Here is a 115343-nt window from a genome sequence, read left to right on the forward strand (position 1 = left end):
GGGGGGCCCCCGCGCCGCGGGGGGCCCGCCGCGCACCCCGAGGGCCATGGACACGCCGCCGCCTCCGTAGACTGGGCGGTGTGAGCGACCACCCCCCGAACGGCGACCCGACGTCAGGCCTGTTCGACGACTTCCCCGACGACGACGCGGCCGACGCCGCCGCTGCCGCCGCGTACGACGACGCCGACACGTACGACTCAGGCGACGCCGACGAGGCGTCCGACGACGAGCGCCGCGAGGCGGACATGGCCGTCATCGAGGCGGGCAGCCGTACGCTGCGGGCGGGCATCAGCCCCGCGGCCGAGGACGACGTACCGGCCAGGCCCGCGGACCCGGAGACCGACCGGGCGCTGCGCGCGGTCGAGGAGGAGCTGCTCGGCCGCTGGCCCGAGACCAAGCTGGAGCCGTCACTCGATCGTATGACGGCGCTGATGGACGTCCTCGGCGAGCCGCAGCGCGCCTATCCGGCGATCCACATCACCGGCACCAACGGCAAGACCAGCACCGCCCGGATGATCGAGCGGCTGCTGCTCGGCTTCGACCTGCGCACCGGCCGCTACACCAGCCCGCACGTGCAGTCGGTGACCGAGCGGATCAGCCTGGACGGGGCGCCGATCTCGGCCGAGCGGTTCATCGAGACCTACCGCGACATCCAGCCCTTCGTCGGTCTGGTCGACGACGCGCAGCCGCACCGGCTGTCCTTCTTCGAGGTGCTCACCGGGATGGCCTACGCCGCCTTCGCCGACGCACCGGTCGACGTCGCGGTCGTCGAGGTCGGCATGGGCGGCGGCTGGGACGCCACCAACGTGGTGGACGGCCAGGTCGCGGTGGTCACCCCGATCTCCCTCGACCACACCGACCGGCTGGGCTCCACGCCCGGTGAGATCGCCGTCGAGAAGGGCGGCGTCATCAAGAAGGACGCCACCGCGGTCTTCGCCCAGCAGCCCGCGGACGCCGCCCAGGTGCTGCTCAAGCGGGCCGTGGACGTGGACGCGACGGTGGCCCGCGAGGGCATGGAGTTCGGCGTCGTGCACCGCGAGGTCGCCGTCGGCGGCCAGTTGCTGACGCTGCGCGGCCTCGGCGGCGAGTACGACCAGATCTTCCTGCCGCTGCACGGCGAGTACCAGGCGCACAACGCGTCGGTGGCGCTGGCGGCCGTGGAGGCGTTCTTCGGTATCGGCAGCGTCCACTCGCGCCCGCTGGACATGGACACCGTCCGTACCGCGTTCGCGTCGGTCACCTCGCCCGGGCGGCTCGAAGTGGTGCGCCGCAGCCCGACCGTGGTGCTGGACGCCGCGCACAACCCGGCGGGGGCGCAGGCCACCGCCGCCGCGATCGGCGAGGTCTTCGGCTTCACCCACCTGGTGGGCGTGGTCGGCCCGAGCGGCGACAAGGACGTACGCGGCCTGCTGGAGGCGTTCGAGCCGGTCTTCGCCGAGATCGTGGTGACCCGTAACTCCACCCACCGGGCGATGGACGTCGACGCCCTGGCGGCGCTGGCCGTCGAGGTGTTCGGCGACGAGCGGGTGCAGGTCGAGCCGCGGCTGGACGACGCCCTGGAGGCGGCGATCACGCTGGCCGAGGACGAGGGCGAGTATTCGGGGGCCGGTGTGCTCGTCACCGGTTCCGTCATCACCGTGGGAGAGGCCCGGCTGCTGCTGGGCCGCAAGTGAAGGGGGCCGGAGCATGCGGACGCTCTGCGCCAGCACACTGATCAGCGAGTTCCTCGTCATCGGCTTCGCCGGTCTGGTCGCCATGAAGAACCCCGACCTGACCCAGGCCACCGTGTGGACGGTGTGCGGCATCGCCATGGCGCTGTGCGTGCTGCTGTGCGGTGTGCTCACCCGGCCGGGTGCGCTGGCCGTCGGCTGGGCGCTGCAGATCGGGCTGATCGTCAGCGGCTTCGTCGTCGGTACGATGTTCATCCTGGGCGTGATCTTCGCCGCGCTGTGGTGGGCGTCGATCCACTACGGGCGCAAGGTCGACGTGGCGAGAGCGCGGAACGAGGCGCGGTCGGCCTGAGCCGCAGTCGGTCGGAGCCGCCGCGAACCGCCCTTGTAGGCTCGTCATACCCGTTCGTCCCGTACACCGCAGGAGCCGCCCCGTGTCGCAGCGCACCCTTGTCCTTCTCAAGCCGGACGCCGTCCGCCGTGGTCTCGTCGGCGAGATCGTCGGCCGTATCGAGCGCAAGGCGGGCTGGACGATCGGCGCCCTGGAACTGCGCTCCCTGGACCGGGACACGCTGGAGCAGCACTACGCCGAGCACGTCGGACGGCCGTTCTACGAGCCGCTGATGGAGTTCATGGCGTCCGGGCCCGTGGTGGCCATGGTCGTCGAGGGCGAGCGGGTCATCGAGGGCGTGCGCGCGCTGGCCGGGCCGACTGACCCGATCGCCGCCGCACCCGGCTCCATTCGGGGGGATTTCGGGACAATTGTCCGGGAGAACCTCATCCATGCCTCAGACTCGGAAGAGTCCGCCGCGCGCGAGATCAAGATCTTCTTCCCGGGTCTCGCGTAACGCTCTGACCTGACCGTTCACGCGAAGGCGCCGATTCCTGACGCCACGCCAGATAACAGGCGGGGTAATTCCCGGCGCCCTGGGCATATGCCGAGGGCGATCGGGAACCAATCACCCCGACACGGCGTCACCATTACAGAGGTCCGCTGTGTGTTCTGATGACAATGACGTCGGAACCCCGACCCCGCGCCCCACCGGGCGCGACTACGATGGAATCTCCGCTCAAGCTCGGGAAGGCCAGACGTATCCACATGGCGAACAACATGTCGTTCATCGGCCGTGACATGGCTGTCGACCTCGGGACCGCCAACACGCTGGTGTACGTCAGGGGTCGCGGGATCGTCCTCAACGAGCCGTCGGTCGTGGCCGTGAACACCAACACCGGCGGCATTCTCGCGGTGGGCTCCGAAGCCAAGAAGATGATCGGCCGGACCCCTGGCAACATCGTCGCGGTCCGCCCCCTGAAGGACGGCGTCATCGCCGACTTCGAGATCACCGAGCGCATGCTGCGCTACTTCATCCTCAAGATCCACAAGCGCCGCTACCTGGCCCGCCCCCGGGTGGTCGTCTGCGTGCCCTCCGGCATCACCGGAGTGGAGCGCCGCGCCGTCATCGAGGCGTCGACCCAGGCCGGCGCGCGTACCGTCCACATCATCGAGGAGCCGATGGCGGCCGCGATCGGCGCCGGGCTCCCGGTCCACGAGGCCACCGGCAACATGGTGGTGGACATCGGCGGCGGCACCACCGAGGTCGCGGTGATCAGCCTCGGCGGCATCGTCACGGCGCAGTCCATCCGCGTCGCGGGCGACGAGCTGGACAACGCGATCATCCAGCACATCAAGAAGGAGTACAGCCTCCTTCTCGGTGAGCGCACCTCCGAGCAGATCAAGCTCACCATCGGCTCGGCCTTCGCCCCCGAGGGGGAGAAGGAGGAGCACACCGAGATCCGCGGCCGCGACCTGGTCAGCGGACTCCCCAAGACCGTGGTGATCTCCGCCGCCGAGGTGCGCAAGGCCATCGAGGAGCCGGTCAACGCGATCGTCGACGCGGTGAAGACCACGCTCGACAAGTGCCCGCCCGAGCTGTCCGGCGACATCATGGACCGCGGCATCGTGCTGGCCGGCGGCGGCGCGCTGCTGCGCGGCCTCGACGACCGGCTGCGGCACGAGACGGGGATGCCGATCCACATCGCCGAATCGCCGCTCGACTGCGTGGCGCTGGGCGCCGGCAAGTGCGTCGAGGAGTTCGAGGCGCTCCAGCAGGTCCTCGACGCCTCACCGCGCAGATGAGGCAGGTTCAGACGCGGGGTCCGGCCGACGGCGGAATCCCGGCACACAAGCTCTGACCGGCCGCGGCCCCCAGCGGCGGCAGGTCCGATGAGGAAGGCACGGACTGGCGCCCGTGAGGGACACACGAGAGAGCCGGCTTCTGCTGGTGCTGCTGGTAGTGATCGCGTTCGCGCTGATCACCGTCGACATCCGGGGCGGAGAGGACTCACCGATGGACCGGCCGCGGCAGGCGGCCCAGTCCCTCTTCGGCCCGGTGGAGAACGCCGTCTCCGGCGTGGTCGATCCGGTGGGCAACGCCATAGACGCGGTACGCGACTCACGCGGTCGCAGCAGCACCATCAGCCGTCTGGAGCGGGAGAACGAGACGCTCAAGGAGCGGCTCGGCAGCAGCGACATCACCCGCAACCGCGCCGCGGAACTCGACAAGATGCTCAAGACCGCGGGCGCCGGCCAGTACACCATCAAGGGCGCTCAGGTCATCGCCATAGGAGCGGCCCAGGGCTTCTCCTGGACGGTCACCATCGACGCCGGCAGCAAGGACGGCATCGCCCGCGACATGACCGTCATCAACGGTGACGGACTGGTCGGCCGGGTCACCACCGTCGGCCCGTCCACCTCCACGGTGCTGCTCGCCAACGACCCCGACTTCACCGTCGGCACCCGGCTCGAGGGCTCCATGGAGCTCGGCTTCGCCACCGGCCAGGGCGACCAGCCGATGCGCGTCCAGCTCCTCAACGGCAAGGCCCAGGTGCGCAACGGCGACCGGCTGGTCACCTTCGGCTCCGAGGCGGGCAAGCCGTTCGTGGCGGGCGTGCCGGTCGGCAAGGTCATGGGCGTCGACCCGTCCGCGGGCAATCTGACCAAGACCATCGAGGTCCAGCCCTTCGTCGGCTTCACCCGGCTCGACATCGTCGGTGTCGTCGTCGTGGGCCCGCGCACCGACCCGCGCGACAGCGTGCTGCCGCCCCGGCCGACACCGTCGCCCAAGCCCACGCCGAAGCCCAAGCCGAAGCCGTCCACCACGGTCACGGACACCGCCACCCCCGGCCTCGACCCCACCCCGACGGGCTGACACCCATGCGACTGAACCGGATCGTCCTCTCCACCGTGCTCGTGGTCGTCGCCATGGTCGCCCAGGTCAGCGTGCTGGCCCGGCTGCACCTCCCCGGCGCCGTGCCCGATCTGCTGCTGCTGACCGTGCTCGGCCTGGCCATCGCCTACGGCCACGTCGGCGGCTGCCTCGTCGGCTTCTTCGCCGGTCTGCTCGCCGACCTCGCGCCACCGGCCGACCACGCGGTGGGCCGCTACGCCCTGGTGCTGTGCGTCATCGGCTACCTGGCCGGCCTGGTCAAGCCCGACAACGGCCAACTGCGCACCGCCTCAGGGCCGATGCTGGTCGTCATCGGCGCCGCCGTCGGCACCACGCTGCTGTACGCGGGCGTCGGCACCCTCGTCGGCGACACCGCGGGCGCCCATGTGGGCCTGGGCAAGCTGGTGGCCACCGCCACGATCTACGACCTGCTGCTCGCCCCGTTCGTGGTCCCCCTGGTGATGGCCATCGCGCGCCGCTTCGACCGCGACCCGCTCATCGAGGACTCGGCCGGCGGATTCGGGGGCACGCGTATCACCACCCAGCGCGGTGGGCTGTTCGGCAGGGCGGGCAAGATGGTGAAGGTGGGTTCGATGGCCAGGGGGGCACGGCGGCTGTGAGCAACATCCCGGAGACAGGACGCACGTCACGCATCACGATTCGCCTGGTCATCCTGCAGATCCTGGTGGTGTCACTGCTGCTCACCCTGGGCGGGCGGCTGTGGTACCTGCAGATCCGCAACGGCCAGGAGTACGACCAGAAGGCCGCGAGCAACCACATCCAGCAGGTCGTCACCCCCGCCGTGCGCGGCGCGATCCTCGACGACCGCGGTGTGCCGCTCGCCGACAACGAGACCCGGCTGGTGGTCTCCGCCAGCCGCACCGACCTGCTCAAGCAGCCCGACGACGGCGTGGCCGTCCTCACCCGGCTCGCCGCCGTCCTCGGCATGAAGCCCAAGGACGTCACCGACAAGGTCCGGCTGTGCGACGCCCAGACGCCGCGCCCGTGCTGGAACGGCTCGCCGTACCAGCCGATCCCGATCACCGACAAGGCCACCACCCAGCAGGCGCTGCAGATCATGGAGCGTCGCGAGGACTTCCCCGGCATCACCGCGGAACCCACCGCCGTACGCCGGTACGCGGCCCCCTACAAGGCCAACACCGCGCAGGTGCTCGGCTACCTCTCCCCGGTCACCGACGACGAGGTCGCCGCCTCGGAGAAGACCAGCAGCCCGCTGCTGCGCTCGGACCAGATCGGCCGGTCCGGCCTGGAGAGCGTCTACGACTCGCAGCTGCGCGGCAAGGCGGGCGTGACGCGCTACGAGGTGGACAACCTCGGCCGGGTGATCGGCAAGGCGGGCGACACCCCCGCGCAGCCCGGCAACAACCTGGTCACCAGCATCGACTCCCGCGTGCAGGCGGTCACCGAGAAGGAGCTGGCCACCGCGATGTCGGAGGCCCGCAAGACCTACGACACGATCACGCACGAGAACTACAAGGCCGACTCCGGCGCCGCCGTGGTCATGGACAACCACACCGGCCAGATCATCGCCATGGCCAGCGCCCCCACGTACGACCCCAACGCCTGGGTCGGCGGCATCTCCGCCAAGGACTACAAGGCGCTCACCGACGTCAAGTCCAACTACCCGCTGCTGAACCGGGCCATCCAGGGCCAGTCCGCCCCCGGCTCCACCTTCAAGGTGGTCTCCACCTCCGCCGCGGTCAACGCCGGCTACTCCATCAACGGGAACTACCCCTGCACCCCGTCGATGACCATCGGCAACCGCGTCTTCAAGAACTTCGAGGGCGAGTCCTTCGGCGACATCTCGCTGGAACGCGCCCTGGAGGTCTCCTGCGACACCGTCTTCTACGGCCTGTCCTACGGCCAGTGGCAGGCGGACGGCGGCACCGACCCCAAGCACCCCAAGGACTGGTTCTACAAGACCGCCCACCAGTTCGGGCTCGGCGCCAAGACCCATGTCGACCTTCCCGGCGAGGTCACCGGCCGGGTGCCGGACCGCCAGTGGAAGAAGGACTTCTGGGACGCCAACAAGGACTACTGGTGCAAGATCGGCAAGACCAAGCGCACCGACTACGCCGCCGAGATCGCCCGCGAGAACTGCCCCGACGGCTATGTGCTGCGCGCCGGTGACTCCGTCAACTACGCCATCGGCCAGGGCGACACCCTGGTCACCCCGGTCCAGATGGCCCGGATCTACGCGGCCCTCGCCAACGGCGGCACCATGTACCAGCCGACCATCGGCAAGGCGGTGATAAGCCCCGACGGCAAGACCGTGACCCCGATCAAGCCGAAGGTCGTCGGCCACCTGCCGGACACCCAGGACACCCTGAAGTACATCAACAAGGCACTGGCCGGCGTCATCACCGACGGTACGGCCGCCTGGAAGTTCGGCGGCTGGCCGCAGGACAAGATCACCCTGCACGCCAAGACCGGTACCGCGGAGGTCGCCGGCAAGCAGACCACGTCCTGGCTGGACACGTACACCAAGGACTACACGGTCGTGATGACCATCTCGCAGGCCGGTACCGGTTCCGGCGCCTCCGGCACCGCCATCCGCCGGATCTACGAGGCGATGTACGGCATCAAGCAGGACAGCAACCAGATCGACCCCAAGAAGGGCCTGATGCCGCAGCCCGTCACCTCGCTGCCCAAGATCTCCGCGGACGGCAGTGTCGTCAAGGCCGCCTACACCACCATCACGCCGGACACCATGACGCCGGTCTCGCCGCGGACCGCGAACGGCTCCGCGCCGGTGCTCGCCGCCCTCGCCCCGACCAGGACCGACCGGCTGCTGTACGGCAGGAAGAGCTGGTCATGACGGGCTACGACTACTCGATCCGGCGCTTCACCCCGGAGCGCTCCACCCTGGGCAAGATGTTCGCCCGGGACTCGATAGTGCGCCGGATGGATTGGCTGCTGCTCCTGGCGGCGGTCGTGCTCTGCGGCATCGGCACCCTGCTGGTGTACTCCGCCACCCGCAACCGCACCAGCCTCACCCACGGCGACCAGTACTACTTCCTGCTGCGCCACCTGATGAACGCCGGGATCGGCGCGGCGCTCGCCGTCGGCGCGGTCGCCATAGGGCACCGCCGGATGCGCGGCGTCGTGCCCTTCTACTACGTGCTGGCGATCCTCGGCATCCTCGCCGTACTCAGCCCGCTCGGCTCGACCGTCAACGGCGCCCACTCCTGGATCGTCATCGGCGGCGGCTTCTCCCTCCAGCCGTCGGAGTTCGTCAAGATCGCGATCATCCTCGGCATGGCGGTGGTGCTCTCCGCCCGGGTCGACGCGGGCGACCGCGAGCATCCCGACCACCGCACCGTCGTCCAGGCCCTCGGCCTGGCCGCGCTGCCCATAGCGATCATCATGCTGATGCCGGACCTCGGCTCGGTGATGGTGCTGGCCGCGATCGTGCTCGGCGTACTGCTCGCCTCCGGCGCCTCCAACCGCTGGGTCTTCGGCCTGATCGCCGCCGGCGTCGGCGGCTCGCTGGCGATCTGGCAGCTCGGCATCCTGGACAAGTACCAGATCGACCGCTTCGCCGCCTTCGCCAACCCCGCCCTCGACCCCTCCGGCGTCGGCTACAACACCAGCCAGGCCCGGATCGCCATCGGCTCCGGCGGACTGCTCGGCAAGGGACTCTTCCACGGCAGCCAGACCACCGGCCAGTTCGTCCCCGAGCAGCAGACCGACTTCGTCTTCTCGGTCGCGGGCGAGGAACTCGGCTTCGTCGGCGCCGCCCTGATCATCGTCCTGATCGGGATCATCCTCTGGCGCGCCTGCGCGATCGCGCGCAACGCCACCGACCTCTACGGCACGATCGTCGCCGCCGGGATCGTCGCCTGGTTCGCCTTCCAGTCCTTCGAGAACATCGGCATGACGCTCGGCATCATGCCGGTGGCGGGTATCCCCTTGCCCTTTGTGTCATACGGCGGATCATCCATGTTCGCCAACTGCGTGGCCATCGGACTGCTCCAGTCGGTGCGGATGCAGCGCCCCATGTCCGCGTGACCCGGTGACCCCCGCCCGCCCACCGGACGGCCCCACGGGCTGACCAGTGGGTGGGCGCCCCATTGCCCCGGGCCGGACCCGCGACTACCGTCCCACCATGGGCCAGCGCGTACGTGAGACCGAGCGCAAGTACGAGGCCGGTGACCGCCACGGGCAGCACGCGGTCGCTCCCGACCTCGAAGGGCTCCCCGCCGTCGCCGGGACCAGAACCCTGGAGACCGCCCGGCTCGACGCCGTCTACTACGACACCGCCGACCTGGCCCTGGCCGCCCACCGCACCACCCTGCGCCGCCGCACCGGCGGCGACGACGCGGGCTGGCACCTGAAACTCCCCACCACCGAGGCCGACACCCGTACCGAGGTACGCGTCCCCCTCGGCCGTACCACCAAGCCCCCCAAGACACTGCGCACCGAGGTCGCGGCCCTGCTCAGAGGCCGCCCGCTGGCCCCCGTCGTCCGGCTGCGCACCACGCGGCAGCGGGTGCTGCTGCTGGACGAGGCGGGCCGCGCCCTCGCCGAGATCGCCCTCGACGAAGTGACCGCCGAACCCGGTCCCACCTGGTCGGAGACCGAGGTGGAACTCGTACGCGGCGGCCCCGAACTGCTCGACGCCGTCGAGGCCCGGCTCGAAGCGGCCGGGCTGCGCCGCTCCCGGTCCCGCTCCAAACTCGCCCGCGCCCTCGGCGACCGGCTGGCCGCCACCCCGCCCGCCCCCGTACCGCCCACCGGCACCCCCGGCACCGCGGGCTCCACCGCCACCGCGTACCTCTACGCGCAACTGGCCGCGATCATCGCCCTCGACCCGCTGGTCCGCCGCGACGAGCCCGACGCCGTCCACCGCATGCGGGTCGCCACCCGCAGGGCCCGCAGCGCCTTCAAGAGCTTCCGCAGGGAACTCGACCGCGAGGCCACCGACCCGCTCGGCGCCGAGCTGAAATGGCTGGCCGCCGTCCTCGGCATGGAACGCGACCGCGAGGTGCTCGCCGAACGCCTCGACCAGCGGCTCGCCGCACTCGACCCGAAGCTCGCCACCGCCGCCGTCCGCGAGCGGCTGGGCGCACTCGCCGCCGACACCCACGACGACTCGCACGGCTCCGTCGTCCGCATCCTCAGCGGCGGCCGCTACTACGCCCTCCTCGACCGGCTGGAGGCGCTGCTCACCGCGCCCCCGTACCGGCCCGCCGCCGCGGCCCCCGCGCCCGAGGCCGCCGCCGAGACCGTACGCCGCGACCACGCCCGGCTGCGGCGGCAGATCGAGGACGCCCTCGCACTGCCGCCCGGCCACGACCGGGACACCGCGCTGCACGAGGCCCGCAAGTCCGCCAAGCGGGCCCGTTACGCCAGCGAGGCCGCGGAAGCGGTGCTCGGCGCGCCCGCCGCCGCGCACACCGCCCGGATGAAGGGCGTGCAGCAGCTGCTCGGCGAGCACCAGGACAGCGTGCTGTGCCGCGACGCGCTGCTGCTGGTGAGCGAGCAGGCCCACGCGGCGGGGGAGCGCGGCACCGCCTACGCCGTCCTGGTCCAGGCCGAGCGGGATCTCGCGGCGGCGGTCGAGGCCGCGCTGCCCGAGGCGTGGCGCAGGGCGGACCGGACGGTCTGAGCTCCGGGTACCCTTGAGGGTCACCCACCCCCGTGGCCGTCGGTCCGGGGCGCCCCCAGCCGTCTGATGAAAGTCGCCGAGATGCCTGTCGAGTCGGTCTTCCCGCGCCTGGAAGCACTTCTCCCGCACGTCCAGAAGCCGATCCAGTACGTCGGCGGCGAGCTGAACTCCACCGTCAAGGACTGGGACAGCGCCGACGTGCGCTGGGCACTGATGTATCCGGACGCCTACGAGGTGGGACTGCCGAACCAGGGCGTCATGATCCTCTACGAGGTGCTCAACGAGCGTGACGGCGTCCTCGCCGAGCGCACGTACAGCGTGTGGCCCGACCTGGAAGCGCTGATGCGCGAGCACGGTGTGCCGCAGTTCACCGTCGACAGCCACCGCCCGGTCGGTGCCTTCGACGTCTTCGGCCTCAGCTTCTCCACCGAGCTGGGCTACACCAACATGCTCACCGCGCTCGACCTCGCGGGCATCCCGATGCTCGCCGCCGACCGCACCCTCGACGACCCGATCGTGCTGGCCGGCGGGCACGCCGCCTTCAACCCCGAGCCGATCGCCGACTTCATCGACGCCGCCGTGATCGGCGACGGCGAGCAGGCCGTCCTGGAGATGACCGAGGTCATCCGCGCCTGGAAGAGCGAGGGCCGCCCCGGCGGCCGCGACGAGGTGCTGCTGCGGCTGGCGAAGACCGGCGGCGTCTACGTACCGCGCTTCTACGACGTCGAGTACCTGGCCGACGGCCGCATCTCCCGCGTCGTCCCCAACCGCAGCGGCGTGCCGTGGCGGGTCTCCAAGCACACCGTCATGGACCTCGACGAGTGGCCGTACCCCAAGCAGCCGCTGGTGCCGCTGGCCGAGACCGTGCACGAGCGGATGTCCGTGGAGATCTTCCGCGGCTGCACCCGCGGCTGCCGCTTCTGCCAGGCGGGCATGATCACCCGCCCGGTCCGTGAGCGCAGCATCACCGGCATCGGCGAGATGGTGGAGAAGGGCCTCAAGGCCACCGGCTTCGAGGAGGTCGGCCTGCTGTCGCTGTCCTCCGCCGACCACACCGAGATCGCCGACATCGCCAAGGGCCTCGCTGACCGGTACGAAGAGGACAAGATCGGCCTGTCGCTGCCCTCCACCCGGGTCGACGCCTTCAACATCGACCTCGCCAACGAACTCACCCGCAACGGCCGCCGTTCCGGCCTCACCTTCGCCCCCGAGGGCGGCTCCGAGCGGATCCGCAAGGTCATCAACAAGATGGTCTCCGAAGAGGACCTGATCCGTACCGTCGCCACCGCCTACGGCAACGGCTGGCGGCAGGTGAAGCTCTACTTCATGTGCGGTCTGCCCACCGAGACCGACGAGGACGTGCTGCAGATCGCCGACATGGCGAAGAAGGTCATCGCCAAGGGCCGCGAGGTCACCGGCCAGAACGACATCCGCTGCACCGTCTCCATCGGCGGCTTCGTCCCCAAGCCGCACACCCCCTTCCAGTGGGCCCCCCAGCTCGGCGTCGAGGAGACCGACGCCCGCCTGGAGAAGCTGCGCGACGCCATCCGCGGCGACCGCAAGTACGGCCGCAACATCGGCTTCCGCTACCACGACGGCAAGCCCGGCATCATCGAGGGACTGCTCTCCCGCGGTGACCGCCGCGTCGGCGCCGTCATCCGCGCCGTCTACGAGGACGGCGGCCGCTTCGACGGCTGGCGCGAGCACTTCTCCTACGACCGCTGGCTCCGCGCCGCCGAGTCCCAGCTCCCCGCCCTCGGCGTCGACCTCCCCTGGTACACCACCCGCGAGCGCACCGTCGAGGAAGTCCTCCCCTGGGACCACCTCGACTCCGGCCTCGACAAGGACTGGCTCTGGGAGGACTGGCAGGACGCCCTCGACGAAACCGAGGTCGACGACTGCCGCTGGACCCCGTGCTTCGACTGCGGTGTGTGTCCCCAGATGGACACCCACATCCAGGTCGGCCCCACGGGCCAGAAGCTGCTGCCCCTGACCGTCGTCTGAGCCGTCACTCCACAACACCGATGCCCTCCTGCTGATGTGCGGCCGGAGGGCATCGGCGTGTGGTGGGGCGGGTGCGGCGGGGGTCAGGTGGTGATGGTGGCGACCGGGGCGAGGCCGTAGGTGTGGGCGTAGCCGTTCTCGGTGCCGACGAGGACGGCGGGCTCGAGGGTCTCGGCGCACCACTGCTCGAAGGTGGTGGGGGAGGCGGTGGCCGGGGTGCGGGTGACGCCTGCGTCGAGGCCGTCGTCCTTGGCGCGCTTCATGTCGACGATGCCCTGGACGAATTCCTTGTTGAGGCCGTAGCCGACGAGGGTGGAGTACAGGTCGTCGAGCGACTGGCGTACGTAGCGGACGGGGCGGCCGAGTTGCCCGGTCATGACGCGGGCCAGGTCGTTGGGGGAGAGGTCCCGCGGGCCGAGGACGGGGACGCTGCCGGTGCCGGTCCATGAGCGGTCCAGCAGCAGGCCGGCGGCGGCCGCGGCGATGTCGGCGACGGCGACCAAGGGGGCCTTGCGGTCGGGGTCGACGGTGTCGGTCCAGCAGCCGTCGTCGCGGATCGAGGCGGCCTCCTCCAGGAGGTTCTCGAAGAAGGACGGGTTGGCCAGCGCCCGGTAGGCGGCGCCGGATTCGGCGATCAGGTCGTCCATGGCGAGCGAGGCCGTGACGAGACCGGCCCGGTCGGCGAGAGGAGTGCCGCGGCCGAGCGCGGAGACGCCGACGACATGGCCGACACCGTGGGCGGCGAGCGCCGTGACGGCGGGGCGGGTGAACGCGCTGTAGGCGTCGTACGGGGTCAGCGTGGCGTCCGGGGGGACGAGCCAGAAGACGGCGTCCGCCCCCTCGAAGGCGCGGTGGAGGACCTCGGGCTCCGCGTGCGAGCCGGTGACGACCTCGACGCGTTCGCGTGCCGCCTCCGGGAGCCGGGCGGGGTCGCGCACGATCACGCGGAGTTCCTCGCCCGCGGCGGGGGTGGAGTCCAGGAGCCGTGAGAGCAGGTGGCGGCCGATGTTCCCGGTGGGAGCAGTGATGACGATCAAGAAAACCTCGCAGGTCGCACTGGTTCGGTACGCCCTTCATCCTGCGGAGGGCATCAGTGCTGCCACAATGGGAACTTCGGCACGCAATCATTGACGGAAATGGAATAACGCTGGTGAGCAGCCCGAATCCGGTCATCGACGCCAACCTCGCCATCGCGCTGGACGCCCTGCTGGCCGAGCACAGCGTGACCCGCGCCGCCGCGCGCCTGCACACCTCGCCCGCCGCGATGAGCCGTACGCTCGCCCGGCTGCGGCGCGTGCTCCAGGACCCGATCCTGGTGCGGGCCGGGCAGACGATGGTTCCCACCCCGCGCGCCCAGGCGCTGCGCGAGGAGGCGGCCGCGGTGGTACGCGGCCTGAGCGCGCTGCTCAGTCCCGGCGCGAGCGTCGACCCGGCCGGTCTGCGCAGCACCTTCACGCTCCAGGCCGCCGACCTGATCGGCGCGGCGCTGGGCCCGGGGCTGCTGCGACGGGCGCAGGAGGAGGCGCCGGGGGTCTCGTTCCGGATCCGGGGCGAGGAGCTGGAGGCAGGACCCGCGCTGCGCGACGGCCGGATCGACCTGGAGGTCGGGGCCATCGGCCATGTGGACCCGGAGACCCGGGTCGAGGAGCTGGTCGGGCTCCGTATGGTGGCGGGCGTCCGGCCCGGTCATCCGCTCACCGAGGGGCCGTTGACCCCGGCACGGCTCGCCGCCGCGGAACACGTCGCGGTCAGCCGCCGCGGCCGTTTCACCGGCCCCCTCGACACCGCCCTGGCGGAGCTGGACCTCCGGCGGCGGGTCAGCGTCGTCCTGCCCAGCCATCTGGCGGCGATGGCCCTTGCGGGCGGCAGCGACCTCGTCTGCCTCGTCCCCGCCGCCTTCCCCGGCGCTGCCCCCTCACCTCTCACCGACCACGCCCACGCCCTCGGACTCCACCTCCTCGACATCCCCCTGCCCCTCCCCCCGGTCACCATCGGCATGGCCTGGCACCCCCGCCACACCGCCGACGGCGCCCACCACTGGCTCCGCACCGCGGTCCGCCACACGCTCGGGACACCGGTGCCGGCTGATGCTCCCGGGCGGCCCGGGGGGTTGGGGTAGGTTGCCCGGATGAGTGATCTTGGACCTGTCGCCGGCTGGCCGCCCGCCCCGATCGCGACCGAGCGGCTCGTGCTGCGCGAGCCGCTGGCGCGGGACCGTACGACGTTCGTCGAGCTGTTCGCCTCGCCGGAGGTCGGGACGTACGTCGGGGGTGCGCGGCCGCGGGACGCACTCGAGCGGGCGATGCCGGAGATACCCGGGCTGCGGCCCGGGGTCTTCGTGGTGGAGTGCGACGGCGCGATGGTCGGCATGGTCAGCTTCGACCGGCGGGACGCCGAACGCCTGGGCCACATCCGGCGGGACGGCGGCGAGGCTGAACTCGGCTACATGTTCCTGCCGCGGGCATGGGGACACGGGTACGCGACCGAGGCGTGCGCCGCGGCACTCGGCTGGTTCGCCACCGCCCTCCCCGGCGAGCCGGTGGTCCTCTCCACCCAGACCGCCAACATCCCCTCGATGCGCGTCGCCGAGAAGCTCGGCTTCACCGAGGTGGCGCGGTTCGAGGACTACGGCGCCGAGCAGTGGCTCGGCGTGTGGGAGGCGGGGAACTAGGGCGTGCCCTCGCCTTCGGCGACCGCGATCGCGTAGCCGAGGGCCTCGGTGATGTGGGTGGCGGCGGACATGACGCGGGCGGTGCCGACGACCGGCGCGATCGCGACCAGGACGTCCTGTACCTCGGCCGCGCTCAGGTTGCTCTGGATCGCCGGGTCGATGTGGGCGAGGTACGAGGCCGCCGGGGCGTCCATGGCGGCGAGGGCGGCGATCCGGATGAGGATCAGGGTGTCAGGGGGCAGCCCGCAGCGTTCGACCGAGTCGAGCGTCATCGCGGCAAGGGTGTCCAGGACGGGGGTTTCTGACGATGTGGTCATGCCGACCATCTCCAGGTCGTGTACGGGCCCCGGCGCGACGGCGACGGGCGGGGCGCCCTCGGGGGCGCGGCCCCGGTTTCCACGGTAAGGACAGTGCGCCGCGGCTGCATCTCGGTGTTCGGGCGGTCCTGAGCACGCGTCATGCGGCGGCGGTCCGCACTTGTCGACTGATTCGACAAACGTCAAGATAGAAGGGTGTCGAAACAAGAGCTCGAGGTGATGGGCCCGCCGGGCGATTCCGCCGTCTGCTGCACGGGTCTCGCGGCCGCGCCGCTGGACGAGGAGCAGGCCGCCGACCTCGCGAGGGTCTTCAAGGCGCTGGGCGACCCGGTACGCCTCCGGTTGCTGTCGATGATCGCGTCGCATGAGGGCGGCGAGGTCTGTGTGTGCGACATGACGCCCGAGTTCGAGCTGTCCCAGCCGACCATCTCGCACCACCTGAAGCTGCTGCGGCAGGCCGGGCTGGTCGCTGCCGAGCGGCGCGGGACCTGGGTGTACTACCGCTCGCTGCCCGCGGCCCTCGACCGGCTGGCCACGGCGCTGGGGGGAGGGCCCGGGGCGGGGCCGGTGGCGTCGCCGCGCCCGCGCGTCGCGGAGGAGCGCGCGTGACCGCCTCGCTCGCGCGCCGCGTCGCCGCCGAGGCGGTGGGGACGGCCGCACTGGCCGCGGTGGTCGTCGGATCCGCCCGTCAGGCCGCCGGGCTGACCCATGACGCGGGAGTGCAGCTGCTCGCCAACTCGCTGGCGACCGCCCTCGGTCTCGGGGTGCTCATCGCGCTGCTCGGGCCGATCAGCGGCGCCCATCTCAACCCGGTGGTCTCGGCGGCGTCCTGGTACGCCGCCCGGCGTGGCGGTGCGGGGCTGACCGTACGGGAGGTGGCCGCGTACGTGCCCGCGCAGATCGCGGGGGCGGTCGGCGGCACCGTGCTGGCCGACGCCATGTTCGCCGAGCCCCTGGTGAAGTGGGCCACCTACGAACGGTCAGGGGTGCATCTGTGGCTGGCCGAGGGGGTGGCGACGGCCGGACTCGTCCTGCTGGTCCTCGGGTTGAGCAGGACCGGACGGGCCGCCCAGGCGCCGGTCGCGGTGGCCTCGTACATCGGCGCGGCCTTCTGGTTCACCTCCTCCAGCGGCTTCGCCAACCCGGCGGTGACGGTGGGCCGGGCCTTCACCGGCACCGTCGCCGGGATCGCCCCGGCGTCGGTGGCGCCGTTCGTCGCCGCCCAACTCGCCGGAGCCGCCGCCGGTGTCGCCCTGGCCGCCGCGCTCTTCGGCGACGCCCGCCCGCATCCGGACCCCGACGGCCCCGAGCCGACGGTCGTCCCCCAGGGCGGCCCGGGCCTCGCGGCCCCCGCCGCACCCTGAGAGCCGAACTCCCCGAGGGCGCCTCGGGCGTGCTGTCGCCCAGGAGGGCGTGATCCGCCGGACAGGCGTCAGTGCGCTGCCCGGCTTCCGTTCGGTGACGGGCCCGCCGAGCGCTGGTCGAAGACGACGTCGCGCGCGGTGGTGAGGGCGGTGGCGACCGCGCCCAGCAGGACGGCGTCCTCGCCGAGGGCGCTCGCGGCGACCTTGGGGCGTAGCGGGGTGAGGCGGCGCATGGTGGTGTCGACCGTCTCCAGGAGGAGGTCGGCGCTGTGGCCGACGCCGCCGCCGAGGACGACGAGGTCGGGGTCGAGGACGGCGGCGACGGCGGCGACGGTGTGGGCGAGCCGCTCGCCCTCCTGCCGGACGGCGGCGACGGCCGCCGGGTCGCCGGTGCGGGCCGCGCCGAAGACGGCCTTCGCGGTCAGCGGGCCGGTCATACCGAGGGCGCGGGCGGCGCGGACGACCGCTTCCGCCGAGACCGCGTCCTCCAGGGTGTCGGGCTCGGTGCGGCCCGACCAGGGAAGGAAGCCGATCTCACCCGCGGCGCCGTGGGCGCCGGTGAACAGGCGGCCGTCGGCGACCACGCCCATGCCGAGGCCGGTGCCGATCATGACGTAGACGAACAGCCGGCTGCCCGTGCCGACGCCGAAGGCGTGCTCGCCCAGCGCGGCGAGGTTGGCGTCGTTGTGCACCGCGAGGGGCACGCCGAGTTCGTCGCGCATCCGGTCGAAGAGACCGGCGCGGCCCCAGCCGGGCAGATGCATGGCGTAGCGGACGCGGCGGGCCTCTGAGTCGTAGACACCGGGGGTGCCGACGACGGCGTGGGCGACCTTGTCGGGGGAGACGCCGGAGTCCGCGACGACCTGGTGGGCGGTGGCCACGACCAGGTCGGCCATCGCGCCCGAGGTGCGCGCGCGGTTGCGTACGTCGGCGCGGGCCACGACCGTACCGTCCAGGTCCGCGAGCGCGATGCGCAGCCAGGCGCGGCCGATGTCGATGCCGAGCGCGTAGCCCGCGGCCGGATCGGGGACGTAGAGCACGGCGACACGCCCGCGTTCGGGGGTGTGCAGGCCCGCTTCCCGTACCAGGCCCGAGGCTTCGAGCGCGGCCAGCGCGCTGGAGACGGTGGGCTTGGACAGGCCGGTCTCGCGGGCGAGTTGGGCACGGGAGGCCGCGCCCGTGCGCAGGCGCTCCAGCAGCATGCGTTCGTTGGTGCTGCGCAGTCGCTGCTGGTTCCAGGGCTGCTCGGAGCCACCGTCGCTGCTGGTCATGCCGCCATTCTCACGTATGAGTCCAGGAAGTGGGCAGAAGTCGTGAAGTCGTGGATACCTCTTGACCAGTCTTAGTAAGGGAACTTAACTTAATCGCACCTCGGCGTCCCCACGTCACCACCAAGCCTCGGAGCACCACATGTCCGGTAGCCCGCCGCCCGCTGGCGGCTTCGTCCGACGTATCGGCCTCTTCCAGGCCACCGCGATCAACATGAGCCAGATGTGCGGCATCGGGCCGTTCGTCACCATCCCGCTGATGGTGGGCGCGTTCGGCGGACCGCAGGCGATCATGGGCTTCGTCGCGGGTGCGATCCTCGCCCTCGCCGACGGACTGATCTGGGCCGAACTGGGCGCGGCGATGCCCGGTTCCGGCGGCAGCTACGTGTATCTGCGGCAGGCGTTCCAGTACCGCAGCGGCAAGTTGATGCCGTTCCTGTTCGTGTGGACGGCGATGCTCTTCATCCCGCTGATCATGTCCACCGGGGTCGTCGGCTTCGTGCAGTACCTGGGCTATCTCGCCCCGCACATGGGCAAGACCACCGGAGACCTGGTCGGCCTCGGCGTGATCCTTGTCGTGGTGCTGCTGCTGTGGCGCGGCATCGAGCACATCGCGCGGATCACCACCGTGATGTGGCTGGTGATGATCGCGTCCGTGCTGATGGTGATCATCGCCGCGGCCACCGGCTTCTCCGGCCACCTGGCCTTCACCTACCCGCACAACGCCTTCGCGGTGACCCACGGCCACTTCTGGACCGGTTTCGCGGCGGGTCTGACCATCGGCATCTACGACTACCTCGGCTACAACACCACCGCGTACATGGGTGCCGAGATCAAGCAGCCGGGCCGGGTGCTGCCGCGCTCGATCATCTACTCGATCCTCGGCATCATGGCCATCTACCTGATGCTGCAGATCGGGACGCTGGGCGTGATCGACTGGCATCGCATGCTCAACCCCGACGACATCGCCTCCACCTCCATCGCCTCCGCCGTGCTGGAGAAGACATGGGGCAAGGGCGCCGCGGACACCGTCACCGTACTGATCCTGATCACGGCCTTCGCCTCCGTCTTCACCGGCCTGCTCGGCGGCTCCCGGGTGCCATTCGACGCCGCGCGCGAACGCGTCTTCTTCCGGCCGTTCGGCAAGCTGCACCCACGGCACCGCTTCCCCGTCTGGGGGCTGGCGGCGATGGGCGTGATCACCGCGATCGGCTTCCTCATCGGCCGCCACACCGACCTGCAGACGCTGATCCAGCTGCTCACCACCGTGATGATCATCGTCCAGGCGCTCGCACAGGTCCTCGCCGTCGTGCTGCTGCGGCAGCGCCAGCCGGGACTGCGCCGCCCGTACAAGATGTGGCTCTACCCGGTGCCGGCCGTCGTCGCGCTGATCGGCTGGCTGGTCATCTACGGCTACGCCGACAAGAACTCGCCCGGCCGTCACCCCATCGAATGGTCGCTGGCCTGGGTCGCGATCGGCTGCGTCGCCTTCGTGTTGTGGTCGCGCTACGAGAAGGTGTGGCCGTTCGGCCCGAAGGAGGTCTCCGAGGAGTACCTGGAGGGCGTCGACCCGGATGCCGAACCGGTCGCGGTCTGAGGGCTCAGGCGCCCTGAGTCCCGGTGAGATCCCGGTGACATCCCGATGACGGCTCCGGCCGGGCCGAGAATGCGGTGGCCCGGCCGGAGCCGTTTCGGCAGACTGAGACGATGCCGCAGCTCATCGCACCGGACGTCCGCTTCCACCACTCCTTCCTCGCCGCCATGGACGAGTTCAGAGCCGAGGGCCGGGGAGCGGCGGACGACAACTCCATGGTCGGGCACGACATACAACAGCGCGGCGCGCGGTGGCAGGAACCCGCGGTCTTCGCCGAGTACGTCGCGGAACTCCTCTCCCAGGGCGACGAGAACGCGCCGCGCCCGGCGGGCCGGGTGCCCTGCACCAATCTGTGGTGGGTCGACGGCGACGAGTACCTCGGGCGGATCGCCATCCGGCACCGCCTCACCGACTTCCTGCGCGAGTACGGCGGCCACATCGGCTACGACATCCGCGCCTCGGTCCGCCGCCGCGGCCACGCCACCGCCATGCTCCGCGCCACCCTGCCGGTCAGCGCCGCACTCGGCGTCGACCCCGCACTGGTCACCTGCGACACCACCAACACCGCCTCCCGCAAGGTGATCGAGGCATGCGGCGGTGTCTTCGAGGACCGCCGCGGCGAGAAACTCCGCTACTGGGTGCCGACTTCGGCCGCCGCCGCGCACACGGGCTAACGTTCTGGCCATGGCTTTCGAGGGTGGGGACGAGCGGGCGGACGCACGGGGGAGCGGCGTTCCGGCCCCGAGGGACGGCTCCGCCTCCGGTGCACTGTCCGGTGCCTCCGCCGACCAGGCCGCGCCCCGTGCCGAATCCGTGCCCGGCGCCGAGTGGCGCGCCGCGACCGGCGACCGGGTGCCGGTTCGGAAGTCCGGCGCCGTGAGTGGCGCCGTGCCGGGCAGCCAACCAGCCGACGGCGGCGGGTGTCTCGTCGTCGCCGTGCGGATGCCGGTGCGGCTGATCGCCTTCGCCGTCGTCCTTCCGCTGCGGCTCGTCTGGGACGCGCTGGCCGCCGCGGGCCGCGGCGTCAGCGCCGGGGTGAGGTGGCTGTGGCGGCGCCTGCTGCTTCCGCCGCTGCGGGCGTTCGGGGCCGCGCTCCTGTGGGTGTGGCGCACGCTCGTGGTGGTTCCGGCCGCCTTCCTGGCCAGGTATCTGGTCGCGCTGCCGCTGGTCGTGCTCTGGCGGTACGTGCTCGTGCCGGTCGGCCGCGGCATCGCCTGGGCGGTGCGGATGACGGCCGCGGGCATCGGATGGGCCGTCGAGCGGCTGCTCGTGCTGCCCCTCACCGCCCTCTACCGCCACGTCCTGACCCCCGTCGGCCACGCCCTGGCACGGCTGGCGCGCAACGTCGGCACCGGTCTCGGCCTCGGCGCCACCTGGCTCGGCCGCTATCTGCTCGTCGTCCCCGCCCGCGCGCTGTGGCGGCACCTCCTGGTGCCGGTCGCCCGCGCGGTGGCCGCCGCGGTCACCTTCCTGGTGCGGTACGCGGTCGTGGCGCCGGCCGTCGCCCTCTGGCGGTACGTGCTCGTGCCGGTCGGCCACGGGGTGCGGTGGACGCTGCGGGCCGTCACGTACGGCGCCGCCTGGCTGCTGCGTGTGCTGCTGGTCATACCCGTCGTCTTCGTATGGCGGAGGATTCTGCTGCCCGTCGGCCGGGAGGTCGCCGCCGCCCTGGGCCACGCCTGGCGCGTCACCGGGTATGTCTCGCGCGCCGTGGGCCGCGGCCTGCGGTGGCTCGGGCGCGTCCTGATCGCGGTGCCGCTGACCTGGCTGTGGCGGCACACCGGCGCCCCCGTCGTCCGCGGCCTGCGCGCGGCGGGCCGCTGGTCACGCCGCGCCCTGTGGACCCCGGTGCGGGAGGCGGTGGCCGAGGCCCGCAGCACCTTGCGCCAGCTCCGCGCCGACACCAGGAGGGCGCTCTTCGGTACGGCGCCGGCGGAGACCGTACGGCAGGTGAGCGCGGTGAAGCCGCTCGGCGACGCCGTACGGGAGCCGGTGGGCGAAACGGCCGCCGGGCAGTCGCCGCCGCCCGTCGGGTGACCGCGCGCCACCGTACGCGCGACCCGCTGCGCGGCCGTTGTCCACAGGCGCGTCATGAGCAATGTGCGATGCGGCGTAACCTTGGGTAGGACGAACGGAGGGCTCACCGAGCTCTCTCCCACGCCGTGACACGCACGAGGGACTGAACGACACTGGGCAAGCGACAGCCCGAAGGCCCGCCGCCCGCACCCGCGGTGCAGCGCATCCGCCTGCGCTACACCAAGCGCGGCCGCCTCCGGTTCACCAGCCACCGCGACTTCCAGCGCGCCTTCGAGCGGGCCCTGCGCCGCGCCGAGGTGCCGATGGCGTACTCGGCCGGTTTCACCCCGCATCCCAAGGTGTCGTACGCCAACGCCGCACCCACCGGCGTCGGCAGCGAGGCGGAGTATCTGGAGATCGCCCTCGCGCAGCACCGTGACCCGGAGAAGCTGAGGCTGCTGCTCGACGAGTCGCTGCCCACCGGCCTCGACATCACGGAAGCCGTCGAAGCCCGTACCCCTGGGCTCGCCGACCGGCTGGAGGCGTCCGTCTGGCAGCTCCGGCTCGACGGGGTCGCACCCGCCGAGGCGTCCGCGGCCGTCGCGGCTTTCCTGGCCGCGGAGACCGTGGAAGTACAGCGCAAGACCAAGAACGGCATCCGTTCGTTCGACACCCGCGCCGCCGTCATCCAGCTCGGCGTCGTGAGTGACGACAGCGACACCACGGACGGCCCGCACGTCGCGGACACGTCCGAACAGGGTGTCGATAGGCCGCAGGACCGCGCCTGTGCGATACTGCGGCTGGTTGTGCGGCACCTGACACCTGCCGTACGACCCGACGACGTACTGTCCGGCCTCCATGCGACGGCCGACCTCGCGCCGCCGGTCCCCGCAGCGGTGACCAGGCTGGCGCAGGGGCCGCTCGACGAGGAGTCCGGCACGGTCACCGACCCGCTCGCGCCAGATCGCGACGCTGTGGCGGTACCTGCCGGTTCCGCGTAGCCACGTCGTCACTGCGTCGCCGACGCACCAGGGAGCCACCCGGGACCGGCGCCGCTGACCACATGAGACTTTCGTCGAGCCGCCGATGCGGCGCCGACGAGCGACACAGCAGCTCCCGTGCGGCGCCCGCGCCCCCGGACAGCGGCTCCGCGACCAAGCGGCCCGCCGCCACCGGACATGGACGCGGCGCCCGGGAGCATGACGGGAGCACTGCCCGAATGCTCGACCAGACCGACGCCAACGAACCCTCCGACGCCTCCGCCGCGGGCGCGAACCCCGCGGACGAGTCCGCGGCCCCGCGCCGCCGCCGTCGCGCCGCCTCCCGCCCCGCGGGTCCGCCCGCCGCGGGCTCCGCGGAAGAGGCGGCCGCCGCCGGCACCCCGGACGCCGCAGCCGCCTCCGGCGAGGACGCGCCCGCCGCGCCCGCCCGCCGCCGCGCCACCCGTAAGAAGGCGGCTGCCGCCGCCGAGACCACCGAGAGCGGCTCCGTCACGGCCGCCGACGAGAGCGCCCCGGCCGCCGACAGCGGCGACGCCGCCCCCGCGCGTACCCGCCGCCGGGCGACCCGCAAGGTCGCGGCGCCCGAGCCGGCCGCCGAAGCCGCGGCCGAGCCCGCCGTCACCGAGACGGCCGAGGCCGCCGCTGACAGCGGTGACGCCGCCCCCGCGCGTACCCGCCGCCGCGCCACCCGTAAGGCCACCGCCCCGGCGGGCGAGGCCGCTACGACCACCGAGGCCGCCGACGCGAGCGCCCCGGCCGACGCCGCCCGCGAGCCCGAGTCCGACTCCGCGGCGCCCGCGCGCACCCGCCGCCGTGCCACCCGCAAGGTCGCGGCCCCCGCGCCCGCCGAGGAGGCCGCTGCGGAGGAGACCCCCGCCGCGGTGACGCCCACCGAGGCCCCGGTCGCCGACGAGGCCGCCGCCGCGCCCGCCGAGGAGACCTCCGCGGCCCCCGCGCGCACCCGCCGCCGTGCCACCCGCAAGGCCACCGCCCCCGCGGGCGCTCCCGCGACCGAGGACGCGCCCGCCGCGCCCGTCGCCGAGACGGCCCCCGAGGCCGTCACCGCGCCCGCGGCCGAGGACGCCGCCGAAGCCACCGCGCCCCGCGCGCGGCGCACCCGCAAGAGGGCCGCGGCGCCGCCCGCCGCCACCTTCTCCGGAGGCGACGGCTCGCGACGGCTGAAGCCCGGGGCGCTGGCCCCGCGCGAGGAGGCCCTCGCGGCCGCGGCGGACGACGACGTGACCGAGGCCACCGAGCCCGCCGCCGTGGCGACCGCCTACACCGGCCAGGCGCTGCGGGACGGCGACGGCTGGGCCGTCGAGGTCGACGACGCCTACGAGATCCGCGGCTACGGCGACACCGTCGAGGCCGCGAGGGAGCAGGCCGTCGAGGCGCTCGCCGCCGCGTTCGGCATCACCGCCGCGTCCATCACCCTCGAGGTGAGCGAGCCCGCCCCGACGCGTGGCCGCCGCCGCGCCGTACGCCCGCCGACCGCCATGTTCCAGCCGCCGGTCTTCCAGGCGCCGACCGCCGAGCCGGTCGCCGCGCCCGCCGAGCCGGCCGCGGAGGAGGACGCGGAGGAGCACGAGGGCGGTCCGCGCCGCCGTCGCCGCCGCCGTGGGGGAGCGCAGGCCGAGCAGCTCGCCGCCGCCGCGCCCGCCGTCGAGGAGACGGACAGCGACACCGAGGACACCGACACCGAGCACGACGCGGACCACGACACCGACGCCGACGGCGAGGACCGTCCGTCGCGCCGCCGCCGTCGCGGTGGCCGCCGCCGTCGCCGTGGCGACGCGGGCGACCATGACGACGCCACGGCCACCGACGACGAGGGCGCGTCCGCCGAGGACGAGGACGCCGAGGACCACGAGGACGACGAGTCCGCCGACGACGCGCACGACGACGACCGCGGCTCCGGCTCCAGCACCAGCCGCCGCCGTCGGCGCCGTCGCCGCCGCGGCTCCGACTCCGCCGGCGACGACGGCAACGGCTCCGACGACCCGGAGCGCACGGTCGTCAAGGTCCGTGAGCCGCGCCAGAAGCAGGAGTCGCTGGGCACCGGCGCCGACGAGGTGCAGTCCATCAAGGGCTCCACCCGGCTGGAGGCCAAGAAGCAGCGCCGCCGCGAGGGCCGCGAGCAGGGCCGCCGCAGGGTGCCGATCATCACCGAGGCCGAGTTCCTGGCCCGCCGCGAGGCGGTCGAGCGCGTCATGGTGGTGCGGCAGAACGGCGACCGCACCCAGATCGGCGTGCTGGAGGACGACGTCCTCGTCGAGCACTACGTGAACAAGGAGCAGGCCACCAGCTACGTCGGCAACGTGTACCTGGGCAAGGTGCAGAACGTGCTGCCGTCCATGGAGGCCGCGTTCGTCGACATCGGCAAGGGCCGCAACGCGGTGCTGTACGCCGGTGAGGTCAACTTCGAGGCGCTCGGCCTGTCCGGCGGACCGCGCCGGATCGAGTCGGCGCTCAAGTCCGGCCAGTCGGTGCTCGTCCAGGTGACGAAGGACCCGATCGGCCACAAGGGCGCCCGGCTGACCAGCCAGGTCTCGCTGCCCGGCCGCTACCTGGTCTACGTGCCCGAGGGCTCCATGACCGGCATCAGCCGCAAGCTGCCCGATACTGAGCGGGCCCGGCTGAAGACCATCCTCAAGAAGATCGTCCCCGAGGACGCGGGCGTCATCGTGCGCACCGCCGCCGAGGGCGCCAGTGAGGACGAGCTGCGCCGCGACGTCGAGCGGCTGCAGTCGCAGTGGGAGGACATCCAGAAGAAGGCGAAGAGCGGCAACGCCCCGACCCTTCTCTACGGTGAGCCGGACATGACCGTCCGCGTCGTCCGCGACATCTTCAACGAGGACTTCACCAAGGTCATCGTCAGCGGCGACGAGGCGTGGGGCACCATCCACGAGTACGTCACCCATGTCGCGCCCGACCTCGCCGACCGGCTGTCGCGGTGGACCTCCGAGGTCGACGTCTTTGCCACGTACCGGATCGACGAGCAGCTCCTCAAGGCGCTGGACCGCAAGGTGTGGCTGCCGTCCGGCGGCTCGCTGGTGATCGACAAGACCGAGGCGATGGTCGTGGTCGACGTCAACACCGGCAAGTTCACCGGCCAGGGCGGCAACCTGGAGGAGACGGTCACCCGCAACAACCTGGAGGCGGCCGAGGAGATCGTGCGCCAGCTGCGGCTGCGCGACCTCGGCGGCATCGTGGTCATCGACTTCATCGACATGGTCCTGGAGTCCAACCGCGACCTGGTGATGCGGCGGCTGCTGGAGTGCCTGGGCCGGGACCGGACCAAGCACCAGGTGGCCGAGGTCACGTCGCTGGGCCTGGTGCAGATGACCCGCAAGCGGGTCGGCCAGGGCCTGCTGGAGTCGTTCTCCGAGACCTGCGTGCACTGCAACGGGCGCGGCGTCATCGTGCACATGGACCAGGCGACCACCACCGGCGGCGGCGGGAAGCGCAAGCGCCGCGGCAAGGCCGGTGCGGGCGGCGACCACGGTCACGAGCACGACCACGAGCCGCTGCACGGCCGTACCGACGCCGACACGGACGCCGAGTCCGAGGCGGAGCCGGAGACGGACGTCGAGGAGCTGCCCGAGCTGGAGCCGATCGAGGTCGGCGAGTCCGAGCTGGTGCCGTCGGTGGGCGACCCCGACGAGGAGTGGTTCGGCAGCGCCGCGGAGGCCGAGGCCGCCGCGGGCGGCACGCGCGGTCGTGGCAGGCGGCGCGGCAGCCGCAAGGCGACCGCTCCGGCGGGTGCGCCCCCCGCGGCGGACCGCGAGCCCGAGCCCGCCGTCGTGGTTGTGCCGGTCAGCGAGCCGGTCGCCGAGGCGGAGGCGGCGGCGGAGGCCGCGGCCCTCGTCACGGTCGACACCGCGCCTCCGGCCCGTACCCGGCGCCGCGCCACCCGCAAGGTCAGTGCCCCTGCGGGGTCGCCCGCCGCGACGGAGGAGGCCGCGGTCGTGGTCCTCCCCGCGGAGCCGGCGTCCGCTCCCGCGGCCGTGGCGCTGAGCGAGCCCGAGGTCTCCACCGAGCCTCCGGCCCGTACCCGGCGCCGCGCCACCCGCAAGGTGAGTGCCCCTGCGGGGTCGCCCGCCGCGGCGGAGGACGCCGCGGTCGTGGTCGTCCCCGCCCCCGTGGAGTCCGCCGAGGAGTCCGCTGACGCGGAGCCGAAGAAGCGGGCGCCCCGCAAGGCCGCCGCCAAGAAGACGACGGCCAAGAAGGCCGCCACCAAGAAGACGGCCACCAAGAAGACGGCCACCAAGAAGGCGGCCACCAAGAAGGCCGCCGCCTCCACCGAGTAACCGTCTCCACGGAGTGCCCCGTTAGGGGCGCGGGGACGCGCGCTGCGCTGGCGGAAGAGGTCGTGCCCCAAAGGGGCGCGGGGAACTGCGCGACCAGCCCATGACCGGGCTGCAGGTCACCACCGGCCCCAGAGGGGCAGATCGGTTGTCTTCGGACCACCGGCCGGTGGGGGCTGAGCGCGCAGTTCCTCGCGCCCCTACGGGGCACGTCCGGTGCCTGGTCCTCCGCGCGAGCAGCGCGGTTCCCCGGGCCGCTTTGGGCGCTCTTCCACTGCCCGGGCATGAATTTGACCGGGCAGGGGGCACCCCGTAGCCTTGACCTTCGGCGTTTCTGCGCCCCCTTCTGAGCACATCCCTTCCGGTCCGCCGGGAGAGGCCCCCCGCGAATTTTTGGGACGGCTGGCATCAGGGGTCCGAATCGAGCAAGAGAGTGAGTCCCGCGTGTACGCAATCGTGCGTAGCGGTGGCCGTCAGCACAAGGTTGCTGTCGGCGACATCGTCGAGGTTGACAAGATTCCCACCGGCAAGGTCGGCGACGCGATCGAGCTCTCGACGCTCCTCGTCGTGGACGGCGACGCCGTCACCAGCGACCCGTGGGTGCTGGCCGGCATCAAGGTCGACGCAGAGATCGTGGACCACCACAAGGGCCAGAAGATCGACATCCTGCGGTACAAGAACAAGACCGGCTACCGCCGTCGCCAGGGTCACCGCCAGCAGTACACGGCGCTGAAGATCACCGGCATCCCCACGGCTGCGAAGTAAGGGACTGAGGAGAGATGGCACACAAGAAGGGCGCATCGTCCACTCGGAACGGTCGCGACTCCAACGCTCAGCGGCTCGGCGTGAAGCGCTTCGGCGGCCAGGTCGTCAACGCCGGTGAGATCATCGTCCGCCAGCGCGGCACGCACTTCCACCCGGGCTCCGGCGTCGGCATCGGCAAGGACGACACGCTGTTCGCCCTCGCCGCCGGTTCGGTCGAGTTCGGCACCAAGCGCGGTCGCCGTGTTGTGAACATCGTTCCGGCTGCCTGATCTTTCCGATCCGGGCGCTGTAGAGCGACAGAGCACCACCTCCGAGGGCGGACCTCGCTTCCCGTGGACCACGGGAAGCGAGGCCGCCCTCGGCGTGTTAGAACGCGTGAGAGCGCGACGACAAACCCGTATGTATCTGGAGGAATGCCATGACCACCTTCGTGGACCGCGTCGAGCTGCATGTCGCCGCGGGTAACGGAGGCCACGGCTGCGCCTCCGTGCACCGGGAGAAGTTCAAGCCGCTCGGCGGCCCGGACGGCGGGAACGGCGGCCGGGGCGGCGATGTGATCCTGGTCGTCGACCAGGACGTCACCACGCTGCTCGACTACCACCACAGCCCGCACCGCAAGGCCACCAACGGCAAGCCGGGCGAGGGCGGCAACCGCTCGGGCAAGGACGGCACCGACCTGGTGCTGCCGGTGCCCGACGGCACGGTCGTGATCGGCAAGGACGGCACCGTGCTGGCCGACCTCGTCGGCCAGGGCACCACCTTCGTCGCGGGCCAGGGCGGCCGCGGCGGCCTCGGCAACGCGGCGCTGGCGTCGGCCCGCCGCAAGGCGCCCGGCTTCGCGCTGCTGGGCGAGCCGGGCATCGCCCGGGACATCGTGCTGGAGTTGAAGACGGTCGCCGACGTGGCGCTGGTCGGCTACCCGAGCGCGGGCAAGTCGTCGCTGATCTCGGTGCTGTCGGCGGCGAAGCCGAAGATCGCCGACTACCCGTTCACCACGCTGGTGCCCAACCTCGGTGTAGTGACGGCCGGTTCGACCGTCTACACCATCGCGGACGTGCCCGGTCTGATTCCCGGCGCCAGCCAGGGCAAGGGCCTGGGCCTGGAGTTCCTGCGGCACGTGGAGCGCTGCTCGGTGCTGGTGCATGTGCTGGACACCGCGACCCTGGAGTCCGACCGCGACCCGGCAAGCGACCTCGACACCATCGAGGAGGAGCTGCGGGCGTACGGCGGCGGGCTGGAGGACCGGCCGCGGCTGGTCGTCCTGAACAAGATCGACGTGCCCGACGGCCGGGACCTGGCCGAGATGATCAAGCCTGAGCTGGAGGGCCGCGGCTACCAGGTCTTCGAGGTGTCCGCGGTCGCGCACGAGGGGCTGCGGGAGCTGTCCTTCGCGCTGGCGAAGATCGTCGCGGAGACCCGCGCCGCCCGGCCGGTGGAGGAGTCCACCCGGGTCGTCATCCGGCCGGCCGCCGTCGACGACGCGGGCTTCACCGTCACCGCCGACGGCGAGCTCTTCCGCGTCCGCGGCGAGAAGCCGGAGCGCTGGGTCCGCCAGACCGACTTCTCCAACGACGAGGCCGTCGGCTACCTCGCCGACCGCCTCAACCGCCTCGGCGTCGAGGACGAGCTGCTCAAGGCCGGGGCCAAGGCCGGCGACGCCGTCGTCATCGGCTCAGACGACGACGCGGTCGTCTTCGACTGGGAGCCCAGCATGGCCGCGGGCGCCGAGATGCTCGGCCGCCGCGGCGAGGATCACCGATTCGACGCCCCCCGCGCCGCGGTCACCCGCCGCCGCGACAAGGAGGCCGAGCGCGACGAGGCCGAAAAGGAGTACCGCGGCTTCGACCCCTTCGCGTAACCCGCCGGGCCCCGGCCCCCTGCCCGAGCTGGTGCTCGCGGGGTGTGCCGGGAGCCCGGACGGAGTCCGGGGGGTCGTCTCGAAGCAGGGAGGCCCCCTGGGGCCGAGCGTCGCGAGAGCGGCCGTGGGGAGGTTCTGCCCACCGATTCGACGCCCCCCGCGCCGCGGTCACCCGCCGCCGCGACAAGGAGGCCGAGCGCGATGAGGCCGAAAAGGAATACCGCGGCTTCGACCCCTTCGCGTAAACCCGCAGGGCCCCGGCCCCTTGCCCGAGCTGGTGCTCGCGGGGTGTGCCGGGAGCCCGGACGGAGTCCGGGGGGTCGTCTCGAAGCAGGGAGGCCCCCTGGGGCCGAGCGTCGCGAGAGCGGCCGTGGGGAGGTTCTGCCCACCGCTTCGACGCCCCCCGCGCCGCGGTCACCCGCCGCCGTGACAAGGAGGCCGAGCGCGACGAGGCCGAAAAGGAATACCGCGGCTTCGACCCCTTCGCGTAACCGTCGCGCGGTCCCCGGATACGGATGCGGCCCCCGCCTGGATCAGGCGGGGGCCGCGGGTGTGTCCGGGGGGCTCGTCAGGCGTCCGCGGGGGTCGGGGCCGGGCGGAGGAGGATGCGGCGGGAGAGGACGTACGTGAAGGGGATGGCCGCGGCGGCGGCGACGAGGGGGGCGATCTTGTCGTTCATGCGGGCCCACTCGACCAGGGCGTAGACGCCGACGCTGGTCACCACGTAGTTGGTGAGGTTGGTCAGCGGGAAGAGCAGGAACTTCCGCCAGGTCGGCCGGGTGCGGTACGTGAAGTACGTGTTGAGGAAGAACGAGCCGATCATGCTGAGCACGAAGGCGAGCGTGTACGCCGCGAAGTACGGCATCCACGGGTGCAGCCCGAGGTAGAACCCGTAGAAGGTCGCGGTGTTGACCCCGCCGACCAGAGCGAACCGTATGATCTGGGCGAGCTGCGGGGAACGGACCGGGGTCAACGGATCTCCATCCGGGGAATCACGGCGGCGGCCGGGGACTCGGCGGACGCCGCACCCTCGGTCGGGCTGACCCCGAAGGCCCGCGGCGCGTTCGTCTCCTTGACCAGGAAGTGCGGGCGCTGCTTCGTCTCATAGTAGATGCGGCCGATGTACTCACCGATCAGCCCCAGCATCAGCATCTGCAGTCCGCCGAGCCCGACGATCGCGACCAGCAGCGTCACATAACCGGGTACCTGCGGGCCCTCGATCATCGCCATGACCGTGATCGCCCCGGCGTACGTCACCGCGATCGCGCTCAGCAGCATGCCCATGTAGATCGCCAGCCGCAGCGGCCGGTTGTTGAACGAGATCAGCCCGTCCATGCCGTAGTTCACCAGCGCGCCGAAGCGCCACTTCGTCTCACCGGCCTCGCGCGCGGCGTTGCGGTAGTCGAAGGTGACGGTGTCGAAGCCGATCCAGGAGAAGAGTCCCTTGGAGAAGCGGTTGTACTCCGGCATCGACAGCAGCGCGTCCACCGCCCGCCGCGACAGCAGCCGGAAGTCGCCGACGCCGTCGGTCAGCTCCACGTCGACCCACTTGTTGATCACGCGGTAGTAGAGCCGGCTCACCGCACTGCGCAGCTTCTTGTCGCCCTCGCGGGTGCGCCGGGCGATCACCTGGTCGTACCCGGTGCGGTGCAGGTCGAGCATCTGCGCGATCAGCTCCGGCGGGTGCTGCAGGTCGGCGTCCATGATGACGACCGCGTCCCCGGTGGTCTCCTTCAGACCCGCGAGGATGCCCGCCTCCTTGCCGAAGTTCCGGCTGAAGGACACATAGCGGGTGCTCGCCTCGCGCCCCTCGGCCAGCGAGCGGAGCCGGTCCAGCGTCCGGTCGGAGCTGCCGTCATCGACGTAGCACAGCTCGAAATCGACGGAGAGCGCGTGGAGAGTCTCCCTGATACGCGTGTCGAAGAGCTCGATCACGGCTTCTTCGTTGTAGCAGGGAACTACGATCGACAGTCGCATGAAGGTCACTTTCCGTACCGAACGTCGGACCGATTCCGGTTCGAGGGCCCAGGGGTGCGGCCGCACCCAGTAAAACCGACATCGTTGCTTTCATCACGTTTTGTTACTACGTGACGATGTGGCTGGTGGGGCTGCCTATGCATCGTAGAAGCTGCCGCGGTCATGCCGGGGTCTCCCAATCGTCTAGCCGGACGACGTTCAACTGACCGTCAACACCGAGACCCGAGAAGTACACGTGACCGTCGCCGCCGGTCGCGATCGACGGGGTGCCGACGAGCAGATGGGAGTCGCCCGAGACCTTTGAGCCCGCGGCGCCGTTGCCTGGCCAGAGCCGCGCGCTGACCGTGCCGGAGTCATTGCGGCCGACGGTGAGATGGGTGGCGGCCGCGACGCTGCCGGCATGCTTGACGGGCGCCACGGCGATCGGGCCGTAACCGCCCTCGGAGTGAAGTATGCCAGCGGGGGTCCAGGCGGCACTGCCGGTCCGCTGCTCGTGCACATGGACGTCCTGGGACGCGGCGGGGCGCAGGAACAGCCGCACCCGGCCGCCCGGCAGCTCCACCGCGGTGGGCGCGCAGGAGGGGACCGGCAGCGGCAGCGCCACGGCGGGGGCCGGGCGCCCGGCGTCGCTGATCGTCCACCGGTAGAACTTCTTGCGGGTGCCCGCGTAGATCTCGACCCGGCCGTCCGAGCGCGGCAGCACGCTCATGCCGTCCTGGACGTCGACCGGCCCGGGCAGCACCTTCCAGGGGCCCCAGATACCGGCGGCGCTCATGGTCCGCGCCGCCAGTTCGCGCTTGTAGGTGCGGGCGACCACATGGACCCGGCCCTTGGTGTCGACCGCCGCGTACGGCAGGCCGATCTCGCGGGCCTTGGGGCCGACCGTGCCGTCGGGACCGCCCAGGGTGCGCCAGGTGCCGAACCGGCCGCCCGGGGTGGACTGCACACAGGTGACGATCGCCCGGCGCTGCGCGGTGGGCGCGGTGATCATCCCGCCGTGCTGGATGGTGAAGAGCTGGATCCGCTTGTCGGGCAGCGTCACCGCGGCGACCTGGCCCAGCAGGCCGGTGCCGGGCAGCGCCACCGGCGTGTTCCACGCCGTGGCGCCGACCGCCTTCTGCGTCCACTGCATGACCTGGCCCGAGACCACCGCGAAGGCGGTGAGCCGCCCGTCGGGCAGCGTCCGCAGCCAGCTCGTGTCGCCGTGGTAGCGGTGCTGGGTGGTGCTGAACCGCTTCATGGACGCGTGCAGATTGTCCACGTTGTGGTCGCCGCAGCCGATCTTCACGGCGCAGGGCAGCCCGCGCCCGGAGTACGTCGCCAGAAAGGCGGTCTTCCGGCGCAGCGTCGCGGTGTCCAGATTCAGCGGGTACAGCTCGTTGGCGTAGCCCCGGTAGCTCTGCAGCAGGGGAGTGGGCGCCCCGGCGGCCGGGCGGTAGCGCTCGACGGCGGTCACCGCGAACTGCGCGGCGGCGGTGTGGTCGAAGTGGTCGGTGGGCGCCACGCCCTTGCCGTGCCTGCCGGGCTTGTGCTCGGAGTCGTGGTCCAGCGTGCAGACCAGTGACGGGCGCGACTCGGCCAGCATCTGGTCGAGCGCGGCCAGCACCTTGTCGCGGGTGTACGCGTACTGGTTGGTGACCGGGCTGTCGGTCAGGACGAGGGTGGGGACGCTCTTCGCGCTGCCCTCGACCAGGGTGCGCAGGCTGCGGCCGCGGTACTGCCGCCGGTTGTCGCCCGACTCGATCATGTTCAGCATGACCAGCTTGATGTGCGGGGCGGACACCAGGGTGTTGACCTCGGCGAGCGTGCCGGAGCGCAGCTGCTGGGTCGCGCGGGTCCACGGGCTGTTGTAGTCGCCGGTGATCATCTGCGCGTACGCCCTGCGCACCCCGGAGAAGCGGCTGGCCGCGTACTGCGACCGATCGAGGATCGGCACCTCGTGGCGGCGCACCGCGGGGGTGCGCGGGCCGAGCCCCAGGCTCTCGCCCGCGGTCAGGTAGACCGTGGTGAGCGGGATGCCCGCGCGCACGAAGTGCAGCGTCTCGGGGTTCATGAAGTAGAGGTCGTCGTCCGCGTGGGCGACGATCTGCAGCACCGACGACTGGCTGCCGACGGAGACCGGGTCCCCCGACTCCGGTCCGGTGCCCGCTTCGGCGCCGTGGCCCAGTCCCTGCGTCGCCGACGACCCGTGACCGGAGTGCAGGCCGCAGCCGCCCACGGTGAGCGTCGCCGCCCCCAGGGACGCGTAGTGCAGAAAACGTCTGCGGGTCGACGACACCTTTGGTTCCCCCTCATATGCGGACGCGTCAGAAGCCGGTGTGTACACGGGTGACGCACCTGGCAGTTGAGGATGCTCATGTTGCTATTTATAAGCATTTAGGCGAATAATCCGACCCGTCATCACGGGCCTGGACTCTTCCTCCCGGCCCGTAAGAGGGGGGATGCCGTCCTCGGGTTCCACGGCGCCCGTCCCGAAGGAAGAAGAGCGAGGCGTCGTGCAACACCTGATATCGAGTGCCGGTCGAAAGAGGCTGCTGGTCGTCGCCGCCCTGGCACTCGTGGTCCTGCCTGGGGCGATGCTCGCGGTGGGCAGTTTTCTCGGCATCTATGTGCGGCCCACCTCCGACGACTGGTGCGGCGCCTGGAAGACCCGGGACATGGGTGTGTTCGGCATCACACGCGACTACTACGAGACCCAGAACGGCCGGGTGGCGAACGCCTTCCTGACCGGAATCGTCTATTCCCACGGCCTGCTCGGGCAGCAGGTGCTGCCGCTGATCCTGGTGCTCACCCTCACCGCGGGGCTGGTGCTCACCCTCGTCACGCTGGGCCGGCGGCTCGGCTGGCGGGCGCCGCTGCCGGTGGTGCTGGCGGTGGTGCTCGTGGTCGAGATGCTGCTCTTCTTCGCCGGAACCCGCCCGTACCAGGCGCTGTTGTGGGCGCCCGGCACCATCTCGCACACCCTGCCCGGCATCGTCGCCGTCTGGAGCGGGCTGCTCGCGGTGTGGGCGGGCCGCCGCGGCGGCCGTCCCGCCCGCTGGGGCTCGCTGGGCTACGCCCTGGTGACGGGCGCGGTCGTGGGAACCCTGAGCGAACCGTTCACCGTGGTCAGCGGGGTGTTCCTGGGGGCCGCCGCAGTGGTGCTCCTGGTGCCGTCGATGCGGCGCCGGGTGGGCTCCTGGTATCCGTTCACCTGGTGCGCCGCCTGGTGCGTCGGGCTGGTCGTGGGCTTCACCGTGCTCTACACCTCGCCGGGCGCCCGCTGGCGGCGCGAGCAGACGCCGTCGGCCGCATCGCCTCTGTCCGACAGGCAGTTGCACCTGGAGGTGCACGACTGGATCCGCGTCTGGCACAGCATCGGCGGCACCTGGTCGTACCTGGGCGCGCTCGCCGTCGGCCTGCTGCTCGGCCTGTCGGTGACGGGCCGCCCGCGGCCGCAGAACGGGACCGCGGCGGCCGCGGGGGCCGCCGCGGACGCCCCGGACGAGAGCGGGCCCGGTGCGCCGCGTCACCCCTTCGGGGACCTGTCCCGCCGCTGGACCTGGACGCTGCTCGCGCTCCCCGTCCCGCTGCTCGGGATCTCCTCCTTCGGTGTCGTCGTCGGGCTGCGGATGGGCTACGGCGGCCGCGGCTGGACCTACGGCCGGGCGTGGACCAACTTCCTGTTCCCGATGCTGCTGTTGCTGGTCGTCTACGGTGTCCTGATCGGCCGTCAGGCCGCCCGCAGGCTCACCGCCGACTCCACCGCCGGCTGGCGGCTGCCCGCGCTGTTCGCGGTGGGCCTGGCGTCCGCCGCCACCGGAATCGCGGCGGCCGTGCACCTGGTGCCGGTCGTGGACCACATGACCAGCTCCACCGTGGTCCGCGCGCAGGCGTGGGACCGGCAGAACGCCCTGATCCACCGGGAGACGGAGAACGGCGCGACCGTCGTGACATATCATCCGCTCGTGGTGCCCCAGCTCGCCGAGCCGTTCATCGTCCGCAGCTACGCCAAGGACTGGGCGGCGGCGTGCGTCGCGCACTACTACGACGTCACACGCATCCAGAAGCCGCCGGCTCCCCACAGCCTCGCGGCGCGGCAGACCGTCCCGCAGCACAAGCCGCGGCCGAAGCCCAAGGCCCGGCCGGGGCAGAAGCCGCACCACCAGCAGAAGCAGGCGGCCGGGGGCACCGGCGGCCACTGAAGGAGCCGCACGCCGTGGAGAAGCCGCAGACCGGGCCGGTAACCGTCGTGGTGATCGCGTACAACGACGCCGAGCACCTGCCGGACGCCGTACGGTCGGCGCTCGACCAGGGCGACGCGGTCGGCGAGGTCGTCGTGGTGGACGACTGCTCCACCGACGGCACCGCCGCGGTGCTCGCGGAGCTGGCCGCCGCCGACCCCCGGGTCACCCCGATCGTCCGGCAGACCAACAGCGGCGGCTGCGGCACCCCCCGCAACGACGGGGCCGCGGCGGCTTCCACCCCGTACCTGATGTTCCTCGACAGCGACGACGTGCTGCCGCCCGGCGCGGTCGACGCGCTGCTGCCGCTGGCCGAGAAGCACCGCGCGGACGTCACCGCGGGCCGCTGCGTACGCCGTGAGCTGCCCGGCGGCCGGGAGACCGGCTGGGCGCCGCAGCTCTACGACCCGGCGGCGGGCGCCACCCTGCCCGGCAGCGTGCTCACCGGCATCAAGGACCACCCGGAAGTGCTCTGGGACACCCTGTCGGTCAACAAGCTGTACCGCACCTCCTTCCTGCGCGACCACGCGCTGGCCTTCCCCGACGGGGCCTTCCACTACGAGGACTTCGTCTTCACCGCCCGCCTCTACGCCGCCCGCCCGCGGCTGGTCTACACCGACGCGCTGGTCTACGTCTGGCACGTACGGCGGCAGGCCGGACGGCTGTCCATCTCGCTGCGCCGCGCCGACCTGTCCAACTGGCGGCACCGCATCGCCGCGCACCGCGGCGTCGTCGACACCCTGCGCGACGCGGGCGAGTACGACCTCGCCGAGGCGGCGCAGGCCAAGTTCCTCGACTACGACCTGCCGATGTACGTACGCGAACTGCCGCAGCGCCCGCCGCAGTACGTCGCCGACTGGTGGCGGGTGACCCGCGACTACGTGGGCGGCTTCGACCGCGAGGGCGTCGCCTTGGCCGCGGTGCCGTCGCGCTGGGCGGCCCGCGCCCTCACCGCGCCCGGCGCAGACCAGCCGGAACCGGGCGCCGCGGGACTCGGCCGCCTGGTGGAGCTGGCCGCCCGCCCGCCCCGGCTCATCCCGCCCTACGGCAACGTGGCGCCGCCGGAACTGGACGAACTGGACACCGACAAGCTGCCCGTCACCGTCGACGCCCGGGTGCAGGCCGGAGCCTCCACCCGGGTCGCGCTGCGCGTGCACGACCTCTACGGCAGGCTGGCCACGCTGCACCCGGTGGCGATCACCCTGGAGGTCACCGAACGCGGCGCCGCGGGCCCCGCGGTCACCATGGAGACCCCGCTGATCAGCGACGGCGACGGCTGGACCGGCGAGCTGCGGCTGCGCACCGCCGACCTCGCCCGCGGCGGCCTGCTCGCCGTCTGGCACCTGCGTGCCGAGATCCGCTACGCGGGCACCGAACTGCGCACCAAGGCCGAGGTGCGGGCCGCCGACGGCCAGGAGGCCAAGCGCGGCGCCGTGCTCAGCGCCCCCGGCCGGGTCCTGCTGGTGCAGACCCACATCACCGGCGGCCGCGCCCTGATCCTGCGGGTCGCCGACGGTGTGCAGGGCGCCCGCCGGGTGGTCGGCGGCCGGATCGGCCGGCTGCTGGGCAGGGCCTGACCCGCGGCGCGGTACAACCACGGGAAAGCAGCCGCTCGGTGACCTTCCGGTGTCGTGTGGGATAATTGCCGTCGCGAGACGCCCCGAGGGGGTGTCGGAGGCTGAGCGGCTCGCAGTCGCTCGCCCCGTGACATAGCCGTGGAACTGTGGAGAGGACTGGGATGCCGCTTTCGGACACCCCGGATGTGAGCGTTGTCGTGATCGTCTACAACGACGAGGAGCGGCTTCCCAGGGCGGTGCAGTCGGTACTCGACCAGACGCTGCGCAACCTCGAGGTCATCATCGCCGATGACTGCTCCACCGACGGCACCGAACAGGTCGCCCGCGCGCTGGAGGCCGCCCACCCCCAGGTGCGGTACGTCCGCCTGGAGGAGAACAGCGGCGGCTGCAGCGCCCCCCGCAACCGCGGTATCGAGGTCGCCCGGGCCCCGTACCTGATGTTCCTCGACAGCGACGACGAACTGCCCCGGCACGCCTGCAAGAGCATGCTGCTGGTCGCCGAGGAAACCGGTGTGGACTTCGTCACAGGCGAGGTCACCCGGCTCTTCGAGGCCACCGGGCGCACCGCGCTCTGGTACCCGAACCTCTTCACCGAGCAGCGGGTGATCCGCGGCCTGCGCGAGGCCCCCGAGTTCTTCTTCGACCACCTGTCGACGAACAAGCTCTACCGCGCCGACTTCATCCACCGCCACGACCTGCGCTTCCCGGTGGGCATCCACTACGAGGACCAGCTCTTCTCGGCGCAGGCGTTCACCCTCGCCGACACCTTCGCGGTGGTCCCGTGGGAGATCTACACCTGGCGGATGGCGCCGGAGAGCGTGTCGATCTCCTCCAGCCGCCACAAGATCCAGAACGTGGTGGACCGGATCGTCGCCGCCCAGCTCGTCGACGCCTACCTCACCGATTCCGGAAACGCGGACCTGCGTCCCGACAAGGACTTCAAGTTCCTCCGCCACGACTTCCGGCTCTACCTCGGCGACCTGCCGTTCCGCACCCCGGAGTGGATCGAGGAGTTCGCCGAGGCGGTCAAGCCGTACCTCAACCAGATCGGCGAGGAGGCGTACGCCAAGCTCCGCCGTGACGAGCGGATCTGCCTCTACCTGCTGCGCAGCGGACGCCTGGAGGAGGCCGCGCTCGCCGGGCGGCTGCTCGACCGGCCCCGCATCTCGCCGCGGCACATCGTCGGTGACGGCGAGACCATGTACTGGGGCGAGACCGTACCGGCCGACGAGGACGGACGGCACGAACTCGACCTGCACGAATGGCACCTGGACGAGCAGGTGTTCAGCACCGGCCGGATCCGCCACGAGATCGAGTCCGTCGAGACCGACGGCCCCTCGCTGCGGCTGCGGCTGCGCACCTACGACCCCTGCGGGCTGATCACCCCCGACGTGCAGGCGACGCTCAAGCTCGCCGCCACCGGAACCCCGCTGTCGATCCGCCTCGACCTGCACCCGGACATCGAGGGCCAGTACGTCTCCGACGCGCTGCTCGACATCCGTAAGATCCCGGTCGGCCTGGCCGGAATCGCCAGCCGGCGGCACCCGATCATCAGCATGAAGCGCGGCACCAAGCAGCGCAACGACGTGCTGCTCGCCCCGCACGACATGCCCACCCACCGCACCACCGTCACCTACCGCGTGCTCGGCACCCACCACGTCATCGTGGAGCCGGAGAACCGCGCCGCGGGACGGCTGCAGATCACCTGGGAGCGGGTCGGCCCGCTGCGCGCCATGGAGCCGCTCGGCCCCTATGTGCGCGCCACCAAGAAGCGCGTCGCCCGCGTCAAGAAGATCGTCGTCGGCAACGAGGGCAAGGCCACCGTCTACGACAGCCTCGCCAAGCTGCCCGGCAAGCGCGAACTGGCCGTCTTCGAGGCCCAGGAGGGCCGCGGCTACACCGACAACCCGCGGTACATCTACGAGGAACTGCGCAAGCGGGACCTGCCGATAGACGTCGTGTGGGCCTACAACGGCGACAAGTCGTCCTTCCCGGACGACGTCACCCTGGTCAAGCGCGGCAGCTGGGAGTACGGCCGGGCGCTGGCCCGCGCCAAGTACTGGGTGGACTCGCACAACCTGCCGTACCTGTACGGCAAGCCGGAGGGCACCCGCTATCTGCAGACCTGGCACGGCCAGACGCTGAAGATGATGGGCTTCGACGCCCCCGGGCTGCGGATGGGCCCCGAGGAGGAGAAGACCAGGTTCCGCGCCGCGGTCGCCCGCTGGGACGCCCTGGTGTGCCCCAGCGCCGAGTTCGAGCGGACCTTCGTGCCCGCTTTCGGCGTCACCGCCGACCTCATCCGCGCCGGATACCCGCGCAACGACGTCCTGGTCCGCTGGGCCGAGCCCGAGCAGATGGCCAGGGCCGCCGAGGCGCGCGCCGCCCTGGAGGTCCCCGAGGGCCGCAAGGTGCTGGTCTACGCCCCCACCTTCCGCGACAGCGGCCGCCGCTCCGGCCAGTCGATCCGCATCGACCTGCCCGCGCTGGTCGAGGAGTTGGGCCGCGAGTGGGTCATCGTGGTCCGCGCCCACCCGTACGACCGCTTCGTGGTGCCCGCCGAGCTGGGCCATGTGGTGCGCGACGGCGGCGGGTTCGCCGACATCAACGACCTGCTGCTGGCGTCCGACGCGGTGCTGACGGACTACTCGTCGCTGATGTTCGACTACGCCAACACCGGCCGCCCGATCCTGCTCTACACCGACGACTACGAGCAGTACAAGAACGGCGAGCGCGGCACGTACTACGACCTCGCCGAGATCGCCCCAGGACCGATGCTCGACACCACCGAGCAGTTGACCGCGGCGCTGCGGGACCTCGAAGGCACCGCCGCCGCCCACGCCGAGCGCTATGCGCGTTTCCAGGAGCTGTTCTGCTCCTACGAGACCGGCCATGCCAGCAAGATGGTCGTCGACGCTTTTTTCGAAGGCGGCTCCAATGACTGACACCGGCACGTCCCGCAACATCTTCTTCGTCGGTATCGACGTGGACTCGATGGGCGGCTCGCAGCGGGTGCTGCACACCCTCGCGCAGGGCATGGGCGACCGTGGGCACCGGGTGCACCTGATCGGCATCCGGCCCGCCGCCGAGCCGTTCCCGTACAACCCCCGGCCGTCGTACGCGCACTCCACGCTCTACCCGAAGCCGCCGGAGCCCGCCTGGCGCCCGCGCACCCTCGGCGAGCGGCTCAGCCCCTCGCACCGGATGGACGCCCGGCGCTCCAAGTCCGACCAGGCGCAGGCCAGGGCGGTGCTCGCGGAGAAGATGAGCGAGGTGAAGGACGGCTACATCGTCTTCGGCTCGCCGTGGGCCGCGGACTGGGTGATGAGCCTGGAGTGGCAGCACCTCAAGGGCATCGGGCAGTACCACGAGTCGTTCCTGCAGGCCAGGACGTCCGCCAACCTCGGTCTGATCAAGCGGCACTACTCGCTGCTGGACAAGACGCTGGTGCTCAGCTCCGGCGACGCCGACGAGTTCCGCTCCCAGCGGGTGCCGAACGTGTCGGTGATGCCCAACCCGCTGCCGTTCTACCCCGACGAGCCCGCCCCGCTGGACACCCGCCGGATCGGCGCGGTCGGCCGGCTGGAGGCCATCAAGCGGCTCGACCGGCTGATCGACGCCTTCGCCGCGGAATCCCCCGCGCACCCCGGCTGGGAGCTGCACCTGTTCGGTGACGGCCCGCTGGAGGGCGAACTGCGCGCCCAGGCCACCCGGTTGGGCGTCGCCGACAAGGTCGTCTTCCGCGGCGCCGCCAAGGACATGCAGGCCGCGTACCGCGAACTGTCCATGGTGGTCATCTGCAGCGAGCGCGAGGGCCGCCCGATGGCACTGGCCGAGGCGTCCGCCAGCGGTGTGCCGTGCGTCAGCTTCAACCTGTCGGGTGGTGTCCGCGAACTCGTCGACGACGGCGTCACCGGCACCCTGGTCACCCCCGGTGACATCCCGGCGCTGGGCCGGGCGATGGCGGAGCTGATGGGCGACGACGACCTGCGCGCCCGCTACGGCGCCGCCGCCCGCGAGCACGTCGCCGCGCTCGCGCTGCCGCGCGTACTCGACCGCTGGGACGCGCTGTTCGCGGAGATCGACCGCTGACAGCCCGCCGCTGAGGGCCCCCGGGGTACGACGCCCCGGGGCCCCGCACCCCGGACTTGATAGGGTTCTGGGATGACCTGGATGATCACCGGCGGCGCCGGATACATCGGATCGCACGTCGTCAAGGCGCTCGTGGACGCGGGCGAGCGGGTCGTCGTGCTCGACGACCTCAGCACCGGCGACCCGGCCCGGCTGCCGTCCGGCGTGACCCTGGAGCGCGGCACCGTACTCGACCGTGCCGTGCTGGACCGGGTGCTGCGCGAGCACGCCGTCGAGGGCGTCGTGCACATCGCCGCGAAGAAGCAGGTCGGCGAGTCCGTGGAACGCCCGCTCTGGTACTACCGCGAGAACGTCGAGGGGCTGCGCACCGTACTGGAAGCCGCCGCCGAGGCGAACGTCCGCCGCTTCCTGTTCTCCTCCTCCGCCGCCGTCTACGGCATGCCGGACGTGGACCTGGTCACCGAGCAGACCCCGTGCGAGCCGATGAGCCCCTACGGCGAGACCAAGCTCGCGGGGGAGTGGCTGGTCAACGCGGTCGGCAAGGCGCACGGCATGGCCACCGCCTGCCTGCGCTACTTCAACGTGGCGGGCGCCGCCAGCCCCGAGCTGGGCGACCCGGGCATCTTCAACCTGGTCCCGATGGTCTTCCAGCGGCTGGCCGAGGGCAAGGCGCCGCTGATCTTCGGTGACGACTACCCGACCCCCGACGGCACCTGCGTCCGCGACTACATCCACGTCGCCGACATCGCCTCCGCGCACGTCGCCGCCGCCCGCCGGCTCACCGACGACCCGAAGGCCGCGCTGGTCCTCAACATCGGCACCGGCGAGGGCGTCTCGGTGGCCGAGATGGTCTCGATCATCCGTGAGGTTTCCGGTCACACTGACCTCGAGCCCGAGGTGGCCCCGCGCCGCCCCGGCGACCCGGCCCGGGTCGTGGCCTCCGCCGAGTCCATCGGCAAGGAACTCGACTGGACGGCGCGGTACGACGTCCGGCAGATGGTGACGTCGGCCTGGGAGGGCTGGCAGCTCCGCCACCCGGCGTAGGGCCTCGGGCCCCGGCGACGGGGCGGCGGGGGACGCCGGAAGGGTGAGCACGGCACCGGCAAACCGATCGAGGGACGTACGTGGACGCGGCGGCACGGCAGGACGTGGTGGAGGCCCGCAGGGTCGTGGTCAAGGTCGGCTCGTCGTCGCTGACGACGGCCGCCGGAGGGCTGGACGCCGACCGGGTCGACGCACTCGTCGACGTCCTGGCCAAGGCACGCGAGAGCCGCGAGGTCGTGCTGGTCTCCTCCGGCGCGATCGCCGCCGGGCTCGCCCCCCTCGGGCTGGCCAGGCGGCCCCGCGACCTGGCCAGGCAGCAGGCCGCCGCCAGCGTCGGCCAGGGCCTGCTGGTCGCCCGGTACACCGCGTCCTTCGCCCGCTACGGCATCCGGGTCGGCCAGGTGCTGCTCACCTCGGACGACGTCAGCCGCCGCGCCCACTACCGCAACGCCTTCCGCACCCTCGACCAGCTGCTGGCGATGGGCGCGCTGCCGGTCGTCAACGAGAACGACACGGTCGCCACCGACGAGATCCGCTTCGGGGACAACGACCGGCTGGCCGCGCTCGTCGCCCACCTGGTCCGCGCCGACCTGCTGGTCCTCCTCTCCGACGTGGACGGGCTCTACGACGGCGACCCGCGCACCCCCGGCACCTCCCGGATCGCCGAGGTGACCGGCCCGGCCGACCTGGAAGGCGTCAGCATCGGCAGCGCGGGCCGGGCCGGCGTCGGCACCGGCGGCATGGTCACCAAGGTGGAGGCCGCCGCGATCGCCACCGGCGCGGGCGTCCCCGTCGTCCTCACCTCCGCCGTGCACGCCGCCGACGCGCTCGCCGGACGCCCCACCGGCACCCACTTCCACCGCACCGGCAAGCGCAGCGCCGACCGGCTGCTGTGGCTGGCCCACGCCTCCACCCCGCGCGGTGCCCTGCGGCTCGACGCGGGCGCGGTGCGGGCCGTCACCGAGCGGCACAGCTCGCTGCTGCCCGCCGGGGTCACCGGTGTCGACGGCGACTTCATCGCCGGCGACCCCGTGGACCTGCTCGACGAGTCCGGCCACGCGATCGCCCGCGGCCTGGTCAACTTCGACGCCCGCGAGCTGCCCCGGCTGCTCGGCCGCTCCACCCGCGAACTCGCCGCGGAACTGGGCCCCGCCTACGAACGTGAGGTCGTCCACCGGGACGACCTCGTACTTCTGCGCCCCTGACGCCCGTGCCGCCTTGCCCTCCTGGGGGGCTTCTTGGGGAAAACGCCCCCGCCGTCCGCCCGAGCCTGGTCAACTTTGATGCGGAGGAGTCGTCAGCACCGACGGGTGCGGACGGTGCTCGCGGAACGCGACCCACAGGGAGGCCGCCGGTGAGACGAGGGCGCCCAGGGCAGTTGCCCCGGGGTACGGCGGAACGCACGCTGGTCAGCGTCGACAGCACCACCCAGCGGCAGCCGGAGGAGCGTACGGCCTCCCGGCTGTGGCATGTGACGCTCAGCGTCTCGGGACCGGAGGCACCGCTCCCCGAGGTCAGACGCGGCCTCGAACAGCTCGCCCACGACCACCCCTTCCTGCTCACCAGCCGCTACGCCACCGACCACGCGGAGATCCGCTACTGGGAGGAGGCCCGCGACCTGCACGACGCCGCCGCGATAGCCCTGCGCCTGTGGGGCGAGCACCGCTCCACCGCGGGCCTGCCGCCCTGGGAGACGGTCGGCCTCGAGGTCATCGACCGCGCCACCTACCACCAGCGCGTGGCCGAGGGCTACGGCCCGGCCCCCGCGGCCCCGGTCGGCGTACACCCGTTCTAGGACCCGTTCTAGGGCCAGAAGCGGATTTCAACCGGCCCCGGGTACCCCGTACCCTTTCCGCATGACGCGTCAGGACCCGCCCTCGCTCCCCTCGCCGCTGCCCCGGTCGCCGGTGCTTCTCGCCGCGTACCGCGCGCGGGCCGCCGCCGCGGACCTGGCCCCGCTGCCGCGCGCGGTGAAGGACGACGCGCTGCTGGCCATCGCGGACGCGTTGATAGTGCGCACCCAGGAGATCGTCGCGGCCAACGCAGAGGACGTGGCGCGGGCCCGCGCCGCCGGGACCAGTGACACCGTCGTGGACCGCCTCACCCTCACCCGCGAGCGGGTGGCGGCCATCGCCGCCGACGTCCGGCACGTGGCGGGGCTGCCCGACCCGGTCGGCGAGGTGCTGCGCGGCTCGACGCTGCCCAACGGCCTCGAACTGCGCCAGGTCCGCGTCCCGCTGGGCGTGGTCGGCATCATCTACGAGGCGCGCCCCAACGTCACCGTGGACGCCGCCGCGCTCTGCCTGAAATCGGGCAACGCGGTGCTGCTGCGCGGCTCGTCCTCGGCCTACGCCTCCAACACCGCCCTGGTCACCGTGATCCGCGACGCCGTGGGCGGCGCGGGGCTGCCCGCCGACGCCGTCCAGCTCGTGCCCGGCGAGGGCCGCGAGTCGGTCACCGAGCTGATGCGGGCCCGCGGCATGGTCGACGTCCTCATCCCGCGCGGCGGCGCCTCGCTGATCCGCACCGTGGTGGAGGGTTCGACCGTTCCGGTGATCGAGACCGGCACCGGCAACTGCCATGTCTACGTGGACGCCGCCGCGGACATCCCGATGGCGGTCGAGGTGCTGGTCAACTCCAAGGCACAGCGCCCCAGCGTCTGCAACTCGGCCGAGACCGTACTGGTCCACCGCGACATCGCCGACCGCTTCCTGCCGCTCGCCCTCGACGCCCTCGCCGAGGCCGGGGTCACCGTGCACGGCGACACCACGGTCGTCGCGTTCGCCGAGAGCACCGGCAGCAAGGCGACGGTGGTGCCCGCCACCGCCGAGGACTGGGAGACCGAGTACCTGTCGTACGACATCGCCGCGGGCGTGGTGGACTCCCTCGACGCGGCCGTGGCGCACATCCGGCTGTGGTCCTCCGGGCACACCGAGGCCATCGTCACCACCTCCCAGGCCGCCGCCCGCCGCTTCACCCAGCGAGTGGACGCCGCGGCGGTGATGGTGAACGCCTCGACCCGCTTCACCGACGGCGGCCAGTTCGGTTTCGGCGCCGAGATCGGCATCTCCACCCAGAAACTGCACGCCCGCGGCCCCATGGGACTGCCGGAGCTGACGTCGACCAAGTACGTGGTGACCGGCGACGGCCATATCCGCTGACCTCGCAGCTCAGCCTGTCCGCCGTACGGCCCACAACCACTCCACAGATAGCCCACAGACAGTCCGGATTCCCCTGCCCAAACGGCCAACTTCCGCATTACTCTGGACAGATGCCGGACGATGACGAGTTCGCCTCCGTAGTCCTCGACGAAGAATTCGTACGGTCTGCTCTGTTCCATGAGCCGTCGGCCAGGGAACGGATGCTTGCCGTCGCCGAAGGTCCCGCGCTACCGCCCGGCTGGCCCGGGCGGCGTAGAACCGGTGAGTCCGCCACCGTCCCCGAACTGGAGGACGGGCCGGACGCCCTGGAGACCGACGAGCTGTACGCGGCCGGGCGGCCGTACCGCGGGAGCAGTACCCGCTGGCAGCGGCCGGTGGCGTGGGCACTCGCCGTGGTGATGGGCATCGGGGTGGTCGCTCTGACGTTCGCCGCGGTCTACCGCGCGGGCCCCAGCAGGCAGCCCACGGTCCCGCCGCCGTCCACCGGCAGCCCGGTCGGCTCACAGAGCATGCCGCCGGTCGCCACGAGCCCGCTTCCCTGAATCGGGTCATAAGTTGACCGGTACCGGGGCGGCTGTCAGGGCGCCCAGAGACTTAACCTTGTGATATGAGCGGGCCTGGAGACCCTCCCGAAGGCACGCCCGACGGCGGCCCCGGAGGCGGTGAGGACGAGTACCGATCCGTCGTCTTCGACGAGTCGTTCGTCAGGGCTGCCCGCATCCAGGAGTACTCCGCCCGTGAGCGCCTGGACGGGGCCGCCCGGGCGGTCCGGATCCGCCATGTGCTGCCCCGCGGGCTGGCCCGGCAGGCGGTGGCCCTGGTGCTGCTGATCGTGGTGGCCTTCGGCTTCGCCATCTACATGGGCGTACGGCACCCGTACCAGGGCGGCGGGACGGGGGAGAGCGAGCAGCTCAAGTCCACCGTGATCCCGCTGGTGCCGACCGGGACGGTACCCGCCGTGTCCGCCTCGTCACCCTTCGCGGGCGCCCGCGCCGCGACCTTCCAGGTCGGCGCCCGGGGCATCACCCTGCCGGAACCGCACCAGGTCGGCGGCTTCTCGCAGACCGAGGTCTCGGACGCCTACGACGCGGCGAAGAAGTACCTGACCGAGTCCGGGCTCAACCCGCAGACCGTCACCGGCGGCGATGTACGGGCCGTCCGCGGTCTGCTCGACCCCGGGCAGCGCGGCCAGTTCGACAGCAGCCTGACCCATCCGGCGGCCGACGGCAGCCATGAGGCGACCGGCTGGCTGGTGCGCTTCGACCCCGAGGCCCATGTGCGGCTGCTGCCCGGCGGCATCCGGGTGCAGGGCACCCTGGAGGCCAGTGCGACCAGCGACGACGCGCTGGAGATCGCCGCCGACCACACCTTCGTCTACGCACTGCGCGGGCCCGGCGCGGCCGACAGCCCGGTGTCGCTGTTCACGGTGCGCCGCCAGCTCACCTTCCGCTTCAGCCACGACGACCTGCAACAGCAGCGCATCGACCTCGTACAGGCCGATGTGGCCGCGGGGCCGCTGGCCTGCTCGGCGGCCGTCCAGCGCGACTTCAAGCCGATACTGGCCGGGGACTCGGCGCCCGGCGCGGTCACCGGCGCCGACCCGTACAACCACGACCACCCGGTCGGCGCGGTGTGCGCCCCCCTGACGGACTCCGCCACCGGCGCGAGCCGCACCCCGGTGACGCCCACCTCGACGGCGTCGGCGCCCGGTGCCACGACAGGCACCGGCTCCAACGGCGGCGCTAGCTCTTCGGCGGCTGATCGGACGGCGGCTCTGAGTCCTTCGACGGACCCGACGCGTCTCGGGACGCACCCTCTCCGTCTCCCGCCTTGGCACTCCCCGCGCCCCCCGAGCCGTTCCCTGTGAAGCGGTCGAACAGCTTGCCGCCGATGTCGCCCGCGCCACCGGAGATGTCGCGGATCAGGCCCATCAGCGGGTCCTTGCTCTGCTTCACCGAATCGGCGTAGTGGTTCGCCGACTGCTTGAAGGAGTCGTAGACCGAGGTGTCCTTGTCCTCGCTGCGCCGCGGGTAGTGACCGTCCATCAGGCGCTGGTAGTCCCGGCTCGCCGCCCACTTGCGCAGCTCGGCGGCGCGCACCGTGGTGAAGGGGTGGGTACGCGGCAGCAGGTTGAGGATCTTCAGCACCGAGTCGCGCAGGTCGCCCGCGGCCTCGAACTCGTCGGCCTGCTTCAGGAACGCGTCCACGTTCATCTCGTGCAGGTGGTTGCCGCCCGCTATCTTCATCAGCCCGCGCATCGACGCCTGGAGGTCCTGGCCGACCAGCAGCCCGGCCCGGTCCGCGGACAGCTCCGACTTGCGGAACCACTCGCGCAGCGCGGTGACGATCGCCAGGATCGCCAGATTGCCCAGCGGGATCCAGGCCACCCGCAGCGCCAGGTTGGTGAGGAAGAGCAGTATCGTCCGGTACACCGAGTGGCCGGACAGCGCGTGGCCCACCTCGTGGCCGACGACCGCCCGCATCTCCTCCTCGTCGAGCAGCTCGACGAGTCCGGTGGTGACCACGATGATCGGCGCGTCCATGCCGATGCACATCGCGTTCGGCTGCGGGTCCTGCGTCACGTACATCGCCGGGACCTTCTCCAGGTCCAGGATGTAACAGGCGTCCCGCAGCATCGCGTTGAGGTGGGCGAACTGCTCGTCGCTCACCCGCACCGAGTCGGACAGGAACAGCAGCCGCAGGCTCCGCTCGGGCAGCAGCCCGCTGAGCGCCTTGAAGACGGTGTCGAAGCCGCTCAGCTTGCGCAGGGCGACCAGCGCGGAGCGGTCGGCCGGGTGCTCGTAGGCCCGCGAGGAGATGCCGGGGAAGCGCCGACGGTTGCGGCCGGGCAGATTCTCGTGCTTTCCCTGTGCCTCTTGTGCGTCCTGTGGTTCGTTCGGCACGGACATACTGGCCCAACCCCCTGATAGCCAACCGGTACATACTCTGGACGCGCGGAGCCTGCGCGAAGTTCCCCGGCGCCCGCCCGTACGATGTGCCCCAGAGTCTTGCCGCCCGTCCCCGACTTCGCAAAGGGTCCTGCTGATCATGACGCCCCTCGCAGCCTCCGCCCTGACCACTCTCGCCGAGGAGTCCGGCGGCGGGAACCACCAGAGCCTGAGCCCGTACCTGACCGGCTTCGGCGCGCTGGGCGCCCTGCTGCTCCTGCTGTGGCTCGTCACGCGCTTCAACCGGGACTAGGGTCTGTCCATGGCCGCCGCGAAGCAGCGCATCGGTGTGATGGGCGGTACGTTCGACCCCATCCACCACGGGCACCTGGTGGCCGCGAGCGAGGTGGCGTCGCTCTTCCACCTGGACGAGGTGGTGTTCGTGCCGACGGGGCAGCCCTGGCAGAAGAGCGACCGCCAGGTCTCCGCCGCCGAGGACCGTTACCTGATGACGGTCATCGCCACCGCGTCCAACCCGCAGTTCTCGGTCAGCCGCAGCGACATCGACCGTGCGGGCAAGACGTACACCATCGACACCCTGCGTGACCTGCGTGCGGAGCACCCGGCGGCGGATCTGTTCTTCATCACGGGTGCCGACGCGCTGTCGCAGATCTTCTCCTGGCGGGACGCCGAGGAGCTGTTCTCGCTGGCGCATTTCATCGGGGTGACCCGTCCCGGGCATACGCTGTCGGACCCGGGCTTCCCCGAAGGCGGGGTGTCGCTGGTGGAGGTCCCGGCGCTGGCGATCTCGTCGACGGACTGCCGCCAGCGGGTGGCCAAGGGGGATCCGGTCTGGTACTTGGTTCCGGACGGTGTGGTGCGCTACATCGACAAACGCGCGCTGTACCGGGACGCGACCGGGTAGCGGCGCAACGAAACATGTGAAGGGGTTCCTCGTGAACGACGCAAACCCCCGCAGGCACTATGCCGACGGTGGTCCAGAGCACGAGACGGACCCTTACGCGCGAGATCCCTACTACCAGCAGCAGCAGTACGGTTACGACCCGTACGCACCACAGGCCCCCCAGCAGCCTCCGCCCCCGCAGAACCAGGGCCAGGGCCAGGCGCAGGGCCAGCAGGAGTGGATCCCGCAGCAACAGCAGCAGCCGTACTACCAGGACCCCTCGCAGACGTACGGCGGCCAGCAGGGGCACCCGGGCCACCAGGGCCAGCAGCAGGGCCCGCCGCCCGGCCAGCAGGGCTGGATCCCGCAGCAGTCCCAGCAGCCGTACTACCAGCAGCCGCAGTCGCCGCAGGGCTACGACACCGGTCAGCAGCCCGTGTACGACACCGGCCAGCACGCGGTCTACGACACCGGGCAGCACCAGGTGTACGAGACGGGCCAGCAGCCGGTCTACGACACGGGGCAGCACGCGGTCTACGAGACGGGCCAGCAGCCCGTGTACGACACGGGGCAGCACGCGGTCTACGACACCGGGCAGCACCAGGTGTACGAGACCGGGCAGCAGCAGGCTGTGCGCGAGGAGGCGGCGGCGCCGCCGCCGCGGCAGCCCGGGACGGGTTACCAGACCGAGCAGTTCGCCTTCATCGACGAGGACTCCGAGGAGTCCGACGAGGTCATCGACTGGCTGAAGTTCTCCGAGTCGCGCACCGAGCGCCGCGAGGAGGCCAAGCGCCGCGGCAAGAACCGCAAGGTGGGACTGATCCTGCTGGTGGTCCTCGCGGTGCTGGGCAGCGCCGGCTACCTGTACCAGGCGGGGAAGATCCCCGGCCTGGGCGGCGCCAAGGGCACGGCCGCCTCGGGCGGCGGCGCGCAGAAGCGCGATGTCATCGTGGTCCACCTCATTCCGGTGAACGGCGGTGCCAGCGCCACCGCGCTGCTGGTCGACAACGAGTCCTCCGGCCGCGGCACCACGGTGCTGCTGCCCAACTCCCTCCAGGTCAGCACCGACGACGGCACCTCGACCACCCTGGACAAGGCCGTCACCGACGGCGTCGGCCCCACCAGGGACGGGCTCAACACGCTGCTCGGCTCCGACATCAAGGGAAGCTGGCGGCTGGACACCCCGTATCTGGAGCTGCTCGTCGACTCCCTCGGCGATGTCTTCGTCGACACCGACACCGCGGTGAAGGGCACCGGCAAGGACAGCGGCAGGACGCTGGTGCAGCAGGGCAAGCAGCAGGAGCTGACCGGCCAGGCGGCTGTGGCGTACGCCACCTACCGCGGGCCCGGCGAGCCGCAGACCAAGCAGCTCAGCCGGTTCGGGCAGGTCATGCAGGCGGTGCTCAAGAAGATGCCGAGCGACGCCACGTCCGCCACCAAGACCATCCAGTCGCTGGCCCAGATCCTCGACCCGTCGCTGACCGACAAGCAGCTCGGCGCGTCGCTGGCGGGGCTGGCCGAGCTGGCCAAGACCGGCGCGTACGACACGGCGATGCTCCCGGTGCAGCCGGACGGCATGCTCAGCGCCCAGGCCACCGACAGCGTCGTCAAGGACGTGCTCGGCGGCACGGTGAAGGCGCCCAGCGGCACCACCCAGGCACGCGTGCTGATCAAGAACGCGACCGGCCTCCCGAAGGCCGGCCCCCAGGCGCAGGCCGCGATCGTCAACGGCGGCACGTACACCTATGTGCCGGGCGGCACGGCCGGCTCGCAGCCCACCTCCGAGATCGTCTACGGCGACCCGGCCAGGCTGGCGGCGGCCAAGGACGTCGCCCAGACGCTGGGGCTGCCGGCCACGGCGGTCAAGAAGGGCACGGTGCCGTCGAACGCCGACATCACGGTGGTGCTGGGCAAGGACTACAAGCCGAGCTCATAGCGGCCCCGCGTAGCGGCGCCGAGCTCATAGCGGCCCCGCGTAGCGGCCGCGAGGCCACGCGGAAAACGGGTCGGGGGCTGTCAGAGGGTCGTGAGACCCTTGAGTGACAAGCCTCCGACCCGAAAGCCGCTTCTGTGACCGCCACTGACCGTTCCATCGAGCTGACCCGCACCGCCGCCCAGGCGGCCGCCGACAAGCTCGCGCACGACATCATCGCCTACGACGTCAGCGACGTCCTCTCCATCACCGACACCTTCCTGGTGGCCTCGGCGCCCAACGACCGGCAGGTCAAGTCCATCGTGGACGGCATCGAGGAGACCCTGCTCAAGGAGCTGGACGCCAAGCCGGTACGGCGCGAGGGCGAGCGGGACGGCCGCTGGGTGCTGCTCGACTACATCGACATCGTGGTGCATGTGCAGCACTCCGAGGAGCGGGTCTTCTACGCCCTGGAGCGGCTGTGGAAGGACTGCCCCGAGATCCCGCTGCCCGAGGACGCGGTGGCCACCCGGGGCAAGGGCGCCGAGCACGCCGCGGCGCGCGCGGCGGCGGAGGACGAAGGAGACCTGAGCTGAACGGGCACAGGAGCGGCCGTGGCCGCAGGATCGTGCTGTGGCGGCACGGTCAGACCGCGTGGAACCTGGAGCAGCGCTTCCAGGGCAACACCGACATCGAGCTGACCGACGAGGGCCTGGCCCAGGCCCGCCGCGCCGCCCGCCTGCTGGCCGCGCTGCAGCCGGACGCGATCATCGCGTCCGACCTGCGGCGCGCCGCAGCGACCGCCGCGGAGCTGGCCGCCCTGACCCGGCTCGAGGTCACGCACTACGAGGCGCTGCGCGAGACCTACGCGGGCGCCTGGCAGGGCCTGACCCACACGGAGATCGTCGAGCGGTACGGCGAGCAGTACGCCGCCTGGAAGCGCGGCGAGCCCGTGCGGCGCGGCGGCGGCGAGCTGGAGACCGAGGTCGCCGACCGTTCCGCGCCGGTGGTGCTGGCCGCCGCGGACAAGCTCGCCGACGGCGGCGTGCTGGTCGTGGTCAGCCACGGCGGCACCATCAGGACCACCATCGGCCGGCTGCTCGGCCTGGAGTCCACCAGCTGGGAGTCGCTCGGCGGCCTCTCGAACTGCTGCTGGTCCGTCCTCGGCGAGGGCGCCCGCGGCTGGCGGCTCCAGGAGCACAATGCGGGCACCCTGCCCGAACCGGTGCTCGGCGACGACACCTGAGCCGATTTCGTTTCCGGTGTGCTCACCGGCTATGCTTCTTCACGTCGCCGGGGCAACACTCCGGACCGACGCGGGGCTGTAGCTCAGTTGGTAGAGCGCTTGCATGGCATGCAAGAGGTCCGGGGTTCAATTCCCCGTAGCTCCACGAAGGCGATAGGCGAGGTGTGTCCGCGGAACGCGCGGACCGTCTCGCCTTTGTCGTTTCTGCTCGGGCTCCGCCCTCGCGTTGGCGGGGGCTTCGCCACCCGCACCCCCGTGGGGTCTTCCGGGGTGGACGCAGGGGTGGGCGGGGGCGGGGGCGGTCGTAGCCCTGTGAGGTCTTCCGGGGTGGGGGTCAGGCTGTGGCCGGTTGGTCGGAGTCGGGGGTGAGGCGGACCGTTTTGGCGGCGGCGCGGTCGGCGAGGATCTCGGAGACGCGGCGGCCGTGGACCTCGCAGCCGACGATCGGGTCGTCCATCCCGAGCAGCCGCTCGATCTGCAGCCGGTCCTCGTCGGCGACGGGTGTGTAGACCACGATCCGGTGCTCGGCCATGCCGTCGATGCTCAGCGACATCGACGTGAGGTGGATGATGCCCACGGAGGCGTGCCGGATGATCTTCACCCGGCGTCCGGCCGGGGCGACGTCGCCGCTCGCCCAGAGCTGGGCGAACAGCGGGCTCTTCTTGATCATCAGCTCGATGAAGGACTCCCAGGCGTGCTCGCCGACGTGGCGGCCGTACGCCCGGCGCAGTTGCGCCACCATCCACGGCATCTCCTCGTCGCCGTTGACGAAGGTCGAGCAGCACTCCGGGGTGGTGAACAGCCGGTAGAGCACATTGCGTTCCGGCCGCTCGACCAGGGTGGTCAGCGGCCACAGCGCGCGGTACGTCTCGTTCGACGCCTGCACGTCGTAGCGGGAGTTGAAGACCACGGCGGGCAGCGGGTCGAGGGAGTGCAGGATGCCCAGCACCTCCTTGCCGACGACCTCCTCGTCGGAGCCCGGTTCGCGCACGAAGGGGATGCCCGCCAGCCGGTAGAGGTGCTCGCGCTCGGTGGTGTCGAGCTGGAGGACCCGGGCCACCGCGTCGAGCACCTGGACGCTGGCGTTGATCGGGCGGCCCTGCTCCAGCCACGTGTACCAGGTGACGCCGACCCCGGCGAGCTGGGCGACCTCCTCGCGGCGCAGCCCCGGCGTGCGGCGGCGGAAGCCCGGCGGCATCCCGACGTCCTCCGGGCTGATCCGGGCGCGGCGGCTGCGGAGGTATCCGGCGAGTTCCGTACGGCGCTGGGCGTGCGGCTGGGGCATACCGCCCATCCTGCCCGTGGCCCGGCGCCCGTGCCAGGTGCCAGCAGTACCAGGATCACGGGACTCTCGTTACGGGTACCGAGGCGGCGTCACGCTTTTTCCATGACCGAATCCTCGCTGACCAGCGCGCCCGTCACCACCACCGCCACCATCGCCCGGCCCGGCGCCGCCACCGCCCATGGATCCACCGGAAGCCCTCGAAGAGCGGGGCCACGGCAGCGCCCGGGGCTGCTGCTGGCGATCATCCTGACCGGCCAGTTCATGGCCCTGCTGGACGTCTTCATCGTCAATGTCGCCGCCCCGACCATCCGCACCGACCTGCACGCCTCCGGCGCCGGGCTGCAACTGGTCATCGCCGGATACAGCATCGCCTACGCGGTGCTGCTGATCACCGGCGCGCGCCTCGGCCATCTGCTGGGCCACCGGCGGCTGTTCCTCGTGGGACTGGCCGTCTTCACCGTCTCCTCGCTGGCTTGCGGCCTCGCCCAGAACACCGGCGAGCTGATCGGCTTCCGCTTCGCCCAGGGCACCGGTTCGGCGCTGATGATCCCGCAGGTGCTGAGCCTGCTGCAGATCACGTTCACCGGTGAGGCGCGGACCCGGGCGATGAGCGTGTACTCGGCGGTGATCGCCTCCGGCGCCGCCCTCGGCCAGTCGCTGGGCGGCGTGCTCGTCAGCGCGGACCTGTTCGGCACCGGCTGGCGGCCGGTGTTCCTGGTCAACGTGCCGATCGGCCTGGTGATGCTGGTGGTGGCGCCGCGCGTGCTGCCGCGTGACGCCGAAGCCGCCCCCGGCCCGCGGCGCGGTCTCGACCTGCCGGGCCTGGTGGTGCTGGCCGCCGCGGTGACGCTGCTCACGGTGCCGCTGGTGCTGGGGCAGGAGGAGGGCTGGCCGGTGTGGGGCTGGTTCTGCCTGTCCTCGAGCGTGCTGCTGTTCGGGGTGTTCATGGCGCTGGAGTCGCGGCTCGCGCGGCGCGGCGGCGCCCCGCTGGTGTCCACCCGGGTACTGCTGGCGCCGGGCATGCTGCGGGCGGTCACGGTGATCGTGCTGACGATGGCCGTCAACGCCGGTTTCCTGTTCTCCATCGCCCTGCACCTCCAGTCGGGCCTGGGCTTCAGCGCGCTGCGTACGGGGCTGACCTTCGCCACCTGCGCGGTCACCTTCGGTACGGTCGGCCTCACCTGGCGGCGGCTGCCGGAGTCCTGGCGGCCGCGGCTGGCCCCGGCCGGACTGGTGCTGTCCGCGCTCTCCTTCGCGGGCCTCGGGCTGGCACTGCGCGACGGCGGGCACGGCGGCGCCGCCCTGTACATCACGCTGCTGACCCTGGGTGCGGGCCTCGGCCTCGCGTTCAGCCCCACCTTCACCCTGGCGCTGGCCGACGTGGCCCCGCGGGACGCCGCCGACGCCAGCGGCCTGCTGGCCACCGTCACCCAACTCGGCCAGCTCCTGGGCGTCGCCACCCTGGGCACGCTCTTCCTCAACCGCCTGGCCCTGCCGGGCGGCCACCCCTCGGCCCACGCCTACGCGGTGACCTCCGTCGCCCTGACGGCGGTCTGCGCGGTGGCCGCGGTGGTCGCGTTCAGCGGGCGGCGCCGCACGGCACGCCGCTAGGGCGGCTGGGGCGGCTAGTGAGGCCGGGGCGGCCAGGGCGCGTCCGCTAGGCGTCGAGCGCCGGGTAGTCGGTGTAGCCGCGCTCGCCGCCGCCGTAGAAGGTGGCCCGGTCAGGGGTGTTGAACGGGCCACCCGCGCGCAGCCTGCGCGGCAGGTCGGGGTTGGCCAGGAAGAGGCGGCCGTAGGAGACCATGTCCGCGGTGCCGTCCTCGATCAGGGCCAGCTCCTCGGGGCCCGAAGGGCGTTCCTCGGTACGGGCGTTGAGCACGAAGGTGCCGGAGAAGTGCTTGCGCAGCTCCAGGGTGAGCGCCCGGTCGCCGGTCTCCACCATGTGCAGATAGGCGGGCGCCACCGGCTCCAGCGCCCGGAGCAGCGCCAGATACGTCGCCTCCGGCTCGGGCTCGCTCAGGTCGCCGAGGGGGTTGCCGGGGGAGATCCGCAGCCCGGTGCGGTGCGCGCCGATCGCGTCGGCGACGGCGCTGACGAGGGCGACGGCGAAGCGCGTCCTGGCCTCGTCCGACCCGCCCCACGCATCGGTGCGGACGTTCGCGTTGGGCGCGAGGAACTGGTGCGCGAGGTAGCCGTTCGCCGCGTGCACCTCGACGCCGTCGAACCCCGCGGCGATCGCGTTGCGGGCGGCGGTGACGTGGTCCTCGACGGTCCGGCGTATGCCCTCCTCGGTCAGCGCCTCCGGGACGACGAACTCCCGCGGCCCCTCCCGCGTGTAGACCGTGCCCCGGGCCGCCACCGGTGAGGCGCCGACCGGCACCAGACCGTCCGGCAGCAGCGACGGGTGACCGATCCGGCCGGTGTGCATCAGCTGCGCGAAGATCCGGCCCCCGGCCGCGTGCACCGCGTCCGTCACCCGCCGCCAGGCCGCGACCTGCTCGCCGCTGTGCAGCCCGGGGGTGTCCGGGTAGCCCTGGCCGACCGGCGAGGGCTGGGTCCCCTCGGTGATGATCAGTCCGGCCGACGCGCGCTGCGCGTAGTACGTGACGGCCGCGTCGGTGGGGCTCGCGCCCGGGCCGTACGCCCGGCTCCGGGTCATCGGAGCCATGACGATCCGGTTGGCCAGCCGGACGCCGGACAGGTCGATCGGGTCGAACGCGGTGGTCAAGGCGGTCTCCAGGCTCGTGATCCGGCACGTCGGGCAGGCAGCCGGGAGCCACCGTAACCCCGTGACGGCCCCCGGATTGTTGAGGCCGCGTGAACTCTGCGACGGCCCGTGGGGACCCGTCGCCCGCGCCCCGGAATCCCGAGGTCACAGCCGCCCGCCCGCCCGTAATCGGGTTGGCGGACGGCCCCGGAACCCGTGTAATGTGTGCCGAGTCGCCGGGCCGCAGAGCCCGACCGGCACGCGGGGCTGTAGCTCAGTTGGTAGAGCGCTTGCATGGCATGCAAGAGGTCCGGGGTTCAATTCCCCGTAGCTCCACGAAGGCGATAGGCGAGGTGTGTCCGCGAAACGCGCGGACCGTCTCGCCTTCGTCGTTTCTGCTCGGGCTCCGCCCTCGCGTTGGCGGGGGCTTCGCCACCCGCACCCCCGTGGGGTCTTCCGGGGTGGACGCAGGGGTGGGCGGGGGCGCGGGCACAATCGGGGGCATGCGTGCGAGTCGACTTCTGTCCGTCCTGCTGCTGCTCCAGGCCCGGGGGCGGATGACGGCTCAGCAGCTCGCGGACGAGCTGGAGGTCTCGGTCCGTACGGTGTACCGGGATGTGGAGGCGCTGCACGCGGCGGGGGTGCCGCTGTACGGGGACGCGGGGCACGACGGGGGATACCGGCTGCTCGACGGGTACCGGACGCGGCTGACCGGGCTGACGGGGGACGAGGCGGACTCGCTGTTCCTGGCCGGGCTGCCGGGGCCCGCGGCGGACCTGGGGCTCGGCGCGGTGCTGACGGCGGCGCAGCTGAAGCTGTCGGCCGCGCTGCCCGAGGGGCTGCGGGAGCGGGCCGACCGGGTGCGGCACGCGTTCCACCTCGACCCGACGGGCTGGTACCGGGACGCGGACGAGACGCCGTATCTGACGGCGGTGGCCGGCGCGGTGTGGGACAGCCGGCGGGTGCAGGTGCGCTACCGGCGCTGGGCCGCGCCCAAAGAGGTGACGCGGACGCTCGACCCGTACGGCGTCGTGCTCAAAGCGGGCCTTTGGTACATGGTGGCCGCGGCCGACGGCGATCCGGCCCGGCTGCGCACCTACCGGGTGGCGCAGATCCTCGATCTCGCCGTGCTCGACGAGGTGTTCGAGCGGCCCCAGGACTTCGACCTGGCCGCGCACTGGGAGGCGTATCTGTCGTCGTACGACGAGCGGCGGATCCGGCTCTCGGCCGAAGTGCGGTTCTCGCCACGGGCGGTGGAGCGGCTGCCCGATGTCCTGGGTGCGGCTTTCGCCAGGAGTGTCGCGGATGCCGTTCCTGGGCCCGATGGGTGGGTGTCGGCCGATCTGCCCGTGGAGTCCACGCGGCAGGCCGCCGCACTGCTGCTCCCGCTCGGCGCGGACGCCGAGGTGGTCGGACCGCCGGAACTGCGGGCCGAGTTGGCGGCCACCGCGGCGGCGATGGCGGCGCTCTACCAGGGGGAGTCGGCGGGTCCGGCGGCGGGTCTGACGTAACCGCGCCACCGTCCGCATTACCAGGGTGCGGACCGCCATCTCGCTGCTACCGTCTACGCGTTCGCCGGTTACCGGAGGAAACCCTTCCGGTGACGGCCGTGGCCGGTCGTCCGGCGGCGACGCCAAAGGGCCGATCGCGCGGGGGAGTTGACACCCCGGCGAGCGCCTGCATCGTTCCGGGAAACGCACGCCTCACACGGTTCCTTGACCTGCTCTTGGTGAAACCATGTCCCTGGCATGAACTGATCAGCGAAAGAGTGTCGCTCTGCGGTGCTAGCCGTACGGATACCGGCGACACCGCACTTCGCGACAACTCGCTTCGCATGTGGGGGTTTCATGAGATTTGAGCGCAAAAGAACGCGCGCGGGACTGGTGGCTGCCGCAGCGCTGCCCCTGGTCGCCGGCGCGCTCGCGCTTGGCACCCAGTCCGCCACGGCCGACCAGCCGAGCGGACGTCAGCTTCTGTCCGGCACGAAGCCGCTGTGGGCCACCGCCCAGGCGGACAAGGGCGCGACCGCGGACTCGAGCAAGGTGTCCGTGCGTGTGTACCTCGCCGGAAAGGACGCCAAGGGCCTCGCGGCCTACGCGGCGTCTGTCTCCAACCCGAACTCGGCGAGCTACGGCCACTACCTGACCGCGGCCCAGGCCAAGTCCCGCTTCGGCGCGACCAAGGCCCAGATAGCCGAGGTCACCAACTGGCTGAAGTCCGCGGGCCTGAAGGTGACCGGCACCTCCCAGCACTACGTCACCGTCACCGGTGACGTGGCCGCCGCGGAGAAGGCGTTCGGCGTCCAGCTGCACAACTACACCAAGGGCGGCAAGACCTACCACGCCCCGGCGAGCACGGCGTCCGCGCCCGCCTCGCTCAAGGGTGCGGTGCTCACCGTCACCGGCCTGGACAACGCTCCCAAGAAGTCCAGCCACGACGACACCCTGCCGCCGCCGGACGCGGTCTTCAAGAACGCCGGGCCGTTCTCCACGTACTTCGGCTCGAAGACCAACCACAGCCTGCCGAACGCGTACGGCGTCAAGGCGCCCTACGCGATCAAGGGCTACACCGGTCAGCAGCTCCGTGCCGCCTACGGTGCGGGCAAGTACACCGGCAAGGGCGTGACGGTGGCGATCACCGACGCGTACGCCTCCCCGTACATCGCCCAGGACGCGGCGCAGTACGCCAAGGCGAACGGTGACAAGCCGTACAAGAAGGGCCAGTTCTCCCAGGTCCTGCCGAGCGAATTCACCAACACCGAAGAGTGCGGTGCCGCCGGCTGGTACGGCGAGGAGACGCTCGACGTCGAGGCCGTGCACGCGGTCGCGCCGGACGCGAACATCACGTACGTCGGTGGCGCGTCCTGCTTCGACAACGACCTGCTCGACTCCCTGAACAAGGTCGTCGACGGTCACCTGGCCGACATCGTCTCCAACTCGTGGGGCGACATCGAGGCCAACGAGACCCCGGACGTGGCCGCGGCCTACGACCAGGTCTTCCAGCAGGGTGCTGTCGAGGGCATCGGCTTCTACTTCTCCTCCGGTGACAACGGCGACAACGTCGCGACCTCCGGTACGAAGCAGGCCGACACCCCCGGAAACTCCCCGTGGGCGACCTCCGTCGGCGGTACCTCGCTGGCGGTCGGCAAGCACGACAAGTACAAGTGGGAGACCGGCTGGGGCACCGAGAAGGCCGTCCTCTCCGAGGACGGCAAGACCTGGACCGGGTTCCCCGGCCCGTTCACCTCGGGCGCCGGCGGCGGCACCAGCAAGCTGTACGACCAGCCGTTCTACCAGCGCGGCATCGTGCCGGACTCGCTGGCGCTGGCCAACGGCGGCACCACCAAGCAGCGTGTCGAGCCTGACATCGCCGCGGTCGCCGACCCGAACACCGGCTTCCTGGTGGGCCAGACCCAGACGTTCCCCGACGGGTCGCTGCAGTACAGCGAGTACCGGATCGGCGGCACCTCGCTCGCCGCGCCGGTGATCGCCGGTGTCCAGGCGCTGTCGCAGCAGGCCCGCAAGGGCATCGCGATCGGCTTCGCCAACCCGCTGATCTACAGCAAGTACGGCACGTCCGCGTACCACGACGTGACGGACAACCCGCTGGGTGCGGGCCGTGACCTCGCGGTCGTGCGCGTCGACTTCAAGAACGCCTTCGACGCCACGGACGGCACCATCACGTCCCTGCGCAGCCTCGGCAAGGACGCGTCGCTGCACGCCACGGTCGGCTACGACGACGTCACCGGCGTCGGTACCCCCGGTACCGACTACGTGACCTCGTACCTGCCGCCGAAGCACCGCCACTAGCGCTTGTCGCCGGTGCGGAAGCAGCCGCGGTAGTAGCCGCGGAAACAGTAGGCACAGCGGTACGGCGGGGCCCGTACCGGGGAGCGATCCTCGGTGCGGGCCCCGTCCCCGCTGCGGTAACCTGATGCCATGCGAGCTGTGAGCCTCCTGCTTAGCGAGCCGCGCTGACCACGAAGGACGTCAGTGCGGCACCCCTCCTGCGCGAGGGGCTTTTTTGTTTCCGCAGGCAGAGGGCAGCAGGCTTCCGGGCCGCAGCCGTCACGACATCGATGGAGTACCGAGGACGATGAGCGAGATCACCCCGGCCGCCGAGACGGCTGCGCCCCACCGCTACACCGCCGAGCTGGCCGCGGACATCGAGGCCCGCTGGCAGGACTTCTGGGACGCCCAGGGCACCTTCGCCGCGCCCAACCCGAGCGGTGACCTGGCCGGCGACCCGGAGCTGGCCGCCCGCCCCAAGAAGTTCATCATGGACATGTTCCCGTACCCCTCGGGTGCGGGACTGCACGTCGGCCACCCGCTGGGCTACATCGCCACCGACGTCTACGCCCGCTTCGAGCGGATGAACGGCCACAACGTGCTGCACACCCTGGGCTTCGACGCCTTCGGTCTGCCCGCGGAGCAGCACGCGGTCGCCACCGGCACCCACCCCCGGGTGTCCACCGAGGCGGCCATGGAGAACATGAAGGCGCAGCTGCGCCGGCTGGGCCTGGGCCACGACAAGCGGCGCTCCTTCGCCACGATCGACCCGGAGTACTACCGCTGGACCCAGTGGATCTTCCTGCAGATCTTCAACTCCTGGTACGACCAGGAGGCCGCCTGCGCCCGTCCCATCGCCGAGCTGGAGGCCCGCTTCGCCGCCGGTGACCGGCCGACGCCTGACGGCCGCCCCTGGGACGAGCTGAGCCCCGCCGAGCGCGCCGACGTCCTGGGCGAGTACCGGCTGGCGTACACCTCCGACGCGCCGGTCAACTGGTGCCCGGGCCTGGGCACCGTGCTGGCCAACGAGGAGGTCACCGCCGAGGGCCGCTCCGAGCGCGGCAACTTCCCCGTCTTCAAGGCCAAGCTGCGCCAGTGGAACATGCGCATCACCGCCTACGCCGACCGGCTGCTGGACGACCTGGACGCGCTGGACTGGCCCGAGGCGATCAAGCTGCAGCAGCGCAACTGGATCGGGCGCAGCGAAGGCGCCCGGGTGGACTTCGCGGTGCACGACGCGTCGGGTGCGGGCGCCGAGCACGCCGTGACCGTCTTCACCACGCGCCAGGACACGCTGTTCGGCGCCACCTATATGGTGCTGGCTCCCGAGCACGACCTGGTCGACCCGATCGTGCCCGCGGCCTGGCCCGAGGGCACCCACCAGGTGTGGACCGGCGGCCACGCCACCCCCGCCGAGGCCGTCGCCGCGTACCGCAAGTTCGCCGCGTCCAAGTCCGACGTGGAGCGGCAGGCCGACGCCAAGGAGAAAACCGGCGTCTTCACCGGCGCCTACGCCGTAAACCCGGTCAGCGGCGAAAACGTGCCGGTGTTCATCGCCGACTACGTCCTGATGGGATACGGCACCGGCGCGATCATGGCCGTGCCCGCGCACGACTCCCGCGACTTCGCCTTCGCCCGCGCCTTCGAGCTGCCGATCCGCTGCGTCGTGCAGCCCACCGACGGCCGCGGCACCGACCCCGCCGAGTGGGACGACGCCTTCGTCTCGTACGACGCCACGCTGGTCAACTCCGCGCACGCCGACATCACCCTGGACGGGCTGGGCGTCGTCGAGGCCAAGGCCGTCATCACCGACTGGCTGAGCGAGCGCGGCATCGGCGAGGGCACCGTCAACTACCGGCTGCGCGACTGGCTGTTCAGCCGCCAGCGCTACTGGGGCGAGCCCTTCCCGATCGTCTACGACGAGGACGGCGTGGTGCACGCGCTGCCCGACTCGATGCTGCCCGTCGAGCTGCCCGAGGTCGACGACTACAGCCCCCGTACCTTCGCCCCCGACGACGCGGACACCTCCCCGGAGACGCCGCTGTCCCGCAACGCCGACTGGGTGACCGTCGAGCTGGACCTGGGCGACGGACCGCGCACCTACCGGCGCGAGACCAACACCATGCCCAACTGGGCGGGTTCCTGCTGGTACGAACTGCGCTACCTGGACCCGCACAACAGCGAGCGGCTGGTCGACCCGGCCATCGAGCAGTACTGGATGGGCCCGCGCGAGGGCCAGCCCGCGGGCGGTGTCGACCTGTACGTCGGCGGCGCCGAGCACGCGGTGCTGCACCTGCTGTACGCCCGTTTCTGGCACAAGGTGCTGCACGACCTGGGTCACATCGCGTCCTTCGAGCCGTTCCACCGGCTGTTCAACCAGGGCATGATCCAGGCGTTCGTCTACCGTGACGCCCGCGGCATCGCCGTACCCGCCGCCGAGGTCGAGGAACGGGACGGCGCCTATTACTACGGCGGCGAGAAGGTGTCGCGGCTGCTGGGCAAGATGGGCAAGTCCCTGAAGAACGCCGTCACCCCGGACGAGATCTGCGCCGAGTACGGCGCGGACACCCTGCGCCTGTACGAGATGGCGATGGGCCCGCTGGACGTCTCCCGGCCGTGGGACACCCGCGCCGTCGTCGGCCAGTACCGGCTGCTGCAGCGGCTGTGGCGCAACATCGTCGACGAGGCGACCGGTGCGGTCACCGTCACCGACGCCGAGCCCGACGAGGCGACGCTGCGCGCGCTGCACAAGGCGATCGACGGCGTCAGCGGCGACATGGCGGGCCTGCGCTTCAACACCGCCATCGCCAAGATCACCGAGCTGAACAACCACCTGACCAAGGCGGGCGGCGCCCTGCCGCGCACCGTCGCCGAGCCCCTGGTGCTGCTGGTCGCGCCGCTGGCCCCGCACGTCGCCGAGGAACTGTGGCACCGGCTGGGCCACACCGGCTCCCTGGTCCACGAGCCCTTCCCGGTCGCCGACCCCGCCCTGGTGCAGGACGAGGCCGTGATCTGCGTCGTCCAGATCAAGGGCAAGGTCAAGGCCCGCCTGGACGTGCCGCCGACCATCTCCGACGCCGACCTGGAGGCCCTGGCCCTGGCCGACCCGGCCGTCACCGCCGCACTGGACGGCGCCACCGTCCGCAAGGTGATCGTCAGGGCGCCGAAGCTGGTCAACATCGTGGTGTGAGGCGCCGCGTCCACGGGACGCGCAGGTCTCCCCTAGGGGCGGGCTAGGTGATTTTCCGGATCCCCCAGCCCGCCCCTGTTGGTTACGGTGGAGGGGGAGCCGTCGGAAGCTTCCGCCGTCTGTGCCGCCGACCCGGAGGAGACCGCCCGTGGACATCGCCGCCTTGGTCCTCCTGCTGCTCTTCCTCTCCTTCGTCACCCTGGGCGTGGTGGTCTCGGTACGCACCGTGCGCGCCGTCCGCCGCGGCGTGGCGCGAGGCAAGGTCCAGGCCCGCCGCGTCGTCGAGGACACCCAGCTCAAAGCCCGGCGCTACACCCTGCCGGGCCCCGCGGGCGAGCTGGCCCAACTCCGGCTCGACCTGCGCACCTCCATCGACAGCACCTTCCGCGCCCTCGACGACGGCCGCGCCGACGACCCCTCCCTCTCCGAGGCCGCCGCCCTCCTCGCCCGCCTCAACGACCACGCCCGCCTTCTCGACGGCGAACTCAAAATGCTCGAACGCGAACCCGACAGAACCCGCATTGCCCAGCGCCTCCCCCACCTCACCGAGCGCACCCACCGCATCACCCACTCCGCCGACTCCCTCCGCTGGGCCGCCCAGGACCGCGCCCGCCGCTTCGCCGACGACGACCTCGCCCACCTCAGCCACCAAATCGACATCGAATCCAGCGCCCTCCGCCACTGGACCCCCGATTCCCCTCCGGTAGCACCTCCAGCGACCCCGAAGCTGAGCCCTTCGGGCGAGTAGGGGACGGGGGTCCTTGCCGGGGCGCGCGATCTCGCCCGGGTGCGCGATTTCCCCCGGGTGATCAAATTCAAGCCCGTCCGGCGTTTGAGGACTAGCCCGGCCCGGCAATGAGGGCCCTGATTACCGCCCCGCCTTGCCCCCGGGTAACCTCCCCGTCATGCCCCCGCATGTCACCATCGTCACGGATTCCACGGCCTACCTGGGCCGGGCCGCACTCATCCGGCACAACATCGCCGTAGTGCCCCTCACCGTGGTGATCGGCGACGAATCGCTCGAGGAGGGCACCGAAGTCTCCGCCCCGGCCGTCGCCCGCGCCCTCCAACGGCGCCACCCGGTGACGACCTCCCGCCCCTCACCCGCCGAATTCGCCACGGCCTACGAGGCGGCAGCGGACGCGGGCGCCGAATCCATCGTCTCGCTGCACCTGTCCGCTGAGTTCTCCGGCACCTATGACGCGGCGCTGCTCGCCGCGAAGGACGCACCGGTGCCGGTACGCGTCGTCGACACCGGAATGGTCGCGATGGCCCTCGGCTTCACCGTCCTCGCGGCGGCCGAGACCGCGGAGGCGGGCGGCACCCCGGACGACGTCGTCGCCGCCGCCGAGAAGCGCGCCGCGGACACCTCCGCGTACTTCTACGTCGACACCCTCGACTACCTCCGCCGCGGCGGCCGGATCGGCACCGCCCAGGCCCTCTTCGGCTCCGCGCTCGCCGTCAAACCGCTGCTGCGGCTCGCCGACGGCCGGATCGAGCTGCTGGAGAAGGTGCGTACGTCCTCCAAAGCGATCTCCCGCCTGGAGGAGATCGTCGTGGAGCAGGCGGGCACCCGCCGCGTCGCCCTCGCCGTCCACCACCTCGCCGCCGCCGACCGGGCGAGCGCCCTCGCCGAGCGGCTGCGCGAGCGCGTACCCGGCCTCGACGAACTCGTCGTCAGCGAGGTGGGCGCGGTGATCGGCGCCCACGCCGGTCCCGGACTGCTCGGCGTCGTCCTCTCACCGCACTGAGGCCCGGCGAACGCCTGTCCATTCACCCTGCCGGGTGGCCGAGTTGTCCACAACCGGCGAGTAGTCCACAGAATCCGACCAAGATCATCTTTGCCGGGCGATCCGGTCCAGCATCGGGTCCATGAACTCCTTGGACTCCCTCCGCACCGTCGTCCACCCGCAGCGCAAGACGCCCCCGGACCCGGACGAGATCCGCGAGCGCGCGGCGGCACTCTTCGGCGGAACGCGACCGCCGCGCCCGGAATCGGTCCCTGACGCCCACCCGGGGCCGGTTCCGGACGCCCGTCCGGACGTCGGGCGCATCAGGCGCTTACGGACCTGGCTGTTCGTCCGCTGCGGCCTGGAGTTCAAGACGGTGGCCGCGCTGGCGGCGGTCCTGGTGATCGCGGGCGTGCTGGCCCTGCACCACTTCCTGGCGGGGCGACCCCGAACGGTCCAGGTGCCGCCGCCGCTGGCCGGACCGTCGCTGTTCGGGGCGGTGCGAGGTCAGGCGACGGCCACAGCCACGGCGAAACCACGGCTGACCGTCGACATCACGGGCAAGGTCGCCCGGCCGGGCCTCCGCAGGCTGCCCGCGGGCGCCCGGGTCGCGGACGCCCTCGCCGCGGCGGGCGGCACCCTCCCGGGCACGGACACCACCTCCCTCAACCTCGCCCGCCCCCTCGCCGACGGCGAACAACTCCTCGTCGGCGTCCCCCCACCCCTCGGCGCCCCCGCCCCACCCTCCCCAGCCCCCGGCACCCCCCTCAGCCTCAACTCCGCCACCGCCCCCCAACTCGACGCCCTCCCCGGCGTCGGCCCCGTCCTCGCCCAGCACATCCTCGACTTCCGCACCCAACACGGCACCTTCACCTCCACCCAGCAACTCCGCCAAGTCCCCGGCATCGGCGACCGCAAATTCACCACCCTCCAACCCCTGGTCCAGCCATGACCCGCCCTGGCGACCTGCGGTCAGCCGCGGCGGAGGGGTCCTCCGCGGGTGACGGGAGCGGCGCGGTCGACGTGGCCCGAGGGGTGCCGACCCGTGCCGAGGTGCCGCCTCGCCTCTCGCCGCCCCCGCCGCCTTCCCCGGTGCCGCATGGGGAAGAACAGGGCCGGGCGGCGGTGCACGCGGCGGCCCGGTCGCGGTTGGGGGCGGCGAATCCGCGGGTGGAGGGGCCGGCGGATCTGCGGTTGGTGGGGCCCGCGTTGGCGGTGTGGGCGGGGGCGGCGTTGGTGCCCGGGGTGTCGGCGGGTGTGGCGGTCGGGTGTGCCGGGGTGGCGGTGGTCGGGGCGGTGGTGGTCCTGGTGGCGTGGGGGAGGGCTGGGCTGGCGCTGGCTGTGGCGGCGGCGCTGCTGTGCGGGGCGGTCGGGGCCGCGGTGGCCGTGATGGGGGAGGCGGACCTGTACCGCGGGCCGGTGCCGGAGCTGGCCAGGCGGCGGGCGGTGGCCGAGGTGGAGCTGCGGGTGACGGCGGACCCGGTCGAGGCGGAGCCCCGGGTGCGTGGGGCGGCGCGCGCACCGCGGACCGCGGTGGTCAAAGGCGTGGCGCTGAACGTGACAGAGGAGCCGGGACGCAACGAGACCCGGATCCGCACCCCGGTGGTGCTGATGGCGGAGGGCGATGTGCGGCCCTGGCTGCGACTGCTCCCGTCGACGCGCATCGCCGTCACCGCCCGCTTCGCGCCGCCGGACCGCCCCGGCGACGACGTCGCCGCGGTGCTCAGCGCCCACGGCCCACCCCGCGTGATCGGCCCGCCCAGCGGTCCGCAACGCTTCGCCGCCGGGCTGCGCGCGGGCCTGCGCACGGCCGTGCGGTCACTGCCCGCCGATGCCCGAGCGCTGCTGCCCGGCCTGGTCGTGGGCGACACGTCAGCGCTGACCCCGGAGCTGAAGGACGCTTTCCGGGCCTGCGACCTCACCCATCTCACGGCCGTCTCGGGAGCCAACCTCACGCTGGTGCTGATCCTGCTGATCGGACCGCCGGGCCTGGCGATCAGATCGGAACGCCGCGGGGTGGCGGCCGCGTTGGGGCTGCCGCTGCGGTGGACGGCGCTGCTGGGCGCGGGGCTCACGCTGGCCTTCGTGCTGGTGTGCCGCCCCGGGGCGAGCGTGCTGCGCGCCGCCGCGTGCGGCCTGATCACGCTGCTGGCCATCGGCACGGGCCGCCGCCGCTCCCTGCTCCCGGCGCTCGCGGGCGCCGTCGTGCTGCTGGTGCTGTACGAGCCCGAACTCGCCCGTTCCTACGGCTTCGTGCTGTCGGTCCTCGCCACCGGCGCCCTGCTGACCCTGGCGCCGCGGTGGAGCGCGGCGCTGCGGGCCAAGGGGCTGCCACCGCGGCTGGCGGAGGCCCTGGCGGCGGCAGCGGCCGCACAGGCGCTCTGCGGGCCGGTGATCGTGCTGCTGTCGGCCCGGCTGAGCCTGGTCGCGGTGCCGTGCAATCTGCTGGCGGAACCGGCGGTGGGGGTGGCCACGATCCTCGGGTTCGCCGCACTGGCCGCGGCGCCCGTCGCGATGCCCGCGGCCCACGCCCTGGCCTGGGCGGCGGCGCTGCCGACGGAATGGATCGCCGCCGTGGCCCGCCGCGGCGCCGCACTCCCGGGCGCCGGGATCGCCTGGCCGGACAGTTGGCAGGGCGCGGCGCTGCTCGCGGTGCTCACCGCGGCCGTGGCGGCCTGTGCCCGCTGGCTGCTGCGCAAGCCGTGGCTCTGCGCGGCCTGCGCGCTTCTTCTGCTGCTCGCGCTGGTGAGACCGGTGCCGCTGCCCCGGTTCGTGGCGGGCTGGCCGCCGGACCACTGGCGGTTCGCGATGTGCGACGTCGGGCAGGGCGACGCGCTGGCGCTGTGGGCCGGGCCGGGCGCGGCCGTCGTGGTGGACGCGGGACCCGAACCCGCACTGGTCGACCGCTGCCTGCGCGACCTGCGCGTCACCGCCGTCCCGCTGCTGATCCTGACGCACTTCCACGCAGACCACGTCGACGGCCTGCCGGGAGTGCTGCGGGGCCGCGCGGTGGGCGCGATCGAGACCACGGTGCTGGACGCGCCGCCGGAACAGGCCGCGGGCGTGCGCCGGGAGGCGGCCGCCGCCGGGGTGCCCGAGGTCCGCGCGGCGGCGGGGGAGCGGCGCCGCCTCGGCCCGCTGGAGTGGCAGGTGCTGTGGCCGCCGCCGGCCGCCGCGGAGCTGCCCGACGACGGGCCGAATGACGCGAGCGTGGCGCTGCTGGTGCGCACCGGCGGGCTGACGCTGCTGCTGATGGGGGATCTGGAGCCGCCCGCGCAGCAGGAGTTGCTGGCCCGGCTGCCCGCCCTGCCCCGGGTGGATGTGCTGAAGGTGGCCCACCACGGCTCGGCGTTCCAGGACCCGGAGCTGTTCGCCCGGGTGCGGCCGCGGCTGGCGCTGATCTCGGTGGGCGCGGGCAATCCGTACGGCCACCCGGCGGCCCGTACGGTCGCGGCGCTGCGGGCACTGGGCGCCACCGTGCTGCGGACCGACACCGACGGCCCGATCGCGGTGACCGGGGACACCCCGGAGGAGCTGGGCACCACCGTGGGCGGACGTATAAAGAAAGGCTTGTAAAGAAACCCTTGTAAAGACTCCTTTAGAAAGTTAGCTTGATATGTATGCCGGACAAGCCCAGGGACCACCAGGTACACCTCACCGACCCGCGCGCCCTGCGGGCGTACGCCCATCCGACCCGGATGACCCTGGTCGGCCTGCTCCGCCGCGAGGGCCCCTTCACCGCCACCCGCGCGGCCGAGCTGACGGGCGAGTCCGTCGCGAGCTGCTCGTACCACCTGCGGATACTCGCCAAGTACGGCCTGGTGGAGGAGGCGGCTCCCGGGGGTCCGGGGAGGGAGAAGCCATGGCGGGCCACCGCCGAGTCCACGGACTGGCCGAACTACTCCGACGACCCCGCGGTCGCCGCCGCGGCGGAGGCGCTGACGGCCGCCGTCGCGGAGAACCACCTGCACCGCATGACGCGTGCGCTGGAAACCCGCAGCGCCCTGCCGCGGGAGTGGCAGGAGGCCGAGCGCTTCACCGACACGACCCTCTACCTCACGCCGGAGGAGCTGGTCGGTCTCGGCGAGCGGCTCGACGCCCTGATCGCCGAGTACACCGACCGCACCGCCGATCCGGCCCTGCGCCCCGAGGACGCCCGCCGCGTGTCGTATCTGCAAGTCGCCTACGCCGCGCCCGAGGCTCCGGAGGACAGCCGCCGCGGCCCGGGGGAGCGGTCATGAGCGCCACCGCCACGCGGGCACTGGCCGCCCGGGTGCCGGCGCTGCTGCACGAACGGCCGTTCCGCCGCTACTGGAGCGGCCAGAGCGTGTCGCTGCTCGGGGACCAGATCACCTTCCTGGCCATCCCGCTCGCCGCCGTGCTCGTGCTGCACGCCGACGCCGCCCAGATGGGCTGGCTCTCCACGGCAGGGCTGCTGCCCGCGCTGCTCTTCTCGCTCCCCGCGGGCGCCTGGGCCGACCGGCGGGGCCGCCGCAGGCAGGTCATGATCACCGCCGACCTGGCCCGCGCCGCGCTGATCGCGTCGCTGCCCGTCGCCTATGCCCTCGACGCGCTCACCCTCGGCCAGCTCTACGCGGTCGCCTTCGCCGTCGGCGTCTTCAGCGTGCTCTTCGACGTCTGCAACGCGACCCTGTTCGTGACGCTGCTCCGCCCCGACCAGTACGTACAGGGCAACACCCTGATCAACGGCACCCGGGCCTTCTCCTTCGTGGCAGGGCCCAGCGCGGGCGGACTGCTCGTACAGGTGCTGGCCGCGCCGTTGGCACTGCTCGCCGACGCCGTGTCCTTCGTGGCCTCCGCCGCGTTCCTGGCGCGGATCGCGCCCGCGGAACCGCCACCCGCGCCACCGCGCAAGGGCCATCTCACCGCCGGGCTGCGCTTCATCGGCCGCTCCCGGATCCTGCGCACCCTGCTCGCCGGAGCGGCGACGGTGAACTTCTTCAACTTCGTCTTCCACTCCCTCGTGGTGCTCTACGCGGTCGACGAACTCGGCCTGGACGCGGGCACGCTGGGCCTGGTGATCGGCGCGGGCGCGGTCGGCGGCCTGATCGGCGCCCTGCTCACCGGCCGGATCATCCGGGCCATCGGGATCGGCCCGGCGGTCACCCTCGGGTACTTCTTCTTCCCGGCCCCGCTGGTACTGATACCGCTGGCGGGCGGCCCGACACCGCTGGTGCTCGCGACCTTCTTCTGCGCCGAGTTCGTCTCCGGGATCGGGTTGATGCTGCTGGACATCGGCAGCGGCTCGCTGCAGGCCGCCGTCATACCCGACGCGCTGCGCTCCCGGGTCAGCGGCGCCTTCCGTACGGTCAACTACGGGATGCGCCCGCTCGGCGCCGTGACCGGCGGTGTCCTGGGCAGCTCGATCGGCCTGCGGCCGACCCTGTGGATCGCCACCGTCGGCGGCGTCCTGAGCGTGCTGTGGCTGCTGCCCTCACCCGTGCCGCGGCTGCGCGAACTCCCCGCGGAGGAGGCGGAGCCCACGGACTCGGCAGCGGTGCGCGCGGAAGCGGCGGCGCCGTCCCGGACGGTGTAGGCGGCTACTCCAGCCAGCCCTCGAACTCGGCGGCCAGGGCGTCCAGCGCGGCCGGGTCCAGCCCGGCGGTGGAGTCCTCGACGACGACCAGCCACTGCGCGTCCTCGGCGTCGTCCTCACCGGCGAGGGCGTCCCGTACGAGATGGGGCTCCTCGCGCAGGGCAAAGCGCGTGGTCAGAAGCTCGGCGACCTCCTCCGCGGCGTCGCGGTCGGGCAGTACCAGGACATGGCGTACGTCGTTCACCGAGACAGTGTCCCCGACGGCGGCGGACGGCGGTGTCCTACCCCCGTGGGATGCTGGACCCCGATGGCCAGGAAGACAGCTCAAGACGACCCGCTCGCTCCACTCACCCTCGCGGTGGGCCAGGAGGACCTGCTGCTCGACCGCGCCGTGCGCGAGGTGGTGACGGCCGCCCGCGCCGCCGACGCGGACACCGATGTGCGGGACCTCACCCCGGACGCGCTGCAGCCGGGCACGCTCGCGGAGTTGACCAGCCCGTCGCTCTTCTCCGAGCGCAAGGTCGTCGTGGTGCGCAACGCACAGGATCTGTCGGCGGACACCGTCAAGGACGTCAAGGCGTATCTGGCGGCGCCCGTCGAGGAGATCACCCTGGTGCTGCTGCACGCCGGCGCGGCCAAGGGGAAGCCGCTGCTGGACGCGGCGCGCAAGGCGGGGGCCCGTGAGGTGGCCTGCCCGAAGATGACCAAGCCGGCCGACCGGCTGGCGTTCGTACGCGGTGAGTTCCGTACTCTCGGGCGTTCGGCCACGCCCGAGGCGACGCAGGCGCTGGTCGACGCGATCGGCAGCGACCTGCGGGAGTTGGCCAGCGCCGCCGCGCAGCTCACCGCCGATGTCGAGGGCACCATCGATGTGGCCGTCGTGGCCCGCTACTACACCGGCCGGGCCGAGGCCACCGGCTTCGAGGTCGCCGACCTCGCGGTCACCGGGCGTACAGCCGAGGCGCTGGAGCGGTTGCGCTGGGCGCTGTCCGTGGGCCAGCCGCTGCCGGGCATCACCTTCGCGCTGGCCTCCGGGGTCCGCGCGATCGGCAAACTCGCGTCCGCCCCGCGCGGAGCCAATCCCGGGCAGCTCGCCCGGGATCTCGGCATGCCGCCGTGGAAGATTGATCGAGTGCGGCAGCAGATGCGTGGGTGGACCGCGGACGGGGTTTCCGTCGCCCTGCGTGCCGTCGCCGAGGCGGATGCCGCCGTCAAGGGCGGCGCTGCGGATCCTGCGTATGCGCTGGAGAAGGCTGTCGTCACCATCGCCCAGGCGAGCCGCCTCCGCGCCTGACGGCGCCCCACACGTCCCCGGGCCACCCCGGAAGTGCCCCGAAGGGGCGCGAGGAACTGCGCGACCAGCCACAGCGGCGGGGTGTTCGGGGACGGCCCCGAGCGGCTGTCTCCGACGGCGGTGGAAGAGTGCCCCGGGGCTTCCGCCCCAAAGGGGGCGCTGGTGTCGTCGCCGGATCGTCCGGCAGTGGTGGGTTGCTCGCGCAGTTCCCCGCGCCCCTTCGGGGCACTCCGTCCGCGGCCGGACGCGAACCCCGCCCCGGAGGGGCCACTCCCCGCGCCCCTTCGGGGCTCGGCCTACTTCCGTAGCTTCGGGAGGGTTGCCCTCGTGGCCGTTTCTACCCAGGTGGTGGCGTCGGAGAGGGAGGCGACTGTGGTGGTGGAGGAGGAGTTGAGGGAGCTGGCGTAGGCGCTCCAGCTCATGGAGAAGGTGGCCCAGCCGTCGCGGACGGCGAGGGTGACCTCGCGGTCGCCGGACTGGGTGCCGTCGGAGAGGGAGGTGACGGTGTCCTGGGTGACGAGGTAGGCCTCGTCGCCGAAGCCGGTCACCGGCTTGACCTGGTACTTGGAGTCGGAGCCGCGGTACTTGTAGCTCTGCCAGAGATCGGCGAACTCGGCGGACGGGTCGGTCTTCTTGTGCAGGTCGAGTTCGAGGGAGAGATAGGCGTCGGAGTAGGTGGAGCCGTCCTTCTTCAGGCTCTCCGAGCAGTAGCTCTGGGTCAGCGCGTCACCCTTGGTGCCGTACTTGGTCGGGGAGTCGTCCGGCTTCGGGTACTGGCTGGTGAAGGCGGACAGGTCGGAGGCCGCGCACAGGTCGCTCTTGGAGGTGTAGCCGCGCAGATCGGCCTTGCCCGCGTCCTTGTGGAGCAGCAGCACCCCGCCGCCCCACAGCCCCGACGCCACCACGGCGCCGACCACGGCCCACAGCACGGCCTTCCCGGCCCCGCCGCCGCGTCCCGCTCCCGAAGGCGCCACCTGACCGTAGGGACCGGGCTGCGCACCGTAAGGAGCTGGCTGCGCACCGTAAGCACTCGGCTGGGCCGGCTGCGCGTACGGATTGTGCTGTGCGGGCACGGGCGCACCGTACCCGCCGGCCGGCGGCGGGTTCTGGTACGGGGAGGCGCTCGGCTGGTCCGGAGGCGTCGACATGGCGCGAGAATAGGCGAACAGCACACTGCCCGCCCGGGATTCCCGGGCGGGCAGTTAGCGAATCGTTGCACCACACCCGCGTGGCGAACGCGGCCGAATGCGGTGCGGTGATCGGAATGCCGGTCCGGGCGGTAGAGGGGCCGCTGGTTCCGGTTGCCGGCAGTGCGCTGCGCGGACGCAGCGCCAGGGGGATCAGCCCTGCAGAGCGGAGACCGAGTGAGAGATGGCCGACTTCTTGTTGGCCGCCTGGTTCTTGTGGATGACGCCCTTGCTGACCGCCTTGTCGAGCTTCTTGGTGGCGAGACGAGCGGCCTCGGCGGCCTTCTCGGCGTCACCGGCGGCGACGGCCTCGCGGGTGCGACGGATCGCGGTCTTCAGCTCGGACTTGACGGCCTTGTTGCGCAGGCGCGCCTTCTCGTTGGTCTTGTTCCGCTTGATCTGGGACTTGATGTTCGCCACGAAAGAGCCTTCTCAGGTTCGTTGGTACTTGCGGGTTGTGCGGGTGAGTACCGCGCACTGCGCCTCGGGTAGAGGGCACGAGGCACAGTGCTCCAGGCTACCAGCCGTCCAGGTGGCGGCCCAAACCGGTGGGAGTCCGCCAGTCATGGGACCATGGACCCCACGTCTACGTATCGATCCGACCAGCAGAGGCGCCGAGCGTCTCAAGAAAATGGACCCTGCGTGCCCGCGACCCCTTCCCACGTGCCGGAGCCGAGCCGTACCGACCCGGCGCTGCTCCGTAACTTCTGCATCATCGCCCACATCGACCACGGCAAGTCGACGCTCGCCGACCGGATGCTGCAGCTCACCGGCGTCGTCGACTCGCGGCAGATGCGTGCCCAGTACCTCGACCGGATGGACATCGAGCGGGAGCGGGGCATCACGATCAAGTCGCAGGCCGTCCGGCTGCCCTGGGCGCCGACGACCGGCGAGGGCGCGGGCAGCACGCACATCCTGAACATGATCGACACCCCCGGCCACGTCGACTTCACCTATGAGGTGTCGCGTTCGCTGGCCGCCTGCGAGGGCACGATCCTGCTGGTGGACGCCGCGCAGGGCATCGAGGCGCAGACCCTCGCCAACCTCTACCTGGCGATGGAGAACGACCTCACCATCGTCCCCGTGCTCAACAAGATCGACCTGCCGGCCGCACAGCCGGAGAAGTTCGCCGAGGAGCTGGCCAACCTCATCGGCTGCGACCCCTCCGACGTGCTGCGGGTCTCGGCCAAGACCGGCGTCGGCGTGGACGCGCTGCTCGACCGGGTGGTCAGGGACGTACCGGCCCCGGTCGGTGTGGCCGACGCCCCCGCCCGCGCGATGATCTTCGACTCGGTCTACGACTCGTACCGCGGCGTCGTCACCTACGTCAGGGTCATCGACGGCCAGCTCAACAAGCGCGAGCGGATCCGGATGATGTCCACCGGGGCCACGCACGAGCTGCTGGAGATCGGCGTCTCGTCGCCCGAGATGACTCCGGCCGACGGCCTGGGGGTCGGCGAGGTCGGCTATCTGATCACGGGTGTGAAGGACGTCCGCCAGTCCAAGGTCGGTGACACCATCACCACCTTGAACAAGGGCGCGACCGAGGCGCTGGGCGGCTACAAGGACCCCAAGCCGATGGTCTTCTCCGGCCTTTACCCGCTGGACGGCTCGGACTACCCGGAGCTGCGCGAGGCGCTGGACAAGCTGCAGCTCAACGACGCCGCGCTGGTCTACGAGCCGGAGACCTCGGCCGCGCTCGGCTTCGGCTTCCGCGTCGGCTTCCTGGGCCTGCTGCACCTGGACGTGATCCGCGAGCGGCTGGAGCGCGAGTTCGGCCTCGACCTGATCGCCACCGCGCCGAACGTGGTCTACCGGGTGGTGATGGAGGACCGCTCCGAGCACATCGTGACCAACCCGAGCGAGTTCCCCGAGGGCAAGATCGACAAGGTCTTCGAGCCGGTGGTACGGGCCACCGTCCTGGCGCCCACCGAGTTCATCGGCGCGATCATGGAGCTCTGCCAGAACCGGCGCGGCTCCCTGCTGGGCATGGACTACCTGTCCGAGGACCGGGTCGAGATCCGCTACACCCTGCCGCTGGCGGAGATCGTCTTCGACTTCTTCGACCAGCTCAAGTCCAAGACCCGCGGCTACGCCTCGCTGGACTACGAGCCCACCGGCGAGCAGAGCGCCGACCTGGTCAAGGTCGACATCCTGCTGCACGGCGACAAGGTGGACGCGTTCTCCGCGATCACCCACAAGGAGAAGGCGTACGCCTACGGTGTCCGGCTGGTCGCCAAGCTGCGCGAGCTGATCCCGCGGCAGAACTTCGAGGTGCCCATCCAGGCCGCCATCGGCGCCCGGGTGATCGCCCGTGAGACGGTCCGCGCCATCCGCAAGGACGTCCTCGCCAAGTGCTACGGCGGCGACATCTCCCGTAAGCGCAAGCTGCTGGAGAAGCAGAAGGAGGGCAAGAAGCGGATGAAGATGGTCGGCAACGTGGAGGTGCCGCAGGAGGCATTCATCGCGGTGCTGTCCACCGACTCCGACGGCGACTCCAAGGCCCGCAAGTAGCACGTTCCGCGGATACGACGGCCCGTGGCGCACCGGCGCCACGGGCCTCTCGCGTCCCCGCGGCGGGCCCCGTCCGTCCCACGCCACGCCGCTTCCGTCCCAGGTCGCACCACGTGTACCGCAGCCGCGCCCGCCAGTGGGTTCCGCCAGGTGCGGGACTTGTGGAGGACGCGTGTACGTGGCAGCTACCTGCTTGGTCACGGTTGCAACCGGCGGCCCATACCCTCTTACGCGCCGGACGTCGGGCCTCTACCCTGATCCGACGTAGGTTACTGGTGAGTTAAGAACAGGCTCGGGCCCGGAGGTTGTCGTGACCGACACACAGACGTTGATCGAGAATCGGCCGCCCTCCGTGGCGACACTCTTCCTGGAGCGCGTGGCAGCGACCCCCGACGCGGAGGCGTACCGCTACCCGGTCCCGGCCGAGAGCGGCGAGGGCCCCGACGGCTGGAAGTCGCTCACCTGGGGCGAGTCCGCGGTCCGCGTCCACGCGATCGCCGCCGGGCTGATGGACCTCGGCATCCGCCCCGAGGAGCGGGTGGCGATCGCCTCCAACACCAGCGTCGACTGGATCCTGGCCGACCTGGGCGTCCTGTGCGCGGGCGCGGCCACCACCACCGTCTACCCCAGCACCAACGCCGACGAGACCGCGTTCATCCTGGCCGACTCCGGCAGCCGGGTGCTGATCGCCGAGAACGCCGCCCAGCTCGCCAAGGCCCGGGCGCGCCGCGCCGAGCTGCCCGAGCTGGCGCATGTCGTCGTCATGGAGGCCGCCGACGCCGCCGACACCGAGGGCGACGGCTGGGTGCTGTCGCTGGAGGAGCTGGAGAAGCGCGGCGCCGCCTACCTGGAGCGCCAGCCCTCGGCCGTCACCGACGCGGTGGCCGCGATCACCCGCGACCAGCTCGCCACCCTGATCTACACCTCCGGCACCACCGGCCGCCCCAAGGGCGTCCGCCTGCCGCACGACTGCTGGGCGTACATGGCACGCGCCATCGAGGGCGTCGGGCTGCTCGACGAGAACGACGTGCAGTACCTGTGGCTGCCGCTCGCCCACGTCTTCGGCAAGGTGCTGACCGCGGGCCACATCACCGTGGGCCATGTCACGGCGGTCGACGGCCGGGTCGACAAGATCATCGAGAACCTGCCGGTGGTGCAGCCGACGTACATGGCGGCCGTCCCGCGGATCTTCGAGAAGGTCTACAACGGTGTGGCGGCCAAGGCCCGCGCCGCCGGTGGTGCCAAGTACAAGATCTTCTCCTGGGCGGCGGACGTGGCCAGGGAGTACGCCAAGACCACCCAGAACAGCCTGCGCCTGACCGGCCGGGCGACCGCGCCGATGGGCTTGCGCAGCAAGCACGCGCTGGCCGACAAGCTCGTCTACTCCAAGATCCGCGAGGCGTTCGGCGGCAACCTGCGGGCCTGCGTCTCCGGCTCCGCCGCCCTCGCGCCCGACATCGGCTACTTCTTCGCCGGCGCCGGCATCCACATCCTGGAGGGCTACGGCCTCACCGAGTCCAGCGCCGCCAGCTTCGTCAACCCCGGCGAGTCGTACCGCACCGGCACCGTGGGCAAGGCGCTGCCCGGCCTGGAGGTGCGGATCGCGGACGACGGCGAGATCCTGCTGCGCGGCCCCGGCATCATGCAGGGCTACCACGGCCTGCCCGAGAAGACCGCCGAGGTGCTGGAGCCCGACGGCTGGTTCCACACCGGCGACATCGGCGAGCTGTCGCCCGACGGCTTCCTGAAGATCACCGACCGCAAGAAGGACCTGATCAAGACCTCCGGCGGCAAGTACATCGCGCCCGCCGAGGTCGAGGGCCAGTTCAAGGCGGTCTGCCCGTTCGTCAGCAACGTGCTGGTCGTCGGCGGCGGCCGCAACTTCTGTACGGCGCTGCTGGCCCTCGACGAGCCGACGCTGCTGACCTGGGCGCAGGAGCACGGCCTGGAGGGCCGCAGCTACGCCGAGATCGTCGCGACCGAGCAGGCCCGCGAGATGATCGACGGCTATGTGCAGCGGGTCAACGAAGGGCTGCAGCGCTGGCAGCAGATCAAGCAGTTCCGGCTGCTGCCGCGCGACCTCGACGTGGAGCACGGCGACCTCACCCCCAGCCTCAAGCTCAAGCGGCCGGTGGTCGAGCGCGAGTTCGCCGCGCTGATCGAGGAGATGTACGCGGGGTCGCGGGAAGCCTGACGGCACCGCGGCACGGGCGGCGGCCGGTCGTACGGCCGACCGCCGCCCGTGCGGAGCGGGGCCGGGCAGGGCGGGGCAGCGTAACCCCCGCGGCCCGGGCGCAGGGCGGACATCGGCAATCACGGCCCGGAACGGGCGACGCGCGGTCACCGTACGCACCTGAAACGTTTCCTTGTGCGACGGTGGACGGGTCGCCGCAACCACAGGAGCCGCCCGTGAGGCTCATCCCGTCCCGCCCCCGACCGGAGACGCCGCGCCCGGCGCCGGGCCGGATCCCCGCAGCGGGGGAGCCCCGCGAGCACACGGCAGGGACCAGCCTGCCGGGCAACCAGCTCGCCGCCGGTGCCGCCCGCCGCTTCCTGCGCGCCACACTCGCCGACTGGACCAGCCAGGGACTGCCGGAACCCGCCGGGTTCGCCGACCGGCTGGTCGACGACGGCACCCTGCTGGCCAGCGAACTCGTCACCAACGCGGTCGTCCACGCGGGCACCGCCGTCGACGTCCTGTGCCGCCTCGACCTGCGCGAGCAGCCCGCCGGTCTGGTCATCGAGGTGTCCGACCAGCACCCCTCGCGGGTGCTGCGCGGCGACGACCACCAGGGCTGCGACGGCCGGGAGGGCGGCCGCGGCCTGCAACTCGTCGCCGCGCTCTCCGACGCGTGGGGCATCACCTACCGGCGCGACCGCAAGACCGTCTGGTGCCGACTGGACCTCACCGGCTCCGACGACGAGCGGCCCGCGCCCCTGTCCGCCGCCGAGAGCGAGCGGGCGCTCCACCGGGACCTGCGGGCCGCCGAGATCCTCGCCCCCGCGCCGCCGAACGGCACCGGCCGCCGCGCCGAATCCGACTGGATCAACCGCGGCTCGCTGTCCTTCCTCGCCGAGGCGTCCGACCTGCTCGCGGGCCAGCTCGACGAGGACAACGTCGCCTCGCTGGCCACCCAGCTCCTGGTGCCGCGGCTGGCCGACTGGTGCGCGGTCTGGCTCTACCCGACCGACGGCCAGCCCCGGCTGTCGCGGGTCTGGCACAGCTCCGAGCACCGGATCGACGGCCTGCGCACCGTCCTGGAGAAGTCCCCGCCGCCGCAGACCCTGCTCTCCGGCGCCCAGTCGTGGCCCTGGCCCGTCACCGACGACACCTGGGACCACGGCGGCGCGCTCGCCGTGCCGCTGGTCACCGGCGGCCGCGCCCACGGCGCGCTGCTGCTCGGCCGCACCGGGCTGCTCGGTCTGCCCGACGAGGTGATCGGCCTGGTCGAGGACTTCGCCCGCCGGGTCGCGCTCGCGATCGGCACCGCACGGCAGTACGCCCGCCAGGCCATGATCAGTACGGTGCTGCAGCGCGGCCTGCTGCCGCCCGCCGCCGGACGCATCCCCGGGGTGGAGCACGCCGTCGTCTACGAGCCGATGGCCGGTGACTGGGTGGGCGGTGACTTCTACGACCTGTTCCCCGCCGGGGACGGCCGCTGGTGCTTCGCGCTCGGCGACGTCTGCGGCAGCGGCCCCGAGGCCGCCTCGCTGACCGGCATCGCCCGCCCCGTGCTGCGGCTGCTCGCCCGCGAGGGCTACGGCGTCTACGACGTCCTCGACCGCCTCAACAAGGCCCTCGCCGACGAGGCCGCCACCGCGCTGATCGGCGAGACCGCCGCCTGGGACGGCGGCCAGGCCCGCTTCCTGTCGCTGCTGTACGGCGAGATCCTGCCGTACGCCGCGGGCCACGGCGCCCGCTGCACGCTCGCCTCCGCGGGGCACCCGCTGCCGCTGATCCTCGGCCCCGACGGGCGGGTGCGGCCCGCCGCCTCCCCGCAGATGCTGCTGGGCATCGCCGACGACGCGCAGTACGCCAGCGAGTCCTTCGACCTCGCCCCCGGCGACACCCTGCTCTGCGTCACCGACGGCGTCACCGAGCGCCGCCGCGGCCACCGGCAGTTCGACGACGACGACGGACTCGCCGTCGTCCTCGGCGGCTGCACGGGCCTCGGCGCCGCGGGAGTCGCCGAACGCATCCGCCGCGCCGTCCACGACTACGACGTCGCCCCGCCCGACGACGACCTCGCCCTACTGGTCCTCCAGGCCCACTGACGCCCGCCCGCCCCACGGCGGGACGGGGCAGCGATCCGTGCGCCGGACCCACCCACAGACCCCCCGCCCGCCCCGCCGTCCGCCCGGCGCCCGGTGGGGCCGTTTGCCGGATCCGCCCGCCCGGTGCGCCCCGCCGAGCAGGCGCGGGGGAGGGCTTGGGGTGACGGATACACCCACCCGCCCCCGTCGTCCGCCCGTCGGCTGGCGGGTCCGTTGCCGGATGCGCGCACCCGGCGCGCGCCGCCCCGCCGGGCAGGCGGTTTCGGGGCGGGTGGGGGAGGGTTCCGGGTGACGGATACTGGGGGGATGCCTTCTGTACTGCCTGACGGTGAGCCCGTGCCCGCGGACGGGGTGCTGCCCGCGCACGCGCTGGACGGGGCCGATGGGCGGCCGCTCGGCTTCTACCTGCACGTGCCGTACTGCGCGACGCGCTGCGGCTACTGCGACTTCAACACCTACACCGCGACCGAGCTGCGCGGCTCGGGCGGCGCTCTGGCCTCCCGGGAGAACTACGCCGACGTGCTCGTCGACGAGATCCGGCTGGCCAGGAAGGTGCTCGGCGACGACCCGCGGCAGGTCGAGACGGTCTTCGTCGGCGGCGGCACCCCGACACTGCTGGCGGCCGCCGACCTGGGGCGGGCGCTGGCCGCCATCCGCGAGGAGTTCGGGCTCGCGCCCGGCGCCGAGGTCACCACCGAGGCCAACCCCGAGTCCGTCGACCCCCGGTACCTGGCCGAACTGCGCGCGGGCGGCTTCAACCGGGTTTCCTTCGGCATGCAGAGCGCCCGGCAGCACGTCCTGAAGGTGCTGGACCGCACCCATACCCCGGGGCGCCCCGAGGCATGCGTCGCCGAGGCCCGCGCGGCCGGGTTCGACCACGTCAACCTCGACCTGATCTACGGGACCCCCGGCGAGTCCGACGACGACTGGCGGGCCTCGCTCGACGCGGCGAGCGGCGCGGGGCCCGACCATGTGTCGGCCTACGCGCTGATCGTCGAGGAGGGCACGCAGCTCGCCCGGCGGATCCGGCGCGGCGAGGTGCCGATGACCGACGACGACGTGCACGCCGACCGCTACCTCATCGCCGACGAGCGGCTCGCCGCGGCGGGCTTCGACTGGTACGAGGTCTCCAACTGGGCCACCACCGACGCCGGGCGCTGCCGCCACAACGAGCTGTACTGGACCGGCGCCGACTGGTGGGGCGCGGGCCCCGGCGCCCACAGCCACGTCGGCGGCGTGCGGTGGTGGAACGTCAAGCACCCCGGGGCGTACGCCCAGGCACTGGCCGAGGGCCGCAGCCCGGGGGCGGGCCGGGAGATCCTCACCGCGGAGGACCGCCGCGTCGAGCGCATCCTGCTGGAACTGCGCCTGTCCGGCGGCTGCCCGCTGTCGCTCCTCGCGGCGGACGGCACGGCCGCCGCCGCCCGCGCCGTAACGGACGGGCTCCTGGAGCCCGCCCCTTACGCGGACGGCCGCGCCGTCCTCACCCTGCGGGGACGGCTGCTGGCCGACGCCGTCGTGCGCGACCTGGTCGACTGAGCGGGCCGTACCCACCCGCCCACCAGCCCGTGGCCCGGCCCCGTCGGCGGCTGCCGCTCCCCGCGGTCGCCCCGGCCGCTACGGCGCGGTGACGAAGTCGATCAGCTCCTCCACCCGGCCCAGGAGCTCCGGCTGCAGGTCCTTGTAGGTGTGGACCGACGCCAGGATGCGCTGCCACGCCTCGCCGGTGCTCATGTGCCAGCCGAGAGCCTCGCAGACGCCCGTCTTCCAGTCCTGGCCCCTGGGGACGCGCGGCCAGGCGCGGATGCCGACGGAGGCGGGCTTCACGGCCTCCCAGACGTCGATGTACGGGTGGCCGACCACGAGCACGTCGGAGCCGGTGACGGAGGCGGCGATACGGGACTCCTTGGAACCCGGCACCAGGTGGTCGACGAGGACGCCGAGCCGGGCGTCGGGGCCGGGCGAGAAGGTGTCCACGATGGCGGGCAGGTCGTCGACGCCCTCCAGATACTCCACGACGACGCCCTCGACCCGCAGGTCGTGGCCCCAGACCCGCTCCACGAGCTCGGCGTCGTGACGGCCCTCCACGTAGATCCGCCCGGCGCGGGCGACGCGCGCCTTGGCGCCGGTGACGGCGATGGAGCCGGAGGCCGACAGCAGCGGGCCGCGGGGGGACGGCGGCCCGGGCCGCACCAGGGTGACGGTTTCGCCGTCGATGAGGAAGCCGCCCGGCGTCATCGGGAAGACCCGGTGTTTGCCGAACCTGTCCTCCAGAGTGACGGTGAAGCCCTCGGCGGTCCGCTCGCACCGCACGACGGCCCCGCAGAACCCCGTCGCGGCCTCCTCGACCACCAGATCGGTCTCCGCGGCCACCTCGGGCGCGGCGGCGCCCTTCTTCTTCCAGGGCGGGGTCAGGTCGGCGTCGTAGTTCCTGCTGCGCATGGGGGAAATCCTAGGGAGCGGCGTCGAAGCGGGCGGCGAGGGCGTCGCGCTGGGCGCGCAGGAAGCGGGCGTCGACCACCGCGCCGTGGCCGGGGACGTAGCGCCCGGTCTCGCCGCCCAGGGCGAGCAGCGCGTCCAGGGTGGCGGGCCAGCGCTCGGGGACGGCGTCGTCCCCGGCCTGCGGCTCGCCCGACTCCTCCACCAGGTCGCCGCAGAACACCACCGTCGGGTCGCTCGCGGTGGCGCCCGGCACCACCACGACCAGGTCGTGGTCGGTGTGCCCGGCGCCGGGGTGCACCAGGCGGACCCGGCGGTCGCCGCCGAGGTCGAGCGGGTACTCGCCGTCCACGCCGTGCCCCGGCACGACCAGCGCGTCCGCGGCGGCCGCCGCCTCGTCCGGGTCGGTGTCCAGCGCGACGGCCGACGCGCGCAGCGCGTCCCGCTCCCGGTGCAGATAGCCCGCGAGCGACGCCTGCCCGTACACCTCGGCGCCCGGGAAGGCGGCCGTGCCGAAGACATGGTCGAAATGGCCGTGCGTCAGGACGACATGGGTGACGGGACGGCCGGTCAGCGCCTCGACCTGCTCCCGCAGCTCGGCGCCCTCGCGCAGCGTCGACCCGGTGTCCACCAGCAGGACGCCGACCTCACCGACCACCAGGCCGATGGTCACATCGAGGTAGGGCAGTCTTCGCCGAGCGACGCCGGGAGCCAGTTGCTCCCACACCGACTCGCCCGTGCTCTCCACAGAATCCACGAGGGCGACCGTATCGCCGCGCCCGCCGAATCGCGCGCCTAACGATCGGCTTGCGGTGCCCTTGTGGAGCCCTTGCTACCGCGCCGTACACTTGCTGCGGGGAAGCTGGCACTCGAAATGGCGGAGTGCCAGGCAGACGGATACCGGCGAAGCCCTACGGCTGGAGGTGCGCGATGCTGAGCGAACGCAGGCTCGAAGTGCTGCGTGCCATCGTCCAGGACTATGTCGGCACCGAGGAGCCGGTCGGCTCCAAGGCGCTGACCGAGCGGCACCGGCTGGGCGTATCGCCCGCCACGGTCCGCAACGACATGGCGGTTCTGGAGGACGAGGGGTACATCGCCCAGCCGCACACCAGCGCGGGCCGTATCCCCACCGACAAGGGCTACCGGCTCTTCGTCGACAAACTCGCGGGAGTGAAACCGCTCTCGGCCGCCGAGCGCCGCGCGATCCAGAACTTCCTGGACAGCGCGGTCGACCTCGACGACGTGGTGGCCCGTACGGTACGGCTGCTCGCGCAGCTCACCCGGCAGGTCGCGGTCGTGCAGTACCCGTCGCTGACCCGGTCCTCGGTGCGGCACGTGGAGCTGCTGGCGCTGGCGCCCGCCCGGATCATGCTGGTGCTGATCACCGACACCGGACGGGTGGAGCAGCGGCTGGTCGACTGCCCCGTGCCGGTCGGCGAGACGGTGCTCGCGGATCTGCGGGCCCGGCTGAACAGCCGGGTCGTCGGCCGCCGCTTCGCCGACGTGCCGCCGCTGGTGCAGGACCTGCCGGAGAGCTTCGACCCCGACGACCGCGCCGCGGTCTCGATCGTGCTGGCCACCTTGCTGGAGACGCTGGTCGAGGAGACCGAGGAGCGGATCATGCTCGGCGGCGCGGCGAACCTGACCCGGTTCAACCATGACTTCCCGCTGACGATCCGGCCCGTCCTCGAGGCGCTGGAGGAGCAGATGGTGCTGCTCAAGCTGCTCGGCGAGGACTCGGGGATGACGGTTCGCATCGGCCATGAGAATTTTCACGAGGGCCTGAACTCCACCTCCGTGGTGGCGGTCGGCTACGGTTCGGGCGACGAGGCAGTCGCCAAACTCGGCGTGGTCGGACCGACCCGCATGGACTACCCCGGAACGATGGGAGCGGTACGCGCAGTGGCACGTTACGTCGGACAGATCCTGGCGGAGTCGTAAGTGGCCACGGACTACTACGCCGTACTCGGCGTGCGCCGCGACGCAGGCCCGGACGAGATCAAGAAGGCTTTCCGCCGACTCGCCCGCGAGCTGCACCCGGACGTCAATCCGGACCCGAAGACGCAGGAGCGGTTCAAGGAGATCAACGCCGCCTACGAGGTGCTCTCCGACCCGCAGAAGAAGCAGGTCTACGACCTCGGCGGTGATCCGCTGTCGGCCGCCGGTGGCGGCGGCGCGGGCGGCTTCGGGGCCGGCTTCGGCAACTTCAGCGACATCATGGACGCCTTCTTCGGGCAGTCGCAGCAGCGCGGGCCGCGCTCGCGCACCCGGCGGGGCCAGGACGCGATGATCCGGCTGGAGATCGAGCTGGACGAGGCCGCGTTCGGCACGACCAAGGACATCCAGGTCGACACCGCGGTCACCTGCGGCACGTGCAGCGGTGAGGGCGCGGCGCCGGGGACGTCGGCGCAGACCTGTGACATGTGCCGCGGCCGCGGCGAGGTCTCGCAGGTCACCCGCTCCTTCCTCGGCCAGGTCATGACGTCCCGGCCGTGCCCGCAGTGCCAGGGCTTCGGCACCGTGGTGCCGACCCCGTGCCCGGAGTGCGCGGGCGACGGGCGGGTGCGGTCCCGCCGTACGCTGACCGTCAAGATCCCGGCGGGCGTCGACAACGGCACCCGGATCCAGCTCGCGGGCGAGGGCGAGGTCGGCCCCGGCGGCGGGCCGGCCGGCGACCTGTACGTGGAGATCCGCGAGGTGCCGCACCCGACGTTCCAGCGGCGCGGCGACGACCTGCACTGCACGGTCACCATCCCGATGACGGCGGCAGCGCTGGGCACCAAGTGCCCGCTGGAGACGCTCGACGGGCTGGAGGAGATCGACATCAGGCCCGGCACCCAGTCCGGCCAGTCGATCCCGCTGCACCAGCGCGGCATCACCCACCTGCGCGGCGGCGGCCGCGGCGACCTCGTCGTCCACGTCGAGGTCGTCACCCCCAACAAGCTCGACGCCGACCAGGAAGACCTCATCCGGCGCCTGGCCAAACTCCGCGGCGAAGAACGCCCCACCGGCCAGTTCGCCCCCGGCCAGCAGGGCCTCTTCTCCCGCCTGAAGGACGCCTTCAACGGCCGCTAGGGGAAGGGGGCCGCAAGGCCCCTTTCTTCCCGCCCCCCCGCGGCGCGTCCCGGCGGTGCCGGGCCCGCCGCAGGGGCCTGGTGCTACCGCCGGTAGGGGCCGCGGGGGTCAGGGTGCCGCGCCGGACGGCGAAGCCGCGTGGGACGATGACGGCATGTCCGCGTTGACCGACCTGTCGTCGTTCTCGACGTATCCGATCATCCAGGCGCCGATGGCCGGTGGTGCGTCCAACCCGCAGTTGGCGTCCGCCGTGGGCGCGGCCGGGGGCCTGGGGTTCCTGGCCGCGGGGTACAAGACGCCCGAGGCGCTGTACGAGGAGATCCGGCAGGTCCGGCACCTCAGCTCGCACCCGTTCGGGGTGAACCTGTTCGTGCCGCAGGCGCCGACCGCCGACCCGTCGGCGGTCGCGGTCTACGCGGAGCAGCTCGCGGGCGAGGCCGCCTGGTACGGGACGCCGCTGGGTGACCCGGAGGCGGGCACGGACGACGCCTGGGACGCGAAGATCTCCCTGCTGCTGGAGGACCCGGTGCCGATGGTGAGCTTCACCTTCGGCTGCCCCGACCGCGCGGTGATCGAGGCGTTCGCGAAGGCCGGCACGTACACCGTGGTGACCGTCACCTCGCCGTCCGAGGCGCTCGCCGCGCAGTGGGCGGGCGCCGACGCGGTGTGCGTCCAGGGCGTGGAGGCCGGCGGCCACCAGGGCACGCACCGCGACGACCCGCAGCTGGACTGCGCGGGCATCGGCCTGCTCGCCCTGATCCCGCAGGTACGCGAGACGGTCACGCTGCCGGTGATCGCCGCCGGCGGGCTGATGCGCGGCGGCCAGATCGCCGCGGTGCTGGCCGCCGGGGCCGACGCGGCCCAACTCGGCACCGCCTTCCTGGTCTGCCCGGAGTCCGGCGCGAGCCCCCTGCACAAGCGGGCCGTCACCGACCCCGTCTACGCCCGCACCGAGCTGACCCGCGCCTTCTCCGGGCGGCCCGCCCGCGGCCTGCTCAACCGCTTCGTCCGCGAGCACGGCCCGTACGCCCCGCCCGGCTACCCGCAGATCCACCACCTGACATCCGCCCTGCGCAAGGCCGCCGCCGCGGCGGGCGACCCGCAGGGCATGGCGCTGTGGGCGGGCCAGGGCCACCGGCTGGCCCGCGACGTCTCCGCCGGGCGCCTGGTCGAACTGCTCGTCGAGGAGATCGAGGCGGCCCGGGAGGTGCTCGCGTGACCGCCCCGGTGTTCCTGGTCGCCCCCGAGGCGCTGGACGGCGATCCGGCCCGTATCACCGTCACCGGACCCGAGGGCCGCCACGCGGTCTCCGTGCGGCGCCTGGAGCCCGGCGAGGACATCGTGCTCACCGACGGCACCGGGCGCGGTGCGTACGGTGTCGTCGCCGCCGTCTCCGGCAAGGACGTGCTCGACGTGGACGTACGGGAGGTGCGCGCCGAACCCGAGCCCGGGGTGCGGATCACCGTCGTCCAGGCGCTGCCCAAGGGCGACCGCGGCGAGCTGGCGGTGGAGACCATGACGGAGGTCGGCGTCGACGCCGTCGTGCCCTGGGCGGCGGCCCGCTGCGTCACCCAGTGGCGGGGCGACCGCGGCGCCAAGTCGCTGGCCAAGTGGCGGGCGACGGCCCGCGAGGCGGCCAAGCAGGCGCGGCGGCTGCGATTCCCCTCGGTGGCCGAGCTGATGACGACCCGTCAGGTGGCGGCGCTGCTCGCCGAGGCCGACTTCGCGGGCGTCCTGCACGAGGAGGGCTCCAGCGCGCTGGCCGCCGCCCCGCTGCCCGCCTCCGGGTCCGTGGTGCTGGTGGTCGGCCCCGAAGGCGGCGTCGCTCCCGAGGAACTCGCCGCCTTCGCCGCCGCCGGCGCGCCCCCGTACCGCCTCGGCCCCACCGTGCTGCGCACCTCCACCGCGGGTGTCGCCGCGGGCGCGCTGCTGCTCGGCCGTACCTCCCGCTGGAGCTGAGCGTCACCCCTTCCCCCGCGCATCCCGTAAGGGACAAGTCCGTCGTCGGGGGGATTTACGGCGGCGGCCGACAGGCGGACCGTGGAGGGATGGGACGGGCAAGGAAGTTGAAGTGGGGAGCCGGGTTACTCATCGCGGTGGCCGCCACGCTGGCGACCGCGGGCTGTGATCCCGCGAACGGTCTCGGAGCGAGCGCGGTGTCGGCCACCACCGACCAGTTGGCGACGCAAGCGCTCAAGAACGACAAGGTCCATGTGGCCTGGCTGTCGTGCAGCGCCACGACGGGCAAGACCGAGGACAAGGTCACCTGCCTCGGCCAGACCGACGACAAGCAGAAGATCACGGTGAAGGGCAGCGTGACCCAGCAGCTGGACCAGAAGTGCGTGAAGGGCCATCTCACCGCGGTGGTCGGCAAGAAGACCGTCTGGGACGTCCGGGGCCTGGGAAACTGCTCGGCGAAGAGTTGATCGTGGTGGTTAGGGTGGCGGAGTGACGGACCGCTCGCGCCAGGCGCACCCCTCGTATCTGCGACACCCCCACCCGCACGGGGAGTTGATCGCCTTCGCCGCTGAGGACGACGTGTGGGTGGCGCCGTTGGACGGCGGCAGGGCATGGCGGGTCAGCGCCGACAACATGCCGGTGGGCCGCCCCCGGGTGTCGCCCGACGGCGAGTCGGTGGCCTGGACGTCCACCCGGGACGGCGCTCCGGAGGTGCATGTGGCGCCGCTGGAGGGCGGGGCGTCGCAGCGCCTGACGTACTGGGGCGACATCCGCACCGCTGTGCGCGGCTGGACGCCCGACGGCGCCCTGGTGGCGGTGACCGCCCACGGCCAGGCGTCCTCGCGCCGCACCTGGGCCCGCGAGGTGCCGCTCGACGGCGGCCCCGCGCGCACGCTGCCGTACGGCCCGGTCGGCGACCTGGCGTACGGCCCGGACGGCGCGGTGCTGCTCCAGTCGGTCACCATGGGCCGCGAGGCCGCGTACTGGAAGCGGTACCGCGGCGGCACCGCGGGCAAGCTGTGGATCGACCCGGCCGGTGACGGCGGTTTCCGGCGAGTGCACGCCGATCTCGCCGGGAACATCGAGTGCCCGATGTGGGTGGGGGAGCGGATCGCCTTCCTCTCCGACCACGAGGGCACCGGCGCGCTGTACTCCAGCCTGCCCGACGGCGGCGACCTGCGGCGGCACAGCCCGCTCGGACGGCCCGGCGCGGGCGCCGGTTTCTACGCCCGCCACGCGGCCACCGACGGCGTACGCGTCGCCTACGCGGCGGGCGGCCGGCTGTACCTGGTGGACGCGCTCGACACCGGCACCGACCCGGACGCCGCGTCGCGCCCGCTGGAGGTGGTGCTCGGCGGGCAGCGCACCGACCTCCGGCCGCACCCCGTACGCGCCGCGCACCACCTGGGCGACGCGCGCCCCGACCACACCGGCCGCGGCAGCGCGGTCGAGGTCCGCGGCACCACGCACTGGGTGACGCACCGCGGCGGCCCGGCGCGGGCGCTGGCCGCCGAGCCGGGAGTACGGACCCGGCTGCCGCGGGTGTTCGGCCAGGGCGGCGCCGACGGGGAGCAGCAGGTCGTGTGGGTCACCGACGCCGACGGCGAGGACGCCCTGGAGGTCGCCCCCGCCACCGGCACCACGTCCGGCACCACCTCCGGCGGCGCGCCGCGCAGGCTCGCCGCGGGCCGCCTCGGCCGGGTGCTGGAGCTGGAGGTGTCGCCCGACGGGCACCGGATCGCCGTCGCCTCGCACGACGGCCGGGTGCTGCTGGTGGAGACCCAGACCGGCGAGGTCCGCGAGGTGGCCGCGGGTGACGGCGGCGACGCCTCGGGGCTGACCTTCTCCCCGGACTCCGCGTGGCTGGCCTGGTCGCACCCCGGCCCCGGCGACCTGCGGCAGCTCAAGCTCGCGGCGACCGCGGACCTCGCGGTGACCGACGCGACCCCGCTGCGGTTCAACGACTTCGCGCCCGCCTTCACCGCCGACGGCCGCCATCTGGCGTTCCTGTCCGAGCGGGCCTTCGACCCGGTCTACGACGCGCATGTCTTCGACCTGTCCTTCCCCAACGCCTGCCGCCCGTACCTGATCACACTGGCGGCCACCACACCGTCGCCGTTCGGCCCGCAGCGGCACGGCCGCCCCTACGACGCGGCGGACGACGACGCCGACAACGCGGCGGACGAGCCGGAGGGGACGGCCAAGGCGAAGGAAGGCGGCGACAAGGACGACCGGCCGCGTACTCCCGCGACCCGCGTGGACCCCGAGGGCCTGGCCGACCGCATCGTGCCGTTCCCCGTGGAGGCGGGCCGCTACTCATCGCTGCGGGCGGCCAAGGGCGGGGTGCTCTGGCTGCGCCACCCGCTGGTCGGCGTCCTCGGCGCGGGCCTGGCCACCCCCGAGGCGCAGCCGCCCGGCTCGGTGCTGGAGCGCTACGACCTGGGGCAGCTGCGTATCGAGGACATCGCCGACGACGTCGACGGCTTCGCGGTGACCGGCGACGGCAACCGGGTACTGGTCACCAGCGGTTCCCGGCTGCGGGTGGTGCCCGCCGACAGCAAGTCCGACGGCGACGACGACGCGGGCGGCTCGGTGACCGTCGACCTGTCACGGGTGCGGGTGACGGTCAGGCCGCAGGACGAGTGGCGGCAGATGTTCGCCGAGACGCACCGCCTGATGCGCGACAACTTCTGGCGCGCCGACATGGGCGGCGTCGACTGGGACGCGGTGGCCACCGCCTACCGGCCGCTGCTCGACCAGGTCGCCACCCACGACGACCTGGTGGACCTGCTGTGGGAGCTGCACGGCGAGCTGGGCACCAGCCACGCCTATGTGGTGCCGCCCGGCGGCTTCCGCGACCCGCTGCACCGGCAGGGACTGCTCGGCGCGGACATCTCCCGTACCGAGGACGGGAGCTGGCGGATCGACCGGGTGCTGCCCGGTGAGTCCTCCGACCCGCACGCCCGCTCGCCGCTGGCCGCGCCGGGCGTGGCGGTACGCGCGGGGGACGTCCTGCTGGCGGTCGACGGCCACCCCGTCGACCCGGTGGCCGGTCCGGGACCGCTGCTGGTCGGCACCGCGGGCAAGCCGGTGGAGCTGGCCGTGGCGCCCGCGGCGGGCGGCCCCGTACGGCACGTGGTGGCCGTACCGCTGGCCGACGAGGAGCCGCTGCGCTACCACGACTGGGTGGCGGGCCGCCGCGCTCATGTGCACCAGGCGTCCGGCGGCAGGCTCGGCTATCTGCACGTGCCGGACATGGTCAGCAGCGGCTGGGCGCAGCTCCACCGCGACCTGCGCGTCGAGGTCGCCCGCGACGGCCTGGTGGTCGACGTACGGGAGAACCGCGGCGGCCACACCTCGCAGCTCGTGGTGGAGAAGCTGGCCCGCCGCGTCGTCGGCTGGGACCTGCCGCGCGGTGCCCACCCGATCAGTTACCCGCAGGACGCGCCGCGCGGGCCGGTGGTCGCGGTCGCCAACGAGTTCTCCGGCTCCGACGGCGACATCGTCAACGCGGCGATCAAGGCGCTCGGCATCGGCCCTGTCGTCGGCACCCGCACCTGGGGCGGCGTGATCGGCATCGACAGCCGCTACCACCTCGTGGACGGCACCGGCGTCACCCAGCCCAAGTACGCCTTCTGGCTGGAGGGCGTCGGCTGGGACGTCGAGAACCACGGCGTGGACCCGGACATCGAGGTCGTCCACGCCCCCCAGGACTGGGCCGCGGGCCGCGACCCGCAACTCGACACCGCGATCGCGCTGGCCCTCGCCGCCCTGGAGAGCACCCCGCCGAAGTCCCCGCCGACCCTGCCCGAGGTGCCCTAGCGGCGGGCCGCCCGCGCCGGGCACTGTGGGGTGGCAGTGTCCGGGTTCCGGGGGGAGACCGTCGTGCGGGTGCGGAGCAACTACGTCTACGTGGACGCCATCAAGTGGCGGGGCGACGCGAACTACCGGCAGGTCTGCGACTTCGTGGGTGTCACGGACCGGCCGGAGGTGGCGGACCGCAAGGGGATCTACCTCCCGGGGAGGGACGAGCGGCGGGCCGTGCCGGGTGACTGGGTCATCAGTCACTACATGGTGGGCGGCGACTGCATCGCCCTGGACGGGAGGGGCTTCGCACGCCACTACGACCAGCGGGGCGTCTCCGCCGCGGGCCTCGCGGACCAGCCCTTCCGGCGGGAGGGCGTGTCCCGTTACCGCAGCAGGCCGAACACCGTCGAGGCGCTGCACTGGTCGGGCGACGCCGCGTTCGGTGCAGTCTGCGAGCTGGTCGGCGCCGACGCCGCGACGGCCGACCGCGACACGCTCGCCCTGCCGCGCCATGAGTGGGAGGACGAGGACGCGAAGATCTCCTCCGTCCGGCCCGGCATGTGGGTGCTGCGCTGGGACTACGGCGGGTGCATGGCAGTCAACTCCGCCTGGCTGCTGGACCACTACGCCCCGGAGGACCCCGCCGAGCGCCTCGTCCCCGGAGTCGAGCGCTACCGCGAGCGGACCGAGGGATCGTACGCGCGGGCCATCTACTGGAGCGGCCCGGCCAACTACACCGCGGTGTGCGACTTCCTGGGTGTCGCCCCCCAGGCGGCGCCCGAGGACCAGGGTGTGCTGCGGCCCCCGTCCAGGTACACCGCACGTGACGCCTTCCCCGGCTCCTGGTTCGTCTGTGAGGAGGGCACGGAGGAGTTCCTGGCAGAGAACTGGAACGGCTTCATGGAGCACCGCTACGACATGGTGATCCCCCAGAGCGGCGGACCGCTGGGCCACCCCGCACTCTGGCAGCGCCCGCAGCGCTTCCGTCAGAAGCCCCGGAGCGTCCTGGCGCTGCTGTGGCGCGGACGCGAGAACCTCGCCGAGGTGTCTGCCTTCATCGGCCGCCCCCTCGACGCCGGGGACGACCCCAAGACCCTCCATCTCCCCGGCCGCGACGAGCTCGCCGTCACCCCCGGGTTGTGGATCATCCTCAGTGCCTCCTCCTACAGCAGCCTGTCCGACGAGAACTTCCGCGCCCGCTATGAGCCCGACGACGCCCCGGACGACCCCCGGGACGCCTGGGGCGCGGCGGAGGCTGACACCCCGCGGGGCCGCTGGTAGATCGTCCCGCGGCGTCACGGCCGATAGCATGCCGGGGACAGCGACCGCGTCCGAGAGGGGTGCCGCTCATGGCGGGAGAGCCGCAGGCGGATTGCCTGTTCTGCAAGATCGTGGCGGGGGAGATCCCGGCGACGATCGTCCGGGAGACGGACACGACCGTCGCGTTCCGGGACATCAACCCCCAGGCGCCGACCCATGTGCTGGTGATCCCGCGGGTGCACTACGCCGACGCGGCGTCGCTGGTCGCGGGTGATCCGGCGGCGGCGGTCGACGTGCTGCGGGAGGCCGCCGAGGTCGCCGCGCAGGAGAAGGTCGACGGCACCGGCTACCGGGTGGTGTTCAACACCGGCCCCGGCGCGGGCCAGACCGTCTTCCACGCGCACGCCCATGTGCTCGGCGGGCGCGACCTGCAGCGACTGGTCTGAGGCAGAACGCCCTTGTCCGCCCGCGAACTCGTCGTCCTCGGCACCGCGAGCCAGGTGCCGACCCGCCAGCGCAACCACAACGGTTACGTGCTGCTCTGGGACGGCGAGGGCATCCTGTTCGACCCCGGTGAGGGCAGCCAGCGCCAGATGCTGCACGCCGGGGTCGCCGCGCACGACCTGACCCGGATCTGCGTCACGCACTTCCACGGCGACCACTCGCTGGGCCTGGCCGGGGTCATCCAGCGGATCAATCTCGACCAGGTCCCGCACCCGGTCACCGCGCACTACCCGGCGAGCGGGCAGCACTTCTTCGACCGGCTGCGCCACGCCACCGCCTACCGCGAGAACGCGGATCTGCGCGAGGCGCCGGTGTCCGCCGACGGCGACCTCGTGGTGACACCCGCCTTCACGCTGTCCGCGGCCCGGCTCTCGCACCCGGTCGAGTCGTACGGCTACCGGCTGACCGAACCCGACGGCCGCCGGATGCTGCCGGAGCGCCTGGCCGCGCACGGCATCAGCGGGCCGGACGTCTCGCGGTTGCAGCGTGAGGGCTCGCTGGGCGGGGTACGGCTGGCGGACGTCAGCGAGCCGAGGCGCGGCCAGCGCTTCGCCTTCATCATGGACACCCGGCTGTGCGACGGCGTCCACGCCCTCGCCGAGGGCTGCGACCTGCTGGTCATCGAGTCCACCTTCCTCGACGAGGACGCCCGGCTGGCCGCGGAACACGGTCATCTGACGGCGGGTCAGGCGGCGGAGGTGGCCCGGGGCGCCGGAGTGCGGCACCTCGTCCTCACCCACTTCTCGCAGCGCTACACCGACCCCGACGCCTTCGCGCGCCAGGCCCGCGAGGCAGGCTTCGAGGGTGAGTTGACGGTGGCCCAGGACCTCATGCGGGTCCCGGTGCCCTCCCGCCACGTGCCGTCCGGGCCACCGCCCGCCGGGCCGCCCCCGAAGCCGCCCGCCCCGCCGTCCGCTACGGCAGGAAGTACATCGGGTTCGGCAGCTTGAAGCCCTTGTCCGCGTGCCCTCCGGACAGATCGCTGTACTGGTCGCCGAAGTTGCCGATGATGTCGTAGCCCAGCGACTCGATGTGCGCGCGGGTGCCGGACTTGTACTCGATGGTGGTGCAGGTCGCGCCGCACGGCAGGTACGCGGGCGGCGACGCGGGGTTCTTCAGGTACAGGTGCGTGGTGTCGGGCGCCGGCTTGTACCCGACGGCGGTCAGGTTCCGTACCGTGTCCGCGCGCTGGGCCTCGCCGCGGCCGGTGATCCAGAAGACCGTGATGCCCTGGTCCGCGGCCCAGTTGGCGAGGGTGTCCATGCCGAAGACGGCGGCCATGTTCTTGTTGTCCAGATACGCCTGGTTGCTGGCGGGCGTGTAGTTGAAGCCCACCTCCAGCTCGTAGTTGTACGTCAGCAGGCTGGTGTCGTCGACGTCGAGCACGATGGCGGGCTTGGCGCCGTGCCGGGTGTGCCGGGCCTGGTGGGACAGGTACGCGGTGGCCTTGGCCTCTATGCCGGCCACCTGCTGCGCGTAGTTGCTGTCCGCGGAGGCGTAGTGCTCGCCGCCGGTGACGGTGTCGCCGTAGTACGCCTTGATCTCGGAGACGACGTTGGTGAGGTTCGGGATCTCCTTGTCGCTGCGCGGCACCGAGTCGTGCGCGCTGGCGACGCCGACTCCGTAGAACGCGGCTCCGAGGGACGCCGCGGCGGCCGTGACGGCCAGGGCGCGGGTGCGGGCGGAGAGTCGGGCTCGGGGCATGGCGGTGCTCCTTCAACGCTCGTTGGTGCGCAGAACCTAGACCCATCGATCCTGGCTGGTCAAGGATGGTCTACGCGCGTGGTGATCGCCGCAGGTCCAGCCGCCGCTGTCACCACGTCAGCTCAGGTGGGCGGCGATCAGGGGGTCACCACCGCGCGGCGTCGAGGACGCGCTCGGCGGCCGCCGCCGAGTCGACCAGCGGGTGCAGCGCGAGGGCGCGCAGCGCGGCCGCCCGTGACCCGGTGGCGGCCGCCTCGATGGTGGCGCGCTCCACGGCCTTGACCGCCAGCATCAGCCCGGCCTGGTGCGCGTCGGGCGGTGCGACCGGCAGCGGCCGCGCCCCGAACGCGCCTACCTCGCACGGCACTTCGACCACCGCGTCGTCGTCCAGGAACGGCACCACGCCGCCGCCGGGCACATTGAGGATCAGCGTGCCGCGCTCGTCGTGTGCGATGGCCCGCATCAGCGCGAGCGCCACCCGGTCGTAGCCGCCGCCGTCCAGGTCGTGCGGGTCGCGCTGCCAGCCGCCGCTGGCCTCGCGGCTGGCGGCCATGTACGTCAACTCGCGCTCCATCCGGGTGCGTTGCCACAGCGTGTACGCCTCGCCTGGCGTCCGGTCGGCCTCGGCGAAGAAGTCGCCCTGCTGCCGGTCGAGGAACTCGCCCCGGGTGGCGGCGGCCGAGCGCACCGCGGCCAGCGACTCCCGCTGGAAGTAGTAGTAGTGCAGGTACTCGTTGGGCAGCGAGCCGAGCGCCGCGAGCCAGCTCGCGCCGAAGAGGCGTCCCTCCTCGAAGGTGCCCAGCGCCGCCGGGTCGGCCAGCAGGCCGGGCAGCAGGTCCCGGCCGTCGCACACCAGGCTGCGCAGCCAGCCCAGGTGGTTGAGCCCCACGTAGTCGTAGCGGAAGCCCGGCGCCGTCGGGTCGGCGCCCGCCGCGAGCGCCGCACGCCGCACCAGACCGACCGGCGAGTCGCAGATGCCGATCACCCGTGGCCCCAGCACCTGCGACATCGCCTCGGTGACCATGCCCGCCGGGTTGGTGAAGTTGATGACCCATGCCCGCGGCGCCACCGCGCGGACCCGCTCCGCGACGGCGACCGCGACCGGCAGCGTCCGCAGCCCGTACAGCACCCCGCCCGCGCCGACCGTCTCCTGCCCGAGCAGCCCCTCCGCCAGCGGCAGCCGCTCGTCCCGCACCCGTCCGGCCGTACCGCCCACCCGGATGGCCGAGAACACGAAGTCCGCTCCGCGGAGGGCCTCGTCCAGATCCGTCACCGCCCGTACGGGCGGGCCCCCCTCCGAGCCCGCCAGCACCGCGGTGATCACTCGCAGCCGCTGCGGGTCCGTGTCGTACAGCGTCACCTCCGTGACCGTCGGATCCGCCCGCAGCGCCCCGTGCACCAACGGCACCCGGAAGCCGCCCCCGCCCAGAATCGTCAGCCTCATCCGTGTGCCCGCCCGTCCTGCCGCCTGATGTCCTCCCCGGATCTTCCCCCGCTGGGTTGCTTGTCGCGCAGTTCCCCGCGCCCCTGAAAGACCTCGCTCTCCCGGGCGGAAGAGGTTGCGCCCCGAAGGGGCGCGGGGAACTGCGCGCCCAGGCTCCGCCGGCGGGTGGTCCCGGGGGCGACACCAGGGGGCAGGTCGGGGGGCCCGGACAACCGCCATGGGACAGTGAATGCATGGACGACCAGCCCGTTCTCGACCCGCTCGGCGCGGTGCGCGCCGCGGGGGACCCGGCGACCGACGTCTATCTGACCGGCACCGTGTTCCTCGACATCATCTTCACCGGCCTGGACAGCGCGCCCGTGCGCGGGACCGAGTCGTGGGCCCGCGGTATGGGGTCGAGCCCCGGCGGGATCGCGAACATGGCGACGGCGCTGGCCCGGCTGGGCCTGCGGACGACGCTGGCGGCGGCGTTCGGCGACGACGTGTACGGCGACTACTGCTGGGACAGCCTGTCGTCCGGCGAGGGCATCGACCTGAGCCTGTCGCGGCGGATCCCCGGCTGGCACTCCCCGGTGACCGTCTCGATGGCGTACGAGGGCGAGCGGACCATGGTCACCCACGGGCACGAGGCGCCGCCGCCCGAGGAGGCGGCACCGGCGTGCCCGCCGCCCGCGCGGGCCGCCGTGGCCGCGCTGGGCCACCGCGGCACGAGCGGCGAGGGCGAGGCGGACGAGGAGTGGATCGGCTCGGCGGCGGCCTCCGGCACGAAGGTCTTCGCCGACGTCTGCTGGGACGAGACGGGGCGCTGGGACCCGGCCGACCTGGAAGGGCTGCGGCACTGCGCGGCCTTCCTGCCGAACGCCGCGGAGGCCATGCGGTACACCCGGACCGACAGCGCCCAGGAGGCGGCCCGCAGGCTCGCCGAGCTGGTGCCGCTCGCGGTGGTCACGCTCGGTTCCGAGGGCGCCTTCGCGGTGGACTCCGGCAGCGGGGAGACCGCGGAGGTGCCCGCGCTGATCGTGGAGGCGCTGGACCCCACGGGCGCGGGAGACGTCTTCGTGGCCGGATTCGTCACCGGCACCCTCGCCCAGTGGCCGCTGGCCGACCGGCTGGCCTTCGCCTCGCTGTCGGCCGCGCTGTCCGTCCAGGAGTTCGGCGGCTCGCTCTCCGCACCCGGCTGGATCGAGATCGCCTCCTGGTGGCAGCAGACGAAGGACGCGGCGGTGGCGGGCGCCGCCGACCCGGCCCTGAGCCGGTTCGCCTTCCTCGACGACCTGCTCCCGGCGGCTCCCCGCCGCTGGCCGCTGCGCCGCGCGGTGCCCACCATCGGCTTCCGCCCGGCCTGAGCACCGGCCGAAGCCCCGCAACCGCAGCGCAAATCCCCTCGGCGGGCGAGGCCAGGCGTCGTACGCTTGGTACCCCAAGGCCCCCTGGGCCCCCCGAGCAGCAGAAAGCGGGATGAGCAGGCCCTAGCGCCGGCCCATGACACAGACACCGACAAAGCAGCAGCCGCAGCCGCCTCAGCAGGCGCGCGCCCACTTCGTCGTACCGGCCAAGCACCCCATGGTGACCGTCCTGGGTTCGGGAGACGCTCTCCTCCGTGTGATCGAGCAGGCGTTTCCGGCCGTCGACATCCACGTCCGCGGCAACGAGGTCAGTGCCGTCGGCGAGGCCGTCGAGGTGGCACTGGTCCAGCGGCTGTTCGACGAGATGATGCTGGTGCTCCGCACCGGCCAGCCGATGACCGAGGACGCCGTGGAGCGGTCGATCGCCATGCTCCGGGCGAACGGCTCGGCGGCGGATCCCGGCGCGGAGACCCCCGCGCAGGTCCTCACGCAGAACATCCTCTCCAGCAGGGGCCGCACCATCCGCCCCAAGACGCTCAACCAGAAGCGGTACGTCGACGCCATCGACACGCACACCATCGTGTTCGGCATCGGCCCCGCGGGTACCGGCAAGACCTATCTGGCGATGGCCAAGGCGGTCCAGGCCCTGCAGTCCAAGCAGGTCAACCGGATCATCCTGACCCGTCCCGCGGTCGAGGCGGGCGAGCGGCTCGGCTTCCTGCCGGGCACCCTGTACGAGAAGATCGACCCGTACCTGCGCCCGCTCTACGACGCGCTGCACGACATGCTCGACCCCGACTCGATCCCGCGGCTGATGGCGGCCGGGACCATCGAGGTCGCGCCGCTGGCGTACATGCGCGGCCGTACGCTCAACGACGCGTTCATCATCCTCGACGAGGCGCAGAACACCAGCGCCGAGCAGATGAAGATGTTCCTGACCCGGCTCGGCTTCGACTCGAAGATCGTCATCACCGGTGACGTCACCCAGGTCGACCTGCCGAACGGCACGAAGAGCGGTCTGCGGCAGGTCCAGGACATCCTCACCGACGTCGAGGACATTCACTTCTCCCGGCTCACCAGTAGCGACGTGGTGCGCCATAAGCTGGTCGGACGCATCGTGGACGCCTACGAGCGCTACGACGACAGCATCGCCGGCCCGGCCGGTGCCAACGGAAAGTAACCACCTCACCATCATGGCGATCGACGTCAACAACGAGTCCGGCTGGGAGATCGACGAGCAGGCGGTCCTCGACGCCGCCCGCTACGCCCTCCACCGCATGCGCATCCACCCGCTCTCCGAACTCTCGGTGATCGTGGTGGACGCGGATGCGATGGAGCAGCTCCACATGCAGTGGATGGACCTGCCGGGACCCACCGATGTCATGTCCTTCCCGATGGACGAACTGCGTCCCGGCAAGGACGACGAGGAGCCCTCCCAGGGGCTCCTCGGCGACATCGTGCTCTGCCCCGAGGTCGCGAAGAAGCAGGCCGAGGAGGCGCCGACCAAGCACACCATGGACGAGGAGCTGCAACTGCTCACCGTCCACGGCGTCCTCCACCTGCTCGGGTACGACCACGAGGAGGCGGACGAGAAGGCCGAGATGTTCGGCCTGCAGAAGGCGATCCTCGACGGCTGGCGTTCCGAGCGCGGTATCGAGGGCGAGTCGCCCGCCCCCACCACCCACTGAGGCCGACGGACCTCGCATGATCGTCTTCGCTGTCATCCTGGTCGTCGTCGCCTGGCTCGCCGCCTGCGCGGAGGCGGCGATCGCCCGGATCTCCCGGTTCCGCGCCGAGGAGGCGCTGCGGGCGGGCCGCAAGGGCGCCCTGAACCTGCTGTCGGTGGCCTCCGACCCGACGCGCTACCTCAATGTGGCGCTGCTGCTGCGGGTCGGCTGCGAGACGGCCGCCGCCGTCCTCATCACCGTGGTCTGCGACCGGCACTTCGACCGCACCTGGCAGGTGCTGGCCGTGGCCATCGGCGTCATGGTCCTGGTGTCGTACGTGGCGGTCGGCGTCTCGCCGCGCACCATCGGCCGCCAGCACCCGATGAACACCGCCACCGCCGCGTCGTACGTCCTGCTGCCGCTGGCCCGGGTGATGGGCCCGGTGCCGGGGCTGCTGATCCTGCTCGGCAACGCGCTGACCCCCGGAAAGGGCTTCAAGCGCGGGCCGTTCGCGAGTGAGGCGGAACTGCGGGCGATGGTCGACCTGGCCGAGTCCGAGTCGCTGATCGAGGACGAGGAGCGCCGGATGGTGCACTCCGTCTTCGAACTCGGCGACACCATCGTGCGCGAGGTGATGGTGCCGCGCACCGAACTCGTCATGATCGAGCGGTTCAAGACGATCCGTCAGGCGATGACGCTCGCGTTGCGCAGCGGGTTCTCGCGTATCCCGGTCACCGGTGAGAGCGAGGACGACGTCGTCGGCTTCGTCTACCTCAAGGACCTGGCGCGCCGGGTGCACATCAACCGCGACGCCGAGAACGACCAGGTCTCCACGCTGATCAGGCCCGCCGCCTTCGTCCCCGACACCAAGAACGCGGGCGACCTGCTGCGGGAGATGCAGCAGGACCGCAACCATGTCGCGGTCGTGGTCGACGAGTACGGCGGCACCGCCGGGATCGTCACCATCGAGGACATCCTCGAGGAGATCGTCGGCGAGATCACCGACGAGTACGACCGGGAGACGCCGCCGGTCGAGGATCTCGGCGCGGGCTCCTACCGGGTCACCGCCCGCCTCGACATCGGCGACCTCGGCGACCTCTACGGCGTCGAGCTCGACGACGACGACGTCGAGACGGTGGGCGGCCTCCTGGCCAAGTCCCTCGGCCGCGTGCCCATCCCTGGCGCGACAGCGGTGGTACCGCTCCCCGACGACGGCACCGGGGAACACGCGGTGGCCCTGCGCCTCACCGCGGAAACGCAGGCGGGGCGCCGCAACCGCATCGGCACCGTCCTCGTAGAGCCGGCTCCGGCTCCCGAATAATCGCTGCGCTTGCGGTGGACCAGGCACCGGAGGTGCCCCGAAGGGGCGCGGGGAACTGCGCGACAAGCCCCCACCGGCCGGTGGTCGGGAGACAACCGATCTGCCCCTTTGGGGCCGGTGGTGACGTGCAGGCGCGCGACGGCTGGTCGCGCAGTTCCCCGCGCCCCTGTCGGGGCCCTACCGGGCCAGGAACTCTCGGGCGTGGCTGAGGAAGGCACGGGCGGCCGGCCCCGGAGGGGTGCGGCGCCAGGCGAGGACGAGGCGGGAGCGGAGGCGGGGCCGGGTGAGGCTCACCGCGGAGAGCCCGGGGTAGGCGGCGGCCATGGTGGCCGGGAGGAGGGCGACGCCCAAGCCCTCCGCGGCGAGCGAGGCAAGCACCTCCGGATTGCCCGCTTCGAACCCGATCCGCGGCCGGAACCCGGCCGCTGCGCACCCGGCGTCCACCGCCGCCCGGAGCCCGGTGCCCCGCGGCAGCGTGATCAGGGGACGGTCGGCGAGCGCAGCCAGCGGTACCGAGGCGCGGGCGGCCAGCGGGTCGGCGGGCGCGACCGCGGCGACCAGCGCGTCGTCCACGAGGACCTGGATGCCGACGCCGTCGGGCGGATCCCCGGCCAGCCCGGCGAAGGCCAGGTCGAAGCGGCCGTCGAGCAGCCCGGCGAGCAGGTGGTCCGAGGTGTCCTCGGAGAGCGTGATCTCCACACCGGGATGAGCCCGGTGGAAGCCGGCCAGCAGGCCGGGCACGTTCATGTCGGAGCCGAGCGAGGTGACGGTGCCGATCGCGACATGGCCGCGGACCAGCCCGGTCAGCTCGGCCGCCGCCAGCCGCGCCCCGGCCACCGCGTCGAGCGCGGCCCGCGCGTACGGCAGCACGGCCCGCCCGGCCTCGGTGAGCCGTACGGTACGGCCCGAGCGGTCGAACAACGGCTGGCCCAGCTCCCGTTCGAGCTGCTTGACCTGCGCGCTGATGCCCGGCTGGGCGACATGCAGCTTGGTGGCGGCCCGGGTGAAGCCCGCCTCGTCGGCCACGGTGACGAAGTATTCGAGCTGCCTCAGTTCCATAACTGACAATGCTAGCTCGTAGAAGATCTAGATCTTGGACTTATGGCGACGGGCGGCCCAGGATGGATACCGAAGGACGGAAGACCGCAAGGGCGGAACAGAGAGCAGGGATGGACATGACCGAGAACCGTGCACGCGCCGAGCACCCCGAGGACATCGCCCGGCTGTTCGTGGAGCGGGTCAACGCCGCAGACCTCGACGGCATCCTGGAACTCTTCGAACCCGAAGCGGTGGTGGCCTACCCGATCGACCGGCCGTCCACCGGCACCGCCGCGCTGCGCGAGCTGTACGGCCAACTGCTCGCCGCCAGGCCGACCTTCGAGGTCGAGGAGCCGCTGCCGACGCTGATCAGCGGGGACATCGCGCTCACCTCCACCCGCCCGAAGGACGGCACCGGCGGCCGGGTGCAGGTGGTCCGCCGCCAGCCCGAGGGCCACTGGCTGCGGGTCCTGGACCGGCCCGAGGCGGGCTGAGGCACGGGTGTCCCGGCGGCCGGTGAGCCACCGGGACACCCGCCGTACTGGACTGCTCAGGCAGGGCGCCCCGTCCTGCGCAGCCCCACCGCGACCAGCGCGGCCACCACCAGCAGCACCGCCACGTCCACCGCGAGTGCCAGCCGGATGCCCGACAGCAGGTTCGTACGGCTGGAGGCCAGCGCCGACAGCAGCGGGATGCCGACCGTCAGCCCCACCTGCTGGGAACTCGTCACCAGCCCGGTGGCCAGGCCCTGTTCGCCGTCCGGCAGCCCGGAGGTGGCCGTGATGCCGTAGCTGACGATCACCCACAGATGGCCGACACAGGCCAGCGAGGCGCCGGTCAGCGCCAGCCAGGTGCCCGCAGGGCCCGAGCCGAGGAAGAGCAGCACCGCGGTCAGCGCGGCCTGCACCAGCAGCCCCGCCAGCAGCGTCGTACGGGTGCCGAGGCGGCCGATCACCCGGGCCGCGGTCATCCCCGTCACGGCCGCGAACACGCCCTGCACACCGAAGACCAGGCCGGTGCGGAACGCCGACAGGCCGCGGATCTCCTGGAGGTACAGGGTAAGCAGGAAGACGACCGTGCTCATCATCGCGAAGGTGGTCAGCCCGGCGAGGTTGCCCCAGGCGACGGTGCGGCGGCGCAGCATCGGCAGCGACACCATCGGCTCCGCCGCCCGCGACTCCACCGCCACGAAGGCGCCGAGCAGCAGCACGCCCAGGACCAGCGCGATGACGACGTCGGGGCGGCCGAAGCCGCGCTGTGCGGCGGTGGACAGCGCGTAGATCACCGCGAGCAGCCCGCCGGTGACGGTGACCGCGCCGGGGACGTCGATCCGCGGCCGCCGCGGGTGCCGCGACTCGGTCAGCAGACCGGGCGCCGCGGCCAGCACGAGCACACCCGCACCGGCCAGCAGCGCCATCGTGGAGCGCCACCCGAAGGCGTCGGTGAGGGTGCCGCCCATGACGACGCCGATGGTGAAGCCCAGTGAGAGCAGGGTGCCGCTGATGCCCAGCGCCCGCTCCCGCTGCGGCCCCTCGGGGAAGGTGGTGGTCAGCAGGGACATGCCGGTCGGCACGATCACCGCCGCGCCCAGGCCCTGGATCGCGCGGGCGGCCAGGAACGCCGCCGGGTCCCAGGCGAGGGTGGCCAGCAGCGAGGCCGCGGTGAACACCGCGAGCCCGGTCAGGAACAGTCTGCGGCGGCCGAACAGGTCGGCGATCCGGCCGAAGAGCAGCAGGAACCCGCCGGACGGCAGCGCGAACGCGGTCACCGCCCACTGCAGGTTGGCCCGGCTCATGCCGAGATCGGCGCCGAGGACGGGCAGCGACACATTCAGGATGGAGAAGTCGAGGGCGATCATGAACTGGGCCGCGCAGAGCACGAAGAGGACCAGCTTGGCGCGGGTGCCGAGGCGTTCGGGGGCCGGGTCGCGCAGGGCTCCGGCCGGGGAGGACGTGGTGGTGTCGGTTGCCATGCGACCACCATCCGGCGGATCAACCGGCGCTGGGGAGCCGCCGTTTATGCTGGTGGTGGGACCACCAGCCAGGCCCTCGGGCCGGGTTCATCCGTCCGAGGGGGAGCGAGTGGAGCAGTCCGTGTCCATACCGTCGGCGCGCCCGGCGGTGCCGCACCGCCGCCAGGAACTGCGGGACTTCCTGCGCACCCGCCGCGCCCGTATCTCGCCCGCGGAAGCGGGACTTCCCGACGGCGGCGCCCGCCGCCGCACGCCCGGGCTGCGCCGCGAGGAGGTGGCGGTGCTGGCGGGGGTCGGCGCGTCCTGGTACCAGTGGCTGGAGCAGGGCCGGGACATCACCGTCTCCCCGTAGGTGCTGGACGCCGTCTCCCGGGTGCTGCGGCTCAACGGCCCCGAGCGGCGCCATCTGTACGTGCTCGCCGGGCTCAACCCGCCGCTGCCGGAGGCCGTTTCGGCCGCGGACACCGCCGCGGGCGACTACTGCGCCGGGCTGCACCGGCTGATCGAGGCGTGGATGCCGCTGCCCGCGCACATCATGGACGCCTACTGGAACATCGTGGGCTTCAACGACGCGGCCCGGCTGACCTTCGGCTTCACCGACCACGACACCAACTGCCTGGTCACCTTCTTCACCAACCCCGTCTACCGCGACCGGGCCGGCCGCCACGCGGAGTTGGCGGCGACGGTGGTGGCGCAGTACCGGGCGGCGGCCTCCGAACACCCCGACGACGAGGGCTTCCGCCGGGTCGTCGCCGAACTCTCCGCCGTCAGCGAGGAGTTCGCCGAACTGTGGGCGCGCGGCGACGTGCAGCCGAGCGGCCAGACGCGCAAGGAACTCGACCATCCGCTGGTCGGCGCGATGGCCTTCGAGAGCACCCAGATGCGGCTGCCCGCCAGGCCGGACCTGACGGTCGTCATGCACAATCCGCTGCCGGGCAGCGACACCGCCGCCAAGCTGGAGTGGCTGACCTCCCCCGAGGGCAGGCGCGGCACGCTCTACCCGCTGGCGGGCTGACGCGTCCCTCGCGGGACGGTGCCGGTCAGACGCCCGAGTTGGGCGGCCACGAGCCCGAGACGGGCGATCACCCGCCGAACGCGCCGATCATCGACAGGACGTTGGCGCTCGCGGCGTGGATCGTCCCGGCGAAGCTGGTGTCCGCGAGGTAGAAGCCGAAGGCGCCGCAGGTGAGCGCGTGAGCGGGTTTGACCGCTCCGGTGCGCCGCAGGAAGAGCATCGCGACGGCGAGGGCGATGACGAGGGGAAGATGCAGGGACATGGCGTGATCACCTCACAGGGACTGCTCTGCTCAGGCTAGGCGCCGGTAGCCGACCGCGCATTTCGGACTACGGAGAGTGATCCTCCATCGGGTGACCTCCCCGGGACCCCGGCCCCGGGCGGCCGATATGCTCGCGCGTATGAGCGACGCGCAGCCACTGGATCCCGAAGACCTCAAGCTCATCACGCTGGCCCGGTCGGCCCGCGCCCGTAACGGAGTGCCCGAGGGCGCCGCCGTACGGGACGAGACGGGGCGCACCTACGTGGCCGGTTCCGTATCCCTGGAGTCGCTGAACCTCACCGCCCTGCAGACCGCCGTCGCCATGGCGGTGGCCAGCGGCGCCAAGTCGCTGGAGTCCGCCGCGGTGGTCACCGCCGCGGAGTCCGCCGCCGACGCCGACCGCGCCGCCGTCCGCGACCTCGGCGGCCCGGCCACCCCCCTGCTCCTGGCGGCCCCCGACGGCTCGCTGCGCGGCACGGTCACGGCGGGCTGACGGTCACCCCGGGCCCGGGGGTACTCAACTCGCCCCGGGCCCACCGCCGTTACGGCTACAGCGCGTCGGGGCCGCGTTCGCCGGTCCTGACGCGGACCGCGGTCTCCACCGGGACCGCCCATACCTTGCCGTCGCCGATCTTGCCGGTCCTGGCCGCGTTGACCAGCGTGTCGATCACCGCGTCCGCCTCCGCGTCCTCGACCAGCACCTCGACCCTGGCCTTGGGCACCAGATCGACCCGGTACTCGGCGCCGCGGTACACCTCGGTGTGCCCGCGCTGCCTGCCGTACCCGCTGGCCTCGGTGACGGTGAGGCCCTGCACGCCCATCTCCTGCAGCGCCGTCTTCACGTCGTCCAGCTTGTACGGCTTGATCACGGCGGTGACCAGCTTCATGTGAGGGTGCTCCTGTCAGGGGTGTGCGCGGCGGAGTGCAGATGCGACATGCCGTGAGTCAGTACGCCGTGATCGTAGGCGGTCTCGGCGTGCACGGTCAGGTCCAGGCCGGTGCGTTCCTCCTCTTCCGTCGCCCGGAAGCCCATCAGCCGCTCGATCGCCCGCCCGATGCCGTACGTGACGGTGAACGCGTACGCGCCGACGGCCGCCACCGCGACCGCCTGCTTGCCCAGCTGGCCCAGGCCGCCGCCGTACAGCAGGCCCTCGGGGCCGCCGGTCATGGTCGCGGTGGCCAGCAGGCCGATCAGCAGGGTGCCGACGATGCCGCCGACGAGGTGCACACCGACCACGTCCAGCGAGTCGTCCACGCCCCAGCGGAACTTCCAGCTCACCGCGTACGAGCAGAGCACGCCCGCGGCAAGGCCCACCACCAGCGCGCCCGCCAGGTCGACGCTGCCGCAGGACGGGGTGATCGCGACCAGGCCAGCGACCGCGCCGGACGCGGCGCCCAGCGTGGTGGCGTGGCCGTCCCTGCGCTTCTCCACGATCAGCCAGCCCAGCAGGCCCGCGCAGCCCGCCGCCTGGGTGTTGAGGAACGCGGCGGCGGCCAGGCCGTTCGCGCCGTACGCGGAGCCGGCGTTGAAGCCGAACCAGCCGAACCAGAGCAGACCCGCGCCGAGCAGCACCAGCGGCACGTTGTGCGGCCGCATCGAGTCCTTGCGGAAACCGAGGCGCGGACCCAGCACGATCGCCAGCGCCAGCCCGGAGGCGCCGGAGCAGACCTCCACCACGGTGCCGCCCGCGAAGTCCAGCGCGCCCAGCTTTTCGACGATCCAGCCGCCGGAGTCGAAGACCCAGTGCGCCACCGGCACGTATACGGCCAGCGTCCACACCAGTACGAAGACCACCCATGCGCCGAACCGCGCCCGGTCCGCGACCGCGCCGCTGATCAGGGCCGCCGTGATGATCGCGAAGGTGAGCTGGAAGGCGGCGAAGAGCAGCGTCGGCACGGTGCCGGTCACGCTCGTCGGGCCGATCCCGTGCATCCCCAGGTGGTCGAGATCGCCGATCAGGCCCAGGCCGCCCGCGTCCTTGCCGAAGGCGAGGGTGTATCCGGCGGCCAGCCACACCACCGTGACCAGCGCGATCGACACAAAGCTCATCATGAACATGTTGAGGACGCTCTTGCTGCGGACCATGCCGCCGTAGAAGAGCGCCAGGCCCGGGGTCATCAGCAGCACCAGAGCGGTGGCGGCCAGCAGCCAGGCGGTGTCACCGGTGTCGACGGCGGACTTTCCGGCGGACAGGAGCAGCACGAGGGGGTCCCCTTCCATGGACGGGTAGGAAGAGCGTCACGGGCGCGCGTTTCCGTATGTGGGCGTCCGTGTTTCACCCGTGTTTCGTGTTGCGGGGGCGTTTCCGGCCCCTCACCGCCCGGTCGCCTGCCCGTCACCGCGCCCGTGTCCGGGCCTCCGGCGGCCTCGGCGTGCTCGGCGGGCCCCGGCATCGGGGAGAATGGGGCGCATGAGCGCTCGTACCCAGCCCGCCGAGAACCCCGAGTCCGTCCACCGGTCCGGGTTCGCCTGTTTCGTCGGCCGCCCCAACGCGGGCAAGTCGACCCTTACGAACGCTCTGGTCGGCCAGAAGGTGGCGATCACCTCCAACCGGCCGCAGACCACCCGGCACACCGTGCGCGGCATCGTGCACCGACCCGACGCCCAGCTCGTGCTGGTCGACACCCCCGGCCTGCACAAGCCCCGCACCCTGCTCGGCGAGCGGCTCAACGACGTGGTCCGCACCACGTGGGCCGAGGTCGACGTGATCGGCTTCTGCCTGCCCGCCGACGAGAAACTCGGCCCCGGCGACACCTTCATCGCCCGCGAGCTGGCCGGGATCAAGAAGACGCCGAAGGTGGCGATCGTCACCAAGACCGACCTCGTCGACTCCAAGCAGCTCGCCCTGCAGCTCCTCGCCGTCGACAAGCTCGGCCGCGACCTGGGCTTCGAGTGGGCCGAGATCGTCCCCGTCTCCGCGACCGGCGGCGACCAGGTCTCCCTCCTCGCCGACCTCCTCGTCCCGCTGCTCCCCGAGGGCCCCCTCCTCTACCCCGAGGGCGACCTCACCGACGAGCCCGAGCAGATCATGGTCGCCGAACTCATCCGCGAGGCCGCCCTCGAAGGCGTCCGTGACGAACTCCCGCACTCCATCGCCGTCGTGGTCGAGGAGATGCTGCCGCGCGAGGGCCGCCCCGAGAACCGCCCGCTGCTGGACATCCACGCCAACCTCTACATCGAGCGCCCCAGCCAGAAGGGCATCATCATCGGCCCCAAGGGCGCCCGCCTGAAGGAAGTCGGCACCAAGTCCCGCACCCAGATCGAAGCCCTCCTCGGCACCCCCGTCTTCCTCGACCTCCACGTCAAGGTCGCCAAGGACTGGCAGCGCGACCCGAAGCAGTTGAGGAAGCTCGGCTTCTGACCCGAGGAGGGGCACGGCGTGTTCGCTGACGGTCTGCTGGGCATCGGGGAGTTGGCCGAACGGGCCGGGGTCAGTGTCAAGACCGTGCGCTTCTACTCGGATCGCGGGCTGCTGCCCGAGGCCGGGCGCAGTGCGGGGGGCCACCGGCGGTACGGGCCGGACGCGGTGGAACGGCTGCGGCTGATCAGGGCGTTGCGCGCACTGGATGTGGCGGTGCCCGAGATCGGGCGGGTGCTCGGGAGGCTCCCGGAGGACGACGGCGGGCTCGACGGCGACGTGCTGGACGGCGGTGTCCTGGAGGACGTCGTCGCGGGGCAGTTGCGGGAGGTCGGTACCCAACTGGCCGCGCTGCGCTGGCGGGAGGCCGCGCTGCGGCTGGTACGGGAGTGCCCGCCCGGGGAGCGTGCCGAGCGGCTGCGGCTCGTCGGGGCGGTGTCCGCGCCGCCCAGCACCGCGCCGATGGCCCGCTTCTGGCGGCGGTGGCTGCCGCCGCGGCTCCCGGCGCGGCTGGTCTCGGCGATCCTCGAAGAGGCCGTGCCGCAGCCCCCGGACGAGCCGCGCCCCGACCAGGTGCTGGCCTTCGCGCGGCTGCACGCCTTCGTCTCCGGCACCTGCACGCCGGGACCGGGCGGGAAGCGCTGGCAGCCCGAGGCGCACCGGCCCGACAAGTCCTTCCGCCCGGCCGTGCTCTACGACGGTCTGCGGGAGGCGTACACCCTGGCGGCGGTGGAGATGCGGGCGTTGCGGGCACCGCACGACGGCGAGGCGCTGGACTGCTTCGTCGCCGCCTACGCGGGGTCGCGCGGCGCCCGGGACACCCCTGACCTGCGCCGCGTGCTCAGCGGCCAGCTCGCCGCGGACCCGCGGATCGACCGCTACTGGGCGCTCGTCGCCGAGGTCTCCCGCCCGGCCTCGGGCCCGCCCGAGCCGACGCCCGGCGTCATCCACGACTGGCTGCTCGCCGCGCTGGACGAGCAGATCGCCTGCTGAGGCGACCGGGTCTCAGCGTCGCATCGCGTCCATGAAGGGGCTCGGGCCCTTCAGCGTGCGGTGGATCGGGGCCGTCTCCGTACGGCGCAGGCCCGGGAGCGCGGCCACCGGCCCGGTCAGATAGCGGTAGAAGGCGCCCGGGTCACGGCACTGGATGGCCGCGTAGACGTTGGCCGTGCCGGTGGTCGCCCCGGCGAAGGCCACCGCGTCGTGCCCGGCCAGCGCGTTGCCGACCTCGGCGAGCCGGGCCGGTTCCACCTCCAGCCAGAGCGCGGCCCGCATGTCCGCCGCCAGGACGCCGCCGACGTCCAGGTCGTAGTAGAGCGCCCCGCTGGACCGCAGCTCCGACAGCCGCCGCCGTACCCGCGTCTGCGACCAGCCGGTGACGGTGGCCAGATCGGCCGCGGACGTCCGGCCGTCGCGGGCCAGGACGTCCATGAGCTGCTGGTCCCCCGGCCCCAGGACGACCGGGTCGGTGACGAGGGCCTCGGCGGCCGGCCGGTCGGGCGCGTCCTCCGGGACCAGCGCGGCGATCTGGGCCGCGTCCAGCGGGCCCTTCCTGGTCACCGGGCTCAGGTCCTGCCCGAAGAAGACGTGCAGCAGCGCGTGCGCGGTCACCTCCACGACCCGCGGGGTATGCGGCAGCTTCTGCAGCAGCAGCGCGTCGTCCCGGCCGGGGCCCGCGGAGTGGGTCAGGCAGGAGATCTCGGTGCCGCCGGAGAGCAGGCTCACCCAGCGGGTGTCGGTGCGCCGGGCCATCGCCTCGCCGACCGACGCCGCCGCGTCCGGCGTGCAGCGCACCCGGACGAACCACGGCGTCAGCCCGCTGCGCAGCGGGTCCACCAGGCCCAGCACCCGGACCGTCCCCGCGGACCGCAGCCGGGCGTAGCGCCGGGCCACGGTCTGGTCGGAGACGCCCAGCACCTCGCCGATCCGCCGGAATGACGCCCGCCCGTCCACCTGGAGGGCCTGTACGACCTGCTGGTCCAGCTCGTCGAGAACGCTCAGCGGCGACCAATTGGTGTCGGATTCCACCCCCACACCGTAGGCGATGTCGGATTCCGCCGCGAGAGGCCGAGCGGCTGTGGCGTACCGGGACGCGCCGCAGAAACTGGTCGAGCCGCACCCGGCCGAACCACCGAAACGGAGTCCCACCCATGCGCAAATGGCTGCCCCTCGTGGCGATATGCCTCGGCGCCTTCATCCTGCTCGTCGACGTCACCATCGTGAACGTCGCGCTGCCGCGGATGGCAGACGACCTGGACGCGTCCTTCTCGTCCCTCCAGTGGGTGATGGACATCTACGCCCTCGCCCTCGCGTCCCTGCTGATGTTCACGGGCTCGCTCGCCGACCTCTTCGGCCACCGTCGGCTCTACGCGGCGGGCCTGACCGTCTTCGCGCTGGCCTCCCTCGGGTGCGCGCTGGCACCGAACGCGGCCGTGCTCGTCGCCTCCCGCGGCGTCCAGGGCATCGGCGGGGCCGCGATGTTCGCCACCTCGGCCGCGCTGGTCTCGGCGACGTACCAGGGGCGCGACCGCGGCACCGCCTTCGGCGTGTGGGGCGCGGTCAACGGTGCCGCCGCGGCGGCCGGGCCCGTGCTCGGCGGGCTGCTCACCCAGGGCTTCGGCTGGCAGGCGATCTTCCTGGTCAACCTGCCGATCGCCGTGGCCGCGGTCTACCTCACCCTGAAGGTGCTGCCCGCCGGTTCGCGGGGCGCGGGGCGGCTCGACCTGCCCGGCGCCGCCGTCTTCACGCTGGCCGCCGCCGCCCTCACCTACGCGCTGATCCGCGGCGGCGAGCACGGCTGGGGCGACACGGGAACCGTGACCGCCTTCGTGATCGCGGGAGCCGCCGCGGTGGCCTTCGTCCCCGTGGAACTGCTCGCCCCGCACCCCATGCTCGACCTGGCGCTGCTGCGCCGCCCGTCCTTCGCGGGCCTGCTCGGCGGGGCGCTGCTGCTCCAGGGCGCGGCCTTCGGCGGCCTGGTCTTCGTCTCGCTGTGGCTGCAGAACGTGCTGCGCCTGGGCCCGATCCGCGGCGGCCTCGCCCTGATGCCGATGGCCCTGACGTCCTTCGTCGTCGCCCTCCTCGTGGGCCGCTTCACCCACCGGGCCGCGCCCCGGATCCCGATCGGCGTCGGCCTGCTGGGCATCGCCGCGGGCTCCGCGCTGCTGTACGCGGGGGTCTCCGCGGGCTCAGGGCAGTATGCGCTGGTGGCGGGTCTCGCCGTGGCCGGTGTGGGCGTCGGCCTCAGCACCCCCGTGCTGGTCTCCGCCGCCGTCGCCGCGGTCCCGCCGCAGCGGGCGGGCATGGCCAGCGCGGCCGTCAACACCGCCCGGCAACTCGGGATGACGCTCGGCATCGCGGTCTTCGGCGCCCTCTTCAGCTCCCGGCTCCGCCACGTCGTGTCCGGCGGCGGCTCGATCCGGGCCGCGTACGCCTCCGGCCTCGACCGCGTCTTCCTGGTCTCCACGATCGGCGCCCTCCTCGGCGCCCTGGTGGTCCTCGCCCTGGTCCGCCACGCCCAACCCTCGGTGACCGGCGCCCCCGTCCCCTCCCCGGCGTCCCCCTCCCGCGACCCGGAACCCGCCACCCCCGCAGCCAACTGACCCACCCCCTGAACCGGGCCCCCGCCACCCCCGAGGCGGGGGGCCCAATTCAGGCCGACCAGGGCGGTGGTCGGAGGCCGGGGGTGGGGAACTGCCGCTTAGGGTGGGCGACATGGATCGGAAGCGGCGGGCGGCGGCGCGGTATGACGACATGGCGCGGACGTATGACCGGGCGGGGCCGCCGTTCTATGCTCTCGCCGGGGCGGCGCTCGTGCGGCGGTTGGGGCTGGCCGCGGGGATGAGTGTGCTGGATGCCGGGTGCGGGCGGGGGGCGTGTCTGTTTCCGCTCGCGGGGGCGGTGGGGCCGACCGGGCGGGCGGCGGGGGTGGACATCTCTCCGGTGATGGTGCGGGAGACGGCGGCCGAGGCCGCCGGGCTCGGGCTCACGCAGGCGACCGTCACCGTCGGGGACGCCGAGGCGCCGGACTTCCCTGACGCGTCCTTCGACGCGGTGACATCCAGCTTCGTGCTGCCGCAACTGCCGGATCCGCAGGCCGCGTTGCACGCGTACGCCCGGCTGCTGCGGCCCGGCGGGATGCTGGCCGTCGCCCGCTTCGTCCCCGGCTTCCACCCCGACTGGCAGGCGGTCGACGCGGCGCTGGAACCCTTCGCCCCGGCCGCCCGCCCCAGCGACGACGTGGACCCGCCGTCCCTGGCCGCCGCCGCGGGCTTCCGCGAGGTCACCGACGAGGAACTGGCCGTGCTCGTCACCCTGCCCGACCCCGCCTCCTGGTGGGACTACCTCTGGGGCAGCGTCTACCGCGGCCGCGTCGCCGACATCCCCGACGCCGACCTGCCCGCGGCCCGCGCCGCCACCCTCGCCGCCACCGAACCGCTGCGGGCCGAGGACGGCACCCTGACGATGTCGATCCGCTTCCGCTGCACCACGGCGACCCGCCCCTGACGGGCGTCAGCCCGCCGTCGTGCCGACGCGGGTGGTGAGGTGGGGCGGGGCCTCGGTGCCCGGGGGAAGGGCCGGGTCGGGCTGGAGTGCGCCCCAGGCGGCGTGCAGGGGGAGGACGCCCGCCCAGACGCCGAGGGCCGCGTCCGGGCCGTCGCCGTCGTCGGGCGGGCCGGTGCGGATCTTCACCGATGCCTCGTCCAGAGGGAGGGCGAGCAGGGTGGTGGCGGCCAGCTCCTTGCGGCTGGGGCGCCGGGCGTAGTCCCACTGGCCGGGGGCGGTGTGCTCGGTCAGCAGGCGCAGGCCCGCGAGCTTCTCCTCCGGCTCGGTGACCGCGCGCGGGATCCCGAAGACCATGGCGCTGCGGTAGTTCACACCGTGCTCGAAGACCGACCGGGCGAGCACCAGCCCGTCGACGTGCGTGACGGTGACGCACACCGTCGCCCGCGGCGAGGCGGTGAGGCTGCGGCTGGCGGCCGAGCCGTGGAAGTACAGCGTGCCGCCGTCGGAGCCGTAGACCGTCGGGACCACCAGGGGAGTGCCGTCGACGACGACGCCGAGGTGGCAGAGGAAGCCCGCCGCGAGGATGGCGTCGAGGTCGGCGCGGTCGAGGCTGCCCTGCTCGCGCAACCGGCGGTGACGCGTGCGGTCGTTCTCCGGCAGCCGCCGTTCACCGGGTGGAAGGCTCATGGCTCCGACACTACCGATTCCCTCGTGCGACGGCCAGAGTGTTACTGATTCCGTCGTCGTAGTGGGAATCGGGTGCGAAATCCAGGGTGCGGCGGGGGTGAGTGCCCTACGCGCCCTCGCCCAGGACCGTCTCGATCAGCTCGCGCTGGGCGGAGGTGAGGGCCGGGTCCGCGCACTGGACGGTGCGGGTGTCGACGGTGATCTCGTAGTGGAAGCCGTCGGGGACGGGCGGGTGCGGGGGAGCGGGGGCCAGGGCCGCCTCGGCGAGGGTCCGGAGATGACCCGCGTCGGGGCGGCCCTTGGTGTCGAGGGTGGCGTGGCGCTCGATGGCGGCGAAGCCGCCGGTACGGGTCACCTCGATGCGCACGACACCCTCCGCTCAGTTCGCGGGCTCCGCCGCCTGCGGCTCGCCCTGCTGGTGGGGCACCTCGGCGGGCGACGGAGTCGGCCCGACCGGCACGCCGACCTGGGACCACGCCTTGAGCACGGCCTGGTACTGCACACCGTCACCGTAGCGGGAATGGGCCGCGGCGGCCGTGGCGGTCGCGAAGTCGGCGAACTGCGCCTGCGCGGACAGCTTGCCGCCGGTGAGGGTGTCGTACCAGATCTGCCCGGCGTGCTCCCAGGCGTTGCCGCCCAGTTCGGCGGCGAGCAGGTAGAAGGCGTGGTTGGGGATGCCGGAGTTGATGTGCACCCCGCCGTTGTCGCGCGAGGTCTGCACATAGCCGTCCATCGTCCCGGGCTGCGGGTCCTTGCCGAGCTGCGGGTCGTCGTAGGCGGTGCCCGGCTCCTTCATGGAACGCAGCGCGTGGCCGTTGACGCCCGGAGCCAGCAGGCCCGCGCCGATCAGCCAGTCCGCCGCCTCGGCGCTCTGGCCGAGGGTGAACTGCTTGATGAGGCTGCCGAAGACGTCGGAGACCGACTCGTTGAGGGCGCCGGACTGCCCGAAGTAGTCGAGGTTGGCGGTGTACTGCGTGACGCCGTGCGTCAACTCGTGGCCGATGACGTCCAGCGGGAGGGTGAAGTCCAGGAAGATCCGGCCGTCACCGTCGCCGAAGACCATCTGCTGGCCGTTCCAGAAGGCGTTGTTGTAGTCCTGGAGGTAGTGGACGCTCGCCACCAGCGGCAGCCCCGCGTCATCGATCGAGTGACGGCCGTACGCCTTGAGGTACGTCTCGAAGGTGGCGCCGAGTGCGTCGTACGCGCGGTTCACGCTCGCGTCCTTCGACGGCTTCGCGCCCTCGGCGCGGACCCTGCGGCCGGGCAGCGCGTCCTGGTGCTTCGCGTCGTGGATGGTCCGCTGCGGCTGGTCGGAGGCGGCGGCGCCGGTCACCGCCGTGGCGCCGATCACGGTGGTCAGCCGGCGGCGGGTGCGCTGCAGGGAGTCGTGTTCCAGGGTGCGCCGGGCGGGCCCGGACAGCGCGGCGTCCTCGGAGCGCGCGAGCTTGTCCAGGACGTGTGGCGGCACGATCGAGCAGAAGACCGGGGTCAGGTCGGTGGAGGCATCCATGCCACGCAATGTGGCACGCACCACACTCACTGTCACTGGTTACGGCCATGATTGATGAAAAGGAGGGAAGGATCATGGTTTTGGTGGACAGACCCATCCATCTTGCATAGTGAGAGGAACTACGTACGAGCTGCGTGATCGCGCCGGACTCGGTTATGGTCGTTGCCATCATGCGTTTCGGGCTGCTTCTCCTTAGCTGCCGCGGCGAGGGCCTGTAGTCGTA

96 protein-coding genes, 2 tRNA genes and 1 pseudogene are annotated in these 115343 nt (G+C 72.4%); 73 read left to right on the forward strand and 26 right to left on the reverse strand.

From position 1 onward, the window contains the following. The first annotated feature begins 80 nt into the window (after positions 1-80). The 10 genes from AB0M29_RS24390 (at position 81) to AB0M29_RS24435 (ending at position 12533) form a co-directional block, all read left to right on the forward strand. On the forward strand, positions 81-1673 hold the full coding sequence (locus tag AB0M29_RS24390) for a folylpolyglutamate synthase/dihydrofolate synthase family protein (protein WP_365385949.1): 1593 nt from the start codon (positions 81-83) through the stop codon (positions 1671-1673). Between the two features lie 13 nt (positions 1674-1686). Beyond that, entirely contained in the window at positions 1687-2022 is a 336-nt protein-coding gene (locus AB0M29_RS24395; protein ID WP_365385952.1) for a DUF4233 domain-containing protein, read from the forward strand. An 82-nt stretch (positions 2023-2104) separates the two neighbouring features. Continuing rightward, entirely contained in the window at positions 2105-2518 is a 414-nt protein-coding gene (gene ndk, locus AB0M29_RS24400) for a nucleoside-diphosphate kinase (protein ID WP_365385953.1), read from the forward strand. 263 nt (positions 2519-2781) lie between these two features. Next, positions 2782-3807 (forward strand): rod shape-determining protein, encoded by a 1026-nt coding sequence (locus AB0M29_RS24405; RefSeq protein WP_365386168.1) that lies wholly within the window; start codon positions 2782-2784, stop codon positions 3805-3807. 112 nt (positions 3808-3919) lie between these two features. Continuing rightward, entirely contained in the window at positions 3920-4879 is a 960-nt protein-coding gene (mreC, locus tag AB0M29_RS24410) for a rod shape-determining protein MreC (RefSeq protein WP_365385955.1), read from the forward strand. A 5-nt stretch (positions 4880-4884) separates the two neighbouring features. After that, entirely contained in the window at positions 4885-5517 is a 633-nt protein-coding gene (gene mreD / locus AB0M29_RS24415) for a rod shape-determining protein MreD (RefSeq protein WP_365385958.1), read from the forward strand. Then, positions 5514-7736 (forward strand): penicillin-binding protein 2, encoded by a 2223-nt coding sequence (gene mrdA / locus AB0M29_RS24420; RefSeq protein WP_365385961.1) that lies wholly within the window; start codon positions 5514-5516, stop codon positions 7734-7736. The genes mreD and mrdA overlap by 4 nt, the downstream gene beginning before the upstream one ends. Beyond that, complete coding sequence (rodA, locus tag AB0M29_RS24425; protein ID WP_365385964.1) at positions 7733-8929, forward strand: rod shape-determining protein RodA; 1197 nt, start codon at positions 7733-7735, stop codon at positions 8927-8929. Before mrdA ends, rodA begins: the two co-directional genes overlap by 4 nt. A gap of 97 nt (positions 8930-9026) precedes the next feature. Beyond that, on the forward strand, positions 9027-10529 hold the full coding sequence (locus AB0M29_RS24430) for a CYTH and CHAD domain-containing protein (RefSeq protein ID WP_365385967.1): 1503 nt from the start codon (positions 9027-9029) through the stop codon (positions 10527-10529). Positions 10530-10610: 81 nt separating this feature from the next. Further along, positions 10611-12533 (forward strand): TIGR03960 family B12-binding radical SAM protein, encoded by a 1923-nt coding sequence (locus tag AB0M29_RS24435; RefSeq protein ID WP_365385969.1) that lies wholly within the window; start codon positions 10611-10613, stop codon positions 12531-12533. Between the two features lie 83 nt (positions 12534-12616). Here the strand turns inward: AB0M29_RS24435 and AB0M29_RS24440 are convergent, their stop codons facing one another. After that, the gene (locus tag AB0M29_RS24440) at positions 12617-13570 is read right to left on the reverse strand and encodes an NAD(P)H-binding protein (protein ID WP_365385970.1); all 954 of its coding nucleotides are present in this window, start codon (positions 13568-13570) and stop codon (positions 12617-12619) included. 104 nt (positions 13571-13674) lie between these two features. Between AB0M29_RS24440 and AB0M29_RS24445 the strand changes: the two genes are divergently transcribed. Next, positions 13675-14652 (forward strand): LysR family transcriptional regulator, encoded by a 978-nt coding sequence (locus tag AB0M29_RS24445; RefSeq protein WP_365386170.1) that lies wholly within the window; start codon positions 13675-13677, stop codon positions 14650-14652. Positions 14653-14661: 9 nt separating this feature from the next. Continuing rightward, positions 14662-15204, forward strand: coding sequence for a GNAT family N-acetyltransferase (locus AB0M29_RS24450; RefSeq protein WP_365385971.1), 543 nt, complete (start codon positions 14662-14664; stop codon positions 15202-15204). Here AB0M29_RS24450 and AB0M29_RS24455 read toward each other — a convergent pair. After that, on the reverse strand, positions 15201-15521 hold the full coding sequence (locus AB0M29_RS24455; RefSeq protein WP_365385973.1) for a carboxymuconolactone decarboxylase family protein: 321 nt from the start codon (positions 15519-15521) through the stop codon (positions 15201-15203). The two genes, AB0M29_RS24450 and AB0M29_RS24455, sit on opposite strands and share 4 nt — an antisense overlap. A gap of 195 nt (positions 15522-15716) precedes the next feature. On the opposite strand from AB0M29_RS24455, the gene AB0M29_RS24460 reads away from it, so the two are divergent. Continuing rightward, positions 15717-16130, forward strand: coding sequence for a metalloregulator ArsR/SmtB family transcription factor (locus AB0M29_RS24460; protein WP_365385975.1), 414 nt, complete (start codon positions 15717-15719; stop codon positions 16128-16130). Then, positions 16127-16885, forward strand: coding sequence for an aquaporin (locus tag AB0M29_RS24465; protein WP_365385978.1), 759 nt, complete (start codon positions 16127-16129; stop codon positions 16883-16885). The genes AB0M29_RS24460 and AB0M29_RS24465 overlap by 4 nt, the downstream gene beginning before the upstream one ends. Positions 16886-16953: 68 nt before the next feature. Here AB0M29_RS24465 and AB0M29_RS24470 read toward each other — a convergent pair whose 3' ends face one another. Further along, entirely contained in the window at positions 16954-18156 is a 1203-nt protein-coding gene (locus AB0M29_RS24470) for an ROK family transcriptional regulator (protein ID WP_365385981.1), read from the reverse strand. A gap of 139 nt (positions 18157-18295) precedes the next feature. Between AB0M29_RS24470 and AB0M29_RS24475 the strand changes: the two genes are divergently transcribed. From AB0M29_RS24475 to obgE, 8 genes are all read left to right on the forward strand, one after another. Next, positions 18296-19750 (forward strand): APC family permease, encoded by a 1455-nt coding sequence (locus AB0M29_RS24475; protein ID WP_365385984.1) that lies wholly within the window; start codon positions 18296-18298, stop codon positions 19748-19750. Positions 19751-19860: 110 nt separating this feature from the next. Beyond that, positions 19861-20421 (forward strand): GNAT family N-acetyltransferase, encoded by a 561-nt coding sequence (locus AB0M29_RS24480; protein WP_365385987.1) that lies wholly within the window; start codon positions 19861-19863, stop codon positions 20419-20421. 10 nt (positions 20422-20431) lie between these two features. Beyond that, positions 20432-21784, forward strand: a complete 1353-nt coding sequence (locus AB0M29_RS24485; protein WP_365385990.1) for a hypothetical protein — start codon at positions 20432-20434, stop codon at positions 21782-21784. A 194-nt stretch (positions 21785-21978) separates the two neighbouring features. Continuing rightward, positions 21979-22764: a TIGR03936 family radical SAM-associated protein gene (locus AB0M29_RS24490; protein ID WP_365385991.1), complete on the forward strand. Its 786-nt coding sequence runs from the start codon at positions 21979-21981 to the stop codon at positions 22762-22764. A 218-nt stretch (positions 22765-22982) separates the two neighbouring features. Next, positions 22983-27074, forward strand: a complete 4092-nt coding sequence (locus AB0M29_RS24495) for an Rne/Rng family ribonuclease (RefSeq protein WP_365385992.1) — start codon at positions 22983-22985, stop codon at positions 27072-27074. Positions 27075-27515: 441 nt separating this feature from the next. Continuing rightward, positions 27516-27836: a 50S ribosomal protein L21 gene (gene rplU, locus AB0M29_RS24500; RefSeq protein WP_365385994.1), complete on the forward strand. Its 321-nt coding sequence runs from the start codon at positions 27516-27518 to the stop codon at positions 27834-27836. Positions 27837-27850: 14 nt separating this feature from the next. Beyond that, complete coding sequence (rpmA, locus tag AB0M29_RS24505; protein ID WP_365385996.1) at positions 27851-28105, forward strand: 50S ribosomal protein L27; 255 nt, start codon at positions 27851-27853, stop codon at positions 28103-28105. 149 nt (positions 28106-28254) lie between these two features. Then, on the forward strand, positions 28255-29694 hold the full coding sequence (gene obgE, locus AB0M29_RS24510; RefSeq protein ID WP_365385998.1) for a GTPase ObgE: 1440 nt from the start codon (positions 28255-28257) through the stop codon (positions 29692-29694). Positions 29695-30262: 568 nt separating this feature from the next. Here obgE and AB0M29_RS24515 read toward each other — a convergent pair. The 3 genes from AB0M29_RS24515 to AB0M29_RS24525 form a co-directional block, all read right to left on the reverse strand. After that, on the reverse strand, positions 30263-30667 hold the full coding sequence (locus AB0M29_RS24515) for a GtrA family protein (protein ID WP_365386000.1): 405 nt from the start codon (positions 30665-30667) through the stop codon (positions 30263-30265). Continuing rightward, a complete protein-coding gene (locus AB0M29_RS24520; RefSeq protein ID WP_365386003.1) occupies positions 30664-31671 on the reverse strand; it encodes a glycosyltransferase family 2 protein in 1008 nt (335 codons plus the stop codon). Before AB0M29_RS24520 ends, AB0M29_RS24515 begins: the two co-directional genes overlap by 4 nt. 160 nt (positions 31672-31831) lie before the next feature. Then, complete coding sequence (locus AB0M29_RS24525) at positions 31832-33949, reverse strand: PIG-L family deacetylase (protein WP_365386006.1); 2118 nt, start codon at positions 33947-33949, stop codon at positions 31832-31834. A gap of 217 nt (positions 33950-34166) precedes the next feature. Between AB0M29_RS24525 and AB0M29_RS24530 the strand changes: the two genes are divergently transcribed. From AB0M29_RS24530 to AB0M29_RS24570, 9 genes are all read left to right on the forward strand, one after another. Then, a complete protein-coding gene (locus tag AB0M29_RS24530) occupies positions 34167-35855 on the forward strand; it encodes a hypothetical protein (RefSeq protein ID WP_365386008.1) in 1689 nt (562 codons plus the stop codon). 14 nt (positions 35856-35869) lie between these two features. Then, positions 35870-37471 (forward strand): glycosyltransferase family 2 protein, encoded by a 1602-nt coding sequence (locus AB0M29_RS24535; RefSeq protein WP_365386010.1) that lies wholly within the window; start codon positions 35870-35872, stop codon positions 37469-37471. Positions 37472-37632: 161 nt separating this feature from the next. Next, positions 37633-40416, forward strand: coding sequence for a CDP-glycerol glycerophosphotransferase family protein (locus AB0M29_RS24540; RefSeq protein ID WP_365386013.1), 2784 nt, complete (start codon positions 37633-37635; stop codon positions 40414-40416). Then, positions 40409-41563 carry a glycosyltransferase gene (locus AB0M29_RS24545; protein ID WP_365386016.1) on the forward strand — a complete coding sequence of 385 codons (1155 nt, stop codon included), beginning with the start codon at positions 40409-40411 and terminating at the stop codon, positions 41561-41563. Before AB0M29_RS24540 ends, AB0M29_RS24545 begins: the two co-directional genes overlap by 8 nt. A gap of 72 nt (positions 41564-41635) precedes the next feature. Beyond that, a complete protein-coding gene (galE, locus tag AB0M29_RS24550) occupies positions 41636-42607 on the forward strand; it encodes a UDP-glucose 4-epimerase GalE (protein WP_365386019.1) in 972 nt (323 codons plus the stop codon). Between the two features lie 104 nt (positions 42608-42711). Continuing rightward, positions 42712-43812: a glutamate 5-kinase gene (proB, locus tag AB0M29_RS24555; protein WP_365386172.1), complete on the forward strand. Its 1101-nt coding sequence runs from the start codon at positions 42712-42714 to the stop codon at positions 43810-43812. Positions 43813-43961: 149 nt separating this feature from the next. After that, positions 43962-44402 (forward strand): hypothetical protein, encoded by a 441-nt coding sequence (locus AB0M29_RS24560; RefSeq protein WP_365386020.1) that lies wholly within the window; start codon positions 43962-43964, stop codon positions 44400-44402. A 61-nt stretch (positions 44403-44463) separates the two neighbouring features. Then, positions 44464-45768 (forward strand): glutamate-5-semialdehyde dehydrogenase, encoded by a 1305-nt coding sequence (locus AB0M29_RS24565; protein WP_365386022.1) that lies wholly within the window; start codon positions 44464-44466, stop codon positions 45766-45768. A gap of 110 nt (positions 45769-45878) precedes the next feature. Continuing rightward, a complete protein-coding gene (locus AB0M29_RS24570; RefSeq protein WP_365386023.1) occupies positions 45879-46310 on the forward strand; it encodes a hypothetical protein in 432 nt (143 codons plus the stop codon). Positions 46311-47510: 1200 nt separating this feature from the next. Here the strand turns inward: AB0M29_RS24570 and AB0M29_RS24575 are convergent. Continuing rightward, the gene (locus AB0M29_RS24575; protein ID WP_365386024.1) at positions 47511-48671 is read right to left on the reverse strand and encodes a M48 family metallopeptidase; all 1161 of its coding nucleotides are present in this window, start codon (positions 48669-48671) and stop codon (positions 47511-47513) included. Positions 48672-48816: 145 nt separating this feature from the next. Between AB0M29_RS24575 and AB0M29_RS24580 the strand changes: the two genes are divergently transcribed. The 6 genes from AB0M29_RS24580 to AB0M29_RS24605 all read left to right on the forward strand — a co-directional run bounded on the left by AB0M29_RS24580 (position 48817) and on the right by AB0M29_RS24605 (position 52863). After that, positions 48817-48969, forward strand: coding sequence for a hypothetical protein (locus AB0M29_RS24580; protein ID WP_365386026.1), 153 nt, complete (start codon positions 48817-48819; stop codon positions 48967-48969). Positions 48970-48978: 9 nt separating this feature from the next. Continuing rightward, on the forward strand, positions 48979-49581 hold the full coding sequence (gene nadD / locus AB0M29_RS24585; protein ID WP_365386028.1) for a nicotinate-nucleotide adenylyltransferase: 603 nt from the start codon (positions 48979-48981) through the stop codon (positions 49579-49581). A gap of 31 nt (positions 49582-49612) precedes the next feature. After that, the gene (locus AB0M29_RS24590; protein ID WP_365386030.1) at positions 49613-51496 is read left to right on the forward strand and encodes an LCP family protein; all 1884 of its coding nucleotides are present in this window, start codon (positions 49613-49615) and stop codon (positions 51494-51496) included. A 134-nt stretch (positions 51497-51630) separates the two neighbouring features. Next, a complete protein-coding gene (gene rsfS / locus AB0M29_RS24595; protein WP_365386033.1) occupies positions 51631-52068 on the forward strand; it encodes a ribosome silencing factor in 438 nt (145 codons plus the stop codon). Then, positions 52065-52718, forward strand: a complete 654-nt coding sequence (locus AB0M29_RS24600) for a histidine phosphatase family protein (protein ID WP_365386174.1) — start codon at positions 52065-52067, stop codon at positions 52716-52718. The genes rsfS and AB0M29_RS24600 overlap by 4 nt, the downstream gene beginning before the upstream one ends. A gap of 72 nt (positions 52719-52790) precedes the next feature. Then, positions 52791-52863 (forward strand) — tRNA-Ala (locus AB0M29_RS24605). A gap of 189 nt (positions 52864-53052) precedes the next feature. Here AB0M29_RS24605 and AB0M29_RS24610 read toward each other — a convergent pair. Continuing rightward, positions 53053-54003, reverse strand: coding sequence for a helix-turn-helix transcriptional regulator (locus AB0M29_RS24610; protein ID WP_365386035.1), 951 nt, complete (start codon positions 54001-54003; stop codon positions 53053-53055). Positions 54004-54246: 243 nt separating this feature from the next. On the opposite strand from AB0M29_RS24610, the gene AB0M29_RS24615 reads away from it, so the two are divergent. Then, positions 54247-55614 carry an MFS transporter gene (locus tag AB0M29_RS24615; RefSeq protein ID WP_365386176.1) on the forward strand — a complete coding sequence of 456 codons (1368 nt, stop codon included), beginning with the start codon at positions 54247-54249 and terminating at the stop codon, positions 55612-55614. Positions 55615-55660: 46 nt separating this feature from the next. Here the strand turns inward: AB0M29_RS24615 and AB0M29_RS24620 are convergent, their stop codons facing one another. Further along, positions 55661-56731 (reverse strand): alkene reductase, encoded by a 1071-nt coding sequence (locus tag AB0M29_RS24620; protein ID WP_365386038.1) that lies wholly within the window; start codon positions 56729-56731, stop codon positions 55661-55663. A gap of 242 nt (positions 56732-56973) precedes the next feature. Between AB0M29_RS24620 and AB0M29_RS24625 the strand changes: the two genes are divergently transcribed. The 3 genes from AB0M29_RS24625 (at position 56974) to AB0M29_RS24635 (ending at position 60519) form a co-directional block, all read left to right on the forward strand. Continuing rightward, positions 56974-57046, forward strand: a tRNA-Ala gene (locus tag AB0M29_RS24625). A 167-nt stretch (positions 57047-57213) separates the two neighbouring features. Further along, on the forward strand, positions 57214-58221 hold the full coding sequence (locus tag AB0M29_RS24630; RefSeq protein WP_365386041.1) for a WYL domain-containing protein: 1008 nt from the start codon (positions 57214-57216) through the stop codon (positions 58219-58221). Positions 58222-58557: 336 nt separating this feature from the next. Then, positions 58558-60519: a S53 family peptidase gene (locus tag AB0M29_RS24635; protein WP_365386043.1), complete on the forward strand. Its 1962-nt coding sequence runs from the start codon at positions 58558-58560 to the stop codon at positions 60517-60519. Here AB0M29_RS24635 and AB0M29_RS24640 read toward each other — a convergent pair. Next, positions 60516-60650 (reverse strand): hypothetical protein, encoded by a 135-nt coding sequence (locus AB0M29_RS24640; protein WP_365386045.1) that lies wholly within the window; start codon positions 60648-60650, stop codon positions 60516-60518. The genes AB0M29_RS24635 and AB0M29_RS24640 overlap by 4 nt on opposite strands. 155 nt (positions 60651-60805) lie before the next feature. Between AB0M29_RS24640 and leuS the strand changes: the two genes are divergently transcribed. From leuS to AB0M29_RS24675, 7 genes are all read left to right on the forward strand, one after another. Further along, positions 60806-63688 carry a leucine--tRNA ligase gene (gene leuS, locus AB0M29_RS24645; protein WP_365386046.1) on the forward strand — a complete coding sequence of 961 codons (2883 nt, stop codon included), beginning with the start codon at positions 60806-60808 and terminating at the stop codon, positions 63686-63688. 148 nt (positions 63689-63836) lie between these two features. After that, positions 63837-64436, forward strand: a complete 600-nt coding sequence (locus AB0M29_RS24650) for a hypothetical protein (RefSeq protein WP_365386047.1) — start codon at positions 63837-63839, stop codon at positions 64434-64436. A gap of 157 nt (positions 64437-64593) precedes the next feature. Continuing rightward, positions 64594-65439, forward strand: a complete 846-nt coding sequence (locus AB0M29_RS24655; protein ID WP_365386049.1) for a DegV family protein — start codon at positions 64594-64596, stop codon at positions 65437-65439. Between the two features lie 121 nt (positions 65440-65560). After that, entirely contained in the window at positions 65561-66370 is an 810-nt protein-coding gene (locus tag AB0M29_RS24660) for a helix-hairpin-helix domain-containing protein (RefSeq protein WP_365386051.1), read from the forward strand. Between the two features lie 140 nt (positions 66371-66510). Then, positions 66511-68994 (forward strand): ComEC/Rec2 family competence protein, encoded by a 2484-nt coding sequence (locus AB0M29_RS24665; RefSeq protein WP_365386053.1) that lies wholly within the window; start codon positions 66511-66513, stop codon positions 68992-68994. A gap of 44 nt (positions 68995-69038) precedes the next feature. After that, positions 69039-69659: a helix-turn-helix domain-containing protein gene (locus AB0M29_RS24670; protein ID WP_365386055.1), complete on the forward strand. Its 621-nt coding sequence runs from the start codon at positions 69039-69041 to the stop codon at positions 69657-69659. Beyond that, on the forward strand, positions 69656-70975 hold the full coding sequence (locus AB0M29_RS24675) for an MFS transporter (protein ID WP_365386057.1): 1320 nt from the start codon (positions 69656-69658) through the stop codon (positions 70973-70975). The genes AB0M29_RS24670 and AB0M29_RS24675 overlap by 4 nt, the downstream gene beginning before the upstream one ends. A gap of 4 nt (positions 70976-70979) precedes the next feature. Here AB0M29_RS24675 and AB0M29_RS24680 read toward each other — a convergent pair whose 3' ends face one another. After that, positions 70980-71219, reverse strand: coding sequence for a hypothetical protein (locus tag AB0M29_RS24680; RefSeq protein WP_365386059.1), 240 nt, complete (start codon positions 71217-71219; stop codon positions 70980-70982). A 63-nt stretch (positions 71220-71282) separates the two neighbouring features. Here AB0M29_RS24680 and holA point away from each other — a divergent pair, with 63 nt between their 5' ends. Beyond that, a complete protein-coding gene (holA, locus tag AB0M29_RS24685) occupies positions 71283-72269 on the forward strand; it encodes a DNA polymerase III subunit delta (RefSeq protein WP_365386062.1) in 987 nt (328 codons plus the stop codon). Positions 72270-72565: 296 nt separating this feature from the next. Here holA and AB0M29_RS24690 read toward each other — a convergent pair whose 3' ends face one another. Continuing rightward, positions 72566-73417, reverse strand: coding sequence for a hypothetical protein (locus tag AB0M29_RS24690; protein ID WP_365386065.1), 852 nt, complete (start codon positions 73415-73417; stop codon positions 72566-72568). Positions 73418-73609: 192 nt separating this feature from the next. Beyond that, positions 73610-73876: a 30S ribosomal protein S20 gene (rpsT, locus tag AB0M29_RS24695; protein ID WP_365386066.1), complete on the reverse strand. Its 267-nt coding sequence runs from the start codon at positions 73874-73876 to the stop codon at positions 73610-73612. A 222-nt stretch (positions 73877-74098) separates the two neighbouring features. Between rpsT and lepA the strand changes: the two genes are divergently transcribed. From lepA to hemW, 4 genes are all read left to right on the forward strand, one after another. After that, positions 74099-75970, forward strand: coding sequence for a translation elongation factor 4 (gene lepA / locus AB0M29_RS24700; protein ID WP_365386069.1), 1872 nt, complete (start codon positions 74099-74101; stop codon positions 75968-75970). A 310-nt stretch (positions 75971-76280) separates the two neighbouring features. Beyond that, positions 76281-78164 carry a long-chain fatty acid--CoA ligase gene (locus AB0M29_RS24705; RefSeq protein ID WP_365386071.1) on the forward strand — a complete coding sequence of 628 codons (1884 nt, stop codon included), beginning with the start codon at positions 76281-76283 and terminating at the stop codon, positions 78162-78164. A gap of 272 nt (positions 78165-78436) precedes the next feature. Next, positions 78437-80245: an ATP-binding SpoIIE family protein phosphatase gene (locus AB0M29_RS24710; RefSeq protein ID WP_365386179.1), complete on the forward strand. Its 1809-nt coding sequence runs from the start codon at positions 78437-78439 to the stop codon at positions 80243-80245. Between the two features lie 306 nt (positions 80246-80551). Next, positions 80552-81784, forward strand: coding sequence for a radical SAM family heme chaperone HemW (hemW, locus tag AB0M29_RS24715; RefSeq protein WP_365386074.1), 1233 nt, complete (start codon positions 80552-80554; stop codon positions 81782-81784). A gap of 78 nt (positions 81785-81862) precedes the next feature. Here the strand turns inward: hemW and AB0M29_RS24720 are convergent, their stop codons facing one another. After that, complete coding sequence (locus AB0M29_RS24720) at positions 81863-82687, reverse strand: DUF3097 domain-containing protein (protein WP_365386076.1); 825 nt, start codon at positions 82685-82687, stop codon at positions 81863-81865. A 10-nt stretch (positions 82688-82697) separates the two neighbouring features. Next, positions 82698-83432, reverse strand: a complete 735-nt coding sequence (locus AB0M29_RS24725; protein WP_365386182.1) for an MBL fold metallo-hydrolase — start codon at positions 83430-83432, stop codon at positions 82698-82700. Positions 83433-83614: 182 nt separating this feature from the next. On the opposite strand from AB0M29_RS24725, the gene hrcA reads away from it, so the two are divergent. From hrcA to AB0M29_RS24770, 9 genes are all read left to right on the forward strand, one after another. Next, positions 83615-84625 (forward strand): heat-inducible transcriptional repressor HrcA, encoded by a 1011-nt coding sequence (gene hrcA, locus AB0M29_RS24730; protein WP_365386079.1) that lies wholly within the window; start codon positions 83615-83617, stop codon positions 84623-84625. Then, complete coding sequence (dnaJ, locus tag AB0M29_RS24735; RefSeq protein ID WP_365386081.1) at positions 84626-85759, forward strand: molecular chaperone DnaJ; 1134 nt, start codon at positions 84626-84628, stop codon at positions 85757-85759. Positions 85760-85913: 154 nt separating this feature from the next. Continuing rightward, positions 85914-86978 (forward strand): nitronate monooxygenase, encoded by a 1065-nt coding sequence (locus AB0M29_RS24740; RefSeq protein WP_365386083.1) that lies wholly within the window; start codon positions 85914-85916, stop codon positions 86976-86978. Then, positions 86975-87718, forward strand: a complete 744-nt coding sequence (locus AB0M29_RS24745; protein WP_365386086.1) for a 16S rRNA (uracil(1498)-N(3))-methyltransferase — start codon at positions 86975-86977, stop codon at positions 87716-87718. The genes AB0M29_RS24740 and AB0M29_RS24745 overlap by 4 nt, the downstream gene beginning before the upstream one ends. Before the next feature lie 89 nt (positions 87719-87807). Further along, positions 87808-88185: a hypothetical protein gene (locus AB0M29_RS24750; protein ID WP_365386089.1), complete on the forward strand. Its 378-nt coding sequence runs from the start codon at positions 87808-87810 to the stop codon at positions 88183-88185. Positions 88186-88207: 22 nt separating this feature from the next. Further along, on the forward strand, positions 88208-91540 hold the full coding sequence (locus AB0M29_RS24755; protein WP_365386091.1) for a PDZ domain-containing protein: 3333 nt from the start codon (positions 88208-88210) through the stop codon (positions 91538-91540). Positions 91541-91603: 63 nt separating this feature from the next. Further along, positions 91604-92806 carry a hypothetical protein gene (locus tag AB0M29_RS24760; RefSeq protein WP_365386094.1) on the forward strand — a complete coding sequence of 401 codons (1203 nt, stop codon included), beginning with the start codon at positions 91604-91606 and terminating at the stop codon, positions 92804-92806. 68 nt (positions 92807-92874) lie between these two features. Beyond that, entirely contained in the window at positions 92875-93231 is a 357-nt protein-coding gene (locus AB0M29_RS24765) for a histidine triad nucleotide-binding protein (RefSeq protein WP_365386097.1), read from the forward strand. Positions 93232-93243: 12 nt separating this feature from the next. Beyond that, positions 93244-94239, forward strand: coding sequence for a ribonuclease Z (locus AB0M29_RS24770; RefSeq protein WP_365386098.1), 996 nt, complete (start codon positions 93244-93246; stop codon positions 94237-94239). Here the strand turns inward: AB0M29_RS24770 and AB0M29_RS24775 are convergent. After that, a complete protein-coding gene (locus AB0M29_RS24775) occupies positions 94205-94993 on the reverse strand; it encodes an HAD family acid phosphatase (protein WP_365386100.1) in 789 nt (262 codons plus the stop codon). The genes AB0M29_RS24770 and AB0M29_RS24775 overlap by 35 nt on opposite strands. A 145-nt stretch (positions 94994-95138) precedes the next feature. Further along, positions 95139-96437 (reverse strand): 6-phospho-beta-glucosidase, encoded by a 1299-nt coding sequence (locus AB0M29_RS24780; RefSeq protein WP_365386102.1) that lies wholly within the window; start codon positions 96435-96437, stop codon positions 95139-95141. Positions 96438-96670: 233 nt separating this feature from the next. On the opposite strand from AB0M29_RS24780, the gene AB0M29_RS24785 reads away from it, so the two are divergent. The 4 genes from AB0M29_RS24785 to AB0M29_RS24800 all read left to right on the forward strand — a co-directional run bounded on the left by AB0M29_RS24785 (position 96671) and on the right by AB0M29_RS24800 (position 100771). Continuing rightward, positions 96671-97783: a PfkB family carbohydrate kinase gene (locus AB0M29_RS24785; RefSeq protein ID WP_365386104.1), complete on the forward strand. Its 1113-nt coding sequence runs from the start codon at positions 96671-96673 to the stop codon at positions 97781-97783. Between the two features lie 136 nt (positions 97784-97919). Continuing rightward, positions 97920-98963: a PhoH family protein gene (locus AB0M29_RS24790; protein WP_365386106.1), complete on the forward strand. Its 1044-nt coding sequence runs from the start codon at positions 97920-97922 to the stop codon at positions 98961-98963. Between the two features lie 13 nt (positions 98964-98976). Beyond that, positions 98977-99471: an rRNA maturation RNase YbeY gene (ybeY, locus tag AB0M29_RS24795; protein WP_365386109.1), complete on the forward strand. Its 495-nt coding sequence runs from the start codon at positions 98977-98979 to the stop codon at positions 99469-99471. Positions 99472-99487: 16 nt separating this feature from the next. Next, entirely contained in the window at positions 99488-100771 is a 1284-nt protein-coding gene (locus AB0M29_RS24800) for a hemolysin family protein (protein ID WP_365386111.1), read from the forward strand. Between the two features lie 177 nt (positions 100772-100948). Here the strand turns inward: AB0M29_RS24800 and AB0M29_RS24805 are convergent, their stop codons facing one another. Next, positions 100949-101830: a LysR family transcriptional regulator gene (locus tag AB0M29_RS24805; RefSeq protein WP_365386114.1), complete on the reverse strand. Its 882-nt coding sequence runs from the start codon at positions 101828-101830 to the stop codon at positions 100949-100951. Between the two features lie 116 nt (positions 101831-101946). Here AB0M29_RS24805 and AB0M29_RS24810 point away from each other — a divergent pair, with 116 nt between their 5' ends. Next, a complete protein-coding gene (locus tag AB0M29_RS24810; RefSeq protein ID WP_365386115.1) occupies positions 101947-102303 on the forward strand; it encodes a nuclear transport factor 2 family protein in 357 nt (118 codons plus the stop codon). A gap of 56 nt (positions 102304-102359) precedes the next feature. Here AB0M29_RS24810 and AB0M29_RS24815 read toward each other — a convergent pair whose 3' ends face one another. Further along, positions 102360-103781 carry an MFS transporter gene (locus tag AB0M29_RS24815; RefSeq protein WP_365386118.1) on the reverse strand — a complete coding sequence of 474 codons (1422 nt, stop codon included), beginning with the start codon at positions 103779-103781 and terminating at the stop codon, positions 102360-102362. A 127-nt stretch (positions 103782-103908) separates the two neighbouring features. Between AB0M29_RS24815 and AB0M29_RS24820 the strand changes: the two are divergent. Continuing rightward, positions 103909-104796 (forward strand): annotated as a pseudogene (locus AB0M29_RS24820) (helix-turn-helix transcriptional regulator). Positions 104797-104863: 67 nt separating this feature from the next. On the opposite strand, the gene AB0M29_RS24825 reads toward AB0M29_RS24820, so the two are convergent. Next, entirely contained in the window at positions 104864-105058 is a 195-nt protein-coding gene (locus AB0M29_RS24825) for a hypothetical protein (RefSeq protein ID WP_365386120.1), read from the reverse strand. Positions 105059-105197: 139 nt separating this feature from the next. Between AB0M29_RS24825 and AB0M29_RS24830 the strand changes: the two genes are divergently transcribed. Then, on the forward strand, positions 105198-105551 hold the full coding sequence (locus tag AB0M29_RS24830; protein WP_365386121.1) for a cytidine deaminase: 354 nt from the start codon (positions 105198-105200) through the stop codon (positions 105549-105551). Positions 105552-105606: 55 nt separating this feature from the next. On the opposite strand, the gene AB0M29_RS24835 is transcribed toward AB0M29_RS24830, so the two are convergent. Both AB0M29_RS24835 and AB0M29_RS24840 read right to left on the reverse strand, forming a co-directional pair. After that, positions 105607-105945, reverse strand: coding sequence for a P-II family nitrogen regulator (locus tag AB0M29_RS24835; RefSeq protein ID WP_365386122.1), 339 nt, complete (start codon positions 105943-105945; stop codon positions 105607-105609). Then, positions 105942-107279, reverse strand: coding sequence for an ammonium transporter (locus tag AB0M29_RS24840; protein WP_365386123.1), 1338 nt, complete (start codon positions 107277-107279; stop codon positions 105942-105944). The genes AB0M29_RS24835 and AB0M29_RS24840 overlap by 4 nt, the downstream gene beginning before the upstream one ends. Before the next feature lie 190 nt (positions 107280-107469). On the opposite strand from AB0M29_RS24840, the gene era reads away from it, so the two are divergent. Next, complete coding sequence (gene era, locus AB0M29_RS24845) at positions 107470-108420, forward strand: GTPase Era (RefSeq protein ID WP_365386125.1); 951 nt, start codon at positions 107470-107472, stop codon at positions 108418-108420. An 18-nt stretch (positions 108421-108438) separates the two neighbouring features. Then, a complete protein-coding gene (locus AB0M29_RS24850; RefSeq protein WP_365386126.1) occupies positions 108439-109410 on the forward strand; it encodes a MerR family transcriptional regulator in 972 nt (323 codons plus the stop codon). A gap of 12 nt (positions 109411-109422) precedes the next feature. Here AB0M29_RS24850 and AB0M29_RS24855 read toward each other — a convergent pair whose 3' ends face one another. Further along, positions 109423-110445, reverse strand: coding sequence for an Lrp/AsnC family transcriptional regulator (locus tag AB0M29_RS24855; protein ID WP_365386128.1), 1023 nt, complete (start codon positions 110443-110445; stop codon positions 109423-109425). Positions 110446-110567: 122 nt separating this feature from the next. On the opposite strand from AB0M29_RS24855, the gene AB0M29_RS24860 reads away from it, so the two are divergent. Both AB0M29_RS24860 and AB0M29_RS24865 read left to right on the forward strand, forming a co-directional pair. Beyond that, the gene (locus AB0M29_RS24860) at positions 110568-112019 is read left to right on the forward strand and encodes an MFS transporter (RefSeq protein ID WP_365386131.1); all 1452 of its coding nucleotides are present in this window, start codon (positions 110568-110570) and stop codon (positions 112017-112019) included. A 112-nt stretch (positions 112020-112131) separates the two neighbouring features. Continuing rightward, a complete protein-coding gene (locus AB0M29_RS24865; protein ID WP_365386133.1) occupies positions 112132-112923 on the forward strand; it encodes a methyltransferase domain-containing protein in 792 nt (263 codons plus the stop codon). A gap of 6 nt (positions 112924-112929) precedes the next feature. On the opposite strand, the gene AB0M29_RS24870 is transcribed toward AB0M29_RS24865, so the two are convergent. The 3 genes from AB0M29_RS24870 to AB0M29_RS24880 all read right to left on the reverse strand — a co-directional run bounded on the left by AB0M29_RS24870 (position 112930) and on the right by AB0M29_RS24880 (position 115120). Further along, on the reverse strand, positions 112930-113610 hold the full coding sequence (locus tag AB0M29_RS24870) for a pyridoxamine 5'-phosphate oxidase family protein (RefSeq protein WP_365386135.1): 681 nt from the start codon (positions 113608-113610) through the stop codon (positions 112930-112932). Positions 113611-113716: 106 nt separating this feature from the next. Further along, a complete protein-coding gene (locus tag AB0M29_RS24875; protein WP_365386137.1) occupies positions 113717-113977 on the reverse strand; it encodes a protealysin inhibitor emfourin in 261 nt (86 codons plus the stop codon). Positions 113978-113989: 12 nt separating this feature from the next. Beyond that, positions 113990-115120, reverse strand: a complete 1131-nt coding sequence (locus AB0M29_RS24880) for a M4 family metallopeptidase (RefSeq protein WP_365386138.1) — start codon at positions 115118-115120, stop codon at positions 113990-113992. Between the last annotated feature and the right edge of the window lie 223 nt (positions 115121-115343).

Source organism: Streptomyces sp. NPDC051976, from assembly GCF_040680795.1.
GTDB lineage: Bacteria > Actinomycetota > Actinomycetes > Streptomycetales > Streptomycetaceae > Actinacidiphila.

Bases quoted from the DNA above. Each gene is read 5' to 3' on its own strand.
- AB0M29_RS24395 (WP_365385952.1), top strand. From the start codon at position 1,687: ATGCGGACGCTCTGCGCCAGCACACTGATCAGCGAGTTCCTCGTCATC.
- AB0M29_RS24405 (WP_365386168.1), top strand. From the start codon at position 2,782: ATGTCGTTCATCGGCCGTGACATGGCTGTCGACCTCGGGACCGCCAAC.
- mreD (WP_365385958.1), top strand. From the start codon at position 4,885: ATGCGACTGAACCGGATCGTCCTCTCCACCGTGCTCGTGGTCGTCGCC.
- rodA (WP_365385964.1), top strand. From the start codon at position 7,733: ATGACGGGCTACGACTACTCGATCCGGCGCTTCACCCCGGAGCGCTCC.
- AB0M29_RS24430 (WP_365385967.1), top strand. From the start codon at position 9,027: ATGGGCCAGCGCGTACGTGAGACCGAGCGCAAGTACGAGGCCGGTGAC.
- AB0M29_RS24435 (WP_365385969.1), top strand. From the start codon at position 10,611: ATGCCTGTCGAGTCGGTCTTCCCGCGCCTGGAAGCACTTCTCCCGCAC.
- AB0M29_RS24450 (WP_365385971.1), top strand. From the start codon at position 14,662: ATGAGTGATCTTGGACCTGTCGCCGGCTGGCCGCCCGCCCCGATCGCG.
- AB0M29_RS24455 (WP_365385973.1), bottom strand. From the start codon at position 15,521: ATGACCACATCGTCAGAAACCCCCGTCCTGGACACCCTTGCCGCGATG.
- AB0M29_RS24470 (WP_365385981.1), bottom strand. From the start codon at position 18,156: ATGACCAGCAGCGACGGTGGCTCCGAGCAGCCCTGGAACCAGCAGCGA.
- AB0M29_RS24475 (WP_365385984.1), top strand. From the start codon at position 18,296: ATGTCCGGTAGCCCGCCGCCCGCTGGCGGCTTCGTCCGACGTATCGGC.
- AB0M29_RS24480 (WP_365385987.1), top strand. From the start codon at position 19,861: ATGCCGCAGCTCATCGCACCGGACGTCCGCTTCCACCACTCCTTCCTC.
- AB0M29_RS24485 (WP_365385990.1), top strand. From the start codon at position 20,432: ATGGCTTTCGAGGGTGGGGACGAGCGGGCGGACGCACGGGGGAGCGGC.
- AB0M29_RS24495 (WP_365385992.1), top strand. From the start codon at position 22,983: ATGCTCGACCAGACCGACGCCAACGAACCCTCCGACGCCTCCGCCGCG.
- rpmA (WP_365385996.1), top strand. From the start codon at position 27,851: ATGGCACACAAGAAGGGCGCATCGTCCACTCGGAACGGTCGCGACTCC.
- obgE (WP_365385998.1), top strand. From the start codon at position 28,255: ATGACCACCTTCGTGGACCGCGTCGAGCTGCATGTCGCCGCGGGTAAC.
- AB0M29_RS24520 (WP_365386003.1), bottom strand. From the start codon at position 31,671: ATGCGACTGTCGATCGTAGTTCCCTGCTACAACGAAGAAGCCGTGATC.
- AB0M29_RS24540 (WP_365386013.1), top strand. From the start codon at position 37,633: ATGCCGCTTTCGGACACCCCGGATGTGAGCGTTGTCGTGATCGTCTAC.
- AB0M29_RS24545 (WP_365386016.1), top strand. From the start codon at position 40,409: ATGACTGACACCGGCACGTCCCGCAACATCTTCTTCGTCGGTATCGAC.
- galE (WP_365386019.1), top strand. From the start codon at position 41,636: ATGACCTGGATGATCACCGGCGGCGCCGGATACATCGGATCGCACGTC.
- AB0M29_RS24565 (WP_365386022.1), top strand. From the start codon at position 44,464: ATGACGCGTCAGGACCCGCCCTCGCTCCCCTCGCCGCTGCCCCGGTCG.
- AB0M29_RS24570 (WP_365386023.1), top strand. From the start codon at position 45,879: ATGCCGGACGATGACGAGTTCGCCTCCGTAGTCCTCGACGAAGAATTC.
- AB0M29_RS24580 (WP_365386026.1), top strand. From the start codon at position 48,817: ATGACGCCCCTCGCAGCCTCCGCCCTGACCACTCTCGCCGAGGAGTCC.
- nadD (WP_365386028.1), top strand. From the start codon at position 48,979: ATGGCCGCCGCGAAGCAGCGCATCGGTGTGATGGGCGGTACGTTCGAC.
- AB0M29_RS24610 (WP_365386035.1), bottom strand. From the start codon at position 54,003: ATGCCCCAGCCGCACGCCCAGCGCCGTACGGAACTCGCCGGATACCTC.
- AB0M29_RS24630 (WP_365386041.1), top strand. From the start codon at position 57,214: ATGCGTGCGAGTCGACTTCTGTCCGTCCTGCTGCTGCTCCAGGCCCGG.
- AB0M29_RS24635 (WP_365386043.1), top strand. From the start codon at position 58,558: ATGAGATTTGAGCGCAAAAGAACGCGCGCGGGACTGGTGGCTGCCGCA.
- AB0M29_RS24640 (WP_365386045.1), bottom strand. From the start codon at position 60,650: ATGGCATCAGGTTACCGCAGCGGGGACGGGGCCCGCACCGAGGATCGC.
- leuS (WP_365386046.1), top strand. From the start codon at position 60,806: ATGAGCGAGATCACCCCGGCCGCCGAGACGGCTGCGCCCCACCGCTAC.
- AB0M29_RS24655 (WP_365386049.1), top strand. From the start codon at position 64,594: ATGCCCCCGCATGTCACCATCGTCACGGATTCCACGGCCTACCTGGGC.
- AB0M29_RS24660 (WP_365386051.1), top strand. From the start codon at position 65,561: ATGAACTCCTTGGACTCCCTCCGCACCGTCGTCCACCCGCAGCGCAAG.
- AB0M29_RS24670 (WP_365386055.1), top strand. From the start codon at position 69,039: ATGCCGGACAAGCCCAGGGACCACCAGGTACACCTCACCGACCCGCGC.
- AB0M29_RS24675 (WP_365386057.1), top strand. From the start codon at position 69,656: ATGAGCGCCACCGCCACGCGGGCACTGGCCGCCCGGGTGCCGGCGCTG.
- holA (WP_365386062.1), top strand. From the start codon at position 71,283: ATGGCCAGGAAGACAGCTCAAGACGACCCGCTCGCTCCACTCACCCTC.
- AB0M29_RS24690 (WP_365386065.1), bottom strand. From the start codon at position 73,417: ATGTCGACGCCTCCGGACCAGCCGAGCGCCTCCCCGTACCAGAACCCG.
- hemW (WP_365386074.1), top strand. From the start codon at position 80,552: ATGCCTTCTGTACTGCCTGACGGTGAGCCCGTGCCCGCGGACGGGGTG.
- AB0M29_RS24720 (WP_365386076.1), bottom strand. From the start codon at position 82,687: ATGCGCAGCAGGAACTACGACGCCGACCTGACCCCGCCCTGGAAGAAG.
- hrcA (WP_365386079.1), top strand. From the start codon at position 83,615: ATGCTGAGCGAACGCAGGCTCGAAGTGCTGCGTGCCATCGTCCAGGAC.
- AB0M29_RS24740 (WP_365386083.1), top strand. From the start codon at position 85,914: ATGTCCGCGTTGACCGACCTGTCGTCGTTCTCGACGTATCCGATCATC.
- AB0M29_RS24750 (WP_365386089.1), top strand. From the start codon at position 87,808: ATGGGACGGGCAAGGAAGTTGAAGTGGGGAGCCGGGTTACTCATCGCG.
- AB0M29_RS24765 (WP_365386097.1), top strand. From the start codon at position 92,875: ATGGCGGGAGAGCCGCAGGCGGATTGCCTGTTCTGCAAGATCGTGGCG.
- AB0M29_RS24775 (WP_365386100.1), bottom strand. From the start codon at position 94,993: ATGCCCCGAGCCCGACTCTCCGCCCGCACCCGCGCCCTGGCCGTCACG.
- AB0M29_RS24780 (WP_365386102.1), bottom strand. From the start codon at position 96,437: ATGAGGCTGACGATTCTGGGCGGGGGCGGCTTCCGGGTGCCGTTGGTG.
- AB0M29_RS24785 (WP_365386104.1), top strand. From the start codon at position 96,671: ATGGACGACCAGCCCGTTCTCGACCCGCTCGGCGCGGTGCGCGCCGCG.
- AB0M29_RS24790 (WP_365386106.1), top strand. From the start codon at position 97,920: ATGACACAGACACCGACAAAGCAGCAGCCGCAGCCGCCTCAGCAGGCG.
- ybeY (WP_365386109.1), top strand. From the start codon at position 98,977: ATGGCGATCGACGTCAACAACGAGTCCGGCTGGGAGATCGACGAGCAG.
- AB0M29_RS24800 (WP_365386111.1), top strand. From the start codon at position 99,488: ATGATCGTCTTCGCTGTCATCCTGGTCGTCGTCGCCTGGCTCGCCGCC.
- AB0M29_RS24805 (WP_365386114.1), bottom strand. From the start codon at position 101,830: ATGGAACTGAGGCAGCTCGAATACTTCGTCACCGTGGCCGACGAGGCG.
- AB0M29_RS24810 (WP_365386115.1), top strand. From the start codon at position 101,947: ATGACCGAGAACCGTGCACGCGCCGAGCACCCCGAGGACATCGCCCGG.
- AB0M29_RS24815 (WP_365386118.1), bottom strand. From the start codon at position 103,781: ATGGCAACCGACACCACCACGTCCTCCCCGGCCGGAGCCCTGCGCGAC.
- AB0M29_RS24825 (WP_365386120.1), bottom strand. From the start codon at position 105,058: ATGTCCCTGCATCTTCCCCTCGTCATCGCCCTCGCCGTCGCGATGCTC.
- AB0M29_RS24830 (WP_365386121.1), top strand. From the start codon at position 105,198: ATGAGCGACGCGCAGCCACTGGATCCCGAAGACCTCAAGCTCATCACG.
- AB0M29_RS24835 (WP_365386122.1), bottom strand. From the start codon at position 105,945: ATGAAGCTGGTCACCGCCGTGATCAAGCCGTACAAGCTGGACGACGTG.
- AB0M29_RS24840 (WP_365386123.1), bottom strand. From the start codon at position 107,279: ATGGAAGGGGACCCCCTCGTGCTGCTCCTGTCCGCCGGAAAGTCCGCC.
- era (WP_365386125.1), top strand. From the start codon at position 107,470: ATGAGCGCTCGTACCCAGCCCGCCGAGAACCCCGAGTCCGTCCACCGG.
- AB0M29_RS24860 (WP_365386131.1), top strand. From the start codon at position 110,568: ATGCGCAAATGGCTGCCCCTCGTGGCGATATGCCTCGGCGCCTTCATC.
- AB0M29_RS24865 (WP_365386133.1), top strand. From the start codon at position 112,132: ATGGATCGGAAGCGGCGGGCGGCGGCGCGGTATGACGACATGGCGCGG.
- AB0M29_RS24870 (WP_365386135.1), bottom strand. From the start codon at position 113,610: ATGAGCCTTCCACCCGGTGAACGGCGGCTGCCGGAGAACGACCGCACG.
- AB0M29_RS24880 (WP_365386138.1), bottom strand. From the start codon at position 115,120: ATGGATGCCTCCACCGACCTGACCCCGGTCTTCTGCTCGATCGTGCCG.